97 protein-coding genes, 1 rRNA gene, 5 pseudogenes and 1 riboswitch are annotated in these 112,970 nt (G+C 73.1%); of the genes and pseudogenes, 46 read left to right on the top strand and 57 right to left on the bottom strand.

Translation table 11 applies throughout. The features are described from left to right. Positions 1–20: 20 nt before the first annotated feature. The 3 genes from ACLF5H_RS09145 to ACLF5H_RS09135 all read left to right on the top strand — a co-directional run bounded on the left by ACLF5H_RS09145 (position 21) and on the right by ACLF5H_RS09135 (position 3,119). Positions 21–1,175, top strand: a complete 1,155-nt coding sequence (locus ACLF5H_RS09145; protein WP_421675551.1) for a sensor histidine kinase — start codon at positions 21–23, stop codon at positions 1,173–1,175. 30 nt (positions 1,176–1,205) lie between these two features. Then, the gene (locus tag ACLF5H_RS09140; protein WP_421675550.1) at positions 1,206–1,865 is read left to right on the top strand and encodes a response regulator; all 660 of its coding nucleotides are present in this window, start codon (positions 1,206–1,208) and stop codon (positions 1,863–1,865) included. A 96-nt stretch (positions 1,866–1,961) separates the two neighbouring features. After that, positions 1,962–3,119, top strand: coding sequence for an ROK family transcriptional regulator (locus tag ACLF5H_RS09135; protein WP_421675549.1), 1,158 nt, complete (start codon positions 1,962–1,964; stop codon positions 3,117–3,119). A gap of 65 nt (positions 3,120–3,184) precedes the next feature. On the opposite strand, the gene ACLF5H_RS09130 is transcribed toward ACLF5H_RS09135, so the two are convergent. From ACLF5H_RS09130 to ACLF5H_RS09120, 3 genes are all read right to left on the bottom strand, one after another. Beyond that, positions 3,185–4,105 carry an alpha/beta hydrolase gene (locus tag ACLF5H_RS09130; RefSeq protein ID WP_421675548.1) on the bottom strand — a complete coding sequence of 307 codons (921 nt, stop codon included), beginning with the start codon at positions 4,103–4,105 and terminating at the stop codon, positions 3,185–3,187. Positions 4,106–4,241: 136 nt separating this feature from the next. Beyond that, positions 4,242–5,003 (bottom strand): GntR family transcriptional regulator, encoded by a 762-nt coding sequence (locus tag ACLF5H_RS09125; RefSeq protein ID WP_421675547.1) that lies wholly within the window; start codon positions 5,001–5,003, stop codon positions 4,242–4,244. 240 nt (positions 5,004–5,243) lie between these two features. Further along, positions 5,244–6,128, bottom strand: coding sequence for an RNA polymerase sigma-70 factor (locus tag ACLF5H_RS09120; protein ID WP_421675546.1), 885 nt, complete (start codon positions 6,126–6,128; stop codon positions 5,244–5,246). A 124-nt stretch (positions 6,129–6,252) separates the two neighbouring features. Here ACLF5H_RS09120 and ACLF5H_RS09115 point away from each other — a divergent pair, with 124 nt between their 5' ends. Together ACLF5H_RS09115 and ACLF5H_RS09110 are read left to right on the top strand one after the other, a co-directional pair. Further along, positions 6,253–6,906, top strand: coding sequence for an NADPH-dependent F420 reductase (locus ACLF5H_RS09115; protein ID WP_421675545.1), 654 nt, complete (start codon positions 6,253–6,255; stop codon positions 6,904–6,906). 131 nt (positions 6,907–7,037) lie between these two features. After that, complete coding sequence (locus ACLF5H_RS09110) at positions 7,038–7,889, top strand: alpha/beta fold hydrolase (RefSeq protein WP_421675544.1); 852 nt, start codon at positions 7,038–7,040, stop codon at positions 7,887–7,889. On the opposite strand, the gene ACLF5H_RS09105 is transcribed toward ACLF5H_RS09110, so the two are convergent. Then, positions 7,886–8,194, bottom strand: a complete 309-nt coding sequence (locus tag ACLF5H_RS09105) for a hypothetical protein (protein ID WP_421675621.1) — start codon at positions 8,192–8,194, stop codon at positions 7,886–7,888. The genes ACLF5H_RS09110 and ACLF5H_RS09105 overlap by 4 nt on opposite strands. A 256-nt stretch (positions 8,195–8,450) precedes the next feature. Here ACLF5H_RS09105 and ACLF5H_RS09100 point away from each other — a divergent pair. Continuing rightward, positions 8,451–10,036 (top strand): annotated as a pseudogene (locus ACLF5H_RS09100) (alkaline phosphatase D family protein). Positions 10,037–10,300: 264 nt separating this feature from the next. Then, positions 10,301–11,695, top strand: coding sequence for a GNAT family N-acetyltransferase (locus tag ACLF5H_RS09095; protein WP_421675543.1), 1,395 nt, complete (start codon positions 10,301–10,303; stop codon positions 11,693–11,695). A 301-nt stretch (positions 11,696–11,996) separates the two neighbouring features. Here ACLF5H_RS09095 and ACLF5H_RS09090 read toward each other — a convergent pair whose 3' ends face one another. Then, a complete protein-coding gene (locus ACLF5H_RS09090) occupies positions 11,997–13,196 on the bottom strand; it encodes a trans-sulfuration enzyme family protein (protein ID WP_421675542.1) in 1,200 nt (399 codons plus the stop codon). 60 nt (positions 13,197–13,256) lie between these two features. On the opposite strand from ACLF5H_RS09090, the gene ACLF5H_RS09085 reads away from it, so the two are divergent. The 5 genes from ACLF5H_RS09085 (at position 13,257) to ACLF5H_RS09065 (ending at position 18,644) form a co-directional block, all read left to right on the top strand. Beyond that, positions 13,257–13,742, top strand: coding sequence for an Lrp/AsnC family transcriptional regulator (locus ACLF5H_RS09085; protein ID WP_162134085.1), 486 nt, complete (start codon positions 13,257–13,259; stop codon positions 13,740–13,742). Positions 13,743–13,795: 53 nt separating this feature from the next. Beyond that, a complete protein-coding gene (locus ACLF5H_RS09080) occupies positions 13,796–15,484 on the top strand; it encodes a DUF885 domain-containing protein (RefSeq protein WP_421675541.1) in 1,689 nt (562 codons plus the stop codon). A 261-nt stretch (positions 15,485–15,745) separates the two neighbouring features. Further along, positions 15,746–15,982, top strand: a complete 237-nt coding sequence (locus tag ACLF5H_RS09075) for a ferredoxin (RefSeq protein ID WP_421675540.1) — start codon at positions 15,746–15,748, stop codon at positions 15,980–15,982. Further along, complete coding sequence (locus ACLF5H_RS09070) at positions 15,972–17,363, top strand: NAD(P)/FAD-dependent oxidoreductase (RefSeq protein ID WP_421675539.1); 1,392 nt, start codon at positions 15,972–15,974, stop codon at positions 17,361–17,363. The genes ACLF5H_RS09075 and ACLF5H_RS09070 overlap by 11 nt, the downstream gene beginning before the upstream one ends. A 39-nt stretch (positions 17,364–17,402) precedes the next feature. Next, positions 17,403–18,644: a cytochrome P450 gene (locus ACLF5H_RS09065; RefSeq protein WP_421675538.1), complete on the top strand. Its 1,242-nt coding sequence runs from the start codon at positions 17,403–17,405 to the stop codon at positions 18,642–18,644. A gap of 14 nt (positions 18,645–18,658) precedes the next feature. On the opposite strand, the gene ACLF5H_RS09060 is transcribed toward ACLF5H_RS09065, so the two are convergent. From ACLF5H_RS09060 to ACLF5H_RS09040, 5 genes and pseudogenes are all read right to left on the bottom strand, one after another. Then, entirely contained in the window at positions 18,659–19,147 is a 489-nt protein-coding gene (locus tag ACLF5H_RS09060; protein WP_421675537.1) for an immunity 21 family protein, read from the bottom strand. A gap of 89 nt (positions 19,148–19,236) precedes the next feature. Further along, positions 19,237–21,889: pseudogene (locus tag ACLF5H_RS09055) on the bottom strand (AAA family ATPase). After that, positions 21,886–23,049: an exonuclease SbcCD subunit D gene (locus tag ACLF5H_RS09050; protein WP_421675536.1), complete on the bottom strand. Its 1,164-nt coding sequence runs from the start codon at positions 23,047–23,049 to the stop codon at positions 21,886–21,888. Before ACLF5H_RS09050 ends, ACLF5H_RS09055 begins: the two are co-directional and overlap by 4 nt. 108 nt (positions 23,050–23,157) lie before the next feature. Further along, positions 23,158–23,784 (bottom strand): YigZ family protein, encoded by a 627-nt coding sequence (locus ACLF5H_RS09045; RefSeq protein ID WP_421675535.1) that lies wholly within the window; start codon positions 23,782–23,784, stop codon positions 23,158–23,160. A gap of 33 nt (positions 23,785–23,817) precedes the next feature. Next, positions 23,818–24,363 (bottom strand): SixA phosphatase family protein, encoded by a 546-nt coding sequence (locus ACLF5H_RS09040; protein ID WP_421675620.1) that lies wholly within the window; start codon positions 24,361–24,363, stop codon positions 23,818–23,820. A 919-nt stretch (positions 24,364–25,282) separates the two neighbouring features. On the opposite strand from ACLF5H_RS09040, the gene ACLF5H_RS09035 reads away from it, so the two are divergent. Beyond that, positions 25,283–25,690 (top strand): CoA-binding protein, encoded by a 408-nt coding sequence (locus ACLF5H_RS09035; RefSeq protein ID WP_421675534.1) that lies wholly within the window; start codon positions 25,283–25,285, stop codon positions 25,688–25,690. Between the two features lie 201 nt (positions 25,691–25,891). After that, entirely contained in the window at positions 25,892–27,535 is a 1,644-nt protein-coding gene (locus ACLF5H_RS09030; RefSeq protein ID WP_421675533.1) for an APC family permease, read from the top strand. 161 nt (positions 27,536–27,696) lie between these two features. Here ACLF5H_RS09030 and ACLF5H_RS09025 read toward each other — a convergent pair whose 3' ends face one another. After that, a complete protein-coding gene (locus ACLF5H_RS09025; protein ID WP_421675532.1) occupies positions 27,697–28,071 on the bottom strand; it encodes an ArsR/SmtB family transcription factor in 375 nt (124 codons plus the stop codon). A 60-nt stretch (positions 28,072–28,131) separates the two neighbouring features. Between ACLF5H_RS09025 and ACLF5H_RS09020 the strand changes: the two genes are divergently transcribed. Continuing rightward, complete coding sequence (locus ACLF5H_RS09020; RefSeq protein WP_421675531.1) at positions 28,132–29,160, top strand: cation diffusion facilitator family transporter; 1,029 nt, start codon at positions 28,132–28,134, stop codon at positions 29,158–29,160. 2 nt (positions 29,161–29,162) lie between these two features. Here the strand turns inward: ACLF5H_RS09020 and ACLF5H_RS09015 are convergent, their stop codons facing one another. Together ACLF5H_RS09015 and ACLF5H_RS09010 are read right to left on the bottom strand one after the other, a co-directional pair. Further along, on the bottom strand, positions 29,163–29,720 hold the full coding sequence (locus tag ACLF5H_RS09015; protein ID WP_421675530.1) for a YbaK/EbsC family protein: 558 nt from the start codon (positions 29,718–29,720) through the stop codon (positions 29,163–29,165). Positions 29,721–29,763: 43 nt separating this feature from the next. Continuing rightward, positions 29,764–30,336, bottom strand: a complete 573-nt coding sequence (locus ACLF5H_RS09010) for a helix-turn-helix domain-containing protein (RefSeq protein ID WP_421675529.1) — start codon at positions 30,334–30,336, stop codon at positions 29,764–29,766. A gap of 118 nt (positions 30,337–30,454) precedes the next feature. Between ACLF5H_RS09010 and ACLF5H_RS09005 the strand changes: the two genes are divergently transcribed. Then, positions 30,455–31,312 carry a DMT family transporter gene (locus tag ACLF5H_RS09005; RefSeq protein ID WP_421675528.1) on the top strand — a complete coding sequence of 286 codons (858 nt, stop codon included), beginning with the start codon at positions 30,455–30,457 and terminating at the stop codon, positions 31,310–31,312. 5 nt (positions 31,313–31,317) lie between these two features. Here the strand turns inward: ACLF5H_RS09005 and ACLF5H_RS09000 are convergent, their stop codons facing one another. Beyond that, the gene (locus ACLF5H_RS09000) at positions 31,318–32,082 is read right to left on the bottom strand and encodes an acyltransferase (protein WP_421675527.1); all 765 of its coding nucleotides are present in this window, start codon (positions 32,080–32,082) and stop codon (positions 31,318–31,320) included. Positions 32,083–32,239: 157 nt separating this feature from the next. Between ACLF5H_RS09000 and ACLF5H_RS08995 the strand changes: the two genes are divergently transcribed. From ACLF5H_RS08995 to ACLF5H_RS08985, 3 genes are all read left to right on the top strand, one after another. Continuing rightward, complete coding sequence (locus ACLF5H_RS08995; RefSeq protein ID WP_421675526.1) at positions 32,240–32,767, top strand: gamma carbonic anhydrase family protein; 528 nt, start codon at positions 32,240–32,242, stop codon at positions 32,765–32,767. A 161-nt stretch (positions 32,768–32,928) separates the two neighbouring features. Beyond that, a complete protein-coding gene (locus ACLF5H_RS08990) occupies positions 32,929–33,453 on the top strand; it encodes a hypothetical protein (protein ID WP_421675525.1) in 525 nt (174 codons plus the stop codon). Between the two features lie 129 nt (positions 33,454–33,582). Further along, positions 33,583–34,749 (top strand): IS701 family transposase, encoded by a 1,167-nt coding sequence (locus ACLF5H_RS08985; RefSeq protein WP_421675524.1) that lies wholly within the window; start codon positions 33,583–33,585, stop codon positions 34,747–34,749. 92 nt (positions 34,750–34,841) lie between these two features. Here the strand turns inward: ACLF5H_RS08985 and ACLF5H_RS08980 are convergent, their stop codons facing one another. Then, positions 34,842–35,486, bottom strand: a complete 645-nt coding sequence (locus ACLF5H_RS08980) for a DedA family protein (RefSeq protein WP_421675523.1) — start codon at positions 35,484–35,486, stop codon at positions 34,842–34,844. A gap of 237 nt (positions 35,487–35,723) precedes the next feature. On the opposite strand from ACLF5H_RS08980, the gene ACLF5H_RS08975 reads away from it, so the two are divergent. Then, positions 35,724–36,731, top strand: coding sequence for a lysylphosphatidylglycerol synthase transmembrane domain-containing protein (locus ACLF5H_RS08975; RefSeq protein ID WP_421675522.1), 1,008 nt, complete (start codon positions 35,724–35,726; stop codon positions 36,729–36,731). A gap of 32 nt (positions 36,732–36,763) precedes the next feature. On the opposite strand, the gene ACLF5H_RS08970 is transcribed toward ACLF5H_RS08975, so the two are convergent. The 7 genes and pseudogenes from ACLF5H_RS08970 to ACLF5H_RS08940 form a co-directional block, all read right to left on the bottom strand. Then, positions 36,764–37,840, bottom strand: coding sequence for a class I SAM-dependent methyltransferase (locus tag ACLF5H_RS08970; protein ID WP_421675521.1), 1,077 nt, complete (start codon positions 37,838–37,840; stop codon positions 36,764–36,766). Between the two features lie 200 nt (positions 37,841–38,040). Next, positions 38,041–39,133: pseudogene (locus ACLF5H_RS08965) on the bottom strand (glycosyltransferase); the annotation flags it as partial. Then, positions 39,130–39,927, bottom strand: a complete 798-nt coding sequence (locus ACLF5H_RS08960) for an alpha/beta fold hydrolase (RefSeq protein WP_421675619.1) — start codon at positions 39,925–39,927, stop codon at positions 39,130–39,132. The gene ACLF5H_RS08960 and the pseudogene ACLF5H_RS08965, both read right to left, overlap by 4 nt. A 9-nt stretch (positions 39,928–39,936) precedes the next feature. Beyond that, positions 39,937–40,254 (bottom strand): acyl carrier protein, encoded by a 318-nt coding sequence (locus ACLF5H_RS08955; protein ID WP_421675520.1) that lies wholly within the window; start codon positions 40,252–40,254, stop codon positions 39,937–39,939. After that, a pseudogene (locus tag ACLF5H_RS08950) lies at positions 40,251–45,181 on the bottom strand (beta-ketoacyl synthase N-terminal-like domain-containing protein). The gene ACLF5H_RS08955 and the pseudogene ACLF5H_RS08950 overlap by 4 nt, the downstream one beginning before the upstream one ends. 1 nt (position 45,182) lies before the next feature. Next, the gene (locus ACLF5H_RS08945; protein ID WP_421675519.1) at positions 45,183–52,064 is read right to left on the bottom strand and encodes an SDR family NAD(P)-dependent oxidoreductase; all 6,882 of its coding nucleotides are present in this window, start codon (positions 52,062–52,064) and stop codon (positions 45,183–45,185) included. 490 nt (positions 52,065–52,554) lie between these two features. After that, entirely contained in the window at positions 52,555–53,007 is a 453-nt protein-coding gene (locus ACLF5H_RS08940) for a DUF4442 domain-containing protein (RefSeq protein WP_086807797.1), read from the bottom strand. Between the two features lie 140 nt (positions 53,008–53,147). On the opposite strand from ACLF5H_RS08940, the gene ACLF5H_RS08935 reads away from it, so the two are divergent. Continuing rightward, complete coding sequence (locus ACLF5H_RS08935) at positions 53,148–54,266, top strand: hypothetical protein (protein WP_421675518.1); 1,119 nt, start codon at positions 53,148–53,150, stop codon at positions 54,264–54,266. Positions 54,267–54,311: 45 nt separating this feature from the next. Here ACLF5H_RS08935 and ACLF5H_RS08930 read toward each other — a convergent pair whose 3' ends face one another. From ACLF5H_RS08930 to ACLF5H_RS08920, 3 genes are all read right to left on the bottom strand, one after another. Next, positions 54,312–55,157, bottom strand: coding sequence for a spermidine synthase (locus tag ACLF5H_RS08930; RefSeq protein WP_421675517.1), 846 nt, complete (start codon positions 55,155–55,157; stop codon positions 54,312–54,314). 30 nt (positions 55,158–55,187) lie between these two features. Further along, positions 55,188–56,366 carry an elongation factor Tu gene (tuf, locus tag ACLF5H_RS08925; RefSeq protein WP_421675516.1) on the bottom strand — a complete coding sequence of 393 codons (1,179 nt, stop codon included), beginning with the start codon at positions 56,364–56,366 and terminating at the stop codon, positions 55,188–55,190. A gap of 349 nt (positions 56,367–56,715) precedes the next feature. Next, the gene (locus ACLF5H_RS08920) at positions 56,716–58,974 is read right to left on the bottom strand and encodes a DUF7507 domain-containing protein (RefSeq protein ID WP_421675515.1); all 2,259 of its coding nucleotides are present in this window, start codon (positions 58,972–58,974) and stop codon (positions 56,716–56,718) included. A gap of 161 nt (positions 58,975–59,135) precedes the next feature. Here ACLF5H_RS08920 and ACLF5H_RS08915 point away from each other — a divergent pair, with 161 nt between their 5' ends. Further along, a complete protein-coding gene (locus ACLF5H_RS08915; protein ID WP_421675514.1) occupies positions 59,136–59,855 on the top strand; it encodes a TVP38/TMEM64 family protein in 720 nt (239 codons plus the stop codon). Positions 59,856–59,876: 21 nt separating this feature from the next. On the opposite strand, the gene ACLF5H_RS08910 is transcribed toward ACLF5H_RS08915, so the two are convergent. Further along, complete coding sequence (locus tag ACLF5H_RS08910) at positions 59,877–61,046, bottom strand: thiolase family protein (RefSeq protein WP_421675513.1); 1,170 nt, start codon at positions 61,044–61,046, stop codon at positions 59,877–59,879. Between the two features lie 120 nt (positions 61,047–61,166). Here ACLF5H_RS08910 and ACLF5H_RS08905 point away from each other — a divergent pair, with 120 nt between their 5' ends. Together ACLF5H_RS08905 and ACLF5H_RS08900 are read left to right on the top strand one after the other, a co-directional pair. Continuing rightward, positions 61,167–61,640 carry a winged helix-turn-helix transcriptional regulator gene (locus tag ACLF5H_RS08905; protein ID WP_421675512.1) on the top strand — a complete coding sequence of 158 codons (474 nt, stop codon included), beginning with the start codon at positions 61,167–61,169 and terminating at the stop codon, positions 61,638–61,640. 229 nt (positions 61,641–61,869) lie between these two features. Next, a complete protein-coding gene (locus ACLF5H_RS08900) occupies positions 61,870–62,049 on the top strand; it encodes a hypothetical protein (RefSeq protein WP_421675511.1) in 180 nt (59 codons plus the stop codon). A gap of 7 nt (positions 62,050–62,056) precedes the next feature. Here ACLF5H_RS08900 and ACLF5H_RS08895 read toward each other — a convergent pair whose 3' ends face one another. After that, on the bottom strand, positions 62,057–62,185 hold the full coding sequence (locus ACLF5H_RS08895; RefSeq protein ID WP_421675510.1) for a hypothetical protein: 129 nt from the start codon (positions 62,183–62,185) through the stop codon (positions 62,057–62,059). Positions 62,186–62,440: 255 nt separating this feature from the next. On the opposite strand from ACLF5H_RS08895, the gene ACLF5H_RS08890 reads away from it, so the two are divergent. Further along, positions 62,441–62,899, top strand: coding sequence for a nuclear transport factor 2 family protein (locus tag ACLF5H_RS08890; protein ID WP_421675509.1), 459 nt, complete (start codon positions 62,441–62,443; stop codon positions 62,897–62,899). A 154-nt stretch (positions 62,900–63,053) separates the two neighbouring features. After that, positions 63,054–64,628, top strand: a complete 1,575-nt coding sequence (lnt, locus tag ACLF5H_RS08885) for an apolipoprotein N-acyltransferase (protein WP_421675508.1) — start codon at positions 63,054–63,056, stop codon at positions 64,626–64,628. Here the strand turns inward: lnt and ACLF5H_RS08880 are convergent. Continuing rightward, positions 64,546–65,457, bottom strand: a complete 912-nt coding sequence (locus tag ACLF5H_RS08880; protein ID WP_421675507.1) for a Gfo/Idh/MocA family protein — start codon at positions 65,455–65,457, stop codon at positions 64,546–64,548. The genes lnt and ACLF5H_RS08880 overlap by 83 nt on opposite strands. A 123-nt stretch (positions 65,458–65,580) precedes the next feature. Between ACLF5H_RS08880 and ACLF5H_RS08875 the strand changes: the two genes are divergently transcribed. Beyond that, positions 65,581–66,093, top strand: a complete 513-nt coding sequence (locus ACLF5H_RS08875) for a DinB family protein (protein WP_421675506.1) — start codon at positions 65,581–65,583, stop codon at positions 66,091–66,093. A gap of 662 nt (positions 66,094–66,755) precedes the next feature. Here ACLF5H_RS08875 and ACLF5H_RS08870 read toward each other — a convergent pair. The 8 genes from ACLF5H_RS08870 to ACLF5H_RS08835 all read right to left on the bottom strand — a co-directional run bounded on the left by ACLF5H_RS08870 (position 66,756) and on the right by ACLF5H_RS08835 (position 73,471). Then, positions 66,756–67,262: a hypothetical protein gene (locus ACLF5H_RS08870; protein WP_421675505.1), complete on the bottom strand. Its 507-nt coding sequence runs from the start codon at positions 67,260–67,262 to the stop codon at positions 66,756–66,758. Positions 67,263–67,348: 86 nt separating this feature from the next. Further along, complete coding sequence (ung, locus tag ACLF5H_RS08865; RefSeq protein ID WP_421675504.1) at positions 67,349–68,032, bottom strand: uracil-DNA glycosylase; 684 nt, start codon at positions 68,030–68,032, stop codon at positions 67,349–67,351. A 107-nt stretch (positions 68,033–68,139) separates the two neighbouring features. Beyond that, complete coding sequence (locus ACLF5H_RS08860; protein WP_421675503.1) at positions 68,140–69,720, bottom strand: ABC transporter substrate-binding protein; 1,581 nt, start codon at positions 69,718–69,720, stop codon at positions 68,140–68,142. A gap of 186 nt (positions 69,721–69,906) precedes the next feature. Beyond that, a complete protein-coding gene (locus tag ACLF5H_RS08855) occupies positions 69,907–70,671 on the bottom strand; it encodes an SDR family oxidoreductase (protein WP_037658090.1) in 765 nt (254 codons plus the stop codon). A gap of 12 nt (positions 70,672–70,683) precedes the next feature. Further along, a complete protein-coding gene (gene fabG / locus ACLF5H_RS08850; protein ID WP_421675502.1) occupies positions 70,684–71,445 on the bottom strand; it encodes a 3-oxoacyl-ACP reductase FabG in 762 nt (253 codons plus the stop codon). Positions 71,446–71,594: 149 nt separating this feature from the next. Beyond that, complete coding sequence (locus ACLF5H_RS08845; protein ID WP_421675501.1) at positions 71,595–72,044, bottom strand: DUF3037 domain-containing protein; 450 nt, start codon at positions 72,042–72,044, stop codon at positions 71,595–71,597. Beyond that, positions 72,041–72,811, bottom strand: a complete 771-nt coding sequence (locus tag ACLF5H_RS08840) for a HipA family kinase (RefSeq protein ID WP_421675500.1) — start codon at positions 72,809–72,811, stop codon at positions 72,041–72,043. Before ACLF5H_RS08840 ends, ACLF5H_RS08845 begins: the two co-directional genes overlap by 4 nt. A gap of 9 nt (positions 72,812–72,820) precedes the next feature. Beyond that, the gene (locus ACLF5H_RS08835; protein ID WP_421675499.1) at positions 72,821–73,471 is read right to left on the bottom strand and encodes a cysteine hydrolase; all 651 of its coding nucleotides are present in this window, start codon (positions 73,469–73,471) and stop codon (positions 72,821–72,823) included. A 167-nt stretch (positions 73,472–73,638) separates the two neighbouring features. Here ACLF5H_RS08835 and ACLF5H_RS08830 point away from each other — a divergent pair, with 167 nt between their 5' ends. Continuing rightward, a complete protein-coding gene (locus ACLF5H_RS08830) occupies positions 73,639–74,109 on the top strand; it encodes a pyridoxamine 5'-phosphate oxidase family protein (protein ID WP_421675498.1) in 471 nt (156 codons plus the stop codon). A gap of 7 nt (positions 74,110–74,116) precedes the next feature. Here ACLF5H_RS08830 and ACLF5H_RS08825 read toward each other — a convergent pair whose 3' ends face one another. Further along, positions 74,117–75,019, bottom strand: a complete 903-nt coding sequence (locus tag ACLF5H_RS08825) for a LysR family transcriptional regulator (protein ID WP_421675497.1) — start codon at positions 75,017–75,019, stop codon at positions 74,117–74,119. Positions 75,020–75,093: 74 nt separating this feature from the next. Here ACLF5H_RS08825 and ACLF5H_RS08820 point away from each other — a divergent pair, with 74 nt between their 5' ends. Then, entirely contained in the window at positions 75,094–76,038 is a 945-nt protein-coding gene (locus ACLF5H_RS08820) for a DMT family transporter (protein ID WP_421675496.1), read from the top strand. Positions 76,039–76,074: 36 nt separating this feature from the next. Here ACLF5H_RS08820 and ACLF5H_RS08815 read toward each other — a convergent pair whose 3' ends face one another. After that, entirely contained in the window at positions 76,075–77,406 is a 1,332-nt protein-coding gene (locus ACLF5H_RS08815; RefSeq protein ID WP_421675495.1) for an aminotransferase class I/II-fold pyridoxal phosphate-dependent enzyme, read from the bottom strand. A 74-nt stretch (positions 77,407–77,480) separates the two neighbouring features. Here ACLF5H_RS08815 and ACLF5H_RS08810 point away from each other — a divergent pair, with 74 nt between their 5' ends. Continuing rightward, positions 77,481–78,161, top strand: coding sequence for a pyridoxamine 5'-phosphate oxidase family protein (locus tag ACLF5H_RS08810; protein WP_421675494.1), 681 nt, complete (start codon positions 77,481–77,483; stop codon positions 78,159–78,161). On the opposite strand, the gene ACLF5H_RS08805 is transcribed toward ACLF5H_RS08810, so the two are convergent. The 3 genes from ACLF5H_RS08805 to ACLF5H_RS08795 form a co-directional block, all read right to left on the bottom strand. After that, positions 78,143–79,153: a DMT family transporter gene (locus tag ACLF5H_RS08805; protein ID WP_421675618.1), complete on the bottom strand. Its 1,011-nt coding sequence runs from the start codon at positions 79,151–79,153 to the stop codon at positions 78,143–78,145. The genes ACLF5H_RS08810 and ACLF5H_RS08805 overlap by 19 nt on opposite strands. A 224-nt stretch (positions 79,154–79,377) precedes the next feature. Further along, positions 79,378–80,379 carry an EamA family transporter gene (locus ACLF5H_RS08800; RefSeq protein ID WP_421675493.1) on the bottom strand — a complete coding sequence of 334 codons (1,002 nt, stop codon included), beginning with the start codon at positions 80,377–80,379 and terminating at the stop codon, positions 79,378–79,380. Between the two features lie 93 nt (positions 80,380–80,472). Further along, a complete protein-coding gene (locus ACLF5H_RS08795; protein WP_421675492.1) occupies positions 80,473–81,117 on the bottom strand; it encodes a Clp protease N-terminal domain-containing protein in 645 nt (214 codons plus the stop codon). A 197-nt stretch (positions 81,118–81,314) separates the two neighbouring features. Here ACLF5H_RS08795 and ACLF5H_RS08790 point away from each other — a divergent pair, with 197 nt between their 5' ends. Beyond that, a complete protein-coding gene (locus ACLF5H_RS08790) occupies positions 81,315–81,509 on the top strand; it encodes a hypothetical protein (RefSeq protein ID WP_421675491.1) in 195 nt (64 codons plus the stop codon). A gap of 113 nt (positions 81,510–81,622) precedes the next feature. Continuing rightward, positions 81,623–82,051, top strand: a complete 429-nt coding sequence (locus ACLF5H_RS08785) for a type II toxin-antitoxin system Rv0910 family toxin (RefSeq protein ID WP_421675490.1) — start codon at positions 81,623–81,625, stop codon at positions 82,049–82,051. 63 nt (positions 82,052–82,114) lie between these two features. Here the strand turns inward: ACLF5H_RS08785 and ACLF5H_RS08780 are convergent, their stop codons facing one another. After that, complete coding sequence (locus tag ACLF5H_RS08780; RefSeq protein WP_421675489.1) at positions 82,115–82,759, bottom strand: PadR family transcriptional regulator; 645 nt, start codon at positions 82,757–82,759, stop codon at positions 82,115–82,117. Positions 82,760–82,865: 106 nt separating this feature from the next. Here ACLF5H_RS08780 and ACLF5H_RS08775 point away from each other — a divergent pair, with 106 nt between their 5' ends. The 3 genes from ACLF5H_RS08775 to ACLF5H_RS08765 all read left to right on the top strand — a co-directional run bounded on the left by ACLF5H_RS08775 (position 82,866) and on the right by ACLF5H_RS08765 (position 84,930). Beyond that, positions 82,866–83,486 carry a class I SAM-dependent methyltransferase gene (locus tag ACLF5H_RS08775; protein ID WP_421675488.1) on the top strand — a complete coding sequence of 207 codons (621 nt, stop codon included), beginning with the start codon at positions 82,866–82,868 and terminating at the stop codon, positions 83,484–83,486. A gap of 117 nt (positions 83,487–83,603) precedes the next feature. Further along, a complete protein-coding gene (gcvH, locus tag ACLF5H_RS08770; RefSeq protein WP_421675487.1) occupies positions 83,604–83,987 on the top strand; it encodes a glycine cleavage system protein GcvH in 384 nt (127 codons plus the stop codon). Between the two features lie 115 nt (positions 83,988–84,102). Then, entirely contained in the window at positions 84,103–84,930 is an 828-nt protein-coding gene (locus ACLF5H_RS08765; RefSeq protein WP_421675486.1) for a PhzF family phenazine biosynthesis protein, read from the top strand. Between the two features lie 13 nt (positions 84,931–84,943). On the opposite strand, the gene ACLF5H_RS08760 is transcribed toward ACLF5H_RS08765, so the two are convergent. Further along, the gene (locus ACLF5H_RS08760; protein WP_421675485.1) at positions 84,944–85,771 is read right to left on the bottom strand and encodes a CPBP family intramembrane glutamic endopeptidase; all 828 of its coding nucleotides are present in this window, start codon (positions 85,769–85,771) and stop codon (positions 84,944–84,946) included. A 103-nt stretch (positions 85,772–85,874) separates the two neighbouring features. Next, positions 85,875–87,392, bottom strand: coding sequence for a glutamate--cysteine ligase (locus ACLF5H_RS08755; protein WP_421675484.1), 1,518 nt, complete (start codon positions 87,390–87,392; stop codon positions 85,875–85,877). Between the two features lie 568 nt (positions 87,393–87,960). Between ACLF5H_RS08755 and ACLF5H_RS08750 the strand changes: the two genes are divergently transcribed. The 6 genes from ACLF5H_RS08750 (at position 87,961) to ACLF5H_RS08725 (ending at position 93,148) form a co-directional block, all read left to right on the top strand. Then, positions 87,961–88,548, top strand: a complete 588-nt coding sequence (locus tag ACLF5H_RS08750) for a hypothetical protein (RefSeq protein WP_421675483.1) — start codon at positions 87,961–87,963, stop codon at positions 88,546–88,548. Positions 88,549–88,823: 275 nt separating this feature from the next. Next, entirely contained in the window at positions 88,824–89,030 is a 207-nt protein-coding gene (locus tag ACLF5H_RS08745; protein ID WP_085562653.1) for a DUF5999 family protein, read from the top strand. A gap of 220 nt (positions 89,031–89,250) precedes the next feature. Further along, on the top strand, positions 89,251–89,781 hold the full coding sequence (locus ACLF5H_RS08740; protein ID WP_421675482.1) for a universal stress protein: 531 nt from the start codon (positions 89,251–89,253) through the stop codon (positions 89,779–89,781). Between the two features lie 160 nt (positions 89,782–89,941). Then, complete coding sequence (locus tag ACLF5H_RS08735) at positions 89,942–90,502, top strand: hypothetical protein (RefSeq protein ID WP_421675481.1); 561 nt, start codon at positions 89,942–89,944, stop codon at positions 90,500–90,502. 269 nt (positions 90,503–90,771) lie between these two features. Further along, the gene (locus ACLF5H_RS08730; protein WP_421675480.1) at positions 90,772–92,730 is read left to right on the top strand and encodes an amino acid transporter; all 1,959 of its coding nucleotides are present in this window, start codon (positions 90,772–90,774) and stop codon (positions 92,728–92,730) included. Between the two features lie 22 nt (positions 92,731–92,752). Further along, entirely contained in the window at positions 92,753–93,148 is a 396-nt protein-coding gene (locus tag ACLF5H_RS08725; RefSeq protein WP_085562649.1) for a TOBE domain-containing protein, read from the top strand. Between the two features lie 1,319 nt (positions 93,149–94,467). Here ACLF5H_RS08725 and ACLF5H_RS08720 read toward each other — a convergent pair. Next, the gene (locus ACLF5H_RS08720; RefSeq protein ID WP_421675479.1) at positions 94,468–94,935 is read right to left on the bottom strand and encodes a molybdopterin-dependent oxidoreductase; all 468 of its coding nucleotides are present in this window, start codon (positions 94,933–94,935) and stop codon (positions 94,468–94,470) included. Between the two features lie 205 nt (positions 94,936–95,140). Here ACLF5H_RS08720 and modA point away from each other — a divergent pair, with 205 nt between their 5' ends. From modA to ACLF5H_RS08700, 4 genes are all read left to right on the top strand, one after another. Then, complete coding sequence (modA, locus tag ACLF5H_RS08715; RefSeq protein ID WP_421675478.1) at positions 95,141–95,962, top strand: molybdate ABC transporter substrate-binding protein; 822 nt, start codon at positions 95,141–95,143, stop codon at positions 95,960–95,962. Between the two features lie 246 nt (positions 95,963–96,208). Then, positions 96,209–97,003, top strand: coding sequence for a molybdate ABC transporter permease subunit (modB, locus tag ACLF5H_RS08710; protein ID WP_421675617.1), 795 nt, complete (start codon positions 96,209–96,211; stop codon positions 97,001–97,003). Between the two features lie 61 nt (positions 97,004–97,064). Continuing rightward, positions 97,065–98,168, top strand: a complete 1,104-nt coding sequence (locus ACLF5H_RS08705; protein ID WP_421675477.1) for an ABC transporter ATP-binding protein — start codon at positions 97,065–97,067, stop codon at positions 98,166–98,168. Positions 98,169–98,196: 28 nt separating this feature from the next. Further along, positions 98,197–98,616: a TOBE domain-containing protein gene (locus ACLF5H_RS08700; protein ID WP_421675476.1), complete on the top strand. Its 420-nt coding sequence runs from the start codon at positions 98,197–98,199 to the stop codon at positions 98,614–98,616. Between the two features lie 177 nt (positions 98,617–98,793). Here ACLF5H_RS08700 and gcvP read toward each other — a convergent pair whose 3' ends face one another. Then, positions 98,794–101,679 carry an aminomethyl-transferring glycine dehydrogenase gene (gene gcvP, locus ACLF5H_RS08695; protein WP_421675475.1) on the bottom strand — a complete coding sequence of 962 codons (2,886 nt, stop codon included), beginning with the start codon at positions 101,677–101,679 and terminating at the stop codon, positions 98,794–98,796. 172 nt (positions 101,680–101,851) lie between these two features. Further along, positions 101,852–101,947: riboswitch (glycine riboswitch) on the bottom strand. 119 nt (positions 101,948–102,066) lie between these two features. Here gcvP and ACLF5H_RS08690 point away from each other — a divergent pair. After that, positions 102,067–102,435, top strand: a complete 369-nt coding sequence (locus ACLF5H_RS08690; protein WP_421675474.1) for a PRC-barrel domain-containing protein — start codon at positions 102,067–102,069, stop codon at positions 102,433–102,435. Here ACLF5H_RS08690 and ACLF5H_RS08685 read toward each other — a convergent pair. The 11 genes and pseudogenes from ACLF5H_RS08685 to rrf all read right to left on the bottom strand — a co-directional run bounded on the left by ACLF5H_RS08685 (position 102,360) and on the right by rrf (position 112,964). After that, positions 102,360–103,801 (bottom strand): annotated as a pseudogene (locus ACLF5H_RS08685) (DNA polymerase IV). The gene ACLF5H_RS08690 and the pseudogene ACLF5H_RS08685 overlap by 76 nt on opposite strands. Positions 103,802–103,869: 68 nt before the next feature. Continuing rightward, positions 103,870–104,514, bottom strand: a complete 645-nt coding sequence (locus tag ACLF5H_RS08680) for a MerR family transcriptional regulator (RefSeq protein WP_421675473.1) — start codon at positions 104,512–104,514, stop codon at positions 103,870–103,872. Between the two features lie 286 nt (positions 104,515–104,800). Further along, positions 104,801–105,274 (bottom strand): bifunctional nuclease family protein, encoded by a 474-nt coding sequence (locus ACLF5H_RS08675; protein WP_365203914.1) that lies wholly within the window; start codon positions 105,272–105,274, stop codon positions 104,801–104,803. An 87-nt stretch (positions 105,275–105,361) separates the two neighbouring features. Next, complete coding sequence (locus tag ACLF5H_RS08670; protein WP_421675472.1) at positions 105,362–106,099, bottom strand: MerR family transcriptional regulator; 738 nt, start codon at positions 106,097–106,099, stop codon at positions 105,362–105,364. 42 nt (positions 106,100–106,141) lie between these two features. Continuing rightward, on the bottom strand, positions 106,142–106,972 hold the full coding sequence (locus ACLF5H_RS08665; protein WP_421675471.1) for an FHA domain-containing protein: 831 nt from the start codon (positions 106,970–106,972) through the stop codon (positions 106,142–106,144). A gap of 190 nt (positions 106,973–107,162) precedes the next feature. Then, positions 107,163–108,104 (bottom strand): DUF881 domain-containing protein, encoded by a 942-nt coding sequence (locus ACLF5H_RS08660; RefSeq protein WP_421675470.1) that lies wholly within the window; start codon positions 108,102–108,104, stop codon positions 107,163–107,165. A 4-nt stretch (positions 108,105–108,108) separates the two neighbouring features. Further along, positions 108,109–108,441 carry a small basic family protein gene (locus ACLF5H_RS08655; RefSeq protein ID WP_003988855.1) on the bottom strand — a complete coding sequence of 111 codons (333 nt, stop codon included), beginning with the start codon at positions 108,439–108,441 and terminating at the stop codon, positions 108,109–108,111. Beyond that, positions 108,438–109,337 (bottom strand): DUF881 domain-containing protein, encoded by a 900-nt coding sequence (locus tag ACLF5H_RS08650; protein WP_421675616.1) that lies wholly within the window; start codon positions 109,335–109,337, stop codon positions 108,438–108,440. Before ACLF5H_RS08650 ends, ACLF5H_RS08655 begins: the two co-directional genes overlap by 4 nt. Before the next feature lie 182 nt (positions 109,338–109,519). Continuing rightward, positions 109,520–112,015: a sugar phosphate nucleotidyltransferase gene (locus tag ACLF5H_RS08645; RefSeq protein ID WP_421675469.1), complete on the bottom strand. Its 2,496-nt coding sequence runs from the start codon at positions 112,013–112,015 to the stop codon at positions 109,520–109,522. 114 nt (positions 112,016–112,129) lie between these two features. Further along, a complete protein-coding gene (locus tag ACLF5H_RS08640) occupies positions 112,130–112,738 on the bottom strand; it encodes a CDP-alcohol phosphatidyltransferase family protein (protein ID WP_085562634.1) in 609 nt (202 codons plus the stop codon). Positions 112,739–112,847: 109 nt separating this feature from the next. Then, positions 112,848–112,964 (bottom strand): 5S ribosomal RNA (rrf, locus tag ACLF5H_RS08635). Positions 112,965–112,970: the final 6 nt, after the last annotated feature.

Below are 112,970 nucleotides of genomic sequence, written 5' to 3'. Positions count from 1 at the left end.
GCGGGTGCGACGATGTGCCCATGGTCCGCCTCCTGCGCCCGTTGCTGCGCGGGACGACGTACACACGGCTGCTGCATCTGTGGGTGCCGATACTGATGGAGAGTCTGTGGCTCTTCATCGACCCCGAGCGTCCCTGGGTGCCCGCCCTGGTACTCGTCCCGCTCGGACTGCTGCCCGCCGTCCGCCGGGGCGAGGGGGTGCAGGCGCGGTTGATGCTGACACCCGACGTGCCGGAGTCCGGCATATCCGAGGCCCCGGCGGCGAGCTGGCGGGACCGGCTGCGCACGGTGGGATGGCTGGAGCTGCGCTGGGTGCTCGGCTGGGTGACCTGCTTCGCCACGGCGTGGTCGCTCGTCACCTCGGTCGAGCTGGCGCGCTGCGCGTGGGGTCACACACCGTCCGGGATGCCGCTGCTGGACCTGCTGTCAGCGGCGCCCGCCTGGGCCCTGCTGTCCCCCCTCCCGCTGCTCGCCCTGTACGGCGCGGTCGTCGGCCTGGGCGCGCTGATCACGGCGTGCGCGCGCTGGTTGCTCGGGCCGTCGGCCGCCGAGCGGCTGGCCGCGCTGGAGGAGCGCACCGAGCGGCTGCTCGAACGGACCCGGATCGCCCGGGAGTTGCACGACTCCATCGGGCACGCGCTGACGGTGGCGGTGGTGCAGGCGGGTGCGGCGCGCGCGGCGGGCGATCCGGAGTTCACCGACCGGGCGCTCGGCGCGATCGAGGAGACCGGCCGGGCCGCGCTCGCCGATCTGGAGCGGGTGCTGGGGGTGCTGCGCGAGGCCGAGCGGCCGGCGAGCGCCCGGCCCACGCTGGCCGAGGCGGACAGGCTGCTGGAATCGGCGCGGGCCTCGGGGGCGCTGGTGGACGCCGAGGTGTCGGGGCCGGTCGCGGCGGTGCCGGGGCCGGTGTCGCGCGAGGGCTACCGCATCCTCCAGGAGTCGCTGACGAATGTGCTGCGGCACGCGGGCGCCGTACCCGTGCGGGTCCGGGTCGCGGTCACCGACGAGCGGCTGTTGCTGCGGGTGCGCAACGCGCTGCCGGAGCCGATACCCGGCCCGGGCCGGGGCAGCGGGCTGCGCGGCATACGGGAGCGCGCCGCCCTGCTCGGCGGCACCGCGCACACCGGCCCGGAGCGGGACGAATGGCTGGTCCGGGTCGAACTGCCGCTGGGCTGAGGGCCCTCGGGGGTGTTCTAGGCTGGCCGGATGCCGGTCACCGTACTTCTCGTCGACGACGAACCACTGGTCCGCGCGGGGCTGCGGGCCGTGCTCGGGGCGCAGCCCGACATCGAGGTGGTGGGCGAGGCGGCGGACGGCGCGGCGGTGATCCCGCTGGTGCGGCGGCTGCGGCCCGATGTCGTGGCCATGGATGTGCGGATGCCGCTGCTGGACGGCATCGAGGCCACCCGCGCGGTGCTGCGCACGGTCGCCGACCCGCCGAAGATCCTCGTGGTGACCACCTTCGAGGACGACGAGTACGTGTACGAGGCGCTGCGCGCGGGCGCCGACGGGTTTCTGCTGAAGCGGGCCCGGCCCGCCGAGATCGTGCACGCGGTACGGCTGGTCGCCGAGGGCGAGTCGCTGCTGTTTCCGGCCTCGGTACGACGGCTCGCCGAGCGGTACGGCGACGGCCAAGGGCGGCCCGCGCGGCCCGTCCTGGAGCGGGCGCGGCTGACCGAGCGGGAGACGGAGGTGCTGCGGCTGATGGCGCGCGGGCTGTCCAACGCGGAGATCGCCGCCGGTCTCGTGGTGGGCGCGGAGACGGTCAAGTCGCATGTGAGCGCCGTACTGGCCAAGCTCGGCGCGCGCGACCGCACCCAGGCGGTGATCGCGGCGTACGAGTCGGGGTTCGTGGAGCCGCGCTGAGCCGCCGCTTCCGCTCCGGTCCGGCCCGGCGCTCGCCGGGGCGGTGCGGGACGAGTACGATCCGGCCAACACGCCCGCGAGCTGGGAGGACCGACGGTGGGCCAGCTGACCGGCGGCGATCCCTCGCTGCTGCGAAGGATCAATTCCGCGGTGGTGCTGCACGCGCTGCGGGCCACGGACTGTGCGACGCTCACCGAGATCGCCCGGGTCACCGGGCTGTCCCGGCCCACGGTCGAGGGCGTGGTGGAGGGCCTGATCGAGGCGGGGCTCGTGGTGGAGCGGGCCGCCGACGAGGGGATCGCGCGGCGGCAGGGGCGCCCGGCCCGGCGGTTCCGGTTCCGGGCCGAGGCGGGGCATCTGCTGGGCCTGGAGATCGGCCCGCACCGGGTCGCGGCGCTGCTGTCCGACCTGGACGGGCGGGTGTTGGGCCGGCAGGCCAAGGAGGTCACCGAGACGGCACCGGCGGACGAGCGCCTGGACCGGCTGCGGGGCGCGGTGGCCGAACTGCTGCGGCGCTGCGGGGTCCCCCGGGACTCGCTGCGCGCGGTGGGCGTGGGCACGCCCGGCATCGTGGCGGCGGACGGCACGGTCCGGCTGAGCACGGCGCTGCCGCAGTGGACGGGCCTGAACCTCGGTGAGCGGCTGAGCCGTTCCTTCAAGTGTCCGGTGCTGGTGGAGAACGACGCCAACGCGGCGGCGGTCGCCGAGCACTGGAAGGGCGTGGCGGACGAGACCGACGACGTGGTGTTCGTGCTGGCCGGGCTGAGCCCTGGGGCGGGCGCGCTGATCGGCGGTCGGCTGCACCGCGGCTTCGGCGGGGCGGCGGGCGAGATCGGCGCGCTGCATCTGCTGGGCCGGGAGGCCACCCCGGAGACGCTGCTGTCCACCACCGACGAGCCCTTGCACCCGCTGGACGAGCAGGCGGTGGCCCAGGTGTTCGCGCTGGCGCGGGAGGGCGATCTGCGGGCGCGGGCGGCCGTGGAGCGGTTCATCCAGCGGCTGGTGCACGATGTGGCCGCGCTGGTGCTGGCGCTCGACCCGGAGCTGGTCGTGGTCGGCGGCTGGGCGGCCGGACTGGACGGCGTCCTGGAACCGCTGCGCCGCGAACTGGCCCGCTACTGTCTGCGGCCGCCCCGGGTGGCGCTGTCGGCACTGGGCGAGGCGGCCGTGGCCACGGGGGCGCTGCGGCTGGCCCTGGACCATGTGGAGGAGCAACTGTTCGCGGTGGAGGGCACGGTGACGGCGCGCCGCTGACGGCACCCGGGCGGGACGCGTACGGCACCCGCGCGGGACGCGTACGGTGCGCGGGCCCGCGCCGTCTACGGCGCCGTGCCGCCCGCCTCGGCCAGCAGCTGGTCCGCCACCAGCCGGGCGCCGGGGTCGCCGACGAGGATCGTGTAGTGGTTGGTGCCGGGGACGCGGCGGGTGCGGACCCGCTCGGGGTCGAGCTTCGCGGCGGCGAGGCGGTCGTCGTCGTACAGGCCCTGCGGCTCGTCCATCAGGCCGCGTTCCGCCCAGAGCAGCCGGGCGGGCAGCGGCAGCCGGTGGATCGCCTCGGCCACCTCGCCGCCGAGCTGGTCGATGCCGTCGACGCGGACCGCCTCCAGCGCGCAGGAGGAGCGCAACTCGGGTTCCGCGCCGATGAGATCGCGCTGGATGTAGGCGTCCACCCAGGGCGACCAGGCGGCGGCGAAGCCCGGGTGCCGCTGCCAGAACGCCCGGTAGGCGTCCCGGTCCTCGAAGGTCATGGACAGCCGGGCCATGGCCGGGCCGAGTACGGCGGCGATCAGCTCGTCGGGCTCCAGTCCGGTCGGCACCGGGAAGGTCACGCCGCCGTCGACGAGCAGCAGCGACGAGGGCAGGCCGGGGTGGCGTACGGCGGTCAGCGCGGCGGTGAAGGCGCCCATGGAGTGGCCGGTGAGCACCACGGGGCCGGGCGCCAGCCGCGCGGCCACGGCGGCCATGTCGTCGGCGTGCGCGGCGATGCCGTACGGGCCGGGCAGGTCGGCGCTGCGGGCCCGGCCGCGCAGGTCGGGGGCGAGCAGGGTGACGCGGCCGGCCAGGTGGTGGGCGACCCGCGCCCAGGACAGGCCGTTGGCGGTGATGCCGTGCAGGGCCAGCACCACGGGGGCGCCGGGGTCGGCGGCGGGCCAGCGCAGTACGGCCAGATCGCCGCCGTGCACGGGGACGCGCAGCTCCTCGTGCGCCGGTACCTGTGCTGCGGGCTGGATGCGGCTCATGGCGGAACGGCCTCCTCGCGATGCGTGGTTGCCGGAATCATAGGAGCGTCCCGCGGCCGGGCGACACGGTGTCGGCCACGGCTCCCCCGCACCGGCCGGGGTGCCGGGCCGGTGCGCCGGGTGAGTCGAAGAGTGCTCAGGAGGCCCGTCGGGCGGGGTCGTGATGGATCTCCACGCCCGCGCTGTCGCCGAAGGTCAGCCGGCAGGTGTCGGCGCGGTAGGTCGCCACGGAGAGGGCGGCGGTGCGGCCGTGGGCGGTGAAGCGGGTGGTGACGACCAGGACGGGCGAGCCGGGCAGCCGGTCCAGTTCCCGGGCGTCGTCGGCGCGGGCCGAGCCCAGTTCGACGGCGCGGTCCTGGCCCTCCAGGTCCAGATGGTGCAGCTCCCGCAGCACCGCACGCGCGCGGGCCGCGCCGGAGGGCGCGTCGATCGCGGTGAGGCCGGGCACCGAGGTGGCCGGGATGTGCAGGAGTTCGGTGGCGACCAGCTGGCCGCCCGACATCCGGGAGCGGCGCACGGTGTGCACGCTCTCCTCCGCGCCGGTCTCCAGGGCGGCGGCGACGGCCGCGGCCGGAATCTCCTGGACGCAGTCGACGGCCTGCCAGGCGTCCCCGGCGGCGCCGGGCCAGGCGTGCTGCTCGCCGTCGACGGCCACCCCCACGCGCGGCGGCGCGACGGTGGTGCCGACGCCCCGGCGGCGCTGCAACCGGCCCTCCAGCTCCAGCTGTTCGAGGGCCTGACGGAGCGTCGCGCGGGCCACGCCGAAGCGGGCGGCCAGATCGCGCTCATTGGGCAGGATCTCGCCGACCGAGAACTCGGAGTCGAGCGCCTCGCTGAGCACGGTCCTGAGATGCCAGTACTTCGGTTCCTGCACCGAATCCAGCTGCGTGGTCCCCACCCTGTCCTCCGCAAGAGCCGTGGTGCGGCGGTTTTTAGCGCCCTTGTTTATTAAAGGTTGTTGCACTTCTCTGCCGACCATAGGGCGGCCGACACCCTTGGTCAAGACCAATCCTCGTTCCCCGGGCGAACGCGGAGGAGGGCCGCAGCGGAGCGTTCACGAGGCGTTCGTACGCGGTGATCCGGATGACATCACGGCAAAGCCCCCGCCGCGGGACGGGGGCTCGGGTCCGCATGCGGTTCAGTGCGCGGCCAGGTGGCGCAGCTTGTCGGGGTTGCGCTGGATGTAGACCGAGGTCACGCGGCCCTCCGTGGCGTCCAGTTGGAAGAGGCTGTCGGGTCTGCCGCCGGACAGGACCAGGACGGCCGGGCCGCCGTTGGCCTCCAGCAGCCGCAGCGTGGCACCGGCTCCCGCGGTGGGCGCCACGGCGGCCAGGAAACGGGCCACCTTGTCCGCGCTGTGCAGGATCCGCAGGGCCGCCTTGACCTTGCCGCCGCCGTCGGAGACCAGCCGCACGTCCGGCGCGAGCACCGCCATCAGCCCGTCCAGATCGCCCCCGGACGCGGCGGCCAGGAAACGCTCTGTCAGTTCGCGGCGCCGGCCCGGGTCGACGTCGTAGCGCGGCCGCCGCTCCTCCACATGCCGACGGGCCCGCCCGGCGAGTTGTCGTACCGCGGGTTCGCCGCGGTCGAGCAGGGCGGCGATCTCGGCGAACGGGAAGCCGAACGCCTCCCGCAGCACGAACACGGCGCGCTCCAGGGGCGACAGCGACTCCAGGACGACCAGGACGGCCAGGGAGACGGTGTCGGCGAGAACGGCGCGGTCGGCGGCGTCGGGGGCGGCGTCGCCGTACTCGGTGACGCAGGGCTCCGGCAGCCACGGTCCGACGTACGACTCGGCGCGCGACTGCACCTGGCGCAGCCGGTCGATGGCCAGTCGGGTGGTGATCCGCACCAGGTAGGCGCGGGGTTCGCGGACCTCCGCGCGCTCGGCGCGGGACCAGCGCAGCCAGGCGTCCTGGACGACGTCCTCGGCGTCGGCGACGCGGCCGAGCATGCGGTAGGCGACGCCGGTGAGCAGGCTCCGGTGCTCCTCGAAGACGTCGGTCGCGGGGTCGGCGGTCATGTCCTCATCCCATCCGACACGCCCCGGCGCTGTCCACTCGGAATCTGGCCGCTCGCGAACGCGCCGGATCACAATGACCGCGCGGACCGCCGGGGGCCGGCGGCCGGTGAGCCGGAGGTGTGCGATGCGGTATGGGGTGCTGGGCACGGGCGAGGTGGGGCGGACGCTGGCGGGGCGTTTGGTGGAGCTGGGGCACGAGGTGACGCTGGGGTCGCGCACCGCGGACAACCCGGTGGCGCGGGAGTGGGCGACGGCGGTGGCCGGGCGGGCGCACGCGGGGACGTTCGCGGGGGCCGCGGAGGCGGGCGAGGCGGTGATCAACGCGGTGAGCGGGCGGGTGGCGCTGGACGCGCTGCGGGCGGCGGGCGCCGCGCATCTGGACGGCAAGATCCTGGTCGACGTCTGCAACCCGCTGTCCTTCGAGGGCGGGCTGCCCCGGCTCGACCCGGTGGAGTCGGACAGCATGGGCGAGCGGATCCAGCGGGCGTTCCCCGGGGCGCGGGTGGTCAAGACGCTGAACACCGTCAATGTGAAGGTGATGGTGGACCCGGGGCGGGTGCCAGGCGGGCATCAGCTGTTCGTGTGCGGGGAGGACGCGGGCGCGAAGGAGCGGGTGACGGCGTGGCTGGGCGACTTCGGGTGGCCGGCCGGGCGGGTACTGGATCTCGGGGGCATCGCGGCGGCGCGGGCCACGGAGATGTATCTGCCGCTGTGGTTGCAGATGTCGCGGGTGTTCGGGCACCCGGACTTCAACATCGAGGTGCGGCAGGCGGGTTGACACCGGTGCGGGTCCGGGTCCGCGCCCCGGGCCGTCTCGCCGGTCATGGCCCGCGCCCCGGGCTACCCGTCGGTAGTGATTGCTGACAAGCTGTCTACGGCGTCCGTCAGCAGTCGAGCCGAGGAGCACCCATGTCCGCCACCGCCTCCTTCACCGTCCCGACCCCGCGCGGCCCCGAGGACGTGGCCGTGTCCTACGCGCGCGTGGGGCGCGGCGAGCCGCTGGTCCTGCTGCACGGCATCGGGCACCACCGGCAGGCCTGGGACCCGGTGGTGGACATCCTCGCCACCGAGCGCGAGGTGATCGCGGTCGACCTGCCCGGGTTCGGCGCCTCCCCCGCGCTGCCGCCCGCCCTCGCCTACGACCTGCCCACGACCAACGCCGTACTGGGCGCCCTGTTCGAGACGCTGGGGCTGGACCGCCCGCACATCGCGGGCAACTCGCTGGGCGGCCTGCTCGCGCTGGAGCTGGGTCGCGAGAAGCGCGTACGGTCCGTCACCGCCCTGTCCCCCGCCGGGTTCTGGACGGAGGCCGAGCGGCGGTACGCCTTCGCGACACTGCTGGCGATGCGCGGGATCGCCCAGCGGCTGCCGGTGCCCGTGGTGGAGCGGCTCAGCCGCAGCACGGCGGGCCGCACCGCGCTGATGAGCACCATCTACGCCCGCCCCGCCCGCCGGGACCCCGCCGCCGTGGTGGCCGAGACCCGGGCGCTGGTGGAGGCGACGGGCTTCACGGCGACCCTGCGGTCCGGCAACGCCGTCCGCTTCACCGACCCGCTGCCCGGGCTGCCGGTCACGGTCGCCTGGGGCAGCAGGGACCGGCTCCTGCTGCGCCGCCAGGGCGTCCGTGCCAAGCAGACCATCCCGCACGCCCGGCTGATCCGCCTGCCCGGCTGCGGACACTGCCCGATGAACGACGATCCGGCGCTGGTGGCCCGGGTGATCCTGGACGGGAGCCGACGGGACTCTCCGGCGGCGGGCTAGGCCGAGAACGAGCCCGCGCCGCCCGGCACATGCGTTCCGTATCCGGGCTGGACCACCAGCGCGGGGCCGAGGCAGAACGGGTTGCCGTAGATCCGCACCGGCTGGTCCGAGAGGTTCGACAGGACATGGGCGAGCGCGGGCAGCCGCTGGCAGCCCGCCGGGTCGCGGTACACGTCCAGCGGCTGCGCCTCGGTGGAGAAGACCACGACGTCCCCTGTCGTGTCCGCCTGCGCGGGGGCCGTCAGACCCAGCACCGCACCGGCCGCGACCAGGGCCACCAGAACCGCTTTAACTCGCACGATCATCCTCACCGCAGACACTCCCGCTCCACGCGCGGGCTCGCTCCACAGCTATCGCGCGGGCGCCGCGCCGATCCATCCGTTCCCGCCCGGTTCACCCGATCGGCTCACGCACGTTCACCGGCCCGGGAGCGTCGCGCCGTGTCGGCCAAGTCCCGTACCGATGCGGTCGGTTGTTCACCGGCGGTTCGCGTGCGCGCCTCGCCGCCCCCGTAGGTGTGGCTGCGCACACTGGTCGGATCTTGTCGCTGGAGGCGTTGTCATGTCGGACCGTTCGCTCCCCGGTCGCCGCGGTGTTCTGCGCGGCTCGCTCGCCGCGTCGGCGGCACTGGCCCTGCCCGGCGGGCTCGCCGCCGCCCCGGCGTTCGCGCTGTCCGGGCGCCCCCGGGCGGACTGGGGGGGGTGCAGGCAGGGGACGTGACGGCGGACGCCGGGCTGGTGTGGGTGCGCGCGGACCGGCCGGCCCGGATGATCGTGGAGACGGCGGCGACGGAGTCGTTCCGTGCTCCGCGCAGTTGGCGGGGCCCGCTGCTCGGCGCGGACACCGACTTCACCGGCACCACCCGGCTGCGCGGGCTGCCCGCGGGCGAGCAGATCCACTACCGGGTGACACTGGCCGACCCGGACGACCCGCGGCGCACCGGCGAGCCGGTGACCGGCACCTTCCGCACCGCGCCGGACCAGCGGCGCCGGGGGGTGCGCTTCGTGTGGTCGGGCGACCTCGCCGGACAGGGCTGGGGCATCAACGAGTCGATCGGCGGTTACCGCATCTTCGACGCCATGGCGAGGACCGACCCCGACTTCTTCCTGTGCAGCGGCGACAACATCTACGCCGACGGCCCGATCCCGGCGACCGCCGCGCTGCCCGACGGGAGCCTGTACCGCAGCGTCACCACCGAGGCGAAGTCGCACGTCGCGATCACCCTGGACGACTACCGGGGCAACTTCCGCTACAACCTGCTGGACGGGGCCCTGCGCCGGTTCAACGCCCAGGTCCCCGGCATCGTCCAGTGGGACGACCACGAGGTCCGCAACAACTGGTACCCAGGCGAGGTCATCGGCTCCGGCACCCCCTACCCGGCCGGCACCCGCCTCGACGATCTCGCGCGCCGCTCCCGCCGCGCCTTCGCCGAGTACTTCCCGGTCTCCACCCTCGGCGCCCGCCCGGACGGTCGCGTCTACCGCGCCCTGCGCCACGGCCCGCTGCTGGACGTGTTCGTGCTGGACATGCGCAGCTACCGCAACGCCAACTCCCCCGACGACCAGACCACCGACCCGGTGGGCATCCTCGGCCGCGAGCAGCTGGAGTGGCTCAAGCGCGAGCTGGCCGCGTCCCGCGCGGTGTGGAAGGTGATCGCCAACGACATGCCGCTCGGCCTGGTCGTGCCGGACCCGGTGGAGGGCAGGCCGAACTTCGAGGCGGTGGCCCAGGGCGACCCCGGCGCGCCGCTCGGCCGTGAGCTCCAGATCGCGGAGCTGCTGCGGTTCGTCAAGCACCGCCGGATCACCGGCACGGTGTGGCTGACCGCCGATGTGCACCACACCTCCGCGCAGCACTACGACCCCGCGCGGGCCGCGTTCAAGGACTTCGAGCCGTTCTGGGAGTTCGTCTCGGGCCCGCTCAACGCCGGCGCGTTCCCGGCCAGCGAACTGGACGGCACGTTCGGTCCGGACCGCGTGTTCGTCAAGGCGCCGACCGCCGCCAATGTCTCGCCGGCCGAGGGCTATCAGTTCTTCGGCGAGGTCGACATCGACGGCGCGAGCGGCGAGCTGACGGTACGGCTGCGGGAGTACGACGGCACCGTGCTGTTCACCCGGACGCTCCAGCCCGGCCGGGTCGGCCAGTGATCGACGGTTGCCCCGCCGGTTCCCGTACGCTACGAGCCATGTCGCGCGCCGGCGTCATCCCCCGGCGCGCGGCACCCTCAACTCGGGTGCGGCGGGCGGGCTTTCCCCGTGTCGGGCGCGGCTCCGGGCCGCTTCGATCAGGAGCCGGGCACGAGCGATCGTAAAAGATGTCACAAATAGGGCGGAGCATGCTTTACCTGTCGGTCACAAACAGTTCGTGATCAGGCAACACGCTTCCTTCACAGTGGTTGTATGACTCCGGATATGTCTGATGTGACCCGCGCCCGGCACGGCCGGCCCGTGCACCACTGGCGGCGGGACCTCGTGGAACTGGCCGCCCTCTTCACGGCCGTCGCCGTGGCCGACGGGGTGGCGAACCTGATCGGGCACGGCCCCGACGGCCCGGCCCTGCTGATGATCTCGGCGCTCGCGCTGGCCGCGACGGCGGGCTTCCACACCTGGTGGGCGCGGCGCCACGGCCATGCACCGCCCCCGCCCCCGGCCGGTGATACCAGTGCCCGGCAGGCCGCCCCCGCGCGGTCGGCCGGGCCGGGCGACGGCGCCGACGGGGTGACCGGGACCAGCACGCTGTGGCGGATGCGCACGACGGTCAAGGACGAGCCCGGTTCGCTGGCCGCGCTGTGCACGGCGCTGGCCAAGCACCGGGTGGACATCCTGAGCCTCCAGACGCATCCGCTGGCCGACGGCACCGTGGACGAGTTCCTGCTGCGGGCGCCGGGGGCGCTGAGCGCGGCGGAGCTGACGCGGGCGGTCGCGGCGGCCGGGGGCACGTCCACGTACATCGAGCGGGCCGACGCCCACGATCTGGTCGACGCCCCGACCCGGGTGCTGGGTCTGGCCACCCGTACGGCGCTGGACGCGGCGGAACTGCCGCTGGCACTGCGGCAGTTGCTCGGCCGGTGCACCATCCGCTCGCTGCCCGGCCGGGGCCGCGACCAGGAATCGGTACCGGCGGAAGGGGTGTTGGAGGACACGGTGCTGCGGCTGCGGGCGCCGGAGGGCGGCGTGCTCAGCGTGGAGCGGCCGTATCTGCCGTTCACGCCCACCGAGTTCGCGCGGGCGCGGGCGCTGGTCGAGCTGGACGCCCGGCTGGGACCGCGGCTCCCGGACGGGCAGGACCTGCTGACGCTGCCCGAGGGCGACGACATCGCCGTACGACGGATCGACACCGGTGAGCTGGCGGCGGCGAAGGCGATGCACGAGCGTTGCTCGGACCGCACGCTGACGCTGCGCTACCACGGTCCCGTCGGCGACGCCGACCGCTACCTCCACCATCTCCTCAGCCCCCGCTTCGGGCGGACGCTCGCCGCGCAGACGTCCACCGGGCGGATCGTCGGTCTCGGGCATCTGCTGTGGGACGGCGACGAGACGGAGATCGCGCTGCTGATCGAGGACGACTGGCAGCGGCGGGGCGTCGGCGCGGAGCTGCTGCGGCGGCTGGTGGGGATGGCCCGGGAGGCCCACTGCGACAGTGTGTACGCGGTGACGCAGGCGTCCAACACGGGGATGGTCGCGGCGATGCGGGGCCTCGGGCTGCCGCTGGACTACCAGGTGGAGGAGGGCACGCTGGTGATCACGGCACGCCTGACCGCGGAGCCCGCACCACGCCCGACGTACGACAGGGCCCACCGGGACTGACACCGCCAGGGCGGCGCCGGGCCCCTCTCAGGACCGGGCCCCCTCCAGACCGAGCCCCCTCGGGACCGGGCCCCTAGGGTCCGCAATCGGAACTGGGCCCCCTCCCGACCAGGCTCCCTCCGGACTGCGCTCACTCGGGTCCGTGCCCTCTCCGGAGGGGGCTCACTCCGGACCGGGCCCCCTCCGGACCCGGCCCCCTCGGGTCCGTGCCCGCGCGGGTCCGGCAGGGGCCGGTGGGTCGCCTCCCCCGGGTCCCTCGGGCACCGCACCGCTGGGAGAGGCGTGACCCGTCGGCGGTCCGTCAGCCCGTCGCCTCCGCCGCCCCGACCGGCACCCGGGTCCGCTCCCCGAGCGCCTGGTCCAGGTCGGACCAGAGGTCGTCCACGTCCTCCAGCCCGACCGAGAGCCGCAGCAGCTTGTCGCCGACCCCCGCGCCCCGGCGGTCGTCGGCGTCCACGATGCGGTGGCTGATGGACGCGGGGTGCTGGATGAGGGTGTCCACGCTGCCCAGGCTCACCGCGGGGGTGATCAGCCGCACCCGGGAGATCAGCTCGTGCGGATCGCCCCGCACCTCGAAGGCGATCATCGCGCCGCCGATGCGCGGGTAGTGGACCGTGGACACCCGCGGGTCCGAGGCGAGACGGCGCACCAGTTCGGCGGCGCTCGCGGAGGCCGCCCGGACCCGGACCGGCAGGGTGGACAGGCCGCGCAGCAGCAGGTATCCGGCCAGCGGGTGCAGGACGCCACCGGTGGCGAAGCGGATCTGGCGCAGCCGGCCGGCCATCTCCTCGTCGCAGGCCACCACCCCGGCCAGCACGTCCCCGTGCCCGCCGAGGTACTTGGTCGCGCTGTGCAGCACCAGGCGCGCGCCCTGCTCGGCCGGGCGCTGGAGCACCGGCGTGGCGAAGGTGTTGTCGACCAGCAGCGGCACCGAGCCGCAGGCGTGCGCGACGGCCCGCAGGTCCAGCTCGGTGAGGGTCGGGTTGGCCGGGGACTCGACCATCACCAGGCCGGTGTCCGGGCGCAGCGCGTCGGTGATCCCGGCCGGGTCGGTCCAGGTCACCTCGGTGCCGAGCAGCCCGGCGGTCAACAGGTGATCGCTGCAGCCGTAGAGCGGCCGTACCGCCACGACATGGCGCAGGCCGGTCGCCGAGCGCGCGAGCAGCACCGCGCTGAGGGCGGCCATCCCGCTGGCGAACGCGACGGCGGACTCGGTGCCCTCCAGCCGGGCCAGCGCGGTCTCGAAGCGGGCGACGGTCGGGTTGCCGAGCCGGCCGTAGACGGGCGGGCCCACCGGGTCGGCGCCGTCGGTGGCGAAGGCGTCGATGCGCGCGGCCTCGCCCCGGCTGTCGTAGGAGGGGTAGGTCGTGGACAGGTCGATCGGCGGGGCGTGCAGCCCCTGGCGGGCGAGATCGTCGCGGCCGGCGTGCACGGCCTCGGTGGCGAGGGCTCTCGGTGCGGGGCGTACGTCGTCGTAGGCACCCGTGGTCGCTGTGTCCATGACGGGAAGGGTGAACATCGAACGGGTTACGAGCGGTAAACCCCGTGCTATGTTCGGCCGATGGCCGAATCTGTCGTACTGGATCCGGTGGATCTCCAGTTGCTGCGGTTGCTGCAGAACGACGCCCGGATCACCTACCGCGATCTCGCCGCGCAGGTCGGGGTTGCGCCGTCCACCTGTTTGGACCGGGTGACCCGGCTGCGCCGCTCCGGTGTGATCCTCGGTCACCGGCTGCAACTGGATCCGGCCAAGCTCGGCCGCGGTCTGCAGGCGCTGCTCTCGGTGCAGGTCAGACCGCACCGCAGGGAGCTGGTGGGCCCGTTCGTGGAGCGGGTGCGCGCGCTGCCTGAGGCCCGCTCGGTCTTCCATCTGACCGGCCCCGACGACTATCTGGTGCATGTGGCCGTCGCGGACATGGCCGATCTCCAGCGGCTGGTCCTGGACGAATTCACGGCGCACCGCGAAGTCGCCCGTGTGGAGACCCGGTTGATATTCCAGCAGTGGGAGTGCGGGCCGCTGCTGCCGCCCGGCCACGCCGACAGCTGAATCCCCGCCGACCCGGGTGACGCGGAGATCCCTCCCGTACGAGGATGGGCGGCATGTCTGAGATCAACATCTTGCTGCCCCGCCAGGTCGCCGACGCGTACGTCGACGAGCTGATCGCCCTCGACCCGGTGACCGGCACCTACCTCGGTGTGCCGGAGAGTTCGCGCACGCTGCCCGACTACTCGCCCGCGGGCCAGGAGGCGCTCGCGGAGCTGGCCCGGACCACCCTCGCCGAGCTGGACGAGGCGGAGCGCCGCCCTGGCGCCGACAGCGACGTGGAGCGGCGCTGCGGCCGGCTGCTGCGGGAGCGGCTGACCGCCGAACTCGCCGTGCACGAGGCCCAGGAGCATCTGCGCGCGGTCGGCAACATGCACACGCCCGGCCACTCGGTGCGCGACATCTTCACCGTGATGCCGGCGGAGACCGAGGAGGACTGGGCGGCGATCGCCGAGCGGCTGCGCGCGGTGCCCGGCGCGCTCGCCGGCTACCGCGAGTCGCTCCAACTGGGCCTGGACCGCAAGCTGTTCGCGGCGCCCCGGCCGACCGAGACCTTCATCGGACAGCTCGGCGAGTGGATCGACACGGACGGCAAGGGCCTCGGCTGGTACGAGGAGTTCGCCGCCGCGGGCCCGGCCGCGCTGCGCGCCGAGCTGGACGAGGCGGCCCGTACCGCCACCGCCGCCCTGACCGGGCTGCGCGACTGGCTGCGGGACGTGTACGCGCCGGCCGTCGAGGGCGCCCCGAACGTCGTGGGCCGGGAGCGCTACGCGCGCTGGTCGCGCTACTTCAACGGCACCGACCTGGACCTGGACGAGGCGTACGCGTACGGCTGGTCCGAATTCCACCGCATCCTCGGCGAGATGAAGCGCGAGGCGGAGAAGGTCCTGCCCGGCGCCGAGACCCCCTGGGTGGCGCTGGCGCACCTGGACGAGCACGGCCGGCACATCGGCGTGGACGAGGTCCGCGACTGGCTCCAGGACCTGATGGACCGGGCGATCGCCGACCTGGACGGCACCCACTTCGAACTCGCCGAGCGGGTGCGGCGGGTGGAGTCGCGGATCGCCCCGGCCGGCGGCGCGGCGGCCCCGTACTACACGAGCCCCTCGGAGGACTTCTCCCGGCCCGGCCGCACCTGGCTGCCCACCATGGGCCAGGACCGCTTCCCCGTCTACGACCTGGTGTCGACCTGGTACCACGAGGGCGTGCCCGGCCACCACCTCCAGCTCGCCCAGTGGGCGCATGTGGCCGAGAACCTCTCCCGTTACCAGGCGACGGTGGGCAGCGTCAGCGCCAACGCCGAGGGCTGGGCGCTGTACGCGGAGCGGCTGATGGACGAGCTGGGCTACCTCGGCGACGCCGAGGAGCGGCTCGGCTACCTGGACGCGCAGATGATGCGGGCGGCCCGGGTGATCGTGGACATCGGCATGCACCTGGAGCTGGAGATCCCGGCGGACTCGCCGTTCCACCCGGGTGAGCGCTGGACGCCGGAGCTGGCGCAGGAGTTCTTCGGCGCGCACAGCAGCCGTCCCGCGGACTTCGTGGAGAGCGAGCTGACCCGCTATCTGACCATCCCGGGCCAGGCCATCGGCTACAAGCTCGGCGAGCGGGCCTGGCTGCTGGGCCGGGAGCGGGCGAAGGAGCGGCACGGCGCGTCGTTCGACCTGAAGTCCTGGCACATGGCGGCCCTCTCCCAGGGCTCGCTGGGCCTGGACGACCTGGTGAACGAGCTCTCCAGCCTCTGAGCGGTCGAGCCTCCGAGCGGTCGAGCCTTCGAGGGCTCCGGACTCTGAGCGCTCCGGCCTCTGAGCGCTCCGGCCTCTGAGCGCTCCGGCCTCTGAATGCTCCGGCCTCCGGGGGCTCCGCTCACTCGATCGGCGTGCCCGGCGCGCGGGTCCCCCGGCTTCGCTTCCATGCTGGCGAACGGGGGACGACCGCCGTCCGGGCCGCCGCACGCGCCAGCCGCGTGCCGCGCGCCCCGGACCCTGGCCACCGGAAGGGCGTCGATGAGGCTCGTCGTCGATCTCAACAAGTGTCAGGGGTACGCGCAGTGCGCGTTCCTCGCGCCGGACGTCTTCGCCATGCACGGCGAGGAGTCGCTGGTCTACGACCCACAGCCCGACCACGAGCAGCGCGAGCGGCTGGCGCGGGCCGTGGCCGCCTGCCCGGTGCAGGCGATCACGGCCGACGGGGTCGACGGCCACGGAGCGTTCCGGGGCCCGGAGGCCCCCGATGGCCGCTGAGCATCTGGACCGGCTCCGCCGCGAGGGCCGGATCGCGATCGTGGGCGCCTCGCTGGCCGGGCTGCGGGCGGCCGAGACGCTGCGCACGGAGGGCTTCGCCGGGGAGCTGACCCTGATCGGCGACGAGCCGTACGAACCCTACGACCGGCCGCCGCTGTCCAAGGCGGTGCTGCTCGGCCGGGCGGACCCGCACCGCACCGAGCTGCCCCGGCGCCGGGACGTCGACGCCACGTGGCGGCTCGGCGTGGCGGCCACCGGGCTGGATCTGACGGCCGGGCGGGTGCGGCTGTCCGACGGGGACGAGGTGGAGTACGACCGGCTGCTCATCGCCACCGGGGTGCGCGCCCGGCCCTGGCCGAAGGAGTCGGAGGCCCGGCTGGACGGCGTCTTCCTGCTGCGCACCCGGGACGACGCGGCGAGGCTGTACCAGCGGCTGCGCGCGGGGCCGCGCCGGGTGTTCGTGATCGGCGCCGGGTTCGCGGGCTGCGAGGTCGCCTCCGCCTGCCGGGAGCAGGGCGTGGAGGTGACGGTCGCGGAGCGGGCGGGCGCGCCGCTGGTGGGCGCGCTCGGCGGGGTGGTCGGGGCGGTCGCCGCGGAGCTGATGCGCGAGCACGGCGTGGATCTGCGCACCCGGGTGACGGTGACCGCGCTGGAGGGCGACGCGGCCGGGCGGGTGCGGGCGGTCCATCTGTCCGACGAGAGCGTGGTCGAGGCGGACGTGGTGGTGGTCTCGCTGGGCTCGCTGCGCAACACCGAGTGGCTGGACGGGTCGGGGCTCGGCGCCGGGCCCCGGGGCATCGCCTGCGACGCGGGCTGCCGGGCCTTCGACTTCCGGGGCATCGTCACCGACGACGTGTTCGTGGCGGGCGATGTGGCGCGCTCCCCGCACGCGCTGTTCGAGTACCAGTTTCTGTCCCTCGAACACTGGGGCAACGCGGTGGCGCAGGCGGAGACGGCCGCGCACAACATGATCTGCGACGGTGCCGACCGGCGCCCGCATCTGTGGATGCCGGCGTTCTGGTCCTCGCAGTTCGGGGTGAACATCAAGTCGGTCGGGGTGCCCCCGATGGGCGAGGAGCTGATGATCACCCAGGGCTCGACGGCGGAGCGCCGGTTCGTCGGGGTCTACGGCCACAAGGGCCGGGTGGTGGCCGCGGTCAGCTTCGACAACACCCGGTGGCTGGAGTTCTACCAGCGGGCGATCGAGCGGGGCGCGCCGTTCCCGGTGGAGTACCCGACGCTGGACCGGCGCCCCGAGAACCGGCGCCCGGTGCCGGCCGACTTCCCCGATCCGTCGCTGCCGACCCATGGCCCGATGGTGACCCTCAGCGGCTGGTCACCGGCCGACACCCAGCTCGTCTTCCACCCCGCCCGCCACTGACCGGCGCCGCGACCGCCCAATTCGTCCCGAGGACTTCCCATGACGCAAGACTCGATCGTGCGCCGGATCACCGACTTCGCCAACCGCGCCGACCCGTACCCGGTGTACCGGGAGCTGCGCGCCACGCCGGTCCTGCACGAGGAGGAGGGCGGCCCCTACGTCATCAGCTCCTACTGGGACATCGAGGCGCTGCTGCACGATCCGCGGATCAGCTCCGACGCGGCCAATCTGGCGGCCGCCGGGGACGACGCACTGCTCCAGTCGGAGGAGACGGGCGGGCTGCCGCCGTCGTTCCTGCGCCTGGACCCGCCCGAGCACGACCGGCTGCGGCGCATGGCCAACAGCGCCTTCGGGCCGCCGCACCGGCCGCGCCGGATCGACGGCATGCGGGGCGAGCTGCGGGAGATCGTCACCGGCCTGATCGACGGCCTCGGGGACGCCCGCGGGATCGATCTGGTCGACGAGTTCGCGTATCCGTTCCCGGTGACCGTGATCTGCCGGCTGCTCGGGGTGCCCCGGGAGGACGAGCCGCGCTTTCGCGCCTGGGTCGATCCGCTGGTGGCGAGCCTCGACCCGGGGACCCGGCAGGAGGCGGACGAGGAGTTCGCGAGGACCGCGCGCGAGGCCCGGATGCAGCTCGGCATGTATCTGGCGGGGCTGGCCGAGGAGCGCGCCAAGGAGCCGCGTGACGATCTGCTGTCCGACCTGGTGAACAGCCGTGGCCCGGACGGCGCGATGACGATGATGGAGGTGCTCAGCACCTCCGTGCTGCTGCTGATCGCGGGCCACGAGACGACCGTCAACCTGATCACCAACGGCATGCTGACGCTGCTGCGCCATCCGGACGTGCTGGAGCGGCTGCGCCATGAGCCGGACCTCGCGCCCCGGCTCGTGGAGGAGCTGCTGCGCTACGAGCCGCCGGTGCAGCTGGTGCCGCAGCGCACCTGCATCACCGACATCGAGGTGCGCGGGGTGACCATCCCCAAGGGCTCCCGGATCTGGCTGGTGCTGGCCGCGGGCAACCGGGACCCGGAGCGGTTCAAGGACCCCGAGCGCTTCGACCCGGACCGCGAGGACATCCAGCACCTCGGCTTCGGCAGCGGCATCCACATCTGCTTCGGGGCGCCGCTGGCCCGCCTGGAGACACAGATCGCGCTGACCGAGCTGGCCCGGCGCCTGGAGAACCCGCGCCTGGTCCAGGACCCGCCGCCGTACCGGGAGAACGCGGTGCTGCGCGGCCCCCGGCACCTGGAGATCACCTTCGACGGCATCCGGCCCTGAAACCAGAACAGGCCCTAGCCGAGTCTGCTGAGCTGGACCAGCCCCACCCAGGTCTCGGCGCCCGGCTGGGCGTAGCCGGCGCGCACGGCGTACGAGCCCGCGGTGAGCGGCACCCGCAGATGCTCCTGCCGCTCCGCCTCGCCGCCCGGCCAGGCCGAGTCGAACAGCACCACGGGTCCCGGTACCTCCCAGCGCAGCTCCCGCTCCCACACCGCCGTCTCCAGCGCGGCGGGGACCCCGGCCAAGAGGTCGCGCTCGGAGTCCGCGGCGGACCAGCGCACAAAGGCGGTGTGCTCGGGCAGATAGGAGGTGGCGGCCGGTTCGTCGCCGAGGACGAGGGCCGCGCTGTCGCCGACCGGGAGCAGTCCGGCGTATCCGGAGACCTCACAGGCCCGGTCGTAGTCCGTGTCCAGCTCCTCGCTGTCGGCGCCCGCCCAGAACGGCAGGACCACCTCCGGAACAGCGATCAGGGGGCCGCCGCCCGACTCCACCCACTCCAGCACTCCGCGATCTTCAAACCGAGCCATGGGCGAAGAACCTACACGCCCGCGAGACGGCGGCCGAACCCGCCCGTCGTAGGCGCCAACTGCCGTCAGCCGGTGCCCCGTTGGCGCAGCCTGGAGCCCGAGCGGTCCTTGAGGACCTCCAGTTGGGCGTGGACGCGGCGGCGCAGGTCGGCGACATGGCTGACGATGCCGACGCTGCGGTCGCGTTCGCGCAGTCCGTCGAGGACGTCGAGGACCTCGTCCAGGGTCTGGTCGTCCAGGCTGCCGAAGCCCTCGTCGATGAAGAGGGTGTCCAGGCGCACCCCGCCGGCCTCGTCGGTGACGACGTCGGCGAGGCCGAGGGCGAGCGCGAGGGAGGCGAAGAAGGTCTCGCCGCCGGACAGGGTCGCGGTGTCCCGCTCGCGGCCGGTCCAGGCGTCCACGACATGCAGCCCGAGCCCGCTGCGGCCGCGTCCGCTGCGGCCGTCGGAGTGCACGAGGGTGTAGCGGCCGGAGGACATCCGCTGGAGGCGGGCGGTCGCGGCGGCGGCGACCTGCTCCAGGCGGGCGGCGAGTACGTACGACTCCAGGCGCATCTTGCGCTCGTTGTCGGCGGCGGTGCCCGCGGTGAGGGCGGCGAGCCGGGCGACGCGGTCGTACTCCTCGCGCAGCGGGGCCAGTCGGCGCACGGCCTCGGTCGCGCGGGTGGACAGGCGGTCCAGTTCGGCGCAGCAGCGGGCGGCTGCGTCGCGGGCGGAGGCGGCCGTCCGCAGCCGCTGCTCGCTGGGCGGTGCGCGAGGCCACGCTGTCGGCGGTGCCGCGCGCCTGCGTCAACTCGCTTTCCAGCTGGGCCTGTTCATGCTCCAGGGCGTCGCGCCGGGTGAGCCGGGAGGCGGCCCGTACGGCGGTCTCCTGCCGGTCGGCGAGGCGTCGTTCGCGCTCCTGCTCGGCGCGCCGCAGCTCCTCGCGGGCGGCGTGCAGCGCGGAGGCGGCGCGGTGGGCTCGGGCGTACTCCTGCTCCAACTCGGCCACCTCGGCTTCGAGTCGGGCGGTGGACGCCTCGCCCGCCTCGGCGGAGGCGACGGCCAGGGCCTGGCCGATGGCGCCGACGCGCCGCTCCTCCTCGGTGTGCCGCCGGTCGGCCTCCTGGGAGGCGGTGTGGGCGCGCTCCTCGGTCGCGCGGTCCACATGTCCGGCGGTCTTGCGGGCGGGCGCGGGGTGTTCGGTGGCGCCGCAGACCGCGCAGGGCGCGCCGTCGGTGAGGTGGGCGGCGAGTTCGGCGGCGATGCCGTCGAGGCGCTGTTCCTTGAGTTCGAGCCAGTGGGCGCGGGCGTCCAGGGCCCGCTGACCGGCTTCCTGAGCGCGCCGCCGGGCCGTCTCCAGCTCGGTGGCGCGGGCGTCGCGGGTGCGGGCGGCGGCCAGGCGGCGCTGTGCGGGCTCGCGCAGAACGGCGAGTTGCTCGGCGCGGGTCGCGGCCTCCTGTGCGGTGTCGATGCGCGCCTGGAGCGTCGTACGCGCGCCCTCCCAGCCGTCCAGCCAGGCGTCGGCCTCGCGCAGCACATCCTCGTCGGCGCGCTCCTGGCGGTCCAGCCCGGCGCGTTCCGTGACCAGTTCGCCCCCCCCCCCCCCCCCCCCCCCCCCCCCCCCCCCCCCCCCCCCCCCCCCCCCCCCCCCCCCCCCCCCCCCCCCCCCCCGGCCCCGGGCGCGGGCCTCGGCGGCGTCGGCCCGGCGGTGTTCCCGCTCCGCCTCCTCGCGCAGCTCAAGGGCGGGGGCGACCGCCTCCGCCTTGCGGGAGCGCGCCATGCGCTCCTGATCGGCGTGGTGCTCGGCGGCCCGGCCCTGGAGCCGCTCGGCCCGGCGCCGCGCCTCCGTGAACCGGCCCTGGAGACGGGCGAGTTCACGGATGCCGTCGAGGGTGTGGCGGGCGTCGGCGCGGGCGGCCTCGGCGGCGGTGAGACGGCTGTGGGCGACGGCGAGGCGCTCCCGGGCGGTGCTGCGGGCGACGGCGGCGGCGCCGAGCACGGCCCCGGCCAGGCCCGGGTCGCCCGGGGCCAGCTCGGGCAGCTCCATGGCGTCGCCGGCCTCCTGCTGCATGCGGTGGGCGTCGGCGAGCAGGGCCGCGTCGCCCTCGCGCACCCGGGCCTCGGCGGCGCGGCGGCGCTCGGCGAGCCGCTTCTCCACATCGGCGAAGCGCTGGGTGTCGAAGAGTCGCCCGAGGAGCCGGCCCCGGGCCTCGGCGTCCGCGCGCAGGAAGCGGGCGAAGTCGCCCTGGGGCAGCAGCACCACCTGGCAGAACTGCTCGCGGCTCATGCCGAGCAGCTGCTCGAACTCGGCGCCGATCTCCTGGTGGGAGCGGCTGAGGTCCTTCCAGGCGCCCGCCCGGGTGTCGTACTCGCGCAGCCAGGTCTGGGCCTTGTCGACGGTGGTGCCCTTGCCGCGCAGCTTGGGCCGCTCCCAGGGCGGCTGCCGGGTGACCTCCAACCGGCGTCCGGCGACGGTGAGTTCGAGGCGGATCTCGGTACGGGTGCGGGGCTCGGCGTGGTCGCTGCGCAGGTTCATGCCCTGACCCGCGCCGCTCTGGCGGGCGCCGGGGACGGAGCCGTAGAGCGCGTAGCAGACGGCGTCCAGGACGGAGGTCTTGCCGGCGCCGGTGGGGCCGTGCAGCAGGAAGAGTCCGGCGGTGGACAGGGCGTCGAAGTCGACGCTCTGGGTGCTGCCGAAGGGGCCGAAGGCGGTGATGTCGAGCCGGTGCAGCCTCACTTGGCCACCTCCCGCACGACGGCGTCCGCGCGGACGGCGTCGAACGCCTCGCGCAGCACGGCCGATTCCCGCTCGTCGGGTCCGGCGCCCCGGACATGGGCGACGAAGTCCTGGGCGATCTGCTGGTCGCTGCGGCCCGCGAGGCGGCGGGCGTAGGAGGCCCCGGGGTCATCGGGGGCGCGTTCGGGGGCGAAGACCAGGCTCAGGGTGTGCGGGAAGCGCTCGGTGAGCCTGGCCATCGGCTCGGGCGGGCGGACGGCGTCGGTGAGGGTGGCCTCGATCCAGGCGTCCGTGTGGCGGTCGAGGTCCGGGTCGGCGAGCAGTTCCTCCAGGGTGCCCCGGATGCGGGCCAGCGGGCGGGGCACCGGGCAGTCGAGGCGTTCGGCGGTCACGGCGCCGTCGGCGGCGAGGTCGATCAGCCACATGCTCTTGCGGTGGTCGGCCTCGGAGAAGGAGTAGGCGAGCGGGGAGCCGGAGTAGCGCACCCGCTCGGTGAGGGTCTGGCAGCCGTGCAGATGGCCGAGGGCCGTGTAGTCGGCGCCGTCGAAGATCCCGGCCGGTACGGCGGCGACCCCGCCGACGGTGATGTCCCGCTCGCTGTCGCTCGCCCGGCCGCCGGTGACGAAGGCATGGGCGAGGACGACGCAGCGGGTGCCCGCCGGGCGGGTCGCGAGGTCGGCGCGGACCCGGTCCATGGCGGCCGCGAGCACGGCCTCGTGTCCGGCCTTCTCGACCCCGAACTCGTCCTTCACCAGGGCGGGTTCGAGGTACGGCAGCCCGTAGAAGGCGACCTCGCCATGGGTGTCGGCGAGCACCACCGGGGTGGCGACGGCGGACGGCTCGGTGCGCAGATGGATACCGGCGCGGTCGATGAGTCCCGCGCCGACGCCGAGGCGGCGGGCCGAGTCGTGGTTGCCCGAGATCATCACCGTGGGCACGCCAAGACCGGCGAGGCGGTGCAGGGCGTCGTCGAACAGCTCGACGGCGGCCAGCGGGGGCACCGCGCGGTCGTACACGTCTCCCGACACGACCACCGCGTCCACCGCGCGCTCGCGCACGGTGGCGACCAGGTGTCCGATGAACTCGGCCTGGGCCCCGAGCATGCTCACCCGGTGGAAGGCCCGGCCGAGATGCCAGTCGGACGTGTGCAGGAGTCTCATGACCCCCGAGACTAACGGCCGGGTCCGACAACACGGCCGGTCCCGCCCGTATCACCCGTCATACCCCGCACACCACAAGGGCGTTATGACCGTTTTGTCGCCAATGCTTCAGGCGTCCCCGTACGCCTCGCCGCCCAGCTCGAATCCGGCCGCGCCCGCCGTCGCGTCGGCGAGCCAGCCCCGGAAGGCGTCCACGTCGGCGTCCGGCAGACCGATCTCCAGGGTGACGGCCTCGCCGTAGCGGACGTCGCGGACCTCGCGGCCGGTGGCGCGCAGCTCGTTCTGGAGCTTGCCCGCGCGCTGGTGGTCGACGGTGACCGTGGCCAGCCGGAAGCGGCGCCGGGTGCGGGTGCCGACGGTGTCCAGGGCCTCGCCGACGGCACCGCCGTAGGCGCGGATGAGCCCGCCGGCGCCGAGCTTGACGCCACCGTAGTAGCGGGTGACGACGGCGACGACGTACCGCATGTCGCGGCGCAGCAGCATCTGGAGCATGGGGACCCCGGCCGTGCCGCCCGGTTCGCCGTCGTCACTGGCCTTCTGCACGGAGGCGTCGGCGCCGATGACGTAGGCCCAGCAGTTGTGGGTGGCGTCGGCGTGCTCCTTGCGGACGGCCGCGACGAAGTCCTGTGCCTCCCGCTCGGTGGCGGCCGGGGCGAGGGCGCACAGGAAGCGGGAACGGTTGATCTCGGTCTCGTGCACGCCCGCGCGGGCCACTGTGCGGTACTCGTCCTGCATTCCGCCAGCCTATGCGCAGGCGCCGGGCGCGCCTCAGGCGCGGGTCTTGCCCCGGGGCACGGTGAACCAGGTCAGCAGGGCGACGCCGGGGGCGAGGGCGGCCCAGCCGGTGCCGCGCCAGGCGAGGACCGCGACCGCGGAGGTGGGGAACTTGGCGCGCAGCCGCTCCAGGCTGTCGTCCAGACCGTCCCCGGCCAGCGCCAGGACGAGGTCCTCCAGGCCCGGGTTGTGTCCGACCAGGAGCAGCGTCTCCACCTCGGGCGGGGCCTCGCGCACGACCTCCAGCAGGTCCGCCACGTCGGCCTCGTACAGCCGGGGTTCGTAGCGCACCCGGGGCGGGGTGCCCCATTCGTCGGAGGCGAGCTGCCAGGTCCGGCGGGCGCGTACGGCGGTGGAGCACAGGGCGAGGTCGGGCAGCAGGTCGGCCTCGGCGAGGGCGCGGCCCGCGGCGGGGGCGTCCCGCAGACCGCGCGGCGCGAGCGGCCTGCGGTGGTCGGGCACGCCCTCGGGCCAGGCCGACTTGGCGTGTCTGAGCACGACGAGGCGGCGCAGCGGACCGGTGCCCGCGCGGTCGCTCACCCGGCCGTCCCGAGGTCGCGGGCGAGTTCGAGGGCGAGCAGCCGGTCGGCGTAGGCGAACGTCTCGAACCGGGCGCCGTCGGCGATCGCGGGATCGGCCGCGGCCGCCGCCAGCGCCGCCAGCACGTCCGGCATGCCCAGATCGTCCTCCCACGCCTCGGTGAGCCGCGCGCGCACCGCCTCCGGCACCGGCCGCGAGGGCCCTCCGCGAGGGCCCTCGCGCCCAGCCGGCCACGTCCCGCCGCCAGCCGGCCAGCCGCTCGGCGGCACGCTCCAGGGTCGCCTCGTCCAGCGTGACGGCCTGCCCGTGCCGGACGGAGAGGAGGGCGAGGCGCAGGGCGGTGGGGTCGGCGAGCAGCGCGGGGTCCGACAGCGGGGGCTCCGCGTCGCCCGTCCACACCACGGGCGCCACGGCCAGCACCGGCCCCTCGCCCTCGGCGGCCGGGTCCGCGTCCCCCGCCGTCACCCGCACCACTCCCGCCTCCGCGAACGCCGGTCCGTGCGCCTGTTCGAAGGGGCGGACGGCGAGGGCGTCGGCGGCGGAGCGCAGGTCCGGGGACTGACCGGGGGCGGTCGGCCAGGCCTGGAGGCCGTTCAGTTCGAGGGCGCGGGCGAGGAGGTCGGCGGTCAGCAGCACCCGCAGGGACGTCAGGCCGGACCCGGGGGCACGGGCCTCGATACGGGTCAAGCCGCGGCGGGCGGGCGCGGCGGCGACGGGCTCACCGGTTCGGGCGTCGAGGATGCGCAGCACGGGCCGAGCGTAGGCGCGCGCGGGCCTTCCCGCTGGCACCGCGCGCCGATTCCGGACACCGTGGCGGGGTAGGGAGACGGGAATCTGTGCCTCCGGGGGCCGGGAATCGGTGCCTCCCGGGGCCGGTTGACGGCAGCGGAAAGCGGCACACACCACACAGGAGGCGGACGTGTACGACGAAGAGGCGGCGATTCGCAGGATTCTGACCGAACGGGGCGATACCTGGGCGGTGGTCGGCCTGTCCGGTAATTCCGCCCGGCCCGCGTACCGGGTGGCGCAGGTGCTCCAGCGGTACGGCAAGCGGATCGTGCCGGTGCATCCGAAGGCGGAGACGGTGCACGGGGAGCAGGGCTACGCCTCGCTCGCGGACATCCCCTTCGACGTCGACGTGGTGGACGTCTTCGTCAACAGCTCACTGGCGGGCGCGGTGGCCGACGAGGCGGTGGCGAAGGGCGCGAAGGCGGTCTGGTTCCAGCTCGGCGTCGTCGACGAAGACGCTTGCGGTCGTACTCGCGCGGCCGGTCTGGACATGGTCATGGACCGCTGCCCCGCGATCGAAATTCCACGCTTGACCTAGTGTCAGAACTTCTTCATCACAATTCGCTGATGAATATTGACATTCGCACACGGTGACTGAGCTGTGGAAACCCTGTCCCCAAGATGGACAAGATCCTGGGTCAAGATTTGGTAAGCAGTCTTTTGCCGACACGGAAACCGTTCCTAGCCTGTGGCCTCCCTCCCCGTTAAAACCGCGTTTACGATCTGAGAGGCCACTTGCATGACGAAAGTCGACCAGGCTGCACCGGTAGCCACGAGTGAGACCGGGGGCCTGCGCCGCGACGTGGGGCTCATCGGCCTGATGTGGGCCTCCGTGGGGTCCATCATCGGCTCCGGCTGGCTCTACGGCGCCGAGAAGGCCGTCGTCGTGGCCGGCCCCGCGGCGATCATCTCGTGGGTGATCGGCACGGTGGCCATCGTCCTGCTGGCGCTCGTGCACGCCGAGCTCGGCGGCATGTTCCCGGTGGCGGGCGGTACGGCGCGCTACCCGCACTACGCCTTCGGCGGCCTGGCCGGTATGTCCTTCGGCTGGTTCTCCTGGCTGCAGGCGGCCACCGTGGCCCCCATCGAGGTCGAGGCGATGATCGGCTACGCCGGTCACTGGAAGTTCGCCCAGGGGCTCCAGAGCGGGGACGGCACGCTGACCACCAGCGGAATCGTTACTGCAATCGTTCTCATGGCGATCTTCGTCGGCGTCAACTTCTTCGGCGTCCGGGCCCTTGCGCACACCAACAGCGCGGCCACCTGGTGGAAGATCGCGATCCCGCTCGCCGCGATCTTCATCATCGCCGTCGGCAACTTCCACGGCTCCAACTTCACCTCGGAGGGCTTCGCCCCGTTCGGCGCCAAGGGTGTGCTGGGCGCGATCAGCTCCAGCGGCATCATCTTCGCGCTGCTCGGCTTCGAGCAGGCCATCCAGCTGGCCGGTGAGAGCCGCAACCCGCAGCGCGACCTGCCCCGCGCCACGCTCGGCTCGGTGGCCATCGGCGCCGGTATCTACATCCTGCTCCAGATCGTGTTCATCGCCGCGCTGCCGCACGCCTCCTTCGCGCACGGCTGGGGGAAGCTGGCCTACGCCGGCATCAGCGGCCCCTGGGCGGGCCTCGCGACCGTGGTCGGCCTCGGCTGGCTGGGCTGGGTGCTCTACGTCGACGCGATCATCTCCCCCGGTGGCACCGGCCTGATCTACACCACCGCCACCTCCCGCGTCTCCTACGGCCTGGCCAAGAACGGCTACGCCCCGAAGGCGCTCACCAAGACCGACAAGCGCGGCGTGCCGTGGATCGGCCTGATCGTCACCTTCGTGACCGGCATCCTCTGCTTCCTGCCGTTCCCGAGCTGGCAGGAGCTGGTCGGCTTCATCACCTCGGCGAGCGTGCTGATGTACGCGGGCGCGCCGCTGGCCTACGGCGTCTTCAGCGACCGTCTGCCGCACTTCGAACGCCCCTACCGGCTGCCCTTCGGCAAGTTCATCTCGCCCGCGTCCTTCGTGGTCGCCAACCTGATCATCTACTGGAGCGGCTGGAACACCCTGTGGCGGCTGGCCTTCGCCATCCTCCTCGGTTACGTCCTGATGGGCTCCTACGCCCTGTGGGCCAACCTCAAGGGCAAGCCCGACGCGCCCCGGATGGACTTCAAGGCCGCGCAGTGGCTGCCGGTCTATCTGCTGGGCATCGGCCTGATCTCCTGGCAGGGCAGCTTCGGCGAGGGCAGCCAGGGCAACATCAAGCTGTACTGGGACATCCTGGTCATCGCCGCCTTCTCCCTCGGCATCTACTACTGGGCCAAGGCGACCGCCTCCAAGACGGAGGCGATCGAGCGCAGCATCGACGAGGTCGTGGTGACGGACGCGCCCGCGCACTGACCCCCTCCTCCCCCGGGTGCCCCACCGACCACTCCCCGGCCGGCGGGGCACCGCCGCGTTACGGGGGTGGTGACCGGTTTCGGGTGCGGTTTTGCCGCTACGGCCGCCGGGCGCCGCCCGGGGAGCGGCGGGCATGCCGCTCGGCCGCCCCCCCCTGCCCCCTACCGATCCCCTCGATCCTCCTCCGCCCCGCGCTCCGCAAGGCGGTGGTCCGCTGTCTTCAGGGCCTCGTCCACCAGGCGGCGAAGGTGGCCGTGGCGCAGGGAGTAGACGACGCGGCGGCCCTCCTTGCGGGTGTCGACCAGGCCGGCGAGGCGGAGGCGGGCCAGGTGTTGGCTGACGGCGGGGCGGGCGGCGGCGCAGGCTTCGGTGAGGGTGCTGACGTCGGCCTCGCCCGAGGTCAGGGCGTGCAACAGGGTGAGCCGGGTGCGGTCGCCCAGCAGGGCGAGGAGTTCCGCCGCGAGCGCGAACTGCTCCTCGCCCGGGGTGTGCTGATGCGCAGGATGCGCAGCTGACAGGTGCATGCGTGCGCTCATACGCACATAATGGCGTCGTGGGCGCCCCGCGTCCACCACGGCCCAGCAGAAGGGGACCTCGTGAGCGACCATCACGACCACGGCCCGCACCGGCACGGCACCTCATCCCCGCGCCACCGCCTGGCCCATCTCCTCACCCCGCACTCCCACGAGACCGCCGACAAGCTCGACGCGGCGCTGGAGTCCTCGGCCCAGGGCATGCGCGCCCTGTGGGTCTCGCTCGCCGTGCTGGGCGCGACCGCCCTTGCGCAGGCGGGCGTGGTGGCCGTCTCCGGCTCGGTCGCGCTGCTCGGCGACACGGTGCACAACAGCGCCGACGCGCTGACCGCCGTACCGCTGGGCATCGCCTTCGTGCTGGGGCGGCGCGCGGCGAACCGGCGCTTCACCTACGGTTACGGCCGCGCCGAGGATCTCGCGGGCCTGGTGATCGTGCTGACCATCGCCGCCTCCGCCGCCTTCGCCGCCTGGGTCGCCGTCGGACGGCTGCTCGACCCCCGCCCGGTCGCGAACGTGCCCGCCGTCGCGGTGGCCGCGCTGGTCGGCTTCGCGGGCAACGAGTGGGTGGCCCGGTACCGGATCCGGACGGGCCGCCGGATCGGCTCGGCCGCGCTCGTCGCCGACGGACTGCACGCCCGTACCGACGGCTTCGCCTCGCTCGCCGTGCTGCTGGGCGCCGCCGGATCCGCGCTCGGCCTCCAACTCGCCGACCCGGTCGTGGGGTTGGCGATCACCGCCGCGATCGTCCTGGTGCTGCGGGGCGCGGCGCGCGAGGTGCTGCGGCGGATGCTGGACGCCGTGGACCCGGCGCTGGTGGACCGCGCCGAGCGGGCGGTGCGCGCGGTGCCGGGCGTGGACCGGGTGGGCGAGCTGCGGCTGCGCTGGATCGGGCACCGGCTGCGGGCCGAACTCACGGTCGTGGTGGACGGCGAGGCCACCCTGCGGCAGGCGCACGCGATCGCCGTCGAGGCCGAACACGCCCTGCTGCACGCCCTGCCGAAGCTGTCGGCCGCACTCGTGCACGCGGATCCGGCACCGGCGCCGGGCGAGCGCGATCCCCATCTGGCGCTGGCCCACCACCTGACCGGCTGAGGTCAGACCACGCCGAGCCCCTCCAGCACCACGGCCCCCGGCAGCTGGGCGAACACCTTGCCCGGCACCAGGAGTTTGCCCCGCCTGCGGCCGCTGCCGACCAGGACGTACGGCAGGTCGACGACGGCCGGGTCCACCAACAGGGGCCAGTCGGCGGGCAGTCCGATCGGGGTGATGCCGCCGTACTCCATCCCGCTGCGCCCCGTCGCCGTCTCCATCGGGGCGAACGACGCCTTGCGGGCGCCCAGTTGACGGCGGACCGCGCCGTTGACGTCGACCCGGGCGGTGGACAGCACCAGGCAGGCGGCGAGCGTGGTCTCCCCGCCCCGCTTGGCGGCGACCACCACGCAGTTCGCCGACCGCTCGGGCAGGTCGGCGCCGTAGTGCTCCACGAAGACGGCGGTGTCGGCCCACTCCGGGTCGGTGTCGACGTACAGGACACGGTCGGCCGGGATCCCCGCGGACCAGTTCCGCACGGCCTCGGCCACCGGCTCGGTCAGCTCGGCCAGGCAGTCGGTCACCGGGGTCGCGGTCTCGAAGTCTCCGATGGGTGCGCGCATGGCCGCACGCTAACAAGGCGGGGCGGCCCGGCGCGGGCACGTCTCACTGCACGGGCGGCACCGAGACGGCCATCATCATCTCCATCGGGGTCTCACCGCGGTTGGCGTAGACATGCGGGACATGGGCCTCGAAGGTGGCGCTGGCGCCGGTCGGCACGAGGTGGTCCTCGCCGTCGACCGTGAGGGTCAGCTCGCCCGCCGTGACATGGACCAGTTCCACGGTGCCGGGCGGGTGCGGCTCCGCCGGGCTCTCGTCCCCGGGCATCAGCACCCAGTCCCAGAGCTCCAGCGGGCCGGGCGCCTCGGTGCCCGCGAGCAGCCGGTTGTAGCTGCCGGACGCGGTGTGCCACAGCCGTACCGCCCGCTCGGCGGGGACGACGCGGACCCGGGGGCCGCGCTCGTAGTCGAGCAGGGTGGTGACGCTGACGCCGAGCGCGTCGCCGATCTTGACGACGGTGCCGATGCTCGGGTTGGTGCGGGCCTGCTCGATCTGGATCAGCATCCCGCGGCTGACACCGGCGCGGGCGGCGAGCACGTCCAGGGTGAAACCGCGCACCGAGCGCCAGTGCCTGACGTTGCGCGCCAGGGACTGGGTCAGCAATTCGAGGTCCGACACGTTCCGTCCGGCTCCGTCCACTATCCGAGATGGTTCACTTCTTTGGATGACGTAGTTCAATTCACTGAACTACGGTGAAGCGCACCCGTTCGTTCAACAAACTGTACTGCGAGGCATCGTGACGGCCCTCTTCGCCCTGACCACCAGCCTGTTGTGGGGGCTGGCCGACTTCGGCGGCGGGCTGCTGACGCGACGGGCGCCCGCGCTCACCGTGGTCGTCGTCTCGCAGGCCATCGCGGCGGCCGTCCTCGGCGTGATCGTCGTCGCCACGGGCGCCTGGAGCGCGGCCGAGCCCCGGCTCTGGTTCGCGTTCGCGGCGGGGCTGGTCGGTCCGATCGCCCTGCTGGCCTTCTACAAGGCCCTGGCCCTCGGCCCGATGGGCGTCGTCTCGCCGCTCGCCACGCTCGGCGTCGTCGTGCCCGTCGGCGTGGGCCTGTTCCTCGGCGAGCGGCCGGGGCTGCTCCAGCTCGCCGGTATCGCGGTCGCCGTCGGCGGGGTCGTCCTCGCGGGCGGTCCCCAGCTGCGGGGCGCGCCGGTGGAGCGGCGCACGGTCCTTTTGACGCTGGTCGCGGCGCTCGGTTTCGGGGCGGTGTTCGCCCTGATCGCCGAGGCGTCCACCACGGTCACCGGCCTGTACCTCTCGCTGTTCGTGCAGCGGCTGACCAATGTCGCGGTGGGCGGTGCCGTGCTCGCCCTCTCCCTGCGGCGCGGCGGCAGCGCCCTGCCCCAGGGCGGTTTCCCCTACCGCTCGCTGCCCGCGCTGGCCTTCGTCGGCCTCGCCGATGTGGCGGCCAACGGCACCTACGCCGTCGCCGCCCAGCACGGCCCGGTCACCGTGGCCGCCGTCCTCGCCTCGCTCTACCCGGTGGTGACCGCGCTGGCCGCCCGCGGCTTCCTCAGCGAACGGCTGCGCGCCGTCCAGGCCGCGGGCGCGGGCCTCGCCCTGGTCGGCACGGTACTGCTGGCCACCGGCTGAGCGGCTCAGCCCTCGGTCTCCAGCTCGGTGAGCCGGGCCACCGCGGACTCGTCCAGCTCGGCCAGCGCGCGCAGCTGACCCGGCGTCGTCCCGTCCGGGATCGGCACCGGCGCCGGGGTCCGCAGCGGCGGCTGCCAGCCGTCCTCGGGCGTCCAGCGCCGTACGACCTTGGCGGGAGCGCCGGCCACCACGGCATGGTCGGGCACCGTGCCGCGCACCACGGCACCGGCCGCGACCACGACGTTCCGGCCGATCCGCGCGCCCGGCAGGATCACCGCGCCGGTGCCGATCCAGCAGCCGGGGCCGATCTCCACCGGCTCCATGCGGGGCCACTGCCTGCCGATGGGCTCGTGCGGGTCGTCGTAGGAGTGGTTGGTTGAGGTGACGTAGACGTACGGCCCGAAGTAGCAGTCGCGGCCGATGGTCACCGTGGTGTCCGCGATGACATGGCTGCCGCGGCCGAGCACCACGCCGTCGCCGATGCGCAGGATCGGGTCCGGGCCGAGGTCCAGGTCGGGCATCAGACCGGCGGTCAGGGTGACCTGCTCGGCGATGATGCAGTGGGAGCCGAGCCGGATCCAGGGCTCACCGAAGACCGTGCCGAGCGGGAAGGCGAGCCGGGTGGCCTCGCCGATGGCGCCGAAACGCAGGCGCCCGGGGTGCTCCGCCGTGACGGAACCGGTCCGCTGGACCCAGGCCCAGGCCGCGTGGACGGCACGCTGGGCGAGGCCATGGCGCCAGGATGAGAACGTGTTCTTGCGCTTTGGCACGGGGTCACGTTACTCACGGGTTGCGTTCGGCGAGAGGCCGGACCGCTGTGATCTTTGCCCCACCGCCTGCCGTACCGTGCGGAGTGCTTATCGGAGTACCTATCGACGTACTTATCGATGTACTTATCGGTGTACTGATCGACGCGAGGAGACGGTGATGACGCAGGCGGCACTGATCGTGGGCATCGGCGGCAAGGAGCCGCGGGTGGACGCGGAGGCGTTCGTGGCGCCGACGGCTTCGGTGATCGGGGACGTGACGCTGGGCGCGGGGGCGAGCGTCTGGTACGGCGCGGTGGTGCGCGGGGACGTCGAGACGATCACTGTGGGGGCGCGCGCGAATGTGCAGGACAACGTGACGCTGCACGCCGATCCCGGGTTCCCGGTGACCATCGGCGAGCGGGTGTCCATCGGGCACAACGCCGTGGTGCACGGCGCGACGGTCGAGGACGACTGCCTGATCGGGATGGGGGCGACCGTGCTCAACGGCGCGGTGATCGGGGCGGGCTCGCTGGTGGCGGCGCAGGCGCTGGTGCCGCAGGGGATGGTGGTGCCGCCGGGGTCGTTGGTGGCGGGGGTGCCGGCGAAGGTGCGGCGTGAGCTGTCGCCGGAGGAGAAGGAGGGGGTCACCCTCAACGGCACGTCGTACGCGGACCTGGCGCAGGCGCACAAGGACGTGCATCGCTAGTACTCCAGTACGACTTCGTGATCTCGTAAACCCTTGAGCACTTCGGTCGCCATCTGGCGTGCTCAGTGCTGACAGCACAAGATTCATATCCGTGTGACCGCCCTCGGACACCACCGGCCTGCGATTTTGTTCGCCTGACGTGCTCGACGATGCTGATCGGCATGCCGTCGACACAAGCGCTCGCCCACTGGGACAGCCCCTTCATCAACTTTCGGGACTTCGCCTTCCCCGACGGGCGGGGACACGGATACCGGTGGGTCCACATGAAGCGCTTCCACCTGCCGTACGACGCACCGGACGACCGGGACCTGCTGGCGGCCCTGCTCGCACATCCGGAGTTCCGGGACACGTACGACGGGGCCGGCGTATGGCTCGAACCACGCCATGGACAGTGGTGGTCGGACCGCATCACCCCGGACACGTACCTGGCCGTTGACGAGGCAACCGCCACTGGCGTGATCAGCTCATGGGCCACTGACGGCGCTGGCATCCCCGCCGATCTCGAAAAGCGGCTGCATGAAGCGGTCTACACACCGATCCGTCAGGCAACGAGCCGGTATGCGCTGAGGGATCTCCCCGACGACGCGCACCACGACTACGGTCCCATCCACATCGAGTTCCATGAACTCGTCCTCGTCGACCGCTCCACAGGCGTTCTCACCCTTCTGGTCGCCGCCGACGACTGATGGCGACGGCGGCGGGCACTGCGGCGGCTGACAAGTGCGGCCACCGCGAGAGCATCAAGGGTTGTGTGGACTCCTGAAGACCGTGCGGTGGCCGCGGGCCATAGCGTAGACCCTGCCCGTTGACGGGCCATGTTCGACCAGGCGATAGCGCGGATCGCGGGCCGGTTCCGGCGCGTGGAACCCCGGGCGACCGCCCGCGCATTCGTGCTCGGACTGCTGTCCGGCGTCGAGCGCAAGAACTGCTGGGGGCTGGCCGAACAAGCCGGCCTGGCCCGCCCGGGTCGGATGCAACACCTCCTGCGCGACGCGCGCTGGGACGCGGTCCGCGACGACGTGCGGACCTACGTCCTGGAGAACCTCGGCACCAGCGACGGAGTGCTGATCGTGGACGAGACGGGCTTCTTGAAGAAGGGGCACCGCTCGGCCGGCGTACAGCGCCAGTGCACCGGCACCGCCGGGCGGATCGAGAACAGCCAGATCGGCGTCTTCCTCGCGTACGCCTCTGCCCGGGGACGGGCGCTGATCGACCGTCGGCTCTACCTGCCCGAGCACACATGGTGCGCGGACGACGAACGCCGCAGCCTGGCAGGGGTGCCCGACGCGGTCGAATTCGCGACCAAGCCCCGTCTGGCCCTGGAGATGATCGCTGCCGCACTTGACGCAGGCCTGTCGACCTCCTGGGTGACCGGCGACGAGGTCTACGGACAGGATCCCGACCTGCGCGCCGGGCTGGAGGCGCGTGGGATCGGCTACGTACTGGCCACCGCTCGCACCACCCGCGTGAGGATCAATCAGGACCGCACCTCTGTACCCGCCGAGAAAGCGATCGGCTGCCTGTCCACCACCGCCGCGTGGCATCGGCAGAGTGCCGGCGCCGGGGCGAAGGGCCCGCGCTACTACGACTGGGCCTGGGTGGAGATCGGCACCGACGGTCACCACCATCTGCTGGTTCGGCGCAACACCGCCACCGGCGAACTCGCCTTCTACCTCTGCTGGTCACCCCGGCATGTGGCCCTGTCGGACCTGGTGCGCGTGGCCGGTATCCGCTGGTGCATCGAGGAGTGCTTCCAAGCCGCCAAGGGCCAGGTCGGCCTGGACCAGTATCAGGTCCGCCACTGGACCTCCTGGCATCGTCACATCACCCTCCCCGAGATCCGCCACTTGATCGCTGGACTGTTCCCAACACCCTTAAGTCCCGCCACGCTCCTGAGCTGGTCAAACTGGCGCAGGTCCCACCAGGTCACAGCCCGGCACAGCCCCTACCGACGACGAATCGCCGAACCGCGAACTACGTAACTCACGAAGTCGGACTGGAGTACGAGGCGGGTCGGCGACGACGGTTGCACGTGGCCTGTCGCGCGGTCCCCCGCGCCCCTTGAGGGGCGCGGTCACTCGCCGGCGTTGACAGGTTCCCGCTGGGACAGCTCCTGCTGGGCCTTCTTCGTCTTCCGCTTCACGATCAGCATCGTCGCCAGACCGATGACGACCGCCGCCCCCAGACCCACGTACGAGAACTTCTTCAGCCAGCCCTCGGCGACGACGCCCACGTAGTAGACGGCGGCGGTGGTGCCGCCGGCCCAGCAGATGCCGCCGAGGATGTTGGCGATCAGGAACTTCCAGTAGGGCATGTGCAGGACGCCGGCGAGGGGGCCCGCGAAGATGCGCAGCAGGGCGATGAAGCGGCCGAAGAAGACGGCCCACATGCCCCACTTCTGGAACGAGCGCTCGGCGGTCGCCACATGGGCCTCGCCGAAGTGCCTCGGGAACTTGTTGCCCAGCCAGGCCAGCAGCGGGCGGCCGCCCTTGCGGCCGATGGCGTAGCCGATGGAGTCGCCGATCACCGCGCCCGCGGTGGCGCAGGCGCCCAGGATCAGCGGGTTGATGTGGGAGTGCTGGGAGGACATCAGCGCCGCCGAGACCAGCACGATCTCGCCGGGCAGCGGAATGCCGAGGCTCTCGACGCCGATCACCAGGGCCACCACGGCGTAGACGGCTACCGCCGGGACCGAGTCGAGCCATTCCTGGACATGCACCGCGGGATCCTCCCCTGCCGCTGACCTTGCGCGGAAGCGCTGTGTAAAGCGCTCCCCAAAGAAGGCTACCCGGTCGGCGGTGAACGGCCGCTCGGCGTGCGCCCTCCGGGCGGCACCGGGCCGCCCCCGAGCATTGGGTTCGCGGACATCCCGGTGTCATCCGGCGGGGGAAGGCTCCCCCCGGTTTCGCCCGCCCCGCCTGCCCCCGGGCCCCCGCCGCGGAAGGACGACGTCCCCGTGTCCGCACCGTCTCCCCTCGTCACCGCTCCCGACGGCCCCGTGCCGAAGGCTCCGGCCCGGACCGCCCCGTCGCGCTCCGGCCGGACCCTGCGCCTCGCGCTGTGTCTGGCCCCGCTGCTGATCGCGCTCTGCTGGGCCGTCGCGAACCGGCCCGTGGTGTACGAGGGGGTGCGGCGGCTCGTGGCGGCCGATCCCCGCTGGCTGCTGGCCGGGCTCGGCTGTACGTGTCTGACCTGGGTGGCGGCCTCCTGTGTACGGCAGGGCGCGCTCCCGGACCGGCTGCCGGCGGGGCTGCTGCTGGCGTCGCAGTTCGCCGCCGGTGCCGCGAATCACGCGCTGCCCGGCGGACTCGGCGCGCACGCCGTCACCGTGCGCTTTCTGCGGGCGCGCGGGGTGCCGCTGGACCGGGCCACCGCCTCGATCGGCCTGTACTCGCTGGTCAAGGGCACCGCGAAGACGCTCGTCCTGCTGGTGTTCCTGGCGGTCTCACCGGCCTGGCGACGCCTGGGCGATCTGGTGCCGGACGGCCCCCAGCTGGTGCCGGTCGCGGTGGTCGCGGGCGGGGTGGTCACCGGGGCGGGGGTGCTGCTGACCGTCGTACGGCCGTTGCGGCGGCCGGTGACCGGCTTGGTGCGCACCGCGCTCGCCGATGTCCGGGTGGTGCACGCGCGGCCCTGCCGGGTGCTGGCGCTGTGGGGCGGGGCGGTGGCGATGCCGCTGGTGCAGGCGGGGGCGCTCGGCTGTGTCGGGGCGGCGCTCGGGCTCGGGCTGTCCTTCGCGGAGGTGGCGCTGGCGTTCCTGGCCGCGGGCACGGCGGTGGGTGCCGCCCCGGTGCCCGGCGGGTTCGCGGTGGACGCGGCGCTGCTGTGGACGCTGGTGGCCTTCGGCGCGGAGCCCGCCCCCGCGACGGCGACCGTGATCGGCTACCGGGTGGTGACGGACTGGCTGCCGCTGCTGCCGGGCGCGCTGGTGCTGTCGGCGCTGATCCGGGCCAAGGTGCTCTGATCCGGGCCAAGGTGCTCTGATCCGGCGCGCGTTCACTCCCGGCGGGCCACCAGGCGGTAGGCGTTGGCGAGGTGCAGGCGCTGGGCGAGCGGGCGGATCGCGAGCCGGTCGAGGAGGGTGGCGGTGAGCAGCGCGGGCACCCCGGCGAGCAGGAGCGCCCCGCGCAGCGCCCGGCGCAGGGGGCCGGGAGGCTCGGGCAGCCAGGGGGCGTCCTCGCGGGGCGCGGCGTGGTCCAGGGCCAGCCAGACGGCGGCGAGCAGATCGACCGGGTCGTGCGGCTCGGCGTGCTGCTCGGCGAGGACCGTGAAGCCGAGTTCGGTGAGCCGACGGCGCAGATTGCCGACCGGGATGAAGTGCAGGTGCTGCGGCTGGAGCCAGGGCAGCCACCAGCGGCCGAGGAGCCGGGCGTAGCGGCTGTCCGGGTCGGGGACCTCGATGAGGAGGTGGCCGCCGGGGCGTACGGCCTCGTGGGCGGCGCGCAGTTCGCGGTCGGGGTCGGTGCTGTGCTCCAGGTAGTGGAACATGCTCACCACGTCGTAGCGGGCGGTGAGTTCGGGGGCCAGGTCCGGGAAGGCGCCCCGGTGGGCCTGGTCGATGCGGCCCTCGCGGGCGGCGAGTTCGACGCCGTCGGTGAAGTCGAGACCGTCGAAGGAGGTGCCGGGCAGCACGCCGCGGGCGCTCGCGCAGAAGTGGCCGTGTCCGGTGCCGACGTCCAGCCAGGTCTTCGGGGCGGGGTCGTACGGCAGCAGCGCGCGGGCGCGGCCCTCGTACATGGCGCCCCGGCCGCCGAAGGTGCCGCTCATCCGCTGCTCACCGAGGCCGTCGTAGAAGTCCCGGTAGTAGAACTCCAGTCCCGCCTCGGTCAGTCGGGGGTTCTGGAAGATGTGCCCGCAGTCGGCGCAGCGGTCCAGGGTGAAGCGGCCCGGCTTGTGCTGGAGCAGGTCGGTGGTGCGCAGCCGCTCGCTCAGCCGCCCCGAGCCGCACCAGGGGCAGGTGGCGCGGCGGGCGCCGAGGAAGCGGGCGGGGCCGGTGGCGAGATCGGCTCGGTAGGCGGGGCGCAGGGCGGCGACGCGTTCGGCCTTCGCCCGCTTTTCGCTGGGGTCGCTCATCGGCTCTCCGTTGCCAGTCGTTCCAGGTGGGCGGCCGCGGCCGGGGCGCCGCCGGCCGCGCGGAACGCGGTGCGGACGCGGGCGGGGAGGGAGTGTTCGATGAGGTTCAGGGTGCGGCGCGAGAAGCCCTTGTTCAGCACGTTGCGGATCTGATGGTGGCGCACGCCGTCGGTGACCGCCAGCATGGTGCGGACGCGGGCGGCGGCGGTCCGGTGGGCGGGGTCGTGCAGGACGGTGTCGAGGGCCGTGCCCAGCCGGTCCGCGGTGACCCGGCCGAACTTCACCCGGAGCCCGGCCCCCGCGTCCACGACCTGCGCGGCGATCACCGGCTGGTCGTCGCGGATGGGGGCGGCGACCAGCGGGACACCGTGCCACAGCGCCTCGCACACGGTGTTGTGCCCGGCGTGGCAGATCACCGCGTCCATCCGTTCCAGCAGGGCGAGTTGGGGCACCGAGGGCAGCACCAGCAGGTCCTTGCCGCCCTCCTCCGCGGGCAGCACCCCGCCCGGGTCGACGAGCACGGCCTGCACCCGGTCGGCGCGTGCGCGCAGCGCCTCGCGGCAGGCGGCGAGGAAGCGGCCCCCGGCGTCGGCGTTGGCGGTGCCCAGGGTGACCAGGACCTTCGCCCGGCCGGGGGTCAGCCACTCCCAGGGGAAGCCGGGCCGGTGCGGGCGGCCCGCGAGGGAGGGGCCGACGTAGTGGATGTGCGGTGCCGACGGGGCCTGGGGGCCGACGAGTTCGGGGCTGCTGAAGATCAGCAGGAGGTGCGGGGAGGAGCGCGGGTCGGCGGTGCCCGCAGGGTCGCCGAGGCGCTCGCGCAGTTCGGCCAGCCGCCGCCGCAGCCACTCGGCGACCTTGGGCAACCCGTCGTAGGCGCCGCTGAATTCGGCCGAGGTGGTCGCCGAGGTGGCCCACGGCAGTCCGAGCCGCTCGGCCACCAGGGCTCCGGCGAAAGCCTGTTGGTCGGCGACCACCACGTCCGGGCCGAACTCCTCGACGGCCGCCCGCACTCCGGGCGCCATCGCGTCGGCGAGCGGCAGCAGATACCACTCCCACAGGAACTTCAGCGCCTCCGCGCCGCGCAGGTCCGGGGGGCGCCCGACGCCGCCGGTGCCCGGCACCGGGCCCGCGCAGCCGAACACCGGGGCGCCGGCCCGCGAGCCGGCGCACCAGGCCCGGGTCGGCGCAGGCCCAGGCCACCCGGTGGCCGCGCGCGGCGAGCCGGTCGGCGACCCCGACGGCCGGGTTGATGTGCCCGGTCAGCGGCGGTACGACGAACAGGAAGCCGCTCATCGGACGGCGCCCGCGCCGGTCCGGATCAGGTCCAGGATGTGGCCGCCGACCGCGCCGGGCGCCTCCACCAGCACCGAGTGCTCGTGGCCGGGCAGCACCACGGCCCTGAAGTCCGGCAGCCGGGCCGCGTGCAGCGGGATCAGGTCCGCGAGGTCGGAGTCGCCGCCGTAGACCCCGAGGACCGGGCAGCGCACGGCGCCGATCTCGGCCTCGGTGTGCACCCGGCTTGCCGGGATGTCCCGGCCCAGGCTGGTCTCCCGGGCGAGCCGGGCGGCGCCCTTGGCGAGGCGGGCGGTGTTGTGGCCGCGGTTGGCGGTGATCCAGGCGATCGCGTCCCGTTCGTTGTGGGCGAGTTGGGTCACGACCCGGTGCAGGATGCCGCCGAGTTTGCTCGCCCAGGCGGGGGTCGCGGGTTCGGACTCCACGAGGGTGAGGGTGGCGACGCGCCCGGGGTCGCGGGCCGCGTAGCCGAACGCGATGGTCCCGCCGTAGGAGTTGCCGACGAGATGCACGGGTCCGGTGACGCCGAGGCGGTCGAGGAGGGCGGTGAGATCGTCGATGTTGTGGTCCAACGTGTAGCCCCGGGCGGGGCGTTCGCTGCGGCCGTGGCCGCGCAGGTCGTACATGAGGACGTCCAGTCCGGCCGCGGCGAAGGCGGGCGCGACGGTGAAGTAGTAGCTGGCGAGGCTGTCGGTGAGCAGCCCGTGCACCAGTACGACCGTGCCGTGCGGGGTGCCGCCCCCGACGGGGGCCATGCGCTGGACGTGCAGCCGGATGCCACCGGCGTCGACCATCGCCACGGCTCAGCCCGCCTGCGCGCTTTTCAGGCTCCACACCACGTACTCCACGAGCCTGCCGACGGTCAGTTCGATGATCTCCTCGAACTCCATCCCGGCGAGGAACTCGGCGAGATTGACCCGCCCGCCGTACCGCTCCTCCATCAGCCCGGCCAGGGTGACCAGGTCGATGCTCTCCAGTTCCAGATCGCGGTTGAAGGTGGTGGACATGCCGATGACCGTGTCGTCGTCGCCGTACTCGGCCAGGACCTCGCGGAGCATGCCGGTGAGGTCGGCGAGGACGGCGTCGGGGGCCTGCTGGGTGGGGATGAGCGGGGGGTTCATCGGGGGGTCTCCTCGGCTGCGGGATCGTGAGGTGCGGCGGCTTCGAAGGTGGGCCGGGTGGTGGTCGCGGCGGTGGGCCCGGTGGTCCAGGCCACCATGTACGCGCGGGGCGTCAGGGCGGGTGGGTTGGCCGCCCCGGCGCAGTGGACGAGATGGGTGGCGAGTCGGCCGGAGACGAGCAGCCGGCTGCCGTCGGGCGCCGCCTCCAGAACGGTGAAGTCCCGTGGCCGGCCGCCGAATCCGGTGCCCTCGGCCTTGGCGACGGCCTCCTTGGCGGCCCAGAAGCGGGTGAACCACTCCGCCTCCGGGCCCGACTGCGCCCGGAGCAGCCGGAGTTCCTCAGGACCGAGCGCCGTGGCGAGGGTCGCGGGCTCGCGTGCGACGACCTCTTCGATGTCGATGCCGACACCTGAGCCTGCACCGACGCCGACGCCGACGCCGTCGGTGTCGGTGTCGGTGTCGCCGGAGCCGGAGCCGAGGCCGGGGTGCGGGCCGCGCGGTCGTACGAGCGCCACGCCCGCCTCGGCCCGGTGCGCGAGGGAGACGTCCAGCGGGGGCAGGGTCCGGCCGTGCACACCGGTGACGTAGGGGCGCCCGGCCGCATCGTTGTGGACCCGGATCTCGGCCGGGAAGACGGGCCCCTCGCCCTGTTCCCAGAGCCATCGGCGTACCGCGTCCTTGACGGCGATCCGGCCGAGCAGCCACTGGCGGCGGCCCCGGGGCGGATGCGCCGCGTACTGCGAACGCTCCGCACCGCCCAGCGAGTTGCGCATGATCAGCTCTCGGGAGGCGAGGTCGGGCCAGCGTTCGTGCAGCAGGGTCCAGCCGCCGGGCCGGAGCGCGGAGAGGGTGTGGCGCTCGGGGAAGCGCTCGACGGGGCGGGTCGTCGGGTCGTTGTCGAAGCGGCGGTCCTGCCAGCCGTCGAGCACGGCCCACACCCGGCCGCCGACGGTGAGCCGGGCGTCGGCTTCGAGGAGGGTGTCGGTGAGGGAGGTGATCCGCACCAGGCAGTCGACGGGGGTGCCGGGCGCCGGATGCGGCCCGTGGAACGTCATCCGCCGCATCTGCACGGGGAAGACGACGGTCCGCTCGGTGCGGGTCGCCATGATCCAGTAGCCGAGCAGCTGGCCCACGTTGTCCAGCAGCGCGCCGGGGGCGGCGGGCGTGGTGATCACCCCGCGCACATGCCGCTCGCCGATCGCGGACAGCTCGGTCAGGCCCTGGAACCCCGGGCCGTGGAACATCCAGCGCTCGCGGTAGATCTGCGCGGCGGTGTGCTCGGGGCGCCGCTCGGGGGCGTCCGGGCGGGGCGCCGGTGGGGGTGGTGCCGGGTGGTGCGGGGCGAGTTCGATCACGGCGCGGGCGGTGGGTCCGAAGGAGACGGCGCGGTGGTGCGGCCGTCCGGGGACCGGCGCGACCGTGATCGGTACGTCCACGGCGGGCACGGCCGTCAGCCACCGGTCGAACCGGGCCCCGTGCACGGCCACCGCCCGCGCCCCGGGCACCGCCGCCTCCGCCGCGTCCATCATGTGCCGCACGATCGTGGTCGCGGGCACGACCGGCCAGCGGTCCTCCAGATCGGGCCAGCCGGGGCGCTGCGGGTAGAAGCAGTGGTCGAGGAGGTGGGGCATGGTGCGGGGGGAGATGTGGAGGGTGGTGGTCGCGGAGGCTGCCGGGGCCGGGACCGGGGTCGGGGTCGGGTTCGCGGAGAGGGACGGCGGGGTGGGCCTCGCGGGGGCCTCGGGCGCCGGGCGGGCGGGGGCCCGTGTCGCGGCAGCGGGGGCGGCGGGGGCCCGGCCACGATGAGCAGCGGGGAGCCGGCGTGCGCGACCGCGGCACGCTGGTTCTCGTTCAGCCCTTCCAGCAGGGCGGCGGGGGCGGGGGCCGTCGCGCGGGGCGTGCGCCGGTGCACGGCCGGGGCAGGAGGCCGTACGGCCGGACTACGACCCCCGGCCGCCGCCAGCACCTCGGCCGCCGTGTCCGCGGTGTCCCGCAGCAGGGCGGACAGTTCGGCGGCGACCGGGAAGCGGGCGGCGAGCCCGTCGAGGGCGGGTGCGCCCGGGGCGGCGGAACGTGGCACCGCCGGCCCCCGCCCCAACTCCCCCCTCAGCTCTTCGAGTACGGCCCCGTCCAGCGACACCAGCGCGCCGCCGAGGTCGAGTCGGACGGGCGGCCGGTCGACGCCCGCGGGGTTCACCAGGATCGCGGGCGCCGCCGGTGCCGTCGTCGGCGTCCCCGTGAGGCCCGGCACCACCGCCGCCCCCGCCGCCCACAACGCCGTTGCCACGCGGCGGAGTTGGGGAAGCCCGTCGTGATGGGGCGAGCACGCGGGGACCGCGAGGTGGTCGCGGTCGCCGAGGGTGTCGTCGATCAGGGAGGTGAGACGGCCGGGGCCGGGCTGCACGAAGACCCGGTGTCCGGCGGCGTACAGGGCCTCGGTCAGCTCACGGAAGCGCACGGGTTCCAGCAGATGCCGTACGAACAGCGCGCGCACGGCCGACTCGGCCGCCGGGAAGGGCCGCGCGGTCGTGCCGGACCACACCGGGACGGTCGGCGGGTGCAGCCGGAAGCGGTCGGCGGCCTCCTGGATGGGGGCGAGGTACGGTTCGAGCATCGGCGTGTGGAAGCCGGAGCGGAAGGGCAGCACCTGGCAGATCACGCCCTGCGCGCGGAAGGACCGTACGAGGTCCTCGACCGCCGAGTCCGGTCCGCAGACCATCGACTGGCGGGGCGCGTTGTCGTGGGAGAGCACGATCCCGGAGCCCGCCCAGGCGTCGGCGAGCGCCGCTTCGACCTGTGCGGCGGAGGTGCCGATCGCGGCGAAGGCGAGCCCGGGGACGGTCAGCGCGTCCGGGTCGAACTCGGCCATGAATCCGTCGACCTGGTCGGGTGCGTAGATCCCGGCTGCCGCCATGGCCGTCCACTCGCCGACGCTGTGCCCGGCGACCGCGTCCGGTACGACACCCATCGCGCGCAGCGCCCGGTCCAGCAGCCGGCCCACGCCGACGACATCGAGTCCGTGCCGTCCGATGTCCTCGACCCGGGTGCCCGCCCGCGCGCCCACCCCGGTGTCCGCCCGGGGGTCCCGGGGCGCGGACAGGCCGAAGCGGGCGGCGATGTCGTCGGTGCGCGGCGGGGTGAACTCGCCCTCCAGACCGGGGAAGACGAACGCCAGCCGGTCATCGGGGCCGCCCAGCAGCGGGGTGGGCCGCAGCCATACATCGCTGCGCCCCTGCCAGGCCCGGCCCTTCTCGGCCGCCCGGCGGGCGAGCGCGAGCCGTTTGGTGTTCGGTGCGACGATCCCGAGCCGGGCCGGTCCCGCCCCGGGGTGCGCGCGGGCCGGATCGAGCCCGGCGGCCAGGACGGCGGAGTCGTCGGCGGCCAGCAGCACGGCGAGGCGTTCGACGGAGTCGGCCGCGAGCAGCAGGACGCGCTCGGGTTCGGTGACGCGGGCGACCGGGGCGGGGGCGGGCGGGTGTCCGGGGGCGGCGGTGCGCCGGGCGGCCGGTGCCTCCTCCAGCACCACATGGGCGTTGATCCCGCCGAAGCCGAAGGCGTTGACGGCGGCCCGCCGGGTCGGCTCGCCCGGGTCCCGGTCCCAGGGGCGGGCCTGTGCCAGGGTGCGGAAGCGGGTGGCGGCGAGGCGGGGGTGGGGGTCGTCGCAGTGCAGGGTGGGCAGCAGGGTGGCGTGGTGCAGCGCGAGGGCGGCCTTGACCAGCCCCGCGACCCCGGCGGCCGGCATCGTGTGGCCGATCATGGACTTCACCGAGCCGAGCACCGGGCGCTCCTCGTCGGCGAGGTCCGAGCCGGGTCCGAACACCTCGGCGAGCGTGGTGAGTTCGGCGCCGTCACCGGCCGGGGTGGCCGTGCCGTGGGCCTCCAGCAGGCCGACGGAGCCGGGCGCCGCGGGGTCGAGCCCGGCGGCCCGCCAGGCCTGGCGCACGGCCCGCGTCTGGCCGCCCGGGTCGGGGCTGACGAGGCCCGCCGTACGGCCGTCTCCTGCGACGCCGGTGCCCCGGATCACGGCGTAGACCCGGTCGCCGTCGCGTTCGGCGTCCGCGAGCCGCTTCAGTACGACGACCCCGGTGCCCTCGCCGATGAGGATGCCGTCGGCGTCCCGGTGGAAGGGCCGGATGCGCTCGGTCGGGGACAGGGCGCGCAGCTGGGAGAAGACGCTCCACAGGGTGATGTCGTGGCAGTGGTGCACTCCCCCGGCGAGCATCATGTCGCAGCGCCCGGCGCTGAGTTCGCCGACCGCCTGGTCGACGGCGACCAGCGAGGAGGCGCAGGCCGCGTCGACGGTGTAGGCGGGGCCGCGCAGATCGAGCCGGTTGGCGATCCGGGAGGCGGCGAGGTTGGGCACGAGGCCGATCGCGGCCTCGGGGCGGTCCGGACCGAGTCGCTCGGTGAACGCGGCCCGGACCCGGTCGAGTTGGGCGGACGACAGGTCCGGCACCAACTCGCCGAGTGTGCACACCAGTTGGCCCGCCGTGCGGACCCGCTGGTCCAGCCGGGCCAGGCCGGGGGTGAGGTAGCCGCCCCGGCCCAGGATCACCCCGATCCGGTCCCGGGCCGGAAGCCCGCGCTCGCCGCCCGCGTCGGCGAGCGCGGCGGCGGCCACATCGAGGGCGATCAGCTGGTCGGGCTCGGTCCCGGAGACGGCGGCGGGCATGATGCCGTACCGGGTGACCTCCACCTCGGCCAGGCCGTCCACGAAGCCGCCGCGCCGGCAGTACACCTGGTCGGGGGCGGCGGGCCCGGCGGCGGCCGCCGGGCGGTAGTAGTCGGCGTCCCAGCGGCCCGCGGGCACCTCGCCGATCGCGTCGACGCCGCCGCGCAGGTTGTGCCAGTAGGCGTCGAGTCCGCGCGCGCCCGGCAGCAGCACCGCCATCCCGACGATGGCGACGGGGAGTTGGCTGTTCGTCATCTCACCAGCCCGACGCGGTGTAGACGACGGCACGCGCCGCCGGGTCGCCCCAGGCGAGTTCCCGCAGCAGGGCCGCGGTGCCCTCCTCGGGATCGATCATCGCCACCCCGCGGCGGGCGTACTCGCGGCCCAGTTCCGCGCCGACCATGCCGTGGTGGGTGCCGGACGGCGCCCAGGGGCCCCAGTGCACGGTGAGCGCGCGGTGCCCGGTGCGGGCGGCCCAGTCGGCGCCGAGTGTCTCCAGGGCGTCGTTGGCGGCGGCGTAGTCGCACTGGCCCCGGTTGCCGAGGACGGCGGCGATGCTGCCGAACAGCACGGTGAACGCGGGCGCCCCGGGCAGGTCGTCCAGGGCGGCGAACAGCGCCCCGGCGCCCGCCGTCTTGGTGCCGTAGACCCGCTGGAAGGAGTCGGGGCTCTTCTCGGCGATCAGCCGGTCCTCGATCACCCCGGCCGCGAACACCACCCCGTCGAGCCGGCCGTGCTCGGCGTGGATCTCCTTGACCGCCCGGAGCACCGCGTCCCGGTCCCGGAAGTCCACCGCGCGGTAGCGGGCCGCGCTGCCCAGGGCCGCCAGTTCGTCGAGGGTCGCGGTGATCTCCCGCTGGGCCAGCAGGAGTTCGGCGGTCCGGTTGATCTCGGCGGGCTTCGGCACGCCGGGGGCGGCGGCGAGTGCGGCCCGCAGTTCGACGGGGGTACGGGCGGCCGCGGTCGCCGGGGACTCGGGCGCGGTCGGGGCGGGGGTGCGGCCGAGCAGTTCGATCCGGCAGCCGCAGGCGGCGGCCAGCGTCGCCGCGAACCGGGCGGTGATGCCCCGGGCGCCGCCGACCAGCAGGACGACGGAGTCCCGGTCGAGCCCGAGGGCCGCGGCCTCGGCGGTGCCGACCCCGGCGGGGCCCGCGCCGGTGTTGCCGAGGGAGCCGAGCGGGACGGGGCGGAGGTCCAGGCCCCGGCGGGTCCCGTCGGCGGCGCGCAGGACGACGGGGAGCGGGGCGGAGGCGTCGGCCCCCTCAGATGCTCCCGCCGGTGCACACAGCTCCGTGAGCACGGCCTCGGCGACCGCCGCCGGGGCGATGTCCCCGACGGCCACCACCCGCGCGACCACCTCCGGATACTCCCGCCCGGCGGTGCGGAACAGCCCGTCGAGCCCGGCCGCCCGTACGGCACCCGCGCCCGCCTCGGCCCGCACGGCCAGCAGCCGGCCCGTGCCGCATGCCAGCGCCGCCTTGAGCACGGGGAACGCGTCCGGCAGCACCGGCAGTTCAGGGCCGGGCAGCGCGCCCAGGTACACGACCGCGTCCACCGTCCCGTCGACCGCCCCGAGGACATGCCCCTGGTCGGCCAGGACGACCTCCGCGCCCCGCGCGTCCAGCCGCGCCGCCACCTCGGCCGCCGCTCCCCCGCCGTCACCCAGCAGGAAGAACCGCTGCCCGGCGAGGACGGAAGCGGCCTTTGGCCCGACGTCGGGCAGTTCGACCGCCCGCAGCTCGAAGCGCCGGGGTGCCACACCGAGCGGCGCCGCGTCCGGCTCCGGTGCCTGTTCCTCCGGTCGGCCGGGCCCCGTACCGCCGCCGACCCGTGCCGCCAGCCACGCCGTCACCGCCGCCGCCGTACGCGCCTTGGTCAGCTCCTCCAACTCGGCGTCGTCCAGCAGCTCCGCGCCCCCGGCGATGCCCAGCCGCTTGGCCAGCTCGCCCGCGATCTCGGCCCGCTTGATGGAGTCGATACTCAGGTCCGCCTCCAGATCGAGATCGGGCTCGATCATGTCGACGGGATAGCCGGTGCGTTCGCTGATGATCTCCAGCACGACCCGCGCCACGTCCGCACCGGACGCGGCCGGGGCCTCCTCCTGGACCACCGGGGCGGCCGACTCGGTTTCCATGAAGGCGGGTTCGGCCGACGGCGACGCCTGAGGAGCGACCGGCGCGACGGCCGCGACCGGAGCCACGGGAGCCACCGGCGACCCCGTCCCCCCGAAGTACGTGAGCAGCACATCCCGCTGCGCCGCGATCATCTCCCGTCCGCTGCGCAGGAATTCGGTGATCAGCGCGTCCCGGTCGACGGGGGCGCCGTTGGGCTGGTCGGTGGTCACAGTCGTCTCCACGACGCGTCGGGCCGGCGCGAGGGCACCGGCGAGCAGGGCTCCGTCGGCGGTGCGGACCAGCTGTCCGTCGACCGTCCAGCCGGGTCGGGCGGGGGTGGGGGCGCGCAGCGCGTCCACGGCGTCCCGGCCCTGGAAAAGCCGGGCGGCGCGCACCGGGACGCCCGCGACGGCGAGTCGGGCGAGGGCGTCGAGCCAGCCGGGCAGTCCGCCCTCGGGCCGGGGCTCGGGGGCGACGGTGCGGTGCGGGCGGTCGCCGAGGATCTGCCCGACGAGCCGGGTGAGGACCGTCCCCGGGCCCGCCTCGACGAAGATCCGCGCGCCCGCCTCGTACATGGCCTCGATCTGCGCGGCGAACGCGACCGGCGCCCCGATCTGGGCGGCGAGTTCGGCGCGCACCCCCTCGGGGTCACCCGGGTACGGGGCGGCGGTGCGGTTGGCCCAGACGGGGAACTCGGGCGCGCGCACCGGCGCCTTTGCGAGTGCCTCGGCGAACCTCGCCCCCGCCCCGGCCACCACCGGACTGTGGAAGGCGCAGGCCACGGGGATCCGCTTCGCGCCGAGTCCGGCCGCGCGCAGCAGCCGTACCGCCGTGTCGATGTCCGGCGTCGGCCCCGAAATCACCGTCTGCTGCGGCGAGTTGAGGTTGGCCACGACGACGGACTCCGGCGCCCCCGCGTCCCGCAGGGCACCGACGACGTCCTCGGCGGGTGCGCCCACGGCCGCCATCGAACCGGGTTCCGCGCCCGCCGCCGCCAGGATCGCGGCGGCCCGCTCGCCGCTGAGGCGGGGCAGGGCGTCCGGGTCGAGGGCACCGGCGGCGGCGAGCGCGACCAGTTCGCCGTAGCTGTGTCCGGCGGCCAGATCCGGCTGGACACCGGCCGCGCCGAGGAAGGCGTGGGCGGCCAGGCCCGTGGCACCCAGGGCGGGTTGGGCGGCCCGGGTGTCGGTCAGGGCGGTCCGGCGGCGCTCGCGCGCGGTGTCGTCGAAGGCGGCCGGCGGATAGACGACGTCGGCCTGTTCCGGTCGCAGATGGTCGCGCAACTCCGGGAGCGCGACGAGCAGTTCGGCGAGCATGCCGGTGCGCTGGCTGCCCTGTCCGGGGAAGAGGAAGGCGACTTTTCCGGCCACCGGGTCCGCGCGACGCACATCCGCGTCGCCATCTCCGTGTCCGTCTCCGTCGAGGACCGCCCGCAGCCGCTCGGTCAGCTGGTCCACGTCCCGTGCCACGAAGGCCACTTGGACCGGTTCCCGCGAGGTGTCGGCGCGGTGGGCCGCGGCGAGGGCGAGGTCGCGCAGCCGCCAGGGCCGCCCGTCCGCCTCGGCCGCCTCAAGGAGTTCCGCCGCCTGCCGGTGTGCGGCCTGCTCGTCCCGGGCGCGGAACAGGAACAGTTCCGCGGGCCACTCGTCCAGGGTCTGCCGGGGCGGTACCGCGTCCCCGTGCGCGGCCAGCACGGCGTGGAAGTTGGTGCCGCCGAAGCCGAACGCGCTGACCCCGGCGAAGCGTTCGGCCGCGGGCTCGGCCCAGGGTCGGGCGTCGGTATGGAAGGAGAAGGGGCTGTCGTCCTCGGTCCAGGCCGGGTTGGGGCGCCCCACGTGCAGGGTGGGCGGCGTGACCCCGGTGTAGAGGGCGAGGGTCGTCTTGATCAGTCCGGCGAGTCCGGCGGCGCACTTGGTGTGCCCGATCTGGGACTTGACCGAGCCGAGCGCGCAGCCGCCGGTGCGGGCGCCGGCCTCGGCGAACACCTCGCCGAGGATGGTGAGTTCGGTGCGGTCGCCGACCACGGTGCCGGTGCCGTGCGCCTCCACCAGGCTCACCTGCGCGGGCGAGACCCCGGCATTGCGGTACGCCCGCTCCAGCGCGGCCCGCTGGCCCTCGGGGCGGGGCGCGGTCAGGCCCAGGGAGCGGCCGTCGCTGGCGGAGCCGAGGCCCTTGACCACGCCGTAGATCCGGTCGCCGGCGCGTTCGGCGTCGGCGAGCCGCTTGAGCACCACGCAGGCGACGCCCTCACCGAGCGCGATGCCGTCGGCCGCCGCGTCGAAGGCGCGGGAGCGGCCGGTCGGGGAGAGGGCGTGGACGGAGGAGAACAGGACGTAGTCGTTGATGCCGTTGTGCAGGTCGGCGCCGCCGCACAGCACCACGTCGCTGGTGCCGGAGACGAGTTCCTTGCAGGCCACGTCGAGCGCGGCGAGGGAGGAGGCGCAGGCGGCGTCGACGGTGAAGTTGGCGCCGCCGAGGTCGAGGCGGTTGGCGATGCGGCCGGAGATGACGTTGGCGAGCATTCCGGGGAAGGAGTCCTCGGTCAGCTGCGGCAGTTGGCCGTCGAGCCCGTCGGGGACCTTGCCGTAGTACGACGGGAGTACGGCCCGCAGGGTCACGGCGTTGGACAGGTCGCTGCCCGCCTCCGCGCCGAAGACCACGGCGGTGCGCGAGCGGTCGAACTCCCGTCCCCGCTCGCCGTATCCGGCGTCCTCCAGGGCGCGCCGGGCCGCCTCCAGGGAGAGCAGCTGCACGGGCTCGATGCTGCCGAGCGAGGTGGGCGGAATGCCGTAGCGCAGCGGGTCGAAGGGGATGCGGGGCAGGAACCCGCCCCACTTCGAGGCGGTGTGCCCGGCGGCGTGGTGCACGTCCGGGTCCCAGCGGTCGGCGGGCACCTCGGTCACCGCGTCACGTCCGGCGACGATGTTCGCCCAGAAGGCGGCGAGGTCGGGTGCCCCCGGGAACATGCAGGCCATGCCGACGATCGCGATGTCGAGCGGCGCGGGCGGCGCGGGCTCCCACTCGGTGACCGGGAGCGGGCCGCGGGCGGCGAGGAAGTCGGCGGCGCCGTCGGTCACCGAGCGGTGCAGGGCGGCCATGGTCGTCGTCGCGGAGCGCAGGACGGCGACCTCTCCGGCCATGAACATCCCGTCGGCGAGCTGCCGTTGCTCGTCGACGTCCCGCAACTCCCCGTCGTCCGCGCGCTCCACGCCCTTGCTGGCGATGCGCAGCCGCCCCACGTTGAGGCGTTCCAGCGTCTGCCACACCTCGCGGTCGGGCAGGCCCCCGGCGCGCAACGCGCGTTCGCGGTCCCGGTAGTCGTCGGTGAACGGGCTGGGCACGCACCGGGTGGCGTGGCCGGGCGCGGTCTCCAGCAGGGCGGTCGCGGTGGCGGCGCGGACCTGTTCCTGGAAGAGCGGCCGGATGGCGCCGTGGGCGACGGCCTCCTCGGTGAACAGGTAGGCGGTGCCCATGAGGACCCCGATCGCGGCGCCCATTTTGGTGAGCGGCGCGGCGAGCGCGGCGACCATCGCGGCGGACCGCTCGTCGTGCACGCCGCCCGCGAAGAGCACCTCCACCTGGGCCGCCGTCCCGGGTTCGGCGTCGGCCAGGAAGTCGTCCAGTACGGCGAGTTGGGCCTCCCACAGCGGGAACGACGCCCGGGGCCCGACATGCCCGCCGCACTCCGAGCCCTCGAAGACGAACCTGCGCGCCCCGGCCTGGAGGAACTGCCGCAGCAGCCCCGGCGAGGGCACGTGCAGGAAGGTGCGGATCCCGGCCCGCTCCAGCGCCTCGGCCTGCGCGGGCCGGCCGCCCGCGATGATCGCGTGCGTGGGCCGCAGCTGTCGTACGACCTCCAGCTGGGCGTTCCTGATCTCCTCGGGTGCGAAGCCGAGCACGCCCACGCCCCAGGGCCGGCCGTCAAGCACGGCCCGTGCCTCGGTCAGCATCGCCCGGGTGCGGGCGCCGTCGGCGAGTGCCAGCGCGAGGAAGGGCAGGGCCCCCTCCTCGGCGACGGCGGCGGCGAATCCGGCCTGGTCGCTGACCCGCGTCATCGGGCCCTGTGCCACCGGCAGCCGCGTCCCGAGCGCCCGGCTCATCGCCGACCCGGGCCGCAACGCCTGCCCGCACTCCGGCTCCGGCCCTGACTCCGGCTCCGACTGCGGCCGCATCGCCGCCGTCATCCCCCGTACCACGCCCCGCACATCCCCCCAGCGCTCGGCGAACCGGGCGGCGAGGAAGCCGTCCTGGCCGACGGGGAGCAGCTGGTGGGCCGGGTCGCGGGCGCCGAGGAGGGCGGCGATGGCCGTGGGGTCGTCGGCGGGGAGCTGCGGCGCGTCGGGGCCGCGGCGGCGCAGCACCCGGTGCCCGCCGAGCACCACCGTCTCCGCGCCGTCCAGGGACCGCAGCACCGCCCGGACCGCCTCCGGCAGCCGGGACTCGGGCAGCAGGGCGAGCTGGCTGTCGAGGACGACACCGGCGGCGCCACCCGCCATGGCGGCGGCCGCCGTCCGGGGCCCGACACCGCCGCAGGCCCAGACGGGCGAGTCGGCCAACTCCGCGTCGGCGACGAGCTGTTGGAGCAGCACGAAGGTGCTCAGCGCACCGGTTCGGCCACCGCTCTCGGCGCCCCGGGCGATCAGCCCCTGGGCACCGGCCCGGACGGCGGCCCGCGCCTGCGGCAGATCGGTGACCTCGGCCAATACCCGTCGTTCGGCGGCCAGTTCGGCGATGCTCCAGGGGGTGTCGGCGGCCGTCAGGTCCGCGGCGAGGACGACGAGGTCGGGGCCGTCGGACAGGTCGGCCGGGGTGAGGGCGCACCGGGCGGTCACCCGGACGCCGTACCGGCCCGGCGCCGTTCTTCTCAGCCGGGACAGTTCCTGTCGGCATATTCGGTCGCCGGTGCCGAGATCGAGGACGCCGAGCGCGCCGGCGCCGGTGGCGGCCGCGGCGAGACCCGCGTCGGGCTCGGCGAACGGGGTGAGGCACAGGATCAGATCATGGGCGCGCACAGGGGAGGTCATGAGACTCCGACACAATCGGCAAAAGCACGGTGGGGGTTTGTGCGGCGGAACTCGTCGGTGCGAGGGCATCGGAAACTAGCGAGGGGCTACTCGCGGGTCAACAACGACGGCCGTCGCGCGCCCGCCGTGGCCTTGATCCGGCCAGGCCGCCGAATTCGCCGCAAGCGCCGAGAAATCGGCGCTTCCGGGTCATCGGTGCGGGCGCCCGCTCACCCGAGCCCACGCGCCACATCGCCACAAGCCCGTCAAAGCACGTACCTGCTTCACCATCCACTCACCCGGCCGCAACACGCCGTGACACCGGGACCGTGTCTGTAAATTCCGCATGACCTTTGGCCCCTGGCGAGGATGCGCACGGGCCGGAAAGCGCCAGAAGACCTGAAATGAGCCCGGTGCCGGGAAACGCGGGAGGGGCCCCCGCTCAGGGGCCCCTCCTTCCTGCGGACGCGGGCCCCCGACCCACGCCGGAGGCCCTGCTGTACCGGTCTGCTCAGCCGTTCGGCCGCAGGGTCCACACCACCGTCATCTCCCCGGTGACGGCGCCGTCCTCACGCTCGATGGCGATGGCGACCGGGAACTCCGGCCGCCCGCCCGCGTCCAGCTCGGCGACGACCTCGGCCACCGGACGGCCCAGCGTCGCCGTCGCCGTCACCGGGCCCATGGCCAGCTTCTTGTAGCCGATCTCGGCCCGGACCGCGAGCGGCACCGCGCGCGAGAGCTGGTCGCCGAAGGCCGTGAGCACAATGGCGCCGCTGGCGGACTCGGCCAGCGTGAACATCGCGCCGGCGTGGGGACCGCCGATGTGGTTGTGGTAGTCCGGCTGGTCCGGGAGCCGCAGCACGGCGCGCTCCGCGGTCACCTCGACGAACTCCAGGTTCAGGGTCCGCACCATCGGGACCGCGGTGGCAAGCATCTCGCCCATCGAGGCGCTGTCAACAGTCATGGGCGCGATGTTACCGGCGAGTAGGCGGTGCTGACCAGTGCGGCCCCCACCCGCGCCGCATGCCCTTCGCACCGCTTCGCTACGGCCCTGACGAGATCCCGTGACCGAACCGTGCCGCCACCGCACTAGTGTTGTCGGCCATGTGGCCAGATCAGCAGCCGCCCGGGGGCGCGCAGAACCCGCAGCAGAACCCGTACCAGCAGCCGGGTTACCAGCAGCAACCGAATCCGTACCAGCAGCCCGGGTACCAGCAGTACCCGCAGGGGGGCCAGCACCCCGGGGCCGGTCAGCAGCCGGGAGCCGGTCAGCCCCCGGGGCCGGGCCCGTACCCGGGGGCTCCCGGCCCGTACGGGCAGCAGCAGCCGCAGTGGGGGCAGCAGCAGCCCACGGTGCCGATCCAGCAGTCCCCGCAGGGCGGCGGCAACGGCGGCGACGGCGGCGGCAACCGTACGAAGCTGATCGCGATCGTCGCGGCCGCCGCCGTGGTCGTCGCCGCCTGTGTGACCGGTGTCCTGGTCCTCGGCGGTGCCAAGGACGGCAAGGACAGCAAGGACGACAAGGCGGACGGCAGGAACACGCACGCCGTCCAGTCGCCGACCGGGGCGTCGTCCGGCTCCGCCGCCACCGACAACCCGCGGGCCGCGGAGAGCGAGAAGCCGACCGTGCCGGGCTGGAAGGTCGTGGTGAACCCCAAGTGGGGCATAGCCTATGACGTGCCCTCGGACTGGCAGGCCCAGGCGCCCGACATGGAGATGGGCTTCGAGGACCACAAGTCCACCGACGGCAAGCCGCTGATCGTGATGTCGGGCACCGCCGAGGACCAGCCCAAGTGGTGCACGTCCGACGACGACAAGGACGGCCGCACCGACGACACCCCGCTCGCGGTCGTCGGCAGCAAGGGCGCCAGCGGCGCGAAGAACACCGACCAGATCGCCGTCAACACCCCCGCCTGGTGGGTCTACGGCGGCTACACCCAGCCGGACAAGAAGACCATCACCTTCGACAAGAAGGCCACCCCCTTCACCACCACGTCCGGCATCAAGGGCAGTTACGCCTGGGCGAGGTCGAGCGGCAGCCCGCAGAAGGGCAAGTGCGCGAGCGACGGCAAGGCCCTCACCTTCGGCTTCCAGAACTCGGCGCACGACTACGTGTCGTTCAACTTCTACGGCGCCAAGGGCGTCAAGGACGAGGTCCCGCAGGCCACGATCATGAAGATCCTGGGCTCGGTACGGCTGCACGGCACCCCCACGTCGGACTGACGCGGGGCGCCGGGCGCGGCGGACGGACGTCCCCGCGCCCGGCGGTCAGCCGATGCCGAACGAGCCGCCCGGCGGCACCGGCGACGGCACGGCGTCCGCGTCCTCGACCGGTCGGGCGCCGCCGATGAACTGCCGTACGGCGGCGCCGTGTTCGACCCGCGCGGGGAAGACGTCCGCCGCCACCCGGCGGGCCAGCGCGGCCACGTCCGGCGGCCGGTGCGAGGCGATGAGCACCGCGTTGCCGAACCGCCGCCCGCGCAGCACCCCCGGCTCGGCGACCAGCGCCAGCTCCTCGAAGACCGCGGCGAACGTGGCCAGTTGGGAGCGCAGGAAGGCGAACGGCGCCGCGTCCGCGAGGTTGGCGAGATAGGTCCCGCCGGGCCGCAGCACCCGCTCGGCCTCCCGGGCGTAGGCGAGGGTGGTGAGATGGGCCGGGACCCGGGAGCCGCCGAAGACGTCCGCGATCAGCACGTCCGCCGCGTCGTCCGGCGCGGTCCCCAGCCAGGCGCGGGCGTCGGCGGCGTGCACCGCGACGCCCGCGCCCTGGGGCAGCGGCAGATACTCGGCGACCAGGTCCAGCAGGCCCCGGTCGGCCTCCACGACGTCCTGCCGGGAACCGGGCCGGGTCGCCGCGACGTACCGGGGCAGGGTCAGCGCTCCCCCGCCCAGGTGCAGCACGTCCAGCGCCCGGCCCTCGGGAGCCACCGTGTCCAGCGCGTGCCCGAGCCGGCGCGCGTACTCGAACTCCAGGTGTGTCGGCTCGTCCAGGTCGACGTACGACTGCGGCGCCCCGTCGACCGTCAGCAGCCAGGCGCGCTCCCGGTCCACATCGGGCATGAGCTTGGCGGCGCCGTGGTCGGTGGTGCGGAAGACGGGTATCTGCTCGGTCACAGCTTCATTGTGACGCGCCCCGCGGGGGCCCTACGAACCGACGGACAGCACGGTGCCCGCGCCGACCGTCCGGCCGCCCTCCCGGACGGCGAAGCCGAGCCCCGGCTCCAGCGGCACCTCTCGCCCCAGTTCGACGGTCATCTCCACCGTCTGACCGGGCCGGGCCACGGCCGCCGCGCCGAGGTCGACGTCCCCGACCACGTCCGCGGTACGGATGTAGAACTGCGGCCGGTACCCCGTCGCGATCGGTGTCGTACGACCCCCCTCGCGCCCCGACAGCACATACACCCGCGCCGTGAACCGCCGTGCCGGCACCACGCTGCCCGGCGCCGCCACCACATGCCCCCGCCGCACCGCGTCCCGGGGCACGCCGCGCAGCAGCACGGCCACGTTGTCCCCGGCCTGTGCCTCCGGCATCGGCTTGCCGAAGGTCTCCAGGCCGGTGACGACGGTCTCGACGCCGTCCGCGCCGAGCACCGCGACCCGGTCCCCGAGCTTGAGCGTGCCGCGCTCCACGGCGCCGGTGACGACCGTGCCCCGCCCGGTGATGGTCAGCACGTTCTCCACCGGCATCAGGAACGGCGCGTCGAGATACCGCTCGGGCATCGGCACGTATGTGTCCACCGCGTCGAGCAGCGCCTCGACGGACGCCGTCCAGCGCGGGTCGCCCGCGAGCGCCCGCAGCCCCGAGACGCGTACGACGGGTACCGCGTCGCCCGCGTAGCCCTGCGCGGTGAGCAGGTCGCGCACCTCCAGCTCGACCAGGTCGATCAGTTCCTCGTCGACCGCGCCGTCCGCCTTGTTCAGGGCGACGACGATGTGGTCGACGCCGACCTGCCGGGCGAGCAGGACGTGCTCCGCGGTCTGCGGCATGATCCCGTCGAGCGCGGAGACGACCAGGATCGCCCCGTCGAGCTGCGCGGCGCCGGTGACCATGTTCTTCACATAGTCGGCGTGACCTGGCATGTCCACGTGGGCGTAGTGGCGGGTGTCGGTCTCGTACTCGACGTGCGCGATGTTGATGGTGATGCCGCGCGCGGCCTCCTCGGGGGCGCGGTCGATGCGGTCGAAGGGCACGAAGGTGCCGGTGCCGCGCTCGGCGAGGACCTTGGTGATGGCGGCGGTCAGGGTGGTCTTGCCGTGGTCGACATGACCCATGGTGCCGATGTTCAGGTGCGGCTTGGTGCGCACGTAGGCCGTTTTGGACATGGCTGTACCTCGAAGCCTTCGCTGTCGTACGGAAGTCGGGACCCCGCCGGTTGGCCGACCCTCCCCCTGCGGGGTCCGCCGGACGATCCGGGGAGGGTCAGCTTCGGGCGCCGTCGACAGCGGCCGCGAGCGTGGGAACGGCAGCCTTCGGCACATCCGCGACCGCGGATGCTGCGAGGTGGAAGGCGTACCGGAACATGTCATCGATCATCGCCGACGGGATGTCCGGCGTCGAATGGTTTTCCACCGGTTTCCGGGCGGCGGTCCTTCCCGCGCACAAGGGCGGGCGCACACGGACGACCGGCGCCGCCCCTGGCAGGGGCGGCGCCGGTGCGGTGCGGAGGGTGCGTCAGACCTTGCTGTGGCGGCCCCGCTTGTAGCAGCCGCCCCTGTCGTCCGGCTTGCCGTACTCCGGCTTGCCGTATTCCGGCTTCGGCGGGCACGGCTCCGGCTCGACCCGGACGGTCACCGTGGCTGAGGCGGGCTCGCTGACGATGTCCCGGCCCTGCGGGTCGGTGGCACCGGCCTGGGCGATGTTGGTGATCCGGCACTCGACGGCGCCGCCGTCACCGCCGGCGTTCTCCAGGCAGATGTCGATGTCGGCCTGGGTGATCTGGTACGAGCCGTGGCACAGGGTGGTCTCACCGGGCGCCAGCGTGGTGTCGTCGCAGGTCACCGTGGCGACCCGGTCGTCCGCGACATGCACGTCGTGCAGCTGGGTGCTGCCGGTGTTGGTCACGGTGTACGCGTACTGGACCGTGGAGCCGACCTGGAACGGACCGCTGGAGACGACCCGCTTGTGCAGCGTGAGGTGGGGCTGCCCGACGGGGATGGTCTGGTACGTCTCCGGCGAGGTGACGGTCTCCCCGTTCGCGGTGCCGGTCGCCGTGGCGGTGTTGGTCACGGAACCGGCCGTGCCGTCGGCCGCGGTGATGGTGTAGGTGCCGGTGCAGGTGGTGCTGTCACCGGCCTCCTCCGCCGGGGCGAGCGTGGTGGACTCGCAGGTGATGTCCTGCACATGGTCGTCGTGCACCGCGACATCGGTCAGCTCCACACCACCGGTGTTGCGGACGGTGTAGCGGTAGGTGACCGTCTGCCCGACCGAGTACGGACCGGGGGTCTCCACCTGCTTCTCGACCTCGATGCCCGGCACCCGCTCGATCGGCACGCTCTCCGAGGACGGCGGCGAGGTGACCGTGTCCCCGTCCGAAGTACCGGTGGCGATGGCCGTGTTGTCGATCGAGCCGTGGGCGGCGTCGGCGGCCGTCACCGTGTACGTGGCCGTACAGGTGACGGTCTGGCCGGGCGCGAGGCTGGCCACGGGGCAGGAGACCGGGCCGACCTTCGGGTCGTCGACGGCCAGGTCGTCGATGGTCGTACCGCCCGAGTTGGTGACCACGAAGTCGTACGGCACCTGCGAGCCGATCGTCAGATCGCCGGGCAGCGGCTGCCTGACCTGCTTCACCAGGTTCAGCTCGGGCAGCGGCTGCTCGCTGCGGACCACCACGTTGCGGATGAGGTGGGTGTCCGTGAACAGGCCGGTGGAGCCCGCGAATCCGAACTTGTACGTCGGCGGCACGGGGGTCGGCGCGGCCGTCTGGAGCACCTGCTGGAAGCCGTTGCCGTCGTTGAAGTCGATGGACACGGTGACCTGCGGGTCGGGCGCCGGGGTGATCACCACGTGCACCCGGCGGCGCGAGGGCTCCAGGTCCGCCTCGGCCTGGACCGGGTCGCTCGACACCGTGGTGGTCGGCCCCTGGAGCTGGCCGGGAAGGGTCGACGGCCAGGGTCCGGTGGTCGAGAAGTTGCTCGTGGTGGCGGTGAGGAAGCAGTAGCCCTCGATGCCGTCACCGGGACCGCGCAGCGTGACCATGTTGGCCCCGGGCGCGGGCACGTGGAAGGCCGTTCCGGCGGGCGAGCGCTGGTCGGGCGGGCAGCCGTTGCCGCGGTGCTCCCAGTCGCCGAAGTAGTTCCCGAGGACGTCGAGCCCGACGCCCAGGTAGCCGCGGTCCACACCGGGCTGGAACTCGGCGCTCGGGTCGTCGTCGGGCAGCTTCTGCGCGTAGCCGAGGCTGCCGCCGAAGGCGCCGGGGTGGGTCAGCTGCGTGTCGCCGTTGACCAGGAAGAACGAGATGCCGTCGGCCGGGGCGATCTGGCCCGTGGTGGTGCCGTACTGCCACTGGTCGAAGGTGACGTCGAGGCCCTGGTTGGCGGGCAGCGCGTGGTTGTAGAGGACCGCGCCGGACTGGTCGTTCGAGGAGTCCGTCAGCCGCAGGTATCCGTGCGGGGCCGCGTTGTTGGGCGGCACGGGGCCGGTGCCCTCCGTGCAGCCGCCCAGCGGGTGGTCGCCCGGCCCGGGCAGGGCGGCGACCTGGGGCGCGCCCGTGAGGCAAGCCGAACCGACCCCGGTGAACTCCGGGGCCGTGGCCTGCGTGAACGTCTCGTCGAGCAGGGTGGAACCGCCCTGGCGCGGCTGCGGCCGGGCGAGGGCCCCGGTGTCCAGCGCCAGCGAGCCGCCCACGCCGAAGGCGAGGGTCAGCGCCGCCGCGGCGAGCCGCGAGGTCCGTGTGTGTCCGCCGAGTGGCGACGAGCGTTTGTTTCGCTTCATGTGCAGCATACGTAGCAGTCACGCTCCGTGATTGACCGCTGCCGGGCCGCGCGTGTCCCCGTCAAGTACCCGGTCAGCCGCACCGGTCCACGCCTGTGGCAGGGCCGTCCCGGCGGCCCTCTATCATCGGCGTCGGCCGTCGATGTCTCCCAGGGGGTCACGTGCTCGATGCCACCACCGTCCCCGCGCCGCCCGTGCCCCGCGCGGGGTTCACCGCCCGCTGCACCCACGCGCTGCTGTCGCCGTGGGCACGGTTGTCGCTGCTCCTCGCGCTGTTGGCGGCCGCGGGCGCGCTGGTGCTGCTGTTCGATCCGCAGCGCCTGCTGACCCAGGGCTGGCCGCCGCGGGCGGGCGGGCTCATGGCGGTGCTGGCGTTCGGGGCGGGATACGGGCTGTGCACGGTGGCGTTCGTGCCGCGGCCCCTGCTGAACCTGGCCGCGGGCGCGCTGTTCGGCTCCCGGCTGGGCCTCGGGACCGCGCTCGCCGGGACGGTGCTCGGGGCCGGGGTGGCCTTCGGGCTCGGGCGGCTGCTCGGGCAGGACGCGCTGCGCCCGTTGCTGCGCGGCCGGTGGCTGCGGGCCGCGGACGGGCAGCTCAGCCGGCACGGGTTCCGGTCCATGCTGGCCGCGCGGCTCTTCCCGGGGGTGCCGTTCTGGGCGGCGAACTACTGCGCGGCGGTCTCCCGGATGGGCTGGCTGCCGTTCCTGCTGGCGACGGCGCTCGGGTCGGTCCCGAACACCGCCGCCTACGCGGTCGCCGGCGCCCGTGCCGCCACGCCGACCTCGCCCGTGTTCCTGCTCGCGATGGCCTGCATCGCCGTACCGGCCCTGGCGGGCACGGTGGTGGCGTGGCGGCAGCGGCACCGGTTGCGCGGCAGGTGACCGGGGTCCGCTGACCTCGGGTCAGACGGCTTCCAGGATCATCGCGTTGGCGAGGCCGCCCGCCTCGCACATCGTCTGGAGGCCGTAGCGGGCGCCCCGTTCGCGCATCGCGTGCACCAGGGTGGTGGTCAGCCGGGTGCCGCTGGCGCCGAGCGGGTGGCCGAGGGCGATGGCGCCGCCCTTCACATTGACCTTGCCCAGGTCGGCGCCGGTCTCCCGCTGCCAGGCGAGGACGACGCTGGCGAACGCCTCGTTGACCTCGAACAGGTCGATGTCGCCGAGGGAGAGGCCGGCCCGCGCGAGCACCTTCTCGGTGGCCGGGATGACGCCGGTGAGCATCAGCAGCGGGTCGGAGCCGGTGACCGCGAAGCTGTGCAGCCGGGCCAGCGGGCGCAGGCCGAGCCGGGCGGCGGTCTCGCCGGAGGTGATCAGGACGGCGGAGGCGCCGTCGTTGAGCGGGCTGGTGTTGCCCGCGGTGATGTTCCACCCGATCTGCGGGAAGCGCTCGGCGAAGTGCGGGGCGTAGTAGGCGGGCTTGAGGCCGCCGAGGATCTGCGGGGTGCTGTCGGGCCGTACGCACTCGTCGCGGGTGACCCCCTCCAGGGGCGCGGTCTCGGCGTCGAACAGCCCCGCCGCCCAGGCCTCGGCGGCCTTGTGGTGCGAGGAGAGGGCGAAGGCGTCCATCTCCGCACGGGTCAGCAGCCACTTGGCGGAGATCAGCTCGGCGCTGATGCCCTGCGGCAGCAGGCCCTCGGGGTAGCGCGCGGCGACGCCGGGTCCGAAGGGGTCCTCGCCCGCGGGCACGTTGGACCACATCGGCACCCGGCTCATCGACTCCACACCGCAGGCGACGACCATGTCGTACGCGCCGGCCATCACCCCCTGGGCGGCGAAGTGCACGGCCTGCTGGGAGGAGCCGCACTGGCGGTCCACGGTGGTGGCCGGGACCGTGTCGGGCAGTCCGGCGGCGAGCACGGCGTACCGGGTGGTGTTCATGGCCTGCTCGCCGACCTGGTCGACGGTGCCGCCGATCACGTCGTCGATCAGCGCCGGGTCGACACCGGAGCGCTCGACCAGGGTCTCCAGCGTGTGGGCGAGCAACTGGACGGGGTGCACCTGGGCGAGGGCGCCGGTGGGCTTGCCCTTGCCGATCGGGGTGCGTACGGCCTCGACGATCACTGCGTCTCGCATGGTGCGGCCTCCTGCGGCGGAGCGGGCTCGTTCATGAGCGTGATTACCAGTGAGTAGGAAATCCGAACTCACCCTAGCGGTGTGAGTTGGAAAAACAAACCCTCACGTAAACTGGGCCGCATGGCCGCACCGAAGGACCCGCGCCCCTGCTCCATCGCCGACACCCTCGCGGTGGTGGGCGAGAAGTACTCCCTGCTCGTGCTGCGGGAGGTGTGCCTGGGCAACGGCCGGTTCGACCAGCTGGCGCGCAACATCGGCGCGCCGCGGGACATCCTGGCCGCCCGGCTGCGCCGGCTCGTGGCGGCCGGGGTGCTGACCAAGCGCGCCTACAGCGAGCACCCCCGGCGCTTCGACTACCGGCCGACCGCGGCGGGCCTGGAGCTGGAGCCGGTCCTGATGGCGCTCAAGGAGTGGGGCGACCGCCATCTGCGTCACCACACCGATCTGCCCATGATCACGGAACACAGCTGCGGCCATGAGCTGGTCCCGGTGACCACCTGCCGCGCCTGCGGCTCCCCCGTCCATCACGACGACCTGACGGCCCGCCCGCAGGCACCCGGCTGGACCGTGCGGGGCCCTGCGGCGGCCTCCTGAAATCCCCTGCCAAAAAGGGCAGTTGACCCACTCACAACCGGCCCCACAGGGGTCCACACCCCCGTTTCGGCCATCTCCCGGGCATCACCCGGCGTCAACCCAGCCCGGCATATGCCATCTGAACTGGGTCGACCACCGGACGCGACCGGCGGGGCCGGTGACCAACCACATACGTTCTGCGTAGCGGTGCGGTAGCGCAGTGTCAGCCCTTGCCCCTAGGCTGTTCCCCATGTCCCCCCATTTCCCGCCCCCTGGTTCCGCACGGTCTGCCGCCGAGGTGAACGAGCAGATCCGGGCGCTGTGGCTGCGCACGGGCGGCTCCCTCTCGACCCAGGAACGCACGGAGTACGAGCTGCTGGTCGTGGAGTGGGCCAAGGCGATCCGCGAGGAGATCATCAAGGCGGCCTGACCGCGCCCTACGCTCCCAGGCGGGCGAGCACGTCCTCTCCCACCGGATACGCCCGCTTCTCGGGCAGCAGTGCCCCGGCCTCCTCGTCCTGCCCGGCCCGCACCGCCGCGTGCACGCGCCGGGCCGGCGGTGTCACGTCCTGGACGCCGACGACCCACTCATCGGCGTACCGCCGCGCGGCCTCCCCGGCGAGCCTGGTACACGGTGACCGTGGTGTCCGTGTAGCGGGCGCGGATACGGAACTTCGGTTCGGCGGCGCGGTATTGATCGTTCACGGAGGGCAGGTTCGATGGTCGGACGCGGTCCCGCCACCGGTTTTCCCGCTCGCCCGAACCGCCGAATTTCCCGCATGACCCTTGGCTGCGCCCCCGTCGTGGCCAAGACTGAGCCGATGACGCAGCGTGCGGAACTCGCGACCGTGCTGGACCGGCTGGCCGTGGACGAGCTGGTCACCGCGTACGCGGTGACGGTGGACGACGGTGACTGGACGGCGTACCCGGGCCTGTTCACGCCCGGGGGGAGGGCCGACTACCGTTCGTCCGGCGGGATCGAGGGCGAGGCCGGGCAGGTCGCCGGGTGGCTCGCGGAGAACCTGGCGCGGTTCGCCGTACGACAGCATCTGATCGTCAACCGACGGGTGCGGTTCGGGATCCTGGAGCATGACACCGGGGACACCGCGCGGGTGCGGGCCGACTATTTCAACCCGATGCGCCTCGGCGACGGGGACGGCCCGGCGGCGCCGGACCTGGAGTGCGGTGGCCGGTACGATTTCGGGCTGCTGCGCACACCCGAGGGCTGGCGGATCGGCGAGGTCGTGGCCACGGAGAAGTGGCGCAGGACGGCGCGCTGAGGTCTGAACCGGCGGCGTGCGGGCAAGGGGGACCGGGAGGGTGACCGTCGGCTGAGCGGTGACGCCCCGAGCGGTGACCGCAGGGGCCACAAGGCCCCCTGTCGTAGATCGCTTGCGGCGCGCACACTGGAGCCCTGGGGTAGGGAGGCTCCGTATGACGATGTCCGCGCGCTGGCTGACCTCCCCCTGGCGGCGCTCCGCCGTCGTCGCCCTCGCGGGCGCCCTGCCCGTACTGGCGTTCCCGGCGCCGTCGCTGTGGTGGTTCGCGTACCTCGCCCTGGTCCCGTGGCTGCTGCTGGCCCGCTCGGCGCCGACCGGGCGGCGGGCGGCGTACGACGGCTGGTGCGGCGGCTTCGGATATCTGGTGGCGGTGCACCACTGGCTGCTGCCGAGCCTGCATGTGTTCATCTTCCTGATCGGCGCGCTGCTCGGGCTGCTCTGGATGCCCTGGGGCTGGCTGGTGCGCCGGTATCTGGGCGGCACCCCTTCCCCCGGCCGGTGCGCCGTCGCACTCCTCGCGCTCCCCTCGGGCTGGCTGCTGGTGGAGCTGGTCCGCTCCTGGCAGGGGCTCGGCGGACCCTGGGGCATCCTGGGCGCGAGCCAGTGGCAGGTGGCACCGGCACTGCGGCTGGCCTCGGTCGGCGGGGTGTGGCTGCTGAGCTTCCTGGTGGTCGCCGTGAACGTGTCGGTCGCCGTGCTGATCGCGATGCGCGGGGCGCGGATGCCGGCGGTGGCCGCGGTCGTCGCCACCGCCGCCGCGACCACCGCCGCCTGGGCATGGGCACCCCGGCCGGGGATCGACGGCAGGACGCGGATCGCCGTCGTACAGCCGGGCGTCGTGGCCGGGCGGGACAGCCCGGAGGTGCGTTTCGACCGGGAGGAACAGCTGACCCGGCGGCTCGTCGGGCAGGACGTCGACCTGGTGGTGTGGGGCGAGTCCAGCGTCGGCTACGACCTCGCCGACCGCCCCGATCTGTCCCGGCGGATCGCCGCGCTGTCCCGCGCGACCGGTGCCGACGTCCTGGTGAATGTGGACGCCCGCCGCTCCGACCGGCCCGGGATCTACAAGAGTTCGGTGCTGATCGGCCCGAACGGCCCGACCGGCGACCGGTACGACAAGATGCGTCTCGTCCCGTTCGGCGAGTACATACCCGCCCGTTCCGTGCTCGGCTGGGCCACCTCGGTGGGCAAGGCGGCCGGCGAGGACCGCAGGCGCGGCACCGAACAGGTCGTGATGAACGTGGGGCACGGACTGCGGATCGGACCGCTGATCTGCTTCGAGACCGCGTTCCCCGACATGAGCCGGCATCTCGCCGAGGACGGCGCCGACGTGCTCCTCGGGCAGTCCTCCACCTCCACCTTCCAGCACAGCTGGGCGCCGGAGCAGCATGCCTCGCTGGCCGCGCTGCGCGCCGCCGAGACCGGCCGCCCGATGGTCCACGCGACCCTCACCGGCGTCTCCGCCGTGTACGGGCCCGGAGGGGAGCGGCTCGGCCCCTGGCTGGGCACCGACGCCAGCACCGCACGCGTGTACGACGTACCGCTGGCGCACGGCATCACGCCGTACGTCCGCTACGGCGACTGGCCGGTGCACGCCGCGCTGCTGGTGCTGGCCGCGCTGTGCGCCGGTGAGGGCGCGCGGGCGCTCAGGCCCCGCCGGGGAGGTCCTGAACCGCTCGTACCACCCGCTCGCACAGCTCATGGGTCGCCAGCGCGTCCCGGGCGCTGAGCGTACGCCCGGCGCGCACCGCGTCGACGAAGGTGTGGACCGCCTGTTCGATGCCGCGCTGCCGGGCCACCGGCACCCAGTCGCCGCGCCGGCGCAGGGTCGGCTGGCCCTTGTGGTCGATCACCTCGGCGAGGTTGAGCACCTGGCGCTTGGTGTCCTGCCCGGAGACCTCCAGGATCTCCTCCGCCGAGCCGCTGAGCCGGTTCATCACACCGAGCGCGGTGAAGCCGTCACCGGCGAGCTGGAGCACCACGTGGTGCAGCAGCCCGTCCCGGACGCGGCCGCGGACCGTGATGTCGTCGACCGGGCCGGGCGCCAGGAAGCGCAGGGTGTCGACGACATGCACGAAGTCGTCCAGGATCATCGAGCGGGGCTCCTCGGGCAGCCCGACCCGGTTCTTCTGGAGCAGGATCAGCTCGCGCGGGTGCTCCAGGCACTGCGCGTACCCGGGGGCGTAGCGCCGGTTGAAGCCGACGAACAGGGAGACGCCGCGCTCCTCGGCCAGCTCCACCAGCCGCTCGGAGTCCTCGAACCGGAAGGCGAGCGGCTTGTCGACGTACGTCGGGACGCCCGCCGTCAGCAGCCGGGCGACGATCTCGGGGTGGGCGGCGGTGGGCGCGTGCACGAAGGCCGCGTCGAGCCCGGCGGCGAGCAGCGAGTCGAGGCTCGCGTGCCGTTGTCCCGCGGGCAGGTGCAGGCCGTCGGCGACCCGGGCGAGGGTGGCGGGGGTGCGGGTGTGCAGATGGAGGTCGACCCCGGGCAGCGCGCTCAGCACCGGCAGATACGCCTTCCGCGCGATGTCCCCGAGTCCGATGCAGCCGACCTTCACGTTTCTCTCCCCTGCGGCTCGCCCAGCTGTACGTCCCCGGCAGCATACGGGGGCCGCCCGCCGGACCGCCGGGCCGCTGAAATCCCCTGGCAGCGGGCGCACTCGACCGGTGAGGATGAGGGCATGACGAGCGAGCGCGACGAACCCGCCCTGAACGCCGGCGAACGCGAGATGCTGGAGGGCTGGCTGGGCTTCCATCGCCGGACCTTGATCGCGAAGTGTGAGGGACTGACCGACGCGCAGCTGCGCACCGCCTCGGTGCCGCCCTCGGAGCTGACCCTGCTGGGGCTGGTGCGGCACATGGCCGAGGTCGAGCGGTTCTGGTTCCACGAGGTGCTGCTGGACGAGGACCTCGGCGTCCTCTACTGCTCCGCGGACGATCCGGACGGCGACTTCCACGTCACGGAGGCGGACACCTGGCAGGACGCGTACGCCACCCACCGGGCCGAGGTCGAGCGGGCCCGGCGCGACACCGCGGGCCGCTCGCTCGACGAGCTGTCCCGGCGTACCGACCGCGCCGGCGAGGAGCACTTCACGCTCCGCTGGATCTACACCCACCTGATCGAGGAGTACGCCCGGCACAACGGGCACGCGGATCTGCTCCGGGAGCGGATCGACGGCGCCACCGGCGCCTGAGGCGTCAGCCGCGCGGGACGGAAACCCCTCGTTCGGTGCGGGAGTTCACCCGGGCGGTGGCATCCGGCTCGACTCTTTGATGCCAACCGGCTCCGGAACCAGCATCGTTACCCGGGTGCATCGAACGACGACCACCGCAGCGCTTCTGGTCACCGTCGCCGTCTCGGCCCTCACCGGCTGTGTGACGGTACGGCACACGGCGGCACCGGGACCGCCGCCGAGTGCCGCGCCCTCGCGGCAGTCGGCGCCCCGCACGGACGGCAGCGCGTCACCACGGGTGGTGCAGGCACCGGCCCGCGAGGCCCTGGAGATGGTCGGCCCCTCCGGAGGCCCGGCCCCCACCCCCAAGCCCGCCCCGCACGGAGAACCGGCCGCGCCACCGCCCGCGCACCCGGCCGCTCCCCCGCGCGCCCGGCCCGCACCCGGCCGCTCCCCCGCGCGCCCGGCCGCCCCAGGCCCACCGCCCCGCCCAGGCGCCACCGCGCACCTCCCAGCGCGTCCCCGCGGACGTCTGCGATCTGGGCCGCGAGTACGGCGGCTGGCGCGGCAACAGCCCGGAGTCGAAGATCTGCGAACAGACGTACGGCCGTCACTGAACGGGGCGGCACCACAGCGACCGGCGCCCCCCTCGCCCCCAAATCGCCCCAAGAAGAGCCGCCTCCTCAACTGGGCCGCTGCCTGGGCGGCCCCCAGGACCCCCCGCCCCCCGAACCACCCTCCGCCAGCCGCAGCTCCAGCCGACCGATCGCCGCCCGGACGCCCTCGCCGTACCCGTCGTCCGCGAGGGCGTCCGCGGCGGTGCGGGCCTGGTCGAGCTGGGTACGGGCGGCCTCGGTGCGGCCCAGTTTCACGTAGTCCGCGGCCAGGTTGAGGTGGAGGGAGGGGAAGAAGCCCGGCACGCCCCGGGGGTCGCCGTCGGGCAGTTCCCGGGCCGCCGTCAAGGCCCGCAGGTCCCAGGCGAGTTCATCGGCGGGGTCGTCCTGGGTGTCGGCGAGATAGTGCGCCAGGGTGCAGCGGTGCAGCGGATCCCCGTCCTCGCCGATCTCCGTCCACAGGTCGAGGAGGCGGCTGCGGGCCTCCTCGCGGTCACCGGCGTGGTGCAGCATCACGACCTGGCCGATCCGCGTCAGCACCTCGTCCAGGGCCGTCTGTTCCCGTCGCTCCGCCACCGCGTCCTCCGGCGATCGTCCGCTGTCGTGCACCGACGCTAACCGGCGCCGCCCGGATTACCGGTCAGGCGGCGCCGAGGCCACCGTCAGCCCAGGTTCGGGATGCGCCAGTCGATCGCCTCATGGCCCTGGCGGGCGATCGCCTCGTTGATCTGCGTGAAGGGGCGGGAGCCGAAGAACTTCTTCGCGGACAGCGGGGAGGGGTGCGCGCCCTTGACCACCACATGCCGCTCCTCGTCGATCAGCGGGAGCTTCTTCTGCGCGTAGTTGCCCCACAGCACGAACACCGCCGGGTCGGGACGGGAGGCCACCGCGCGGATCACGGCGTCGGTGAACTTCTCCCAGCCCTTGCCCTTGTGCGAGTTGGCCTCCCCGGCCCGCACGGTGAGGACCGCGTTGAGCAGCAGCACACCCTGCCGGGCCCACGGCATCAGATAGCCGTTGTCCGGGACGGGCAGGTCCAGTTCGGCCTGCATCTCCTTGTAGATGTTGCGCAGCGAGGGCGGGGTCTTCACGCCCGGCCGGACCGAGAAGCACAGCCCGTGGCCCTGGCCCTCGCCGTGGTACGGGTCCTGGCCGAGGACGAGGACCTTCACCTTGTCGTACGGCGTGGCGTCCAGCGCGGCGAAGACCTCCTCGCGCGGCGGGTAGACGGGGCCCTTCGCCCGCTCCTCCTCGACGAACTCGGTCAGCTCCTTGAAGTAGGGCTGCTCCAGTTCGTCGCCCAGAACCCCGCGCCAGGACTCGGGCAGCATGGCGATGTCGGTCACGTCAACGTCCTCACGATGTCGATCAATTACCGCGTGCGGTCACTTCAGGATCCAGAACCTACAGGCGACCACTGACAACGGGCCCCCGCAGGTCCGCTCCCCACCGCTCACCAGCTGGTTTTGCGGTGCAGCGTCCACATCATCATGATCGTCGAGGGGTCGAGCGCCTGCTCGCCGCCGGATATGTCGTCGCTGGCCGCCACGTACTGCCGCCCCTGCCACAGCGGGAGCAACTGGGCGTCGCCCGCGATGATCCGCTGGGCCTGCTCCATGTCGCCGACCGTCTTGGCGCGGTCGCTCAGGGCCCGCGAGTGCGGCAGCAGCCGGTCGGTGATGTCCTTGGCCGGGTAGGGCGTGCCGAGCGCGTTGTGCTCGCCGGTGAAGGGCGCGATGAAGTTGTCCGCGTCGGGGAAGTCCGGGGACCAGCCGCGGCCGAACACCGGGTACTCGCCCTTCTGGTAGCCGACCACATAGCTCTTCCAGGGGCGGCTCTCGAGGGTGACGGTGAACAGCCCGGAGCCCTCCAGCTGCCGCTTCAGCTCCTTGAACATCAGGGCGGTCTCGGAGCCGTACCGGTCGGTGGTGTACCAGAGGGTCAGCGGGACCTTCTGGTGGATGCCCGCGTCCTGGAGGATCGTCCGCGCCTTGCCGGTGCTCGGGTCGCCGTACTCGTCGAAGAAGGCGGTGGTGTGGCCGACGAGGCCCTTGGGGACCATCGAGTACAGCGGGTCGACGGTGTCCTTGTAGACCTTGTGGGCGATCGCGCCCCGGTCCACGAGCTGGGCGATCGCCTTGCGTACGGCGGGCCGCCCGGCCCAGCGGTCCTTGGGGTCGAACACCAGGTAGCTGATGTCCGTACCGGCGCCGTCCACGAGCTGGAGGTCGGAGTTGCCCTGCTGCTGGAGCGCGAGGATGTCATCGGCGGCGAGGCCGCGGTAGGTGACGTCGATCCGCTTGTCGCGCAGCGCCTTGACCATGCCCGCGGAGTCCTGGAAGTAGCGGATGGTCACCGCGTCGTTCTGTCGCTGCGCGAAGCCGTGGTAGTTGCCGTTGCGGGTCAGGACGGCCTGTCGGCCCTCCTGGTACGACTGGAGCCGGTACGGCCCCGAGCCGTCGGCGCCGGAGTCCCCCCGCAGGGCGCGGGCCGGATAGTCCTTCGGGTCCACGATCGACAGGGCCGGGGTGGCCAGCACGAACGGGAAGGTGGCGTCGGACTTGCCGAGGTGGAAGACGACCTCGCGGTCGCCGGAGGTGTCCACGCTGTCCAGGCTGCCGAGCAGTCCCGCGGGGCCGGCCGCGGCGTTGATGGCGCGGATACGGTCGACGGAGTACTTGACCGCCTCGGCGTTCAGCGGGTCGCCGTCGGCGAACTTCAGGCCCGCGCGCAGCGTGCAGCGGTAGGTGCGGCTCGACGAGTCGGCGAAGGAGCAGCTCTGGGCGGCGTCGGGCTGGGGGGCCGTCGCGCCGTTCGGGTAGGCGAGGAGCGTCTGGTAGATGTTCCGGTACAGCTCCCAGGAGCCGTCCCAGGCACCGGCCGGGTCCAGGGTGCTGGGCGCGCTGGTGGTGCCGACCACGATCGGGTTCCCACTGCCCGAGTCCCCGTCGGACAGCAGACCGCAGCCGCCGGTCATCAGCGACACGGACGCGATCGCCGCGACTGACCGCAGGAATCGGTTCCGGTTGAACAACGCGCACGCTCCTCGATCCGCCTACCAAGGTCGGCAGACCTTACCGCAGCGTCAGCGCGCCCAACCTCCCCTGGAACATGGCCACTTGATCGAAAAAGCGATGACGACGTTGTCATCCCGCCGGGTGTCCGCTGTGCGGTGGCCCGGGCGCCGGCCCGTCCGGAATCCGGCGCCCGGGAGGTGGTTTCACACCCCGGCGTTGAGGAAGAGTCCACCGTCCACGACGAGGGTCTGACCGGTGACCCAGTCGGACTGCGCGGAGGTGAGGAATGCCGCGGCGCCGCCGATGTCGGACGGCACGCCGAGCCGGCCCAGCGGGTAGGAGGCGGCGGCCTCCTCCTCGCGGCCCTCGTACAGGGCCTGGGCGAACTTGGTCTTGACCACGGCCGGGGCGATCGCGTTGACCCGCACCTTCGGCGCGAACTCGTGCGCCAGCTGCTGGGTCAGGTTGATCATCGCGGCCTTGCTGACGCCGTAGGCGCCGATGAACGGCGAGGGCGCGAGGCCCGCGATCGAGGCGATGTTGACGATCGCGCCGCCGTTGTCCTTCTGCCAGGCGTGCCAGGTCTTCTGGGCGAAGCCGAGGGCGGAGATCACATTGGTCTCGAAGACCTTGCGGGCGACGTTCAGGTCCAGGTCCGCGATGGGCCCGAACACCGGGTTGGTGCCCGCGTTGTTGACCAGGTGGTCGAGGCGGCCGAAGGCCTCCATGGTGCGCTCGACGGCCTCGCTCTGGTGGTCGAGGTCGTGCGCCTTGCCGGCCACGCCGATGACCCGCTCGGCGCCGAGCTTGACCACGGCCTCCTTGAGCGCGTCCTCGTTGCGACCGGTGATGCACACCCGGTCGCCGCGCGCGACGAGGGCCTCGGCGACGCCGTAGCCGATGCCGCGGCTGGCGCCGGTGACGAGGGCGACCTTGCCGGACAGGGGCGGGAGTTCTGCGGAAGTCATGTGCGGTGTCCCCTAGTCGAGCGGTCCGCCGGCGACGTACAGCACCTGGCCGGAGACGAATCCGGCCGCCTCGCCGGTGAAGAAGGCGATGGCGTTGGCGATGTCCTCGGGCTCGCCGACGCGCTGCACCGGGATGGCGGTGGCGGCGGCCTTCTTGAAGTCGTCGAAGCCCATGCCGACGCGGTCGGCGGTGGCCTTGGTCATCTCGGTGGCGATGAAACCGGGGGCGACGGCGTTGGCGGTGATGCCGAACTTGCCGAGCTCGATGGCGAGGGTCTTGGTGAAGCCCTGGAGACCCGCCTTGGCGGCCGAGTAGTTGGCCTGGCCGCGGTTGCCGAGCGCCGAGGAGGAGGACAGGTTGACGACACGCCCGAAGCCGGCGTCGACCATGTGCTTCTGCACGGCCTTGGTCATCAGGAACGAGCCACGCAGATGCACGTTCAGGACGGTGTCCCAGTCGGAGACGCTCATCTTGAACAGCAGGTTGTCGCGCAGCACGCCCGCGTTGTTGACCAGGATCGTCGGGGCGCCCAGCTCCGCGACGATCCGGGCGACGGCGGCCTCGACCTGCGCCTCGTCGGAGACGTCGGCGCCGACCGCGACGGCCTTGCCGCCGGCCGCGGTGATCTTCTCGACGGTGTCCTTGCAGGCGGCCTCGTCCAGGTCGATCACGGCGACCGCGCGACCCTCGGCGGCCAGCCGTACGGCAGTGGCGGCGCCGATGCCGCGCGCGGCGCCGGTGACGACCGCGACCCGCTGTTCAGTGGTGGACATGTGCTGTTTCTCCTCGCCCTTGAGAGAACCCGTACGACCCTTCGCGAGGGTCTTCCGGTGCGGTGAGCGACCGCTTAGTATCTTCAGCCCACCCGACGCTAGAAGCCCTGGCACCCGGTGTCAACGGCTCATCCGGCCGTTGTGATCCATTACCTCACCAGGAGGTCCAGCAATCGCTCCGTCTCGGCGGCCGGGTCGGCGGTCAGGCCGGTGTGCACCGGTCCGGGCTGGACCACGGTGGAGCGGGGCGCGATCAGCCAGCGAAAACGCCGCCCGGCGTCGTCCCCGGCCGCCTGCCCGGCCCCCGGGCCGCCCGCGCAGTGCCGCTCGATCGCGGTGAGCGCCGCCCTGATCCCGGCCGCGTCGGCCGCCGGGTCCAGGGCGCGCAGCCGGTCCTCGTCCAGGTGGGTGCGGGCGCCGACGTAGCCCCGGGCGCGGCAGTAGACGGCGACGCCCGCGTTGAGGCACTCCCCGCGTTCGATCCGGGGTACGACCCTGATCAGCGCGTACTCGAAGACGTCCCGGTCGCCGCCCTGGCCGGCCCGGGTGATGTGGCGCTCGGTCACATGGCCGGCCATGTGGATGTGGGTCTCGCTCACTTGTCCTCCTGGGTGCCGGTGCCGGTGACGCGCTCGGCGATGACGGCCGCGCGGGCGAGCAGCGGGCGGGCGTAGGCCCGGCGCAGCTCGTCCGGGGTGTCGAAGCCGGGTTCGCCGGTGAGCCAGGCGTCCGGAATCTCGGCGGTGACCTCGGCGAGCAGCTCCTCGGTGACGCGGGGCGCGAGGTCGGCCGCGGCCGCCGCGAGGTCCGGGGCGAAACCGGAGAGGGCGTGCTCGGCGGCGTCGTAGGGGCGGGCGGCGGACTTCTCGGCGGCGGGCCAGTTGTGGTGCCAGATCATGGTGGCGCCGTGGTCGATGAGCCACAGCTCGCCCCGGTGGACCAGGAGGTTGGGGTTGCGCCAGGAGCGGTCCACGTTGTTGATCAGCGCGTCGAACCAGATGATCCGCCCGGCCTCCTCGGGGCTCACCGCGAAGGCGAGCGGGTCGTAGCCGAGGGCGCCGGAGAGGAAGTCCATGCCGAGGTTGGTGCCGCCGCTGCCCCGCAGCAGGTCCTGCACCTGCTGCTCGGGTTCGCCGAGCCCGAGCACGGAGTCCAGTTCGACGGTGACCAGGCGGGGCGTGCGGAACCCGAGGCGCCGGGCGAGTTCGCCGCACACCACCTCGGCGACCAGGGTCTTGCGGCCCTGTCCGGCTCCGGTGAACTTCATGACGTAGGTCCCGAAGTCGTCGGCCTCGACGAGCCCCGGCAGCGAGCCGCCCTCACGCAGCGGCGTGATGTAGCGGGTCGCGGTGACTTCCTTGAGCATCGCCCCAGGTTACTGGGGCCGGCCGCGGCGCGGGGGCCCGAGGCGGGCGAGCACCTCGTCGGTGGTCGTGACGGTGGCGACCAGGGCGAGGGTGTGGCGGATCATCGCGGCGGTGTAGTCGGCGGGCACCCCCGCGATGGCGTCGGCCGGGACGACGGCGGTGTGGCCGAGGTTGACCGCGTCGAACACCGCGTTGGGGATCGCCACGTTGGCCGAGACACCGGTGACGATCAGGGTGCGGCAGCCGAGGTTGCGCAGCAGGGCGTCGACCCCGGTCCCGTGCAGCGGGGACAGCCCGTGCAGCCGTCGTACGACGAGATCCTCCTCGGCGACCTCGATCGGCGGCGCGACGCGCACCGCCGTACTGCCGGACAGCTGGTGCACGGGAAGCCGTTCGGCGGCGCGGAACAGCCGGGCGTTGCGGCTCGCGCCCCGGCCGTCCGGACGGCGCTCGGCGATCGCGTGGATCACCTGGACACCGGCCCGGTGCGCGCCGGCGACCAGCCGGGCGACCTGGCCGAGGGCCCCCGAGGAGCGGGCCGCGCGGGCGAGTTCGGGCAGCGCGGCGTCCGGTCCCACCACGCCCCGCTGGCACTCCACGGTCAGCAGCGCGGTGTGCGCGGGATCGAGGAGGTCGCCCAGTCGCTCGTACGCCGCCATCGCCTGCCTTTCGCCGGAGCCGGGGCGGTGAGGGTAACGGCCCCGCGCGGGAGAGGGAAGACGAAGACGGCCGGGCTGTTCCCTTTCCTGACGTGATGTCAGAGGATCGCCGCCGGAAGGGTTTTCCGGTACGGCGAGCACGACGAACACGACGACGAGGAGGCCGCATGTCCGTCACCGAGCAGCGCCGGGGCCGCAGGATCATGATGTCGCCCGGCGAGCTGGACGCGTTCCTGGCCGGGCAGCGCACCTGCCGGGTCGCGACCGTCTCCGCCGACGGCACCCCGCACGCCAGCGCGCTCTGGTTCCTCTGGGACGGCGGCGCGCTGTGGCTCTACTCGCTGGTGCGCAGCCGCCGTTGGACCCAGCTCGGCCGCGATCCCCGGGTGGCGGTGGTGGTCGACTCGGGCGAGGAGTACGGCGAGTTGCGCGGGGCCGAGCTGGCGGGCCGGGCGGAGTTCGTCGGCGAGGCGCCCCGCACCGGGCTGCCCTGCCCCGAACTCGCCCCCGTGGAAGGGGCGTTCGCCCGCAAGTACTTCGGCCTGGACGAGTTGCCGCACGACGGCCGGCACGCGTGGGCACGGCTGGTGCCGGAGCGGATCGTCTCCTGGGACTTCCGCAAACTCGGCGCCCCGTGATCCCGGGTCAGCCGACCTTCCGCGCGGCCTCGCGCAGGGCCTCGACCGCCGCGCGGATGGAGGGCCGGCGATCGGCGTCGGCCCGCCAGATGACGTAGACATGCCGGCGCACCCGCTGGGTGAGCGGCACGAGGACCACGCCGTCCGGCACCGGGTGGCGGCCCAGCAGCGGGGCGATGCACACCCCCAACCCGGCTGACACCAGCTGGAGTTGGGTGTGGGTCTCGCCCGCGCGGTGGCCGACGATCGGCTCGACGCCCTTGGAGCGCAGGGTGAACATCAGCCACTCGTGGCAGAACTCGCCCTCGCCCCAGGTGATCCACTCGTCCTCGGCGAACTCGGCGAGGTCCACCTCCTCGCGGTCGGCGAGCCGGTGTCCGGCGGGCACGGCGACCTCGGCCGGATCGTCCAGGAGCGGTGCCTTGACCAGTCCGTCGGGCACCGGCATCGGCTTGTTGTACCAGTCCAGGACCACCGCGAGATCGAGGTCGCCGCGCACCACGGCGGCGATGCCCTGCTCCGGCTCCAGCTCGCTGGAGCGCACCCGCAGCCCCGGGTGCTCGGCGCGCAGCGCCCGCAGCGCCACCGGGAACAGGCCGCGGGCGGCGGTGGGGAACGCGGAGAGACGCAGCTCGCCGACGACCTGCCCGCGATGCGCCTCCAGGTCCGACTCGGCCAGCTCCACCTGCGACAGGATGCGTGCCGCGTGCTCCGCGAGCAGCCGGCCGGCGTCGGTGAGCCGTACGCCCCGGCCGTTCTTGGCGAGGAGCCGCTGGTCGATCTCGCGCTCCAGCTTGCCCAGCTGCTGGGAGACGGCGGACGTGGTGACATGCAGCGCGTCGGCCGCGGCGCTGACGGAGCCGTGCCGGGCCAGGGCGTCCAGGGTGCGCAGGCGCTCCAGGTTCAACATATAAGCGATCCTACGAGATACCCGGTGGTATTTCTCGATTGTGCTACGAAGTTTGGTCCCGCATTGTTGTCGTCATGAGCACGGTCACCGCATCACGGACGCAGTCCCCCACCACCCCGGACCAGTCAGACTCCCGCCCCCGCCTCGACTGGCGGCTGCGCTTCGGCGCCCTGTCCCTGATCTGGGGCTTCAGCTTTCTGCTGATCAAGGTGGGCACGAGCGGGTACGCGCCGTTCCAGGTCACCCTCGGCCGACTGGTCTTCGGCACGGCGGTGCTGGTGGCGGCGATGGCCGTCAAGCGGGAGCGGCTGCCGCGCGGGGGCCGGCTGTGGGCGCACATGGCGGTCGCCGCGTTCTTCCTGAACGCCCTGCCGTTCTCCCTCTTCGCCTACTCCGAGCTGACCATCCCGTCCACCCTGGCCGGTATCTGCAACGCGACCTCGCCGCTGTGGGGGATGGCGCTGTCCGTGGTCGCGCTCTCCGAGGACCGGCCCACCCGGGTCCGGGTGGCGGGGCTGGGGCTCGGCTTCCTCGGGGTGCTGACGGTGCTCGGCGCCTGGCAGGGCTTCCACGGCCTGGACGCCACCGGCACGGCGATGGCCCTGCTCGCCTCGCTGAGCTACCCGGTGGGCTGGATCTACGTCCGGCGGACGCTGGCGGGCACGGGCAACTCGCATCTGTCGATGACCGGCGGGCAGTTGCTGGTGGCCATGGTGCAACTGGCCGTCGTGACACCGCTGTTCACGGGCATGCCGCAGCACTTCGCCCTGGTGCCGCTGCTGGCCGTCGCCGCGCTGGGCGCGCTCGGGACGGGACTCGCGGTGCTCCTCCAGTACGGCCTGGTCGCCGAAGTCGGGCCCACGACGGCGCAGATGGTCACCTACTTCATCCCGGTGATCGCGACCGCGGCGGGCGTCGCGATCCTCGGGGAGTCGCTGCACTGGAACACACCGGTGGGCGCGGCGATCGTGCTCGCGGGGGCGGCGCTCACGCAGGTGCGGGGGAAGAAGAGCGCCTGAGGGGCCGGAGACGACCTATGCGGAGATGACCTACCGCTACCCGTAGACCCGTGACGGCGACGGCCGTACCGCCGCCTCGATCGCCGCCGCCAGTGGTTCGATGTCCGCCGGGGTCAGCGGGGACACCGTGATCCGGACGGCCGGGGGGCTGGCCAGGCGGAAGCGGGCGCCCGGGGCGACGACCCAGCCGGACTGGAGCAGCCGGGCCACGGCGGTGGTCTCGTCGGGGACCGGGAGCCAGAGGTTCATGCCGGTGCGGCCGCGGGCCTCGATGCCCCGGGCGGCCAGGGCGTCGATCAGGGGCTCGCGCCGGGAGCGGTACGACTCCGCCACCGCCGTACGGTCCACCGCTCCCCCGCTCCACAGATGGGCCAACGCGCGCTGGAGCAGCAGGCTCACCCAGCCGGGGCCGAGGCGCAGCCGGCCGCGGACCCGGTCGACGGTCACCGGGTCGCCCGCGAGGACGGCGAGGCGCAGATCGGGGCCGTAGGTCTTGGCGGCGGACCGCGCGAAGGCCCAGTGCCGGGTGGCGCCCGCGAGGGGGTGCGGGGGCAGGTCCACGATGCCGTGGCCGTGGTCGTCCTCGATCAGCAGGGTGTTCGGACGGGCCCGCAGCACCGCGCGCAGGGCTCGCGCGCGGTCGGCGGTCACGGCGGCGCCGGTCGGGTTCTGGGCGCGGGCGGTGACGAGCACCGCGCGGGCCCCGTCGGCCAGGGCGCGGGCCAGGTCCTCGGGCGACGGCCCGTCGTCGTCCACGCCCACCGGGACCGTGCGCAGGCCCAGCGCCGGCATCAGATCCAGGGCGCTGCCCCAGCCGGGATCCTCGACGGCGACCGCGTCACCGGGCCTGAGGTGGGCGGCGAGGACCCGCTCGATGGCGTCGAGGGAGCCCGAGGTCACGGTGAGGGACCCCGCGGGGACGCCGTCGGCGTCGAGTTCGGCGCGGGCGACGCGGAGCAGACCGGGGTCGACCGGCTCGTCACCGTAGAGGACGGCCCGCCGGTCCCCCGCCTCGGCCGCGGCCGCGAGCGCCGGGGCGAGCCGGGGCAGCAGCTCCGGGTCCGGGTTGCCGGTGGACAGGTCGCGGGCGCCCGGCGGCACCTCCACCCGCAGCTGATCGCGCCCGGTGGTGACCGGCTTGGGCCGCACCCGGCTGCCGCGCCGCCCGGCGGTCTCGATCACCCCGCGCTCGCGCAGCGTGCGATACGCGGCCGCGACGGTGTTCGGATTCACCCCCAGCCGCGCGGCCAACTCCCGCATGGGCGGCAGCGGTTGGCCCGGACGCAGCTCCCCGGTACCCACCGCGCGCTCGACATCGGCCGCGATCTCGGCTGCGCCGCGGCCCTCGATCCGATACTCTCCTAGCACAAAACCCATTATGCGCTAGTACAAAAGCGATCGCCTGTCGGCGTCGCCTGTCGACCCGCCTTGGAGGGACCGTCATGCCGGGCACGACCGCTGAGACCCAGCCCATCGCCTACACCCCGACCGACCGCACCATGCCCACGCGCGACGCCGAACGGGCGTCGTACGACAAGGAGGTGGTGCACGCGATACTGGACGAGGGGTACGTCTGCCATCTGGGCTTCGTCCGCGACGGCGCCCCCGTGGTGCTGCCCACGCTGTACGGCCGGGTGGGCGAGCGGCTCTACATCCATGGCTCGACCGGTTCGCGCCCGCTGCGGATGACCGGTGCCGCCGACCCGGGCCTCGAGGTGTGCCTGACCGTGACCCACGTGGACGGTCTGGTGCTGGCCCGCTCCGCCTTCAACCATTCGGTGAACTACCGCTCGGTGGTGGTGCACGGCATCGCGCACGAGGTCACCGACCCCGAGGAGCGGCGCCGCGCTCTGGACGCCCTGGTGGACCATGTGGTGGCGGGGCGCGCCGCCGACTCCCGGCCCGCGAACAAGAAGGAGCTGGCCGCCACCGCGGTGATCCGCCTGGACCTGGACGAGGTCTCCGCCAAGATCCGCACCGGCGGCGCCAACGACGAGCCCGAGGACCTCGCCCTCCCCTACTGGGCCGGCGTCGTCCCGCTCCGCAAGGGGTACGACGCCCCGATCCCGAACGCCGACCTGGCGTCCGGGATCGAGCTGCCGGACTACCTCACCGGGGAGTGACTCGCCTTCGGCGCGGCCGGGTCGTCACCGGACCCCGCCGGGCGGCCGCCCCCGCGTAGCGCGGTCTCGCTCACGGTCAGGCCCGCGACCGCCGTGAGCATCAGCAGGGTTCCGGCCACGGTGGTGGCCGTGAGCCGCTCACCGAGCAGCAGCACGGCGAGCACGGCCGCGGTCACCGGTTCGAGCAGCATGATCACGGAGACGGTGGCGGACCGTACGACGGCCGCGCCCGCGAAGTACAGGGCGTACGCGAGCGCCGTGGGCACGGCGGCGATGTAGCACAGGAGCCACAGCAGCCGCGCCGGGTGGCCGGTGTGCGGGAGCAGCCCCTCGTGCAGCGCGAACGGCAGCAGGCACAGGGTGGTCACCGCGAAGGCCCATACGGTGGTCTCGGCCGCGTCGGCGCCGCCGTCCCGGCCCCACCAGCGGGTCAGCAGGGTCATGGCGCCGTAGCCCGCGGCCGACAGCAGCGCGAGCAGCACACCCGCGGGGCGGACGGCCGCGGCCGAGTCCCCGAAGGTCAGCACGGCGAGTCCGGCGAGGGCCCCGGCGACGGACAGGACGCCGCCCGCGCCGAGCCGTTCGCCGAGCAGCAGCCGGGCGCCGAGCGCGATGAGCACGGGGCCCGCGCCGAGGGTGACGACGGTGGCCACGGCGAGCCCGGTGGCCGCCACGGCCGCGAAGTAGGCGGTCTGGAACACCGCGAGGCCGAGCCCGGTGGCGAGGGCCTTCAGCACCCGGCGCGCCGTCGGTTCGGCCGCGCCCCGCCGGGCCCGCGGGCGCAGACCGCGACCGGCGAGCAGCAGCAGGAGACCCAGCGCGCAGCGCCAGAAGGAGAGGCCGAAGGCGCCCATGTCGCTGGTCCGGTAGACCAGCGAGGCGGCGGCCCCTGCGGTGCCCCAGGCGGCACCGGTGACGATCAGATAGAGCAGACCGCGCCCTACGGGCAGGCCGATGGAAGTGTTCGGGTTCGCGTTCGGATTCGCGTTGATGTTCGAGTTCGGGTTCGAGTTCGGGTTCGACAAGGAAGTTTCTCCGCAGGAACGCGCCCAAGAGGCGCGGAAGTTCGGGGGCGGCCCGATCGATCGGGTCGCGCGGACTTCGTCTGCGGGCAGCACCGTCCGGCCCGGCGCTGATCGCGCCGGGCGGGTGTCCCGGGGGCCCGCCTCAGGCGGCGGGCGGCGGAAGTACGAGCGTGGACGGCATGACCAGCACTTTAGGCGGAGGTGCACTCCCCGGACAACGCCCTTTCCGGGCCGCCCGCGGCCACCGGTTCCAGGGATCCCCTGGCGGGCGCGGCGGACTGGGCGATGAACGCGCCGACCAGGACGATGACGCCGCCGAGGACCTGCGGCGCGGACAGATGCTCGCCGAGCAGCACCCAGGCAAGCACCGTCGCGATCACCGCCTCAAGACAGGCCACGACCCCGGCGACCTGCGGGGACAGCCGTCGTACCGACAGCACACCGGTGACATAGGCGACCACCGTGGCGACGAGCACGATCCAGACGAGGAGGGCGAGGGCGGGTACGGCGGTGCCGTTCATCCGCGCCGAGCCGGTGAGCGCGGCCCAGTGGATCTCCCAGGGGCGGGCGACGGCGGTGAGCACGAGGGCGCCCACGATCAGGCCGTAGGCGATGACGCCCAGCGGGTCCGGCGCCTCCGGTCCCGCGTCGCCGCCCTGGTCGGACAGGATGAAGTAGCCGACCTGGCAGCAGGCGGCGGCGAGCGCGAACGCCAGGCCCAGCGCGTCGAAGCTCAGCCCCGACCAGACCTCCACCACACAGGCGAGCCCCCCGGCCGCGAGGACGACACCGAGCGCGGCGGCGCGGGTGACGGGCCGCCGCTGCACGAACCGCACCCAGCCGAGCACCAGCGCGGGCGCCAAGTACTCGACGAGCAGCGCCACGCCGACGGGTATCCGGGAGAGGGCGGCGAAGTAGCAGGCCTGGACACCGGCGACGGCGAACAGTCCGAACCCGAGGAGCAGCGCGGGACGGCGGCGCGGCAGGGCGCGATGGCGCCAGGCGAGCGGCAGCATGACCAGGGCGGCGCCGGTGACCCGCAGCCACACCACATGCAGTGGGTCGAGGCCCGATTCGATCAGCGGTTTGGCGGCCACTCCGGACCCGCCGAAGGCCAGCGCGGAGACGAGCGCGAGACCCAGCCCGACGCCTCTGCCGCCGCTTTCACTGCTCTCAGAGGTACGCACCGGCACATGATGACAGGCGACGACAGGAGCGTCATCCTCGTTGACACCTGTCTCAGGAGATGGACGCCGGGAGGGGATCCGTCCGGGTCCGACGCGGTCTCAGCAGACCGCGTCCCGCGCGAACTCCCCGTCCCCTCCAGGTGTGGCCGCCCCGAACCCTGCGGGCCCGGCCTCGCTCCGGACGGCGCCGCGCTCGGCGCTCCGGTCGGCAATCAGCGCGGCGATCCGGTCGGACAGCTCGCGCGCGTCGATCCCCGCGCGCCCGAGCACCTCGACGGCCCGGGAGTCCGGGTCGGCGACGAGCGCGGCGAACAGATCGGGCGCGTCGGCCGCGGACCCGCCACGCCGCCGCGCCCGCTCCCGGGCCTGGTGCAGCGCGTCGGCCGCCGCCGGGGACCAGTCGCCCGCGTCGCCCGTGGCGGGACGGGGTACGACGGCGATCGCGCCCGAGTCCTCCACGCTGCCCTGCCAGCGCAGGCCGTAGCCGATGCTGCGCTGCACCAGATAGCCGAGGAGCCGGGCGAGTTGGGGCGGGCCACCGACGACGGAGCGCACCTCGGGGTCCTGTTCGAGGAGCGAGTGCAGCAGATGGGCGGTGTCGACCTGCCGGTCGCCGTCCCGCACGGCCCGGCGGCGGGCACCGGCGACCACCGTCGCGAGCTCGACGCCGAGCCCCGCGGCGTCCTGGTGCGGATGCGCCCCCGGGGAGTCGGGGGCGGTCGGACGGGCGGTACGGGATTGCACAACCCCACCCCATCAGCCACAACAGGCCGAGTCATCCCCGAGCGGAACCATTTGGGCGTCCCACGCAGAGTGGACATCACCGTCGGCGATCTCATCCCTGGGGAGGAGATTTCGGCCGATCCGCCCCGAGGGGCGCGCGCCGGTTTGCACACTACCGCCCGGGCAACCGCCGTACGCCGTCGTACGTCACTCAGGACATGGAGGGCAGGGGCGGGTGCTGGCTCGTCGCACTGCCGGCGATCGACGGCAAGGAGTACGTGTACCGGGTCTACGCGCCCCGGGACGCGCTGCTCGCCGACCTGTTCTGGCAGGCGTGGCACTGCCATGACGAGAGCGCCCTGCCGCGCGCGTGGGACCTGTTCGACATAGCGGTGATCCGGCACCTCGGCTGACGGCGGCCGCACCCTCCGCGCTCTGACGGTTCATCAGTATTGAATGTTCGCGGCCCTGCCGCTACGTTCCGCGGCACCGTAGCCGGATTCGCCCGAACCGAAGGGGTGGTCGTATGGCCGAAGTCAGCGCGGAGGCACGCATCGAGGCGCCGGCCGACAAGGTGTGGGCGCAGCTCACCGACTGGTCGTCGTACGGGCAGTGGAACGCCACCCACACCGGCTTCCCCTCCGGGGGCCCGCAATCGCTCACCGTCGGGGGCACGTTCCGGGAGAACATGAAGCTGATGGGGTTCCCGGCCGAGGTCGACTGGACCATCGAGGAGCTGGACCCGGCCCGGGTGTTCGCGATCCGCGGCAAGGGCCCGATGGCGGTCACCGTCGCCACCCGCTACACGCTCACCCCGGACGGAGACGCCACGACGCTGCGCATCGACGGCGAGTTCACCGGTGCCGCGGTGTCACTGATGGCGGCCCGGCTCAAGGACTCGGCGACGACGGCCCTGACCGAGTCGCTGCGCAAGCTGGAGGGGCTGGTCGGCTGAGCCGGGCGGGGACGCGGAAGGTGCCCCGCGGAATCGCTCCGCGGGGCACCCGGTCACGACGGCTCAGCCCTCGTCGGCGAGGATGAGGTACAGCTTCTTGCGGGCCTCGTTGACGACGGCCAGCGCCTTCTCGCGCTGTTCCTTGGTGCCGGTCTTCCAGACCTGCCCGAAGGCTTCCATCAGCCCCATGCCGGCCTGCCGGATCTCGCCCAGCGCCTCCCAGTCGACCCCGCGCGAGGCCTCCTCCCAGGGCGCCTGCGGACCCTCCTCGGCGACACCGCGACCGCTGTCGGTGAGGGAGAACAGCTTCTTGCCGCCCTCGCTCTCGCTGACGATCAGACCCTCGTCCTCCAGCATCTGGAGGGTGGGGTAGACCGAGCCGGGGCTGGGCTTCCAGGCGCCGCCGCTGCGTTCGGCGATCTCCTGGATCATCTCGTAGCCGTGCATGGGCCGTTCCTTCAGCAGAGCCAGGATCGACGCCCGCACGTCACCGCGCCGCGCCCGCCCCCTGGGCCCACCCCGCCCCCGGTGCCCCCAGGGCCCGAACCCCGGTCCACCGGGCCCGAACCCCGGCCCGCCAGGACCTCCCGGCCCACCGGGCCCGAACGGCCCGAACGCGGCCCGCCGCGCCTCGAACCCGCCCATGTCCCCGCCGCGCCGGCCACGACCCTCGTGCCGCTCGTGCCGCTCGAATCCATGTCCACGCATGGTGGTCACTCCATTCCATCGCTGATCTATTGCGTCTGCATCGCGTATCGTTCGCGATGCTTCAACGATATATCGGAACCCTTCACCTGCCAAGCCCCTTTCCGAGGTGGGCCGCGAACGCTCGACGACGTGGGGGTCACACGGTCGCGGTCAGCTACGCGGGGCCCTGGCCGGGGCGCCGTATCTTCGGGCGGCTCTGGCGCTGTTCGCCGACCTGGTGCACGCCACCGGCGGTGGGCCGGTGGCGGACGTGGGCTGCGGGCCCGGACACATCACCGCTCATCTGCACGAGCTGGGTGTGGACGCGTTCGGCATCGACCTCTCCGCCGCGATGATCGACGTGGCTCGGCGTGACCACCCCCGCCTGCGGTTCGAGGTGGGCTCGATGACCGACCTCGACCTCGCCGACGCCTCGGTCGTCGGCCTGCTCGCCTTCTGGTCGTTGATCCACGTCCCCGACGAAGCGGTGCCCACGGTCTTCGGCCACTTCCGCCGCGTGGTGCGTCCCGGCGGACCGCTGCTGCTCGGCTTTCACGTCGGCGCCGGGTCGAGGCTGAAGACACAGGGCTACGGCGGCCACCCGATGAACGTCCACGTTCACCGCCGCAGGCCCGACCAGGTGGCGGCCTGGCTGCGCGATGCCGGGTTCACCGTCGAGGCCCATCTGCTGATCGATCCCGACGAGAGCGTGCCCGGCGCGGTCCTCTTCGCACGCCGTCAGCCCTGACCCGGCACGGACATGACCCGGAATCAGGTCACCTGGGACCGGGCCAATGCGCTCGAACCTTCCGCGCATCGGGCATGCTGAGTCCGCCGGACAAAAGGCCCCCTCTAGGGAGTGAATATGCCAAACATCCCCGCTGACCTGCGGTACGCCGAGTCGCACGAATGGGCTCGGCTGGAGGCGGACGGCACGGTGACGGCCGGGCTCAGCGATCACGCCCAACATACGCTCGGCGATATGGTGTTCGTGGAGCTGCCGCAGGTCGGCAAGGTCTTCGCGGCGGGTGACGCCGCCGGTGTCGTCGAGTCGGTGAAGGCCGCGTCGGACATCTACGCGCCGATCGGCGGCGAGGTGATCGCGGTGAACGAGGAACTGGCCGAGACCCCGGAGCTCCTCAACGAGGAGCCGTACGAGTCCTGGATCTTCAAGCTCAAGCCGTCGAACAAGTCCGAGCTGGACAAGCTCCTCGACGCCGCCGGCTACAAGGCGGCCATCGGCGACTGACCGCGCCACGCCCGCCCCGCCGCTCGCACCCCGGTGGCCACCGGGGTCGTGAAGGGGGCCAGCACTCCCGAATTGGCCTTGTTCCAGGGGCCCCCGGAGCCGCTAGCTTCGGGGGATGCGGATTCACATCGTGGACGCTTTCACCGACCGGCCCTTCGCGGGCAACCCCGCCGGTGTGCTGCTCCTGGACGACGACGGCTTCCCGGGCGACGACTGGATGCAGGACGTCGCCATGGAGGTCAATCACGCCGAGACGGCGTTCGCCCACCGGCTGCCCCCGGGCGGCGACGCCGACTGGGCGCTGCGCTGGTTCACGCCCGTCACCGAGGTGGCGATGTGCGGGCACGCCACGCTGGCCACGGCGCATGTGCTGCGCACGACCGGCGCGCACCAGGGCCCCGTACGGTTCGCCACCCGCAGCGGGGTGCTCGTCGCCACGCCCGCCGAGGACGGCGCGATCACCCTCGACTTCCCGACCGCGCCGCTCACCCCCGTCGCCGTGCCGGACGGCGTCGCCGAGGCGCTGGGCGCGGAGCCGGTCGCCGCCTTCGACACCGGGGCGAACGTCGGGGACCTGCTGGTGGAGCTGGCGGACGAGAAGACCGTCCACGGGCTCGCCCCGGACCACAAGGCGCTCGCCGCCTACTCGGCGCGCGGCGTCATCGCCACCGCCCGCGCCGACGACCCGGCGGGGGGCTACGACTACCTCTCCCGCTGCTTCTTCCCGAACGTCGGCATCGACGAGGACCCGGCCACCGGCAGCGCCCACACCGCGCTCGCCCCGCACTGGTCCGCCCGCCTCGGCCGCGCCGACCTCACCGGTCTCCAGGCGTCCGCCCGCACCGGCCTGGTGCGCACCGGACTGCGCGGCGAGCGCACCCTGCTCACCGGCCGCGCGGTCACCGTCGTCGAGGGCGAGCTGCACACCGGCCCGGACGCGTGACCGGACGCCCCCCTCAGGCCGTCGGCAGCCAGCCCACCTTGCCCGCGAGGAGCGCGTAACCGACGAACGCGCCGATGTCGAGCAGCGAATGGGCGACGACCAGCGGCCCGACCCGGCCCCAGCGGCGGTAGAGCCAGACGAACACCACGCCCATCACCATGTTGCCGAGGAAGCCGCCGACGCCCTGGTAGAGGTGGTACGAGCCGCGCAGGACCGCACTGGCCACCAGTGCGGTCCCCGGCGCCCAGCCCAACTGGCCCAGCCTGCGCAGCAGATAGCCGACGACGATGACCTCTTCGAGGACCGCGTTCTGCACCGCGGACAGGATCAGCACCGGGTACTTCCACCACACCCCGGGCAGCGCCTCGGGTACGACGGTGAGGTTGAAGCCGAGGCCCCGCGCGGCCAGGTAGAAGGCGATCCCGGTGCTGCCGATCACCGCCGCGATCGCCGCGCCCCGGCCGAGGTCGGGCCAGGGCCGGGTGCGGTCGAAGCCGAGGGTGCGCAGGCTCCCGCCCTCGCGGAGCAGGAAGTGGGCAACCAGGGCGACGGGGACCAGCGCGGTGGCGATGCCGAACAGCTGCCAGGCGAGGTCGAGCCAGGGGCGGCCCGGCGCGGCCGAGGCGTTGAGGGTGGCGGCCTGGTCCTTCAGACCGCCCGGCTTGGTCACCGAGCCGATGAAACTGATCAGCGCCGAGACCCCGCTCGCGCCCAGCGACAGCGCGAGCACGAGGATCGTCTCGTCGCGCAGGATCCGCCGCGTCCGCTGCTCCAGCCCGTCCCCCACCCCGGCCGCCACCGTCACCCCTGCCTCCCACACCTCACGAGCCGCCTTGCTCATTGCCCGCAAGGATCGCAGAAGCACCTGGGAGAACCGCGCACCGGGCCACCGAGCCCGGCGCGCGGCACCACCGCTCCCTACGCGCCCGCCATGAACCCGCCGCTCATCCCATCGGCACCGGCTCCGGCAGTCCCACCGGCCACATGTGCACCGGCTCCCCCACATGCATCAGCTCGGCGTACCGCCGTGTCGTCGCGGCCAGCGCGGCCTCGCGGGACAGTCCTCCCTCCAGGGCGCGGTGGAAGGTCGCGGCCTGCCAGGAGGCGCCGTTGACCCGGCGCCGGCAGCGCTCCTCGATGACGCCGAGGTAGAGATCGCGGTCGGCCGCCTCCACGCCCCACGCGTCCAGCCCCGCCGAGGCCAGCGGGAGCAGTTCGTCGCGGACCAGGGTGACGGCGTCGACCTCGCCCGTGCCGCCGTACCGGCCGCGCCGGGGCCAGACGAAGCGGGCGTCGATGCCGTAGCGGCACGCCGCGTCGAAGTTGGCCTCCGCGGCGGCGAACGGCAGCCGGGTCCACACCGGCCGGGACTCCTCCGCGAGGGCGCGCACCAGGCCGTAGTAGAACGCCGCGTTGGCGATCACATCGGTGATGGTCGGACCGGCCGGCAGCACCCGGTTCTCCACCCGCAGATGCGGTACGCCGTCGGCGATGCCGTACACCGGCCGGTTCCAGCGGTAGATCGTGCCGTTGTGCAGCACCATTTCGGCGAGTTTCGGGGTGCCGCCGGCGGCGAGCACCTCCAGCGGCTCCTCGTCGTCGCAGATCGGCAGCAGGGCCGGGAAGTAGCGCAGGTTCTCCTCGAACAGCTCGTACGCCGAGGACACCCACCGTTCGCCGAACCAGGTGCGCGGCCGTACGCCCTGCGCCTGGAGTTCGGGCGGCCGGGTGTCGGTGGACTGGAGGAACAAGGGCGGCCGCGACTCTCGCCACAGCTCGCGGCCGAACAGGAACGGCGAGTTCGCGCCCACGGCGATCTGCGCCGCGCTCGCCGCCTGCGCCGCGTTCCACACGTCCGCGAACCGTCCGGGCGTCACCTGGAGGTGCAGCTGCACGGAGGTGCAGGCGGCCTCCGGGACGATGGACTTGGCGGTGCAGACCAGATGCTCCACGCCCTCGATGTCGAGCCGGAAGTCCTCCCCGCGCGCGGCCACGATCTGGTCGTTGAGCAGGGTGTAGCGGTCGACCTCGGAGAGGTTGGAGGAGACCAGGTCGTCCCGGCCGAGCGTGGGCAGGATGCCGGTCATCACGATGCCCGCGTCGACCTCACCGGCCTTGCGGTCGGCATAGGCGAGCGAGGTCCGCAACTCCTCGGCGAGGCGGTCGAAGACGCGGCCGCCGAGCCGGTGCGGGGCTATGTTCACCTCCAGATTGAACATCGCGAGTTCCGTTTGGAAGTCACGGCTCGCGATACGTTCGAGCACTTGGCCGTTCAACATTTTCGGCATGCCGTCAGGACCGGCGAGATTCAATTCGATCTCGACGCCCATGAGGTTCCTGGGGCGGTCGAATCGCTTCTCGACCAGCAGCCGCTCCAGCCCCGTCAAGCACTTCTGGAGCTTTTCGCGATAGCGCTGGCGATCGGACAGGTCGAACTGCCCTGCCACGACCTTCTCCCCCATCGAAGTGTCCCTCCTTGGATGGGCGGGCCGGCGTTCCGGCCGCCGGGGCTCCCGGGTCAGGTGGAGTAATGCCCAGTGAAAGCGATCGATAACGTCCCGCGCCACCCGGACGCCCGCTACGCTGTCGTCATGTTCCCTGCGGCACATTCACGGGGCATGTCGCGAGCGCACCTTCGGGTGCCCCGAACGCCTCGTGAAAAACGCCGATGACTTTCGGCCGTCCGCGAGCGGAGTGTAGGGCGAGGTCAACGTCGCGTGACCGCCTGTAAACCGGGATGATTTCCGCGAATCGGCGGCCTATTCCTGCCTTGCCGCGCCTGTCGCAATCGGATAGATGAAACTCCGCCTGAACACACGTCGTATAAACTTCGTCCACAAGGCGGGAGGGTGGCGCCCTCGGTCCTGGTCCTGCCGCATTCCTGCCGCTCCGGTTGACGGGCGACGGAGCGCGCCGCACCCTCGTTCTTCACCGACCGGCCCCCACCTCTCCGGCCTTCCGTGAGCAGACAGCGCCGTCCGGCCCCACCTTCCTCGCGCCCCGCGCCTGTCACATGAGAGGCGACCCACCATGCCGCTTCACGTTGCCCCTGCCCCCGCGCCCGCCCTGCGCTCCGTCCTCACCGCCCTGGGCTCGCCGACCGCGGTCCGTGAGGCCCGCACCCCCTCCCTGCGCGCCGCGCAGGGCCCAGCGACACCCGAACTCCCGCTGCCCGTCCATGTGTTGGACCGGATCACACCGCAGGGTCTGTCCGCCACCCGGCTGGCGGGCTGGCGCTTCCTGATCCGCTGCGGCGACCGGGCGGTGGCCGCGGCGGAGACCATGCTCACCCCGGACGGCTGGGCCTTCTCGCACTTCTTCGAGGGCCCCTACGTCGCCTCGACCGAGCTGGCTCTGAAGCAGGCGGAGTCACTCCAACACCCGTACCAGCCAAGGCTGTTGTCGGTTCCCGGCCTCTACATGCTCACCCTGTGGCTGCACGGCGACACCGCGGCCGACGGCGCCGAAGGGCATCCGGCCGCCACCGATCTGCTGGTCCCGCTCGCCCCGGCACCGCCCGGCATCGCGGCGTACCGGCCGCATCCGGTCGCCGATCTGCTCCCGGTGCTGACCCTGCGGGCCACCCGGCTCCCGCTGCTCGGCTCGCCGGCGGCCTGACCCGGGACGCCGGACGGATCGGCGGTCCGCCTCGGGGCCCGGACGGAGCATCGGTCCGGCCGGTCCCCGAACGGACTAGTCCACCTCGGCCACGGCGAACCACCCGAATTGACAGGGTAGTTGGGCTGAACCGTCCGCCCGGGTGACGCGTCCTCAACCTGTGGGAAGCGGTGCCTCGAAATCCCTGCGGAACGACGCCCGTGGGGCAAGACTGGGTGCCGAACGACTGCATGACGGGGGACGCCATGACCACCACAGAGCGAGAGATCCCATTCATGTGCCAGCACCAGCCACCGTGCCCGCCAGCCGAGTCCGCCGACCGGGAGTCCGCCCGTCTCGTGGCGCACCACCCGGAACAGGGATGGAGCCTGCTGTGCAACGGCGTCCTGTTCTTCGAGGACACCGGTGAGCTGCTGCCCGACGGTCGCGTCATCGCCCCGCACCGCCCGCTCGGCGCGGACGAGGTGATGACCGCCGCCTGACCGGGGCGGCGCCGCGAGGACGGCGAGGACCCGAGGGGCCGGCCGCACCCACCCGGTGCGCGACCGGCCCCGACGTGTACCGGCCGGTCCTGTCCCCCGGTCCTTCGCACCCCCGGCTGGTCCTGTCCCCCGGTCCTTCGTACCCCCGGCTGGTCGTATCCCCGCCGCGGGGGTGGGATGGAGGGAGACGACGCGGGACACCGGTGAGGAACGGTGAGTCATGTCCGGTTACGACGCCTCGGCGGTCGGACGTGTGGTGGTCGGGGTGAGCGGCTCCCTGGGCAGCGTCACGGCGCTGCGGCGGGCCGGGGCGCTCGCCCGCCGCCTGGGGGCGGAGCTGTGGCCGGTGCTGGTCTGGGAGCCGCCGGGCGGCGATCCGGCCACCCGCCGCTCGGCCGCCGCGGCCGTGCCCGACGACGAGTGGCAGCGGCTCGCCGGGGGCCGGCTGATCGCGGTGTTGGAGGAGATCTTCGGCGACCGGGGGCCCGGGGTGCCGATCCACGCCCTCGTTGTCCGCGGCACCCCCGGCCGGGCGCTGGTGGCGATCGCGGACCGCGAGGACGATCTGCTGGTCGTGGGCGCGGGCCGACGGGGCCTGCAGCGCGCCTTCGGTGGCCGGGTCCGCCGGCACTGCCTCGCCCACGCCGGCTGCCCGGTGCTCGCCGTACCGCCGTCCCCGCTGGAGTCCCAGCTGCTCACGGTCCACCGGCGCAACGCCTGGCATCTGCCCATGGACACCCGGGGCCTGTGAGCGCCCGGCCCGCGCGAGCGGCCCCGTGAACCGGCCCCGCCGGGGCAACCGCCGGATGGCGCGCGCGGCCGTAGCGGACCCGTCAAGAATCCGGCCCCGCCCATCAGGGCGCCGTCAAGGCATTGTGCCGTTCCGCCCGCGACTGTCTAACGTCGAGGTCATGGAGCACAGCGACGACACACGGGCCCGGGTGACGAGCCCGCAGCCACCGTCCACCGCCGCCACCGTCGTGTACGACCACGAGTGGACCGGCGAGGTGCGCACCGCCGTACGCTGCGCCGCCGCCCTGCTCGCGCTGCTGCTGTGCATCGACGGCGCGGCCGGCTCCCTCACCTGGTGGCGGGGCCTGCTGTGGTCCGCCCTGGCCCTGCTCCTGCTCCTCGTCCTGTATCCGGCCAAGGTGTCGGCCGGTGACGGCTGGCTGGCCAGCAGGCGGCTGCTGCGCACCCGCCGGGTCCACACCGATCTGCTGGTCGCGGTCCGCCCGCTGGAGGGCGTCAACCAGCGGCTGGTGCTGCGCGACCTGCTGGGAAACCGGGTGGAGATCGACCCGGAGGTGCTGGTGCGCAACCCCGCCCTGTGGCACCGGCTCGACGACGGCGCCCGCCACTCGCTGGCCGGCGGCACCCTGCGCTGCGGCACCACCGCCCTCGACGGGCTCGCCCGCCGACTGGACCGCGAGACGGCCCTGGCGGTCTTCCGGGCCTCCGGACTGGAGTGATCGTGACCGGACGGCGCCCGCCCGCGATGACACTCGGTGGCCACTGATTTCCCGGGGGTGCCCCGCGCCACTCGTTCGGCTCAGCTCCTGGTGATCCGCTCCTGCCTCAGCTTCTTGATGCGGCCCTGATGGCACCGCGCCATTCTTAACGCAAGATTGATGCCTCCCCGCCCCTGATCCGGAGGCCCAGGCGTCACGCTCTGCATACGCTGGTGCCGCCGTCCGTGTGATGGCCGAAAAGAGCTGAGCCCCACATCAGGAGCACACCGATGGCCACGACCGAACACCCTCCCAGTACCGGTCGCCTGCGCGCCTGGATGCTGGAGGGCCTGTCCGACATGGGCAAGAGCGGTGGCCACACCGGACCGCATGCCCAGCCCGAGCCCCCGCACCAGGGGCAGCGCTGGTGGCGGGTCATGTGCCTGACGGGTGTCGACTACTTCTCCACCCTCGGCTATCAGCCGGGCATCGCGGCGCTCGCGGCCGGTCTGGTCTCCCCCATCGCGACCATCGTGCTGGTGCTCGTCACCCTCGCGGGCGCGCTGCCGGTCTACCGGCGGGTGGCCGAGGAGAGCCCGCACGGCGAGGGCTCCATCGCCATGCTGGAGCGGCTGCTGTCCTTCTGGAAGGGCAAGCTGTTCGTGCTGACCCTCCTCGGGTTCGCGGCCACCGACTTCCTGATCACCATCACCCTGTCCGCGGCCGACGCCTCCACCCACCTGGTGGAGAACCCACATCTGACGAGCGCCCTCCAGGGCAAGCAGATGCTGATCACGCTGCTGCTGGTGGCGCTGCTCGGCGCGGTGTTCCTCAAGGGCTTCCTGGAGGCGATCGGCGTCGCGTTCGCGCTGGTGGGTGTCTATCTCGCGCTCAACCTGGTCGTCGTGGCCGTCGGCCTGTACCACGTCATCACCGCCGAGCACGTGGTCACGGACTGGACCAACGCGCTGACCGTGCAACACGGGAACATCTTCGTGATGATCGGCGTGGCCCTGATCGTCTTCCCGAAACTCGCCCTCGGTCTGTCCGGATTCGAGACCGGCGTCGCCGTCATGCCGCACGTCAAGGGCGACCCGGGCGACACCGAGGAGCACCCCACCGGCCGGATCCGGGACGCCAAGAAGCTGCTGACGACCGCCGCCGTCATCATGAGCTGCTTCCTGATCACCAGTAGCTTCATCACCACCCTGCTGATCCCGGAGAAGGACTTCAAGCCGGGCGGCCCGGCCAACGGGCGTGCCCTCGCCTATCTCGCGCACCAGTACCTCGGCGGCGCCTTCGGCACGGTCTACGACGTCTCGACCATCGCCATCCTGTGGTTCGCCGGCGCGTCCGCCATGGCGGGCCTGCTCAATCTGATGCCGCGCTATCTGCCCCGGTACGGCATGGCCCCGCACTGGGCGCGCGCGGTGCGTCCGATGGTCATCGTCTTCACGCTGGTCGCGTTCCTGGTGACCTGGATCTTCGACGCCAACGTGGACAAGCAGGGCGGCGCCTACGCCACCGGTGTGCTGGTGCTGATCAGCTCCGCGGCGATCGCGGTGACCATCGCGGCGCGCAAGGCGGGACAGCGCCGCTGGACCATCGGCTTCGCCGTGATCTCGGTGGTGTTCCTGTACACGACGGTCGTCAACGTCATCGAGCGTCCGGACGGTGTGAAGATCGGTGCCTGCTTCATCGTCGGCATCATCCTGGTCTCGCTGCTGTCCCGGCTGGCCCGCGCCTTCGAGCTGCGCGTGACCAGTGTGACGCTCGATCCGCTGGCGGAACGTTTCATCAGGGACATGGCCAGCCGCAAGATGCGGTTCATCGCGAACGAGCCGGGTCACCGGGACAAGGCCGAGTACCGCGACAAGATCGAGCAGATCCGCGCCGACAACGACATGCCGGAGCAGGAGGACTTCGTCTTCGTCGAGGTCACGGTCACCGACCCGTCGGAGTTCGAGGCGGGCCTGACCGTGCGCGGCGAGGTCCTGCACGAGCGCTACCGGGTACTGACGCTGGAGTCGGCGTCCATCCCGAACGCCCTGGCGGCGCTGCTGCTCCATGTCCGCGATGTCACCGGCTGCACCCCGCACATCTACTTCGAGTGGACCGAGGGCAGTCCGTTCGCCAACTTCCTGCGGTTCTTCCTGTTCGGGCAGGGCGAGGTCGCGCCGGTCACCCGGGAGGTGCTGCGCGAGGCGGAGCCCGACCGGGACCGCAGGCCGCGTGTGCACACGGGCTGAGCAGCGCCCTATCGTTCTCCGCATGCAGTCCTACACGATCGGCCAGGCGGCGCGGCTGCTCGGCGTCAGCCCGGACACCGCCCGCCGCTGGGCCGACGCGGGCCGGGTGGCCACGCATCGCGACGAGGCGGGGCGGCGGCTGATCGACGGCCGGGACCTGGCCGCGTTCTCCGTCGAACTGGCCAAGGGCGGCAGCGGCGAGGAGGAGACCTCCTACACCTCGGTGCGCAACGCCTTCCCCGGCATCGTCACCGCCATCAAACTCGGCGACGTCGCCGCCCAGGTCGAGATCCAGGCGGGCCCACACCGGCTGGTCTCCCTGCTGACCCGCGAGGCGGTGGAGGAACTCGGCCTGGAGGTCGGAGTGGAGGCGACGGCCCGGGTCAAGTCGACGAATGTCCATATCGACCGCGTCTGACCGTCTGCCGCGGTGACCCGGTTGGGGACGGGGGCGGGCCCGTCGGGTCCACCGGGTTGGGCGGACGCGGGCGGCCCGGGTGGCTTGCTTGATCGGACTCGGACGGGCTCGGACGGGCGCGGTCGGTTCGGATGGCTTGCTAGGTCGGATTCAGACGGGCTCGGACGGGCACAGTCGGTTCGCATGGCTTGCTTGATCGGACTCGGACGGGCTCGGACGGCTTGGTCGGACTCGGACGACTCCGCCGGGCTCGGACAGCTTCATCGGCCCGGACGGCTTGATCAGGCTCGGACGGGGTCGGCCGGGCTCGGACGGCTCCGTCAGTCGGGATCGCTCGGGCGGCTCCGCCAGGCTCGGGCAGCTCCATCGACCCGGACGGCTCGGGCGCGCTCGGACGGCTCCGTCAGCTCGGATGGCCTGGTCGGGCTCGGACGACTCCATCGGCCCGGACAGGGTCGGCCGGGGGTCGGATGGCTCCGGCAGCTCGGATCGCTCGGGCGGCTCCGCCAGGCTCGGGCAGCTCCATCGACCCGGGCGGCTCGGGCGCGCTCGGACGGCTCCGTCAGCTCGGATGGCCTGGTCGGGCTCGGACGACTCCATCGGCCCGGACAGGCTCCATAAGCTCGGACCGCCCCGGCGCGGTCCCGTCCGAACTCCGAGCCACCCCACAGCGGCCAGGCCACCGGGCCCGAGTCGCGTCACACCGGCCCCGTGCCAGGCCGGGCCACGTCGCATCCGGGGCCCGCCGTCCGAGCCCTCGAATCCGGCGCCGACCCGCATCCGGGTCACCCCGAAACCCGCGGCGACCCACCTCCAAGTCGACCCCGCCCCAGGTCGCGGCGTCCGCCTGACACCCCGCGCAGACCCACCGCCGGACTGCGGCACACCGACCCCACGCCAGCTCACGCGACCTCGCATCGAGGGCCCCACGCCCAAGCCCCCAAAGCCGGAGCCGACCGGCATCCAACTCACCCCGACACCCGCGCCACCCCACCTCCAAGCCACCCCCACCCCACGTCACGATGGCCACCTGCTCCATCCCAAGCCGCGCCACGTCACCTCGGGGACCCACGTCCAAGCCCCGAATCCGGGCCGCTCTACATCCGGGTCACCACCGACTCGGCGCCGATCCACATCCGGCTCTCCCCGACCCGCCTCGCCCCCGCCCCCGCGCCGCCCCACCTCAAGGCCCCCGCGCCCGGCCCGCGCCACGTCCGGACCCTCCCCTCACCCGGGCTCTCCCCTCATCCAGGACCGGCCCGCCCCTCGTCCGGACCCGCCCGGTGTTCGGCCTCTCCCCGCCCGGGCCGGCCCGCGGTTCAGGGGATCGCTGCTACCTCCACCGGTGCGCACCGGTAGCTTCCGTCCACGCGGATCGCTGTGATTCCGCTGATGTGCCGGGCTCCGCAGCGGTCCTGGGGCAGGACCAGTTGGGGGCCGGTCGTGTCCAGGGGGGTGTCGTCGATGGTCACGCCCAGCAGGACGGCCGCGTCGGCGAAGTCCGGGTCGATCTCGGCCCAGGACAGCAGCGCGTGATGCCCGTCGGTGCCGGTGACGGCGATCAGGAAGCGCAGCCGGTCCTTGCGGCGCGCCGGGTCGAAGCCGGGTCCGGCGTCGGCGAGGACGTCGTACAGCCGCGGCCCCGTGAACCGGTGGTGCTGCATGCCGCTGGTCGCGCACTCGAAGCTGACGGCCACCCGGTGCTGTGGCCAGCGCAGCAGGTCCGGCACGGTCAGCCGGGAAGGACGTACGAGATCTCCGCTCAGGGCGAGTCGGGCGAGTGTCACCTGCGACCACCTCCGGCAGGACGGTACCCGCGGCGGAGCACCGTACAAACGCACATGCCAGCCACACCACGCAAGATCCCAGCTCATGCGATGCGACAAGGGACTTACAGCTGGCAGATGCGGCAGTATCATCGCGGCACGGCAGGTTCGTACAACCGTGCCAGGGCGCGACAGTCTTCCGCACAACACGAGGAGCAGAACCGTGATGACCCCTTCCGTGCGCCGGACCCGGCGAATGCTCGAGCTGGCCGGCGCGGGAGCCGCCGCCCTGTTGACCCTCAGCGCCTGCTCGTCGTCCTCCGGGTCCTCGAACACGGCGTCGGACTCGTCGGGTTCCGCCTCCCCCAAGCTGTCCGGCACGGTCACCGTGTTCGCCGCCGCCTCGCTCCAGGAGAGCTTCACCGCCCTCGGCAAGGAGTTCGAGCAGCAGCACCCGGGCACCAAGGTCACCTTCAGCTTCGGCGGCAGCGACACCCTCGCCGCGAGCATCACCGGCGGCGCCCCGGCCGATGTCTTCGCCGCCGCCAGCCCCAAGACCATGGCCACCGTGACGAATGCCAAGGACGCGGCGGGCGCCCCGGTGACCTTCGTACGCAACCAGCTGGAGATCGCCACCCTGCCCGGCAACCCCGGCAAGGTCGCCTCCCTGAAGGACCTCACCAAGCCCGGTCTGAAGGTCGTCCTGTGCGACAAGACCGTGCCCTGCGGCGCCGCCGCCCAGAAGGCGCTGGACGCCAGCCACCTCAAGCTCACCCCGGTCTCCTACGAGCAGGACGTCAAGAGCGCCCTGAACAAGGTCGAGTTGAAGGAGGCCGACGCGGCGGTGGTGTACAAGACCGATGTGCACGCCGCGGGTGACAAGGTGGAGGGCGTGGAGTTCCCCGAGTCCGCCAAGGCCGTCAACGACTACCCGATCGCCCTGCTGAAGAACGCCAGGAACGCGGAGACCGCGAAGGCGTTCATCGCGCTCGTGCGCTCCGCCGAGGGCCAGAAGGTGCTGGGCGAGGCCGGGTTCCTCAAGCCGTGACCTCACCCGATGAGCCCGGCGCCGCGACCGGTCCCCTCACGGACCGGCCGCGGCGCCCCCCCCCCCCCCCCCCCCCCCCCCCCCCCCCCCCCCCCCCCCCCCCCCCCCCCCCCCCCCCCCCCCCCCCCCCCCCCCCCCCCCCCCCCCCCCCCCCCCCCCCCCCCCCCCCCCCCCCCCCGCCGCCGTGTCGGCACGGGCAGCCGCACCACCGGTACGGGCAGGGGCGGGGGTACGACGCCCGGCCGCATCCGCGCGGCCGGGCGCCTCGGTGTCCCGCTGCCCCTCCTGCTGCCCGGCATCCTCGCCCTCGCCTTCCTCCTGCTGCCCCTGCTCGCGCTGCTCGTCCGCGCCCCCTGGCGGAGCCTGCCGGACCAGCTGACCAGCACCGAGGTGTGGCAGGCGCTCCAGCTGTCGCTGGTCAGCGCCACCCTGGCCACCGCCGTCAGCCTCGTCCTCGGCGTGCCGCTGGCCTGGCTGCTGGCCCGCACCGACTTCCCCGGGCGCGGTCTGGTGCGCGCCCTGGTGACCCTGCCGCTGGTGCTGCCGCCGGTCGTCGGCGGTGTGGCCCTGCTGCTCGCGCTGGGCCGTAACGGCGTCATCGGCAAGTGGCTCGACGCCTGGTTCGGGATCACCCTGCCGTTCACCACCACCGCGGTGGTGCTCGCGGAGGCGTTCGTCGCGATGCCGTTCCTGGTGATCAGCGTGGAGGGCACCCTGCGCGCCGCCGACCCCCGTTTCGAGGAGGCGGCCACCACGCTCGGCGCCTCCCGCTTCACCGCGTTCCGCCGGGTCACGCTGCCGCTGATCGCGCCCGGCGTCGCGGCGGGCGCCGTACTGGCCTGGGCGCGGGCGCTCGGCGAGTTCGGCGCGACGATCACCTTCGCGGGCAACTTCCCCGGCCGCACCCAGACCATGCCGCTCGCGGTCTACCTCGCCCTCCAGAACGACCCCGAGGCCGCGATCTCGCTGAGCCTGGTCCTGCTGGCCGTCTCCATCGCGGTACTGGCGGGACTGCGCGACCGCTGGCTGACGGGGGTGTGAGATGGCGGGAGGACGGCGTACGACACCCACCGAGCAGCCGAGGCCGAAGGAACCCGCACGCATGACCGACGCCCCGGACCCCGACGCCCAGGGTCCCGACGCCCAGGCCCCGGAGCGGGCGGACCGGCAGGGGCTCGACGCCCGGCTCGTCGTGGACCGGGGCGGCTTCCGGCTGGACGTGGCCCTGGCGGCGGCGCCCGGTGACGTGGTCGCGCTGCTGGGCCCCAACGGCGCGGGCAAGACCACCGCGCTGCGCGCCCTCGCCGGTCTGGTGCCGCTCGGCGGAGGCCATCTCCGGCTCGACGGCGTCCCGTTGGAGCGGGTGCCGCCGGAGTCCCGCCCGGTCGGCGTCGTCTTCCAGGACTACCTCCTCTTCCCGCATCTGTCCGCGCTGGACAACGTGGCGTTCGGGCCGCGCTGCCAGGGCCAAGGCAAGGCGGAGGCCCGTGCGCTGGCCGCGGCCTGGCTGGAGCGCATGGGGCTCGCCGAGCACGCGGACGCGAAGCCGCGCCGGCTCTCCGGCGGCCAGGCCCAGCGCGTGGCCCTCGCCCGCGCCCTGGCCACCCGGCCCCGGCTGCTCCTCCTGGACGAGCCGCTGGCCGCCCTCGACGCCCGTACCCGGCTGGAGGTCCGCGCCCAACTCCGGCGCCATCTGGCCGAGTTCGAGGCGGTCGCGGTACTGGTCACGCACGATCCGCTGGACGCCATGGTGCTCGCGGACCGCCTGGTGGTGGTGGAGCACGGCCGGATCGTCCAGGAGGGCGCCCCCGCCGACATCGCCCGCCGCCCGCGCACGGACTACATCGCTCAGCTCGTCGGCCTGAACCTCTACCGGGGCGAGGCCGCGGGCCACACGGTACGACTGGACGCCGGGCCCTCGATCGCCACCACCGAGGAGCTGTCGGGACCGGCCTTCGTGGCCTTCCCGCCCTCGGCCGTGACCCTCTTCCGGGACCGGCCCACCGGGGCCAGCGCGCGTAATCTGTGGCGCTGCGAGGTGGCCGGTCTGGAGACGCACGGCGACCAGATCCGCGCCGACCTCGCCGGTGAGCTCCGGCTCGCCGCCGACCTCACCACACTGGCCGCCGCCGACCTGGAGCTCCAGCCCGGTGCACCGGTCTGGGCGACAGTCAAAGCGACCCAGACCCACGCATACCCCGCCTGAGCCGACGGGCGCTCTACGGTGGGTGCCCATGACCCTGAGCATCCGCAACCAGCTCCCCGGCAGCGTCACCGCGGTCCACCCGGGCGAGGCCATGGCCACCGTCGAGGTCCGGCTGAAGGGCGGCCAGAACCTCACCGCGGCCATCACCCTGGCGGCCGCCGAGGACCTGGCCCTCGCCCCCGGCACACCGGTGCGCGCCCTGGTGAAGTCGACCGAGGTCTCCGTCGCCACGGCTCAGATCGAGGGCCTGTCGATCCGCAACCAACTGCCCGGCACGGTGGTCGGCCTGACCACCGGTGCCGTCATGGCGACCGTGCGGATCTCCGTCCCGGGCGGCGAGGTGACCGCCGCCATCACCCGGGACGCGGCCGTCCAGCTGGGTCTGTTCGTGGGCTCCGACGTGGTCGCCCTGATCAAGGCGACCGAGGTGGCCCTGGAGACGGCCTAGGGCGACCGACCGGTTCGTGCCGGGGCTCGTCCCGGGGCTCGTCCCGGGGCTCATCCCGGGGCGAGGCGTCCCCGCCCCCGTACAGGCGACCGAGGCACCCGTACCCACCCCCGCCCGACGGCCGAGGGCCCCGCCCGGACATCCGGACGGGGCCCTTGGGGCACGGGGGGGACGCGGTCAGTCCTCGTACGCGTCCAGCGGCGGGCAGGAGCAGACCAGGTTGCGGTCACCGAAGGCCTGGTCGATGCGGCGCACCGGCGGCCAGTACTTGTCGGCCACCGAGACCCCGGCCGGGAAGACGGCCTCCTCGCGGCTGTAGGAGTGCGCCCACTCGCCGCCGAGCGCGCCCGCGGTGTGCGGGGCGTTGTGCAGCGGGTTGTCCTCGGCGGGCCACGCGCCGGAGCCGACCTTCTCGATCTCCGCGCGGATGGCGATCATCGCGTCGCAGAACCGGTCCAGCTCGATGATGTCCTCCGACTCGGTCGGCTCGATCATCAGCGTGCCGGCCACCGGGAACGACATGGTCGGGGCGTGGAAGCCGTAGTCGATCAGGCGCTTGGCCACGTCGTCCACGCTGACGCCGGTCGCCTTGGTCAGCGGGCGCAGGTCGATGATGCACTCGTGCGCGACCAGGCCGCCGGGGCCGGTGTAGAGCACCGGGAAGTGCGGCTCCAGGCGCTTGGCGATGTAGTTCGCGGAGAGCACGGCCACCTGGGTGGCCCGCTTGAGGCCCTCGCCGCCCATCAGCCGGACGTACGCCCACGAGATCGGCAGGATGCCCGCCGAGCCCCACGGCGCCGCCGAGACCGGTCCGACGCCCGTCTCCGGGCCGGCCGCCGGCTGGAGCGGGTGGTTGGGCAGGTACGGCGCGAGGTGCGAGCGGACCGCGACCGGGCCGACGCCGGGGCCGCCGCCGCCGTGCGGGATGCAGAAGGTCTTGTGCAGGTTCAGGTGCGAGACGTCACCGCCGAAGTGGCCCGGCTTGGCGAGGCCCACCAGGGCGTTCAGGTTCGCGCCGTCGACGTACACCTGGCCGCCGGCCTCGTGCACCCGGGCGCAGATGTCGGCGACGTGCTCCTCGAACACACCGTGCGTGGACGGGTAGGTGATCATCAGCACGGCCAGCTGCTCGCGGTGCTGCTCGATCTTGGCCCGCAGGTCCTCGACGTCGATCTCGCCGTCCTCGGACGTCTTGACGACGACGACCTTCATGCCGGCCATCACGGCACTGGCCGCGTTGGTGCCGTGCGCGGAGGACGGGATGAGGCAGACGGTGCGCTGCTCGTCGCCGTTCGCGCGGTGGTAGCCGCGGACGGCCAGCAGACCGGCCAGCTCGCCCTGGGAACCGGCGTTCGGCTGCAGGGAGACCTTGTCGTAGCCGGTGACCTCGGCGAGGCGGTCCTCCAGCTCATGGATGAGCGTGAGGAAGCCTTCGGCCTGCTCGGCGGGCGCGAAGGGGTGCAGCGCGCCGAACTCGGGCCAGGTGATGGGCTCCATCTCGGTGGTCGCGTTGAGCTTCATGGTGCAGGAGCCCAGCGGGATCATGCCGCGGTCGAGCGCGTAGTCGCGGTCGGACAGCTTGCGCAGGTAGCGCAGCATCGCGGTCTCGGAGCGGTGCTGGTGGAAGACCGGGTGGGCGAGGAAGTCGTCGCCGCGCAGCAGCGCCTCGGGCAGCGCGTCCCCGGCGGCCGCGTCCAGCGCCTCCAGGTCGGCCTCGACGCCGAAGGCGGCCCAGACGCTCTCCAGCTGCGCCCGCGTGGTGGTCTCGTCGCAGGCCAGGGAGACGTGGTCGGCGTCGGCCAGGCGCAGGTTGACGCCCTTGTCCCGGGCGGCGGCGACGATCTCGGCGGCCCTGCCGGGCACTCGCGTGGTGACGGTGTCGAAGAAGGCGCCGTGCGTGATCTCGATGCCGCCGGCCTTCAGGCCCTCGGCGAGCAGTGTCGCGTAGCGGTGGGTGCGCCGGGCGATGGCCTTGAGGCCCTCGGGGCCGTGGTAGACGGCGTACATGCCGGCCATGACGGCGAGCAGCACCTGCGCGGTACAGATGTTGCTGGTGGCCTTCTCGCGGCGGATGTGCTGCTCACGGGTCTGGAGGGCCAGCCGGTACGCCTTGTTGCCGTCGGCGTCGACGGACACGCCGACCAGGCGGCCGGGCAGGCTGCGGGCGAACTTCTCGTGCACCGCCATGTAACCGGCGTGCGGGCCGCCGAAGCCCATCGGGACGCCGAAGCGCTGGGTGGTGCCGATGGCGATGTCCGCGCCCAGCTCGCCCGGGGAGGTCAGCAGGGTGAGGGCGAGCAGATCGGCGGCGACGGTGACGAGCGCGCCCAGCTCGTGCGCCTGCTCGATCACCGGCTTGATGTCGCGTACGGCACCGGAGGCGCCGGGGTACTGGACCAGCACGCCGTTGATGTCACGGGCGGCGATGTCGGCCGGGATGCCCGCGCTCAGGTCGGCGACGACGACCTCGACGCCGGTCGGCTCGGCGCGGGTCTGGATGACGGCGATGGTCTGCGGCAGGGCGTCCGCGTCGACCAGGAAGAGACCCTTCTTGTTCTTGCCCATGCGCCGGGACAGCGCCATGGCCTCGGCGGCGGCCGTGCCCTCGTCCAGGAGGGAGGCGCCGGAGGTGGGCAGACCGGTGAGGTCGGCGACCATGGTCTGGAAGTTCAGCAGGGCCTCCAGGCGGCCCTGGGAGATCTCCGGCTGGTAGGGCGTGTAGGCCGTGTACCAGGCCGGGTTCTCCAGGACGTTGCGCAGGATGACCGGCGGGGTGAAGGTGCCGTGGTAACCCAGGCCGATCATGGAGCCGAGGACCTGGTTGCGGTCGGCGAGCGAGCGCAGCTCGGCCAGCACCTCGGCCTCGGTCCTGGCGCCCGGCAGGTCGAGGGCGTCGGCGTTCTTGATGACATCCGGGACCGCGGCGGCGGTCAGCTCGTCCAGGGAGCCGTAGCCGACCTGAGCGAGCATCTTGGCCCGCGCCTCCTGGTCGGGCCCGATGTGGCGCTGTTCGAAGGGGATGCCCGCTTCGAGCTCGGAGAGCGGAATGCGATGGGCGGTCATGGCGGAGGCCTCCTGGTCTGACGACCTTCGAAGGGCACCACGGCGCGGGTGCCCGGACGGCCTCCCCCTCTGTCATCTCAACCTGAGAGCTTCACCGGCACCTTGACGGCACCGGCTTTCACCGTCGGTGAGAGCGGAAGCCGTCGACACCCGCCCTGCTTTCCAGAGTGACCTCGTCCATGCGGTACGTGAGCCTGAGAGATTCCGGGGAGGATTTGCTCCTTCGGCGCCTCCGAGGTGGGTCGGAGGACTCTCCCGCATGGGGTCAGCAGCCGCAATCAGACTACCAGCGAGGTCAATGGCCGGATTCTCAAGTGGCCGCGGCAGTGAATGTGCTCTTTCGTAGTGCTTACGGATGAGTTGCGACCAGTTGGAGGGAGAGGGACCGTGCAGACCGACATCGATCCGCGCAACCTGATCGGCCGCAAGGCGTTCGACCGCAAGGGCACCAAGATCGGCACCATCGACGAGGTGTATCTGGACGACGCCACCGGTGTCCCCGAGTGGGCGGCCATACGCACCGGCCTCTTCTCCCGCGACGCGTTCGTCCCCCTGGAACCGAGCGAGCTCGTCGAGGGCACCCTCCATGTCCCCTTCGACCGCTCCCTGATCAAGGACGCCCCCGACTTCGGCGTGGGCCGCCACCTCTCCCCCGAACAGGAACTCCAGCTCTACCACCACTACGGCCTCGACGTGACCCCGGACGCCGCCCCCGACCACACCTTCGGCAAGCTGGCGGGCTCGGAGGAGACATGACCCCGGGCGCCAGGGGCGGGCGGCATCAGGGGGCGGGTGCCGTGACGACCAGAGGCAGCGGGTCCGCCGGTTCCAGCGCGGGGTCCGTGACGAGGAAGGTGCGTATCCGCCCCGGCGGCGACTGCGGGGTCTCGAAGCGCACCGTCACCCGGCCCACTCCGCTCCCCTGCACCCATCCGTGCCCGTGCTCCGCGTGCCGCACGTCCTGGCCCGCCCGCCAGTGCGGCAGCACCGGCTCCCGGGGCATCGCCACCGGCTCGGCCGCCGCCTCCTCCGGCGCCGGCTCCGCCCGCGAGGACGCCTGGGCGAACAGGTCCTCCTGGGTGTAGTCGGCGAGCCCGGAGACACCGACACCGAGCAGTCGCACCCCACCCGTGGTGTCCACGGACTCCAGCAGGCGCTCGGCGGCCTCCCGCACGACCGCCGGATCGTCCGTGGGGCCCCGCAGCGTCTCGGAGCGGGTCAGCGTCGAGAAGTCGTACCGCCGCACCTTCAGTACGATCGTCCGCCCGGACAGCCCCGCATCGCGCAGCCGCCGCACACACCGGTCCGCCAGCCGCCGTACCTCCAGGCCGATCCGCAGCCGGTCATGGATGTCCACGTCGTACGTGTCCTCCACCGACACGGACTTGGCCTCCCGCTCGGCCACCACCGACCGCTCGTCCCGCGCCAGCGCCATGGCGTACAGCGCCTGCCCATGGGCCTTGCCGAGCAGGCGTACGAGTTCGTCCTCGCCCGCCTCGGCCAGTTCCTCGACCGTCGTGATCCCGGCGCGCCGCAGATGGTCGCCGGTGGCCGGACCCACCCCCGGCAGGGTCCGCACCGGCAGCGGTCCCAGCAGCGCCCGCTCGGTGCCCGGCTCGATGAGCACCAGGCCGTCCGGCTTGGCCCGCTCGGAGGCGATCTTCGCGAGCATCTTGGACGCGGCGAGCCCCACCGACCCGGTGAGCCCCGTGACCGTACGGATGTCCGCGCGCAGCCGGACGCCCGCGCGCCGCGCCGACTCCGCGTCCCGCGCCGCGTCCGAGGCCGCCAGGTCCACGAACGCCTCGTCCAGGCTCAGCGGCTCCACCAGCGGCGACAGCTCTCGCAGCAGTGTCATCACCTGCTCGCTGACCGCCCGGTACAGACTGAAGCGGGGCACCAGATACGCCGCGTTGGGCGCCAGCCGCCGCGCCTGGGCCATGGGCATCGCCGAGTGCACTCCGAAGGCCCGCGCCTCGTACGACGCCGTGGCCACCACTCCGCGCGGTCCGAGCCCGCCGACCACGACCGCCTTCCCGCGCAGGCTCGGCTTGGACGCCTGCTCCACCGAGGCGTAGAAGGCATCCATGTCGAGATGCAGGATCGTGGGCGCGTTTCTCACATCTCCGATGCTGCACCACGGCACTGACAATCCGACGTCGCCCGGCGGCCCGTCGGGTCAGGGGCGGTTCAGACCGCCCGGTTGCGGCGCCGCGCCAGTTCGTCCGCCGGGTTGTGCCCGACCAGCGTCTCGCCCGTGTCGACGCGCTCGCCGTGCAGCTGGGACAGGGCGTTCTCCACGTCCCGCCAGACCACGCCGACCGCGATCCCGAAGACGCCCTGGCCGCCCTGGAGGAGCGCGTGCACCTCGTCGGGCGAGGTGCACTCGTAGACGGTCGCGCCGTCGCTCATGAGCGTCATGCGCTCCAGATCGCAGAAACCGCGCTCCCGGAGGTGCTGCACGGCCGAGCGGATGTTCTGGAGCGAGACCCCGGTGTCCAGGAACCGCTTGACGATCTTCAGGACGACGACGTCCCGGAAGCTGTACAACCGCTGGGTGCCCGATCCGTACGCGGGCCGCACACTCGGCTCGACCAGGCCCGTACGCGCCCAGTAGTCGAGCTGTCGATAGGTGATGCCGGCCGCCGCGCAGGCCGTGGGCCCGCGGTAGCCGATCTCCTCGGACGTCATGGACGCCGCCCCTTCGCCGCCCGGCACCGCCGTCGGCCGCTGCGGAGCGTGATCCACCGCGCTGCTGTGAACCGGGTACGGACCGCTCTCCCCGTAACCGCGCACGGGAGCACCCCCAGCCGTACCGTCGCCGCTGGTTCTCACGCCGACCTCCGTCCTTGACCTGCCTTCTCGACGGTAGGCAGTCACCAGGGGTGCGTCAACGATCGCCACACTCGGCACGCCGAGTGATAATCACCCAAGGAGTGGTTTCCCGTGTCCCACCGCGGGGAAAGGCTAGCCGAATGCCCTCGCGGAGACCCGTAGGACGCTCTCAATCGCCGGTGGCAATTGCCCCGGGAACCGGCCGCGAGAGGCCCAGGACCGACCCCCGAAAGCCCCGGCCGCGCAGGCCAGAGCCCCTATGAGCCGCTCGCGGGCGCCGACCGCCTCACTGGCTGCTGGTGCCGAAGTCCTCGGGCGAGATCTGGTCGAGGAACTCGCGGAACTTCTCCACCTCGTCCTCCTGCTCGTCCGGGATGGCGATCCCCGCGTCGTCCAGCACCGTGTCGCTGCCGTAGATCGGCGTGCCGGTGCGCAGGGCCAGCGCTATGGCGTCGGAGGGGCGGGCGCTGACCTCCACCCCGCTGGCGAACACCAGCTCCGCGTAGAAGACGCCTTCCCGCAGGTCGGTGATGCGTACTTCGGTCAGCTCCTGGCCGACGGCCTCCAGCACGTCCTTGAACAGGTCGTGGGTCAGCGGCCTGGCCGGGGCCATGCCCTGCTGGGCGAAGGCGATCGCCGTCGCCTCCCCCGGCCCGATCCAGATGGGGAGGTAGCGGTCGCCTCCCACTTCGCGCAGGAGCACGATCGGCTGGTTGTTGGGCATTTCGACCCGGACACCTACGACATCGAGCTCGTTCACACAGCAACCCTAGGCCGTGCCCGGGACGTTTGGGTAGTCGGGCCCCCGGCGGCCGCCCGATCCGGCCCCCGCCGGACCGCCCCCGGATCAGGGAAGACGCACTCCGAGGGCGGTCTTCAGGAGGGCCGCGTGCAGCTTCGCGGTGAGCGCCGCAAGCTCTTTCGTACGGGCCTCGGCGAGCGCTCTGGTCTGCGGGTTGCGGTGGCGCTTGAGCGGGGCCACCACCTGCTCGACCAGCCCGGCCTCCCGGTCGGCGGCCGCCTTCATCACCCGCAGATGGCGGGGCTCGATCCCGAAGTGCCCCAGTTCGGCGACGAGGGAGGCCACGGTGACCGCCTCCGCGTCGTACGTCCCGTCGGCCAGGGGCACCAGGAGCCCGTACGACTCCCACTCCTCCAGCTCGGCCTCGCCGATGTCCGCGGCGGCCAGCAGCTCGGAGCGGCCGACCCGGGCCACGGTGGGCCCCTCCTGCACCTCCAGGACCTCGTCCCCGGTGCGCTGGCGCCCGACCACGGGCAGCGGGACGGCCTCGCCGCGCTCCATGGCGTCCAGATGCTCGCGGATCACCTTGAGCGGCAGATAGTGGTCCCGCTGCATTCTCAGGACGTGTCCGAGCCGCTCCAGGTCACCGGGGCTGAACTTGCGGTACCCCGAAGGGGTCCGCTGCGGCTCGATGAGCCCCTCCGCCTCCAGGAAACGGATCTTGGAGATGGTGACTTCGGGGAACTCCTCGCGCAGCGCGTTCAGCACCGCCCCGATGCTCATCAACCCGCTGTCCCTGGCGGCGGTACCGCTTCCGGCACCGCCGCTCGGTGTGTGAAGCATGGACCTTCCCTGGGTTACCCCCGGAACGCGTCCGGGGGCGGGTCAGATGCCCTGCCGGCTCGGGTAGAACACCAGCCGGTACTTGCCGATCTGCACCTCGTCACCGCTGTGCAGGGCGACCTGGTCGATCGGCTCGCGGTTGACGTACGTGCCGTTCAGGCTGCCGACGTCGGCGACGGTGAACGAACCGTCCGGCGAACGGCGGAACTCCACATGGCGACGCGAGACGGTCACGTCGTCCAGGAAGATGTCGCTCTGCGGATGACGGCCGGCCGTGGTCAGGTCGCCGTCGAGCAGGAAGCGGCTGCCCGAGTTCGGGCCACGGCGCACCACCAGCAGGGCCGAGCCCGCCGGGAGCGCGTCCACCGCGGCCTGCGCCTCGGGCGACAGCAGCGGCATCGGCGTCTGGCCGGTCGTCTCCGCGTCGTAGGCCTCGAGACCGGAGATCGAGATCGTGGACGTCGTCTCGGACGCGCGCTCGGGCACGGCTCCGGGACGCAGCGGCGCACCGCAGTTGGAACAGAAGCGGGCGTTCTCCGCGTTGCGGTTACCGCACCTCGTACACACCAGGACCGACATGGACGGATCCTCCTGCCGCGGCTGCCCCGCCGGGGCGTTGGACGCGTACGGGCCGGGAGCGAACTCTCCACCCGTACTTGAGGTTGACGGTTGCCCGAAACCTATGCCGCGGGACTGGGCAGGGTCAACTGACGGCGCGCCCTGGCCTCCCGAAATGTCACCGCCCGGACCAGCCACCTGGTCCCGGAACAGCGGCCGCTGACCTTGTGCGTCAGGCTGTGCGCGATGACGAGCGGTCGCGTTGTCGCCGCCCTCTCGCGCGCTCTTGCCGAACCACTTCGCAAACAACTTCACGGGCGATTCCCCTTGACCGAAACAGACCCGCCCGTGGGGCAGGACGAACCCTGATTGCCGACACCGGCCGACCCGGACACCCTCACAACGTCCGTGCCCACCAGACAGTTTCCACCACGCGTCACCTCGTCGGTGCGCCGACCCCCCGCAACCTCATGCCCCTGCCGGACCGCCCCCATGCACCGCCGGTTCACTGGGAGGACGACCGAGCGTAGTCAGGCTGCTTCGCCTGCCGCAAGGCGTCCACGACGATCTTGCCCGACTGTGCGACGGAGACCGTGGCCTGCTCCTTCTCCAGAGTCTGCACCACGCCTCCCGGGATGTTCAGCGCCGGTTCGAGGTCCTGCGGCTTGCCGATGACCTTGAAACGATAAGGGGCGTTGATCTTGTTCCCGTCCACGCTCACGCTCTTGCCCGCGTCCGCGAAGTAGGTGTTGGCCACCACGCGCACGCCGTTGACCTGGATCGCCTCCGCACCGGCCGCGCGCAGCTCCTGGATGGTGTCGAGCAGCATGTCGGACTGGACCGTCCCCTTCGTGTCCTCGATCGTCATGGTGATGCCGGGACCCTGAGCCGCCACGGTGCCCGCGAGGATGCCGAGTTGAAGTTCTTTCTCGGCGGTCTGCTTGCGTGCCTCCGCGGCCTGGTCGGAGCTGCTCTGGAGCTCCGACCGCTGCTTCTCGAGTCCCTGCCTCTCGTCCTCAAGACGCTGAGTACGCGAATCCAGTTCATCCAGGATGCGAACAAGATCTTCTTGACGTGCGCCGCGCAGCGCGCTGTCGGTGTCGCTGTTGGACGCCACCTGGACGGCCAGGCCGAAACCGAGGCCGAACAGGAGCAGCGCGACGATGAGTTGGGGCCGGGTCAGGCGCGGCGGCCAGAGCCCCTTGACGAGCCGCTGACGGCCGCTCAGCGACCCGTCCGGGCGCGGCACGGGCCGCTGCCCCGCTCCGGGCGCCGGAGCGGGCACCTCGGCCGGCAGCTCCTTGCGCAGCCGATTGCCCGGCCGGGCCGCGTGCTCGCCGTGCGCGTGGTCGTGATGCGCGTGCTCGCCGTGCGCGTGATCGCCGTGCGCGTGCTCGTGGTGCTCGTCGTCGTTGTGCCGGTCGTCGTGGTGCTGGTTGTCGCTCATCGCCTCACGCCCGGAAGACGTGCCGCCGGATCGCGGCGGCGTTGGAGAAGATGCGGATACCGAGGACGACCACGACGCCCGTGGACAGCTGCGCGCCCACGCCCAACTTGTCGCCCAGGAACACGATCAGGGCCGCCACGACCACGTTCGACAGGAACGACACGACGAAGACCTTGTCGTCGAAAATGCCGTCCAGCATGGCCCGCAGACCGCCGAAGACGGCGTCCAGCGCCGCCACGACGGCGATCGGCAGATAAGGCTCCACGACCGCCGGAACCTCGGGCCGGACCAACAGGCCGGCCACGACTCCCACGACGAGGCCCAGTACGGCGATCACGATGTGCCCTTCTCCGTCTTCTCGGTGTTCTTGCTGTTCTTGGCGCTCTTGCCGTTCTTGGCGTCGGCGCTGTCGGGGACCGGCTGCGCCGTGCGTACGATCACACTCGGCGCGGCGGGCAACCGTACGTCGTGCTCGGTGGAGATGGTGGCGCGGATGCCGTAGTTCTGCTCCAGGGCGTGCAGATACAGCCCGTCGCCGCTGTTCTGGAAGTCGCTGCTCAGCCGGGGCCCGTTCCCCACCGCCAGCACGGTGTACGGCGGCACGAGCGGCCTGTTGTCGACCAGGATCGCGTCTCCGGCGGCCCTGATCGCCGACAGGGCGGTCAGCCGCTGCCCGTTGACGGAGACGGCCTCGGCGCCGGACGCCCACAGCCCGTTGACCACGCGCTGGAGATCACGGTCACGCACCCGGCCGGTGTCGGAGAACCCCGCGGTCTCCCGCGGATTGGTGCCGTCACCGCCGGTGCTGGCCTCCTTGGCGTCGTTCACCACCAGCTTGATGCCCGGACCGTGCACCTCGGTGGCGCCCGACAGCATGCCCACCAGGTCCGCCTCGGCGCTGCCGCCGCTCGACCGCAGCGCGGCCCGTTGGCGCGCGCTGACGTCGTCGCGCAGCTTGTCGACACCGCTCTGGAGCTTGTCCGCGTCGGCGGTCTCCTTGTCGACGCGGTCGATCAGCTCCTGGTGCTCCTTGGCCACCACGGGCGCCGCCACCCGCGCCTGCGCCGCCCCCACGGTCACGACCAGCGCCGCGAGGACGAGGCCGCCCGCGAGGCCCAGCTTCGCCCTGAGGGTCTTCGGCAGGCCGCCCTCGCCCCAGGACTTCTTCCGGGCGGCGGCCTCGGCGTACCCGTCGTCGAGGCTGTGATCCATGACGTTGGTGATCAACGACATGGAGGCGTCCGGGCGGCGCGGCCGCGCGGCGCTGCTCCGAACGGGGGGTTGCTGCGGCATGCCGCACATCGTCGCATGTCGCGCGCGATACTCCGAATGGCCCCACCGGCGTGCCGGACAGACCCCCTTGGGGGGCACTTGTCCGGCACGCACGCGTGCGGCTGTTTCCCTGCGGTACGGCCCTACCGCCCGGCGCTGTCCACGACGCCCGACCACTCGTCCAGCAGGGCCTGCGCGGAGGCGTCGTCCGGGCCCTCGGCCCACAGATGGGTGACCGCCTCGGCCGGGTCGGGCAGCACCATCACCCAGCGCCCGTCGCTCTCCACGACCCGTACGCCGTCGGTGGTGTCGACCGAGCGGTCCCCGGCCGCCTCCACCACCCGGCGCATCACGAGGCCCTTGACGGCCCACGGTGTCGCCAGGTCCCGCTTGAGGACGTGCGCCCGCGGGATCCGCGCGTCGATCTGGCTCAGAGTGAGCTGGGTGCGCGCCACGAGCCCGATCAGCCGGACGAACGCGGCCGTGCCGTCGAACACGCTGCCGAACTCCGGGACGATGAATCCACCCTTGCCGTCGCCGCCGAAGATGGTGCCCTCCTCACCACCCACACGAGTGAGGTCGTCCGGCGAGGTCGTCGTCCACTCGACCTGGGTGCCGTGGTAGGCGGCCACCTGTTCGGCGATGCGGGTCGTGGTGACCGGCAGCGCCACCCGGCCGCTGCGCCGCTCCGCGGCCACCAGGTCCAGCATCACCAGCAGCGCCCGGTCGTCCTCGATGATCCGGCCCTTCTCGTCCACGAGCGACAGCCGCTCGCCGACCGGGTCGAAGCGCACTCCGAACGCGGCGCCCGAGGACGCGACGATCTCGCCGAGGCGCACCAGACCGCTGCGCCGCACCTCGGCGGTCTCGGTGGGCCTGGACTCGTCGAGGCCCGGGTTGATGGTCAGGGAGTCCACCCCGAGCTTGCCCAGCAGGCTGGGCAGCACCAGCCCCGCGCTGCCGTTGGAGGCGTCCACGACGACCTTCATGCCGGAGTCGAGGATCCCGCTGGTGTCGACATTGCGCAGCAGCGACCCGGTGTACGAGTCGAAGACGCTGGAGGGGAAGTACAGGTCGCCGATCTCGCCGGGGAACGCCCGCCGGTACTCCTGGCGCGCGAACACCCGGTCCAGCTTGCGCTGCCCGCCCTGGGACAGGTCGGCGCCCTGCCCGTCGAAGAACATGATGTCGACCGAGTCCGGGACGCCGGGCGTGGTACGGATCATGATGCCGCCGGCGCTGCCCCGCGCGGTCTGCTGCCGGGCCACGGGCAGCGGCACGTTCTCCAGGTCGCGTACGTCGATGGCGCTCGCCTGCAACGCCGAGATGACCGCGCGCTTGAGCGCTCGGGCGCCTCGGGAGTGGTCGCGGGCCGTGGTGACCGTGGAGCCCTTCTTGAGCGTGGTCGCGTACGCGCCGGCGAGGCGGACGGCCAGCTCAGGCGTGATCTCCACGTTCAGGATGCCGGAGACCCCGCGGGCGCCGAAGAGATGCGCCTGGCCCCTGGACTCCCAGATGACCGAGGTGTTGACGAAGGCGCCGGCCTCGATGGTCTTGAAGGGGTAGACCCGCACATTGCCCTGGACGATCGATTCCTCGCCGATCAGGCATTCGTCACCGATGACCGCGCCGTCCTCGATCCGGGCGGCCCGCATGATGTCGGTGTTCTTGCCGACGACGCAGCCGCGCAGATTGCTGTGCTGGCCGACATAGACGTTGTCGTGGACGACCGCCTTGTGCAGGAAGGCGCCGCTCTTGACGACGACGTTCGAGCCGACGACCGAGTCCTCGCGTATCTCGGCGCCGGCCTCGACCTTGGCGTAGTCGCCGATGTAGAGCGGTCCGCGCAGTACGGCGTCGGGGTGCACCTCGGCGCCCTCGGCGACCCATACGCCCGGGGAGATCTCGAATCCGTCGATGTCGACGTTGACCTTGCCCTCCAGGACGTCGGCCTGGGCCTTGACGTAGCTCTCGTGCGTGCCGACGTCCTCCCAGTAGCCCTCGGCGACAAAGCCGTAGATCGGCTTGCCCTCCTTCATCAGCTGCGGGAAGACATCGCCTGACCAGTCGACCGGAACATCGGGTTCTACGTAGTTGAAGACCTCGGGCTCCATCACGTAGATGCCCGTGTTGACGGTGTCGGAGAAGACCTGTCCCCAGGTCGGCTTCTCCAGGAAGCGTTCGACCTTGCCTTCCTCGTCCACGATGGTGATGCCGAATTCCAGGGGGTTGGGCACGCGGGTCAGACAGACCGTGACGAGCGCGCCCTTCTCCTTGTGGAAATTGATCAGCTCCGTGAGGTCGAAGTCGGTCAGGGCATCACCGGAGATGACGAGGAAGGCATCGTCCTTCAATGCCTCTTCGGCGTTCTTGACGCTTCCGGCGGTACCGAGTGGCTTCTCCTCATTGGCGTAGGTGAGCTCCATACCGAGCTCTTCGCCGTCACCGAAGTAGTTCTTGACGAGCGAGGCAAGGAACTGCACGGTGACGACGGTCTCGGTGAGCCCGTGCCTTTTGAGCAGCCGTAGCACATGCTCCATGATCGGGCGGTTCACCACCGGCAGGAGCGGCTTGGGCATGCTTGAGGTCATGGGGCGAAGGCGGGTGCCTTCGCCTCCGGCCATCACGACGGCCTTCATGTCGGAAGCGTCCTCCTCTGAGAGACGACGGTCTAGCCGACTTCACCCGTCCAGATTGTCCCGCACTTTTGCACGGCGGGCCATCGAGGCGTTACGTCAGGACAATCGCCGAGCTCAATCGGCCATGGCGTCCGCGCGGACCAATCGGCGGACCTGTACCACGTAGAGCACTCCTGCCCACCAATAGAGCGTTGTACCCCATCCGGCGAACGCCCATCCGAAAACTGCGGCCAGTGACGCGATCCAACCACTGCCGTCACTGAGGAGCAGGAGCGGGAAGGCGTACATGAGGTTGAACGTGGCCGCCTTCCCGAGGAAGTTGACCTGGGGCGGCGGGTAGCCGTGCCGGCGGAGGATGCCCACCATCACCAGGAGCATCAGCTCCCGGGCGAGCAGCAGGGCGGTCAGCCAGACCGGGAGGATCTCCCGCCAGGTGAGGCCGAGCAGCGTGGAGAGCACGTAGAGCCGGTCGGCGGCCGGGTCGAGGAGCCGGCCCAGGCTGCTGATCTGGTTCCAGCGCCGGGCGAGCTTTCCGTCCAGGTAGTCGCTGACTCCGCTGAAGGCCAGCACGAGCAGGGCCCAGCCGTCGCTCTTGGGACCCCCGAACTCCGGCCTGAGGATCAACCACAGGAACACGGGCACGCCGACGAGGCGCGCCATGCTGAGGATGTTGGGGATGGTGAGGACCCGGTCTGTCTGGACACGGGTCTCCTGGACCTCCACCCGGGGGCCTCCTGTGCGAAAACGAGCCAACGATGCTCCCTGACTTTACCCCAACGCAAAAAAGCTCCGGCTCTCGGGCTGATGCCCAAGAGCCGGAGCTGTAAAAGGAGTTCGGCGGCGTCCTACTCTCCCACAGGGTCCCCCCTGCAGTACCATCGGCGCTGAAAGGCTTAGCTTCCGGGTTCGGAATGTAACCGGGCGTTTCCCTAACGCTATAACCACCGAAACACTA

The sequence above is a fragment of the Streptomyces sp. LaBMicrA B280 genome (assembly GCF_049222185.1).
In the GTDB taxonomy this organism is placed as follows: Bacteria; Actinomycetota; Actinomycetes; order Streptomycetales; family Streptomycetaceae; genus Streptomyces; species Streptomyces murinus.
This window is presented reverse-complemented; position numbering and strand designations above follow the sequence as displayed.

Excerpts from the sequence above, each read along its gene's own strand:
- ACLF5H_RS09145 (WP_421675551.1), top strand. The coding sequence starts at position 21 with ATGGTCCGCCTCCTGCGCCCGTTGCTGCGCGGGACGACGTACACACGG.
- ACLF5H_RS09140 (WP_421675550.1), top strand. The coding sequence starts at position 1,206 with ATGCCGGTCACCGTACTTCTCGTCGACGACGAACCACTGGTCCGCGCG.
- ACLF5H_RS09130 (WP_421675548.1), bottom strand. The coding sequence starts at position 4,105 with ATGAGCCGCATCCAGCCCGCAGCACAGGTACCGGCGCACGAGGAGCTG.
- ACLF5H_RS09120 (WP_421675546.1), bottom strand. The coding sequence starts at position 6,128 with ATGACCGCCGACCCCGCGACCGACGTCTTCGAGGAGCACCGGAGCCTG.
- ACLF5H_RS09115 (WP_421675545.1), top strand. The coding sequence starts at position 6,253 with ATGCGGTATGGGGTGCTGGGCACGGGCGAGGTGGGGCGGACGCTGGCG.
- ACLF5H_RS09110 (WP_421675544.1), top strand. The coding sequence starts at position 7,038 with ATGTCCGCCACCGCCTCCTTCACCGTCCCGACCCCGCGCGGCCCCGAG.
- ACLF5H_RS09105 (WP_421675621.1), bottom strand. The coding sequence starts at position 8,194 with ATGATCGTGCGAGTTAAAGCGGTTCTGGTGGCCCTGGTCGCGGCCGGT.
- ACLF5H_RS09095 (WP_421675543.1), top strand. The coding sequence starts at position 10,301 with ATGTCTGATGTGACCCGCGCCCGGCACGGCCGGCCCGTGCACCACTGG.
- ACLF5H_RS09090 (WP_421675542.1), bottom strand. The coding sequence starts at position 13,196 with ATGGACACAGCGACCACGGGTGCCTACGACGACGTACGCCCCGCACCG.
- ACLF5H_RS09085 (WP_162134085.1), top strand. The coding sequence starts at position 13,257 with ATGGCCGAATCTGTCGTACTGGATCCGGTGGATCTCCAGTTGCTGCGG.
- ACLF5H_RS09080 (WP_421675541.1), top strand. The coding sequence starts at position 13,796 with ATGTCTGAGATCAACATCTTGCTGCCCCGCCAGGTCGCCGACGCGTAC.
- ACLF5H_RS09075 (WP_421675540.1), top strand. The coding sequence starts at position 15,746 with ATGAGGCTCGTCGTCGATCTCAACAAGTGTCAGGGGTACGCGCAGTGC.
- ACLF5H_RS09070 (WP_421675539.1), top strand. The coding sequence starts at position 15,972 with ATGGCCGCTGAGCATCTGGACCGGCTCCGCCGCGAGGGCCGGATCGCG.
- ACLF5H_RS09065 (WP_421675538.1), top strand. The coding sequence starts at position 17,403 with ATGACGCAAGACTCGATCGTGCGCCGGATCACCGACTTCGCCAACCGC.
- ACLF5H_RS09050 (WP_421675536.1), bottom strand. The coding sequence starts at position 23,049 with ATGAGACTCCTGCACACGTCCGACTGGCATCTCGGCCGGGCCTTCCAC.
- ACLF5H_RS09045 (WP_421675535.1), bottom strand. The coding sequence starts at position 23,784 with ATGCAGGACGAGTACCGCACAGTGGCCCGCGCGGGCGTGCACGAGACC.
- ACLF5H_RS09030 (WP_421675533.1), top strand. The coding sequence starts at position 25,892 with ATGACGAAAGTCGACCAGGCTGCACCGGTAGCCACGAGTGAGACCGGG.
- ACLF5H_RS09025 (WP_421675532.1), bottom strand. The coding sequence starts at position 28,071 with ATGAGCGCACGCATGCACCTGTCAGCTGCGCATCCTGCGCATCAGCAC.
- ACLF5H_RS09015 (WP_421675530.1), bottom strand. The coding sequence starts at position 29,720 with ATGCGCGCACCCATCGGAGACTTCGAGACCGCGACCCCGGTGACCGAC.
- ACLF5H_RS08995 (WP_421675526.1), top strand. The coding sequence starts at position 32,240 with ATGACGCAGGCGGCACTGATCGTGGGCATCGGCGGCAAGGAGCCGCGG.
- ACLF5H_RS08990 (WP_421675525.1), top strand. The coding sequence starts at position 32,929 with ATGCCGTCGACACAAGCGCTCGCCCACTGGGACAGCCCCTTCATCAAC.
- ACLF5H_RS08985 (WP_421675524.1), top strand. The coding sequence starts at position 33,583 with ATGTTCGACCAGGCGATAGCGCGGATCGCGGGCCGGTTCCGGCGCGTG.
- ACLF5H_RS08970 (WP_421675521.1), bottom strand. The coding sequence starts at position 37,840 with ATGAGCGACCCCAGCGAAAAGCGGGCGAAGGCCGAACGCGTCGCCGCC.
- ACLF5H_RS08960 (WP_421675619.1), bottom strand. The coding sequence starts at position 39,927 with ATGGTCGACGCCGGTGGCATCCGGCTGCACGTCCAGCGCATGGCCCCC.
- ACLF5H_RS08955 (WP_421675520.1), bottom strand. The coding sequence starts at position 40,254 with ATGAACCCCCCGCTCATCCCCACCCAGCAGGCCCCCGACGCCGTCCTC.
- ACLF5H_RS08945 (WP_421675519.1), bottom strand. The coding sequence starts at position 52,064 with ATGACCTCCCCTGTGCGCGCCCATGATCTGATCCTGTGCCTCACCCCG.
- ACLF5H_RS08940 (WP_086807797.1), bottom strand. The coding sequence starts at position 53,007 with ATGACTGTTGACAGCGCCTCGATGGGCGAGATGCTTGCCACCGCGGTC.
- ACLF5H_RS08935 (WP_421675518.1), top strand. The coding sequence starts at position 53,148 with ATGTGGCCAGATCAGCAGCCGCCCGGGGGCGCGCAGAACCCGCAGCAG.
- tuf (WP_421675516.1), bottom strand. The coding sequence starts at position 56,366 with ATGTCCAAAACGGCCTACGTGCGCACCAAGCCGCACCTGAACATCGGC.
- ACLF5H_RS08920 (WP_421675515.1), bottom strand. The coding sequence starts at position 58,974 with ATGAAGCGAAACAAACGCTCGTCGCCACTCGGCGGACACACACGGACC.
- ACLF5H_RS08910 (WP_421675513.1), bottom strand. The coding sequence starts at position 61,046 with ATGCGAGACGCAGTGATCGTCGAGGCCGTACGCACCCCGATCGGCAAG.
- ACLF5H_RS08905 (WP_421675512.1), top strand. The coding sequence starts at position 61,167 with ATGGCCGCACCGAAGGACCCGCGCCCCTGCTCCATCGCCGACACCCTC.
- ACLF5H_RS08900 (WP_421675511.1), top strand. The coding sequence starts at position 61,870 with ATGTCCCCCCATTTCCCGCCCCCTGGTTCCGCACGGTCTGCCGCCGAG.
- ACLF5H_RS08890 (WP_421675509.1), top strand. The coding sequence starts at position 62,441 with ATGACGCAGCGTGCGGAACTCGCGACCGTGCTGGACCGGCTGGCCGTG.
- lnt (WP_421675508.1), top strand. The coding sequence starts at position 63,054 with ATGACGATGTCCGCGCGCTGGCTGACCTCCCCCTGGCGGCGCTCCGCC.
- ACLF5H_RS08875 (WP_421675506.1), top strand. The coding sequence starts at position 65,581 with ATGACGAGCGAGCGCGACGAACCCGCCCTGAACGCCGGCGAACGCGAG.
- ACLF5H_RS08855 (WP_037658090.1), bottom strand. The coding sequence starts at position 70,671 with ATGACTTCCGCAGAACTCCCGCCCCTGTCCGGCAAGGTCGCCCTCGTC.
- fabG (WP_421675502.1), bottom strand. The coding sequence starts at position 71,445 with ATGTCCACCACTGAACAGCGGGTCGCGGTCGTCACCGGCGCCGCGCGC.
- ACLF5H_RS08840 (WP_421675500.1), bottom strand. The coding sequence starts at position 72,811 with ATGCTCAAGGAAGTCACCGCGACCCGCTACATCACGCCGCTGCGTGAG.
- ACLF5H_RS08835 (WP_421675499.1), bottom strand. The coding sequence starts at position 73,471 with ATGGCGGCGTACGAGCGACTGGGCGACCTCCTCGATCCCGCGCACACC.
- ACLF5H_RS08830 (WP_421675498.1), top strand. The coding sequence starts at position 73,639 with ATGTCCGTCACCGAGCAGCGCCGGGGCCGCAGGATCATGATGTCGCCC.
- ACLF5H_RS08825 (WP_421675497.1), bottom strand. The coding sequence starts at position 75,019 with ATGTTGAACCTGGAGCGCCTGCGCACCCTGGACGCCCTGGCCCGGCAC.
- ACLF5H_RS08820 (WP_421675496.1), top strand. The coding sequence starts at position 75,094 with ATGAGCACGGTCACCGCATCACGGACGCAGTCCCCCACCACCCCGGAC.
- ACLF5H_RS08810 (WP_421675494.1), top strand. The coding sequence starts at position 77,481 with ATGCCGGGCACGACCGCTGAGACCCAGCCCATCGCCTACACCCCGACC.
- ACLF5H_RS08790 (WP_421675491.1), top strand. The coding sequence starts at position 81,315 with ATGGAGGGCAGGGGCGGGTGCTGGCTCGTCGCACTGCCGGCGATCGAC.
- ACLF5H_RS08785 (WP_421675490.1), top strand. The coding sequence starts at position 81,623 with ATGGCCGAAGTCAGCGCGGAGGCACGCATCGAGGCGCCGGCCGACAAG.
- ACLF5H_RS08780 (WP_421675489.1), bottom strand. The coding sequence starts at position 82,759 with ATGCGTGGACATGGATTCGAGCGGCACGAGCGGCACGAGGGTCGTGGC.
- gcvH (WP_421675487.1), top strand. The coding sequence starts at position 83,604 with ATGCCAAACATCCCCGCTGACCTGCGGTACGCCGAGTCGCACGAATGG.
- ACLF5H_RS08765 (WP_421675486.1), top strand. The coding sequence starts at position 84,103 with ATGCGGATTCACATCGTGGACGCTTTCACCGACCGGCCCTTCGCGGGC.
- ACLF5H_RS08760 (WP_421675485.1), bottom strand. The coding sequence starts at position 85,771 with ATGAGCAAGGCGGCTCGTGAGGTGTGGGAGGCAGGGGTGACGGTGGCG.
- ACLF5H_RS08755 (WP_421675484.1), bottom strand. The coding sequence starts at position 87,392 with ATGGGGGAGAAGGTCGTGGCAGGGCAGTTCGACCTGTCCGATCGCCAG.
- ACLF5H_RS08750 (WP_421675483.1), top strand. The coding sequence starts at position 87,961 with ATGCCGCTTCACGTTGCCCCTGCCCCCGCGCCCGCCCTGCGCTCCGTC.
- ACLF5H_RS08745 (WP_085562653.1), top strand. The coding sequence starts at position 88,824 with ATGTGCCAGCACCAGCCACCGTGCCCGCCAGCCGAGTCCGCCGACCGG.
- ACLF5H_RS08740 (WP_421675482.1), top strand. The coding sequence starts at position 89,251 with ATGTCCGGTTACGACGCCTCGGCGGTCGGACGTGTGGTGGTCGGGGTG.
- ACLF5H_RS08735 (WP_421675481.1), top strand. The coding sequence starts at position 89,942 with ATGGAGCACAGCGACGACACACGGGCCCGGGTGACGAGCCCGCAGCCA.
- ACLF5H_RS08730 (WP_421675480.1), top strand. The coding sequence starts at position 90,772 with ATGGCCACGACCGAACACCCTCCCAGTACCGGTCGCCTGCGCGCCTGG.
- ACLF5H_RS08725 (WP_085562649.1), top strand. The coding sequence starts at position 92,753 with ATGCAGTCCTACACGATCGGCCAGGCGGCGCGGCTGCTCGGCGTCAGC.
- modA (WP_421675478.1), top strand. The coding sequence starts at position 95,141 with ATGACCCCTTCCGTGCGCCGGACCCGGCGAATGCTCGAGCTGGCCGGC.
- ACLF5H_RS08705 (WP_421675477.1), top strand. The coding sequence starts at position 97,065 with ATGACCGACGCCCCGGACCCCGACGCCCAGGGTCCCGACGCCCAGGCC.
- ACLF5H_RS08700 (WP_421675476.1), top strand. The coding sequence starts at position 98,197 with ATGACCCTGAGCATCCGCAACCAGCTCCCCGGCAGCGTCACCGCGGTC.
- gcvP (WP_421675475.1), bottom strand. The coding sequence starts at position 101,679 with ATGACCGCCCATCGCATTCCGCTCTCCGAGCTCGAAGCGGGCATCCCC.
- ACLF5H_RS08670 (WP_421675472.1), bottom strand. The coding sequence starts at position 106,099 with ATGCTTCACACACCGAGCGGCGGTGCCGGAAGCGGTACCGCCGCCAGG.
- ACLF5H_RS08660 (WP_421675470.1), bottom strand. The coding sequence starts at position 108,104 with ATGAGCGACAACCAGCACCACGACGACCGGCACAACGACGACGAGCAC.
- ACLF5H_RS08650 (WP_421675616.1), bottom strand. The coding sequence starts at position 109,337 with ATGTCGTTGATCACCAACGTCATGGATCACAGCCTCGACGACGGGTAC.
- ACLF5H_RS08645 (WP_421675469.1), bottom strand. The coding sequence starts at position 112,015 with ATGAAGGCCGTCGTGATGGCCGGAGGCGAAGGCACCCGCCTTCGCCCC.